We start from the raw sequence: 115343 nt of genomic DNA, 5'->3' as shown, positions 1-115343 counted from the left end.
TGTAAATCCAGGCGCATCCCTCAGCTCACAAATGCACTACCACCGAGCTGAACATTGGATTGTAGTAAAAGGTACCGCTCGAGTTTTTAATGGAGATAAGGAAATCCTGCTCACCGAAAATCAATCCACATATATTCCTATTGGAGCAACCCACCGCCTGGAAAACCCAGGTAAATTTCCACTTGAACTAATTGAAGTACAATCTGGAGGCTATTTGGGGGAGGATGATATCGTGCGGTTTGAAGATGTTTATGGGCGCGTGACAGCTTAAGAGTAATAACAACGGCCTGAGCGCCATAAGGCCGTTGCTTAACTTGTCTTCACTCAGAAATATACGAAGATAAATCTGTAATACAGGTTAAGTGAAAAAAGGATCGAACCAATGATTAGTTGTCCTCGGAAAAAATTTTTGCTCCCACAACCTTGAGTATAATTTTAAATATTTTCTAGAACGCGGTGAAATCCACGCTCGTACTCCTTATGTACCTTAAGCGAACCAGGTAAATAACTATCATATGTAGCAAAACAGCCATGAAGAAAAGCATCAAGATCAATTGGGCGATAAGAATTATCAATCTTAAAAATATAGCTCCCAAGTACTCCTAATGTTTCTGCTATCTCTGGATAGATAGCAAAACACGCGCCATTTGCAAGATTATCATGAGGCATTATACCTGGGCATGGCGCATAACCAAGCTTTTGTATTAATTTTGTAGCTATATTATAAAGAACATGAATTTTGGGATGATTAACACTGTGCATAAAGGCTTCATATCTACCCCAATGAATAATGCTATCTTCAATATCAATATTACTATTTGCAAATTCTTTGACTATATTAGAACACTCTATTGGCCACCAACCGATATAACCACATTTTTGATAGAATGAACCATTAAATAATTTCTTTGTATCCGCAATAGACAGTCCTTTTGAGAAAGCAGCAAAAGCAATAGCCGAATGATAATGACTTGTAGGACCAAAAATGGATTCTTCTTCATGATTTATATAAATTAGGTCAGGATGAAAAGATCTACATTGTAATACTGCTAAAGGAATATAGCTGGCCGCTATATGCATTTGTTCAAGTAAATCTTTTCTTACTCCGGGTATACTGAACAATTTATCGCAATAAGGTAATTCATGTTTAGAGTTTAAAGTAGTTATGTCCATACCAAGTACTTCGACGTTTTGTATTTGTGCTTGCAAACAATTAGCCATCCCATAGGTTTGACAATTCATAACGACTAACCAGCGCTCCATCTTCCTTCCTTAGATATGTATTGAGTTCATTATTTCTTCATCGCAAATAATATTATCCTGTGATGCGGTATAGGCTATAGGTCCATCGCGATCGGATATTGGACTATTTTCAAGGTAGTGCTTAGTAAAGCAGCGCATTACATGAGCTATACCTAAAGCATTTACCTCTCGCCAATTCTTTTCATAATAAAGTCCTCCAGAAAAACTACTCGTTATTATTTCGAAAGAGGGGAAATAATCAACCCAGTCAAAGCGTTTTATAGCATTTTCGGCAGCAACTCTTAACACAGATTTACTGTACGTTGTTGAAACCAAAACAGAACGATTTTCATAGGTGGCGATTAGAGGAACCGGAGATACTGTCAGAAGCACTTTGGCTGAACTATTAATATGCTTAAGTTTAATAAGAAAATTTTCAAGGGGGCTATAAACCCCATCTAAATCAAAATTAATAAACTCATATCGGGACGGAGCATACTCACCGGCAACAACTCCAGGTGCAGCGGAGAACACTGCTCCATCAATTTTTGAACGCCAAGCCTCTGTCAGACCCAGCGTAAAAATAAAGATATCGCACTCCGCAAAAAGTTGGCGTACAGCACTAAGATGAGCTTGTCGATCCATTAGTAAACTTGAAACGCTTTCAAATCCAGCAGGAACTACTTGTTGACGATAAGGGTCAATAAAATATCCGTCACGGTGAACCCAGGCCTGCTCTGTTGGTGAATAAAAGCCAAAGGCCTCATCAAACAGTTGAAGAAGCTGTGCGGTAGTATAAATATTACCAAATCGAGCAGAAAAGATGCCATAATTATTTTCACGTCGAATCGACTCAGGTAGATGAGCCCCGGATTCGGTTATAAAATAGTTAAATCCCATTTTAGTTAGGTTATTAGCAATATGCTGAGCAAAACAACTCCCAGCAGTACCTATACGCGCTGTTTTTGAAATTTTAAATCGTGTTGATATAACGGGATCAACACGGTGCGTTGGGACATCAGATACAGAAGGACGCCAGAATTGAAAGTCCAAAAGTTCCGTATAGGGATGATGACGCACTATAATAGGACCACAATCTTCTTTGAGGGCCTTTGAAATGTCGAGTTCAGAACATTGCGATACAGTGATCTTAAAAAGAGAAAAACTAAGATATCGATCGTCTGTACTATTACTAAAAACCATTGGTTGACAACAGTCGGGAAGTTTAAAGTTAATATTAATTTGTTTGTTCTTGATCTCCTGCTCCGAAAGATTTACATAAAGCATCTTAGTTTCTTTATTATTTTTTTCTAGAAACCATGATTTGTAGTTTTTCCCATTTACACAGATGTCAACACGTTGCTTTTTCAGCGGAGGAGGAACAAAAGAGGTTAGCTCAAAAGCAAGTAGTAAGTGTCTAGGACTACATTCAGGAAGTGGAATGGAAATTTTTGCCAATTTCCCATCGGTCCATCTTCCATGAGGCTCTATTTTAGAGAAACCTTGAAGTATAAGTTGTGACTCTTCATCTGTTAAATTAAACATTTGGGTGGATTTGAATACTTTCTTCATCTTTACTGTGTGCCTTCTAAATAGAGCTAATCCATACATTAATTAACCAATGATTGACTTCTAATTTTCATTATTACAGATTCCCATTGGGGTAAAATATTTCCCGGTAAATAACGTGATGCTACATCCAGTCCCCGATGGCGCATTAGCTCTACTTGCGAAAACAACTCTGATTGGCTATCAAGCAGAGAGCTCAGAACGCTTACTAAGTTATCCGCATTATATGGATCAAAGTAAAAGGCAGCATCTCCATAAATTTCACGATGCACTGCAATATCAGAAGCAACAGTGAGACCACCACTGCTCATTGACTCAACACCCGAATAATCAAACCCTTCAGAAAAACTTGGACATACAGTAGCAATGGCATGGCGATAAAGAACGCGTAACTCAGCGGCAGGAACCGCACTCAATAGAAATAAATCCCCTTTTTCAATCCATATTTTAAACGCATCTAAAATAGAGGCATAGTTCCAGCCTATATGGCCAACCATAATTAATTTCAAACTGGGATCAACTGTTTCCCTCAGCACCTTCCATGCATTCAGTAAACATAAATGATTCTTTCTTGGTTCAATAGTAGAGACAATCAACAAATAATTAACTTTGTGAGGAGAAAGAGTACGCGAATAAAAGGCTTCTTTTGCCTCCAAAGAAGTAAAGGGAGGAACGATATCAACTCCTGTCTTAGCATCAAAATGAGTTGAATAAGCTCTTATAATATCAGCAGTTCGAGCAGGCAATGAATCTTCACAAAAGTAATGTTCAGAAATCATACAGTGTATTGTGCTAGAACGCGCCTCTATCTCCGGAAAAAGTTGAATTAACTCTTGCCGCACCGTTTCGGATATACAAACAAACCAAGCACCCGATTTAACATTAGACGATAACGCGGAAAAAAACATTCGTTGATGATTTAAAGTATTTTCAATAGTATGAGACATGAAAATGGGAATGGAATCATAATATCTGATTACTAAAGAAGTATCCTTACTAACCTTGCCCGGAAAAGGCATATGACTGATAAAAACATCGTGCTTTTTTGTATTAAAAATGGGGTATTTATTTTTTTTTAATCCTTTAAAATATAACACCGCCCTCGAAACAGGGCTAATTTTATAATTCATCGTAACAGCCAACTTTCTCTCAGAAGCAGGGAGGGTTTTAGCGAACAAAGAGCGCCAAATAAAATCCGGGAATAATTGAGCGTTAAAGGCAATTAATTTAATTTGAGCTAATGGCCTCATCACTATCAAATACATTGAAGCATTTGCCCATATTTTTTTGAGCCGCCGCCATAAAAAATATTTGCTTGGAGCCGTATTTTTTTTCTCACTCAGGGCAGCAACAATCCGAGAGTGATAGTTGGCCGACTCAGCAGGAACCGCAGATTTTACACGCTCCGCAGAAAGATATGGGAGTTCAAGAAAGCCATCAACCTCTAAAAAATCTATTTTTTGCAGGCCATTAGCAATTAATCTTGCCTCTTGGGGAATACCTGCAAATCCTTCTGCAGCAGCTCTCATATCTATTAATAACTTCATTCGTGTATCGTCCATCGCTAATTCTTTTGATAACAGCTTTTTTATAAACAATCTATTCTTCATATTGTCCTATGCTCGAGTAGAGGAGCAGACACGATGCTATACAGCTCTATATTAACTCGATTCATTATCAAGTAACGAGATGGGTGGATTCGCGGGAATAGAAAGTAAATGATCAATATTGCTAATCATAGCACTCATCAATCCTGAGTATTCATGTCGAGTAGCCGCGATTTCATTTTGAATAGCTCGAAGTCTACACATGGTTACGCTATTACTCTCCAAATCCCAAAGCCATCGAAGAAAAAAACCAATAAAAGGAAGCTGTGCGCGGCTATATTGACGAATTCTACGATCTAGACCCGTAATACCAGGCTCATTACGCTGTGCTTCATCTGATCGGCGCAACTGCTTCATTAGTTGTAATTTAGAACATCCAGCCCTCAAGCGAGAAAGATAATAGGTTCGACCATCAATATCTGGTTCACGCCCTAAGATAGTTAAATAAGACACAACAACGAAATCCTCATCATCAAATGATAGTAATTCTGCCAAGGTAGTGGCACGCTGATGCTGGCGCTCTGCCCGAGCAAAAGAGTTAAACACAGCCGACTCTCTTTCTTTGTTGCTTGCGAGAACAGAGGATAATTGTATAGTATTTTCCATAGAGGTAGGTATATCAAACTCATCCACAAGCAACTTGATCTTAGATGGAAACTCTAGTCTTGGAAAAATACTATTAGAAAGCAATCCACCGAGGGCACGAAATGGAGCAGTAATACGCCAGCCCCATGATGTATGAAGATTCATCAGATAGACACAAACATTCTGCAACTGAGATCGCATAATTTCGTCAGTCTGTTTATAAGCTGAAATAAGTGACGTAAATTGCAAACTGCGTTGCTTCATATGCTCTATCAGTTCAGTAAATTGCTCTCTTGTTTCCTCTAAATCCCGTTGTATTGCTGGATACTGTTGTGACAATAATTGGGCCTCCATCCGAACATCAGCATTATCTACTTCTACCTGAGCTAATTGTTGACCTATTATCGCAACCTCTGTCCGTACTTCAGCATGATCCCCACCTATTCGGACCAATTGCTCCTCGATCTGATTTATATGTTGACAAAGCTCATTGAGCTTAGCGGTATTTCCTGCTTCCATTCGAGCAAATTGCTCCTGGAATCTATCAAATTGCATATCAGTCTGCTTAAAAAGATTTTCTTGTCCTATCACCGCCTCTCGAGCTTGAAACTTAGCTTGTTGTACATCAACAGTGATTTTGGTTAAAGCTGTTTCATAAGCCCAATATCCATAAGCATCTCGACATAAGTTTTCTGGTACAGTGACAGATAAAGTACGTTTCAAATCAGGAGCCAACAAAAAGTAATTAAACCATAACTCACTACATTCAAGTACCTTTTGCAATTTAACTGGCTTCAAAAATTGTTTCTTTCTTTTTTCTAAAAAAGTTACCTTCTTATCAAAATATAGTGCTTCATAAAGGCAAGAAGAGCTAATACCACAAACAGCGACGAGTTTTTCACTAGATAATGCATCATAGTAATTCAAGTGATTTAGTGATTTCACATCAAATCTTCTAACTAATTCGGCATCAACATCTTGGGACGATAAATTTGGGTGCGACCGATAATAAATATTATCATACTCTTTGATTATCTCCCTAAGAGCCTCAAGATAACTCAGTAAAGATTTAAACTCTCCGTCAAAAAAAACACTTTTGTCATGAGGTGATTGTCCTACAATTAGTAAGGAATTTTCTTTTATAGGAAAATCACCATTTAAATTTTTAAGTTTTATTGTATTAGCCGCAAAACGAATACTATTTTCGTTAACAGAAAGCTTGGAGAAATCAAAGGCAAATGAACTAGTGATATTGAAATATAAATCATCTAAAAAACGAAGGGGGTGAATTTCAAAATTAAGCCATGGAATATTATTGGAGTTCAAATAGTCTATGTCGATTGGATTTAGTTCAAAACCTATAATAGCGGTGCTATCCAAATTATACGTATCGAGTATACTTTCACCTATCCCAGAAAGAGATGCATGCCATTTTTCCTGATTGGAGATATTTACCATTTCAGGAAGGATTCTAACGTCAATATTTAAATTAAAAAAAACAGGTGAAATAAGCTCATAAAGGACCTTGACGTTTCTTTCTTGATTGCCCCGATAAAAATCCCCTATAAAAAAAATTTTTTTTATCATCTCATCGTCCTTAAAAACATTGCTTTAGCTCCCACAACCCACATCACGCAGAGAAGGAATATAGATTATTCAAAAAACACCCCAACCCTATTCCTTTATGATTGTAAGCTCATGATCATCAAGTTAGATCTGCTCGTGATACCAGTGCTCATCAAAAATAATTTTTCCTAATTGGTTAACGCTTTCTTGCCAGAAAAACCATGGAATAAATTCTGACTGTTGAGGATTACTCAAATGTAACCAACTAAAAACACACTCAGAAAGTGCCTCTGGGGTATCCCCAGTAAAATAAAAAGCATAGTCCTTAGCCACCTCTCGAAATACAGGGATATCGCGCGCAATAATTGGGACACGATACTGAGCCGCCTCAATCAATGGTAAGCCAAATCCCTCGCCTAAGGATGCCGCAATCAAACAAGAAGAGGCAGCATAAATTTTTTCTAAGTATTCATCACTAGCACTCTCTAGCCAAAAAAGTCGACGTTCGCGCTCAGAGTGATTTCGTAGCCTGTGTACTAAGGAATCAACAGACCAACCTTGCTTGCCAACAATTACTAAATTAACCTTTACTCCTTTATCCCATAGCTGTTCAAATGCTAAAAGAACTTGCATATGCTGTTTGCGTGGCTCTACTGTGCCTACCATCAAGAAAGTGGGCTGTTTTTTTAATAAATCCAGAATCTTATTAGCGTTTTCAGGAATTCCTTGCGTAGGCCTAGAGCTGGCAATATCCGCCCCTAAATGAAACCAGCCTATTTTGGTTGTATTTCTTCGTCCAAAATCATAAGTGTCGAGCCACTCAATAGTCTCATCGGCAACGGCTTGTGAAATACATAACAAACCATCTGCAGCAGAGACCACCTCCATCCACTTTATATGCGACTGCTTGGCACTTTTAGGAAATACTTCCGGTAATAGAATAGGCAATAAATCATACACTACAAAATAGGTACGAACACCAGCAGCTCTCAATTGCTGATAAAAAGTCTCATTAGCCACAACAGCATTCGGAGCTAGGTCTAATCCTAAAAAAATATCCCCACACCCAACCGTTATAAACTCGTCTTCAGTTAACTCTAATTGCTGATTAAAGAGCTTTGCCGTAAAATCGCGAGCATACCGATAACCATATTTGTGACTTGGTGCATAGACTAATTCCACTTTAAATCCTTGTGGAGGATTAGCAAAAAATTCTGTAAGAATACTACGCACAACGCGCTGAATCCCAGTTTTGACATCGCACACCACCAACTCGGAAACATCAATTAAGAATTGATTTTTCGGCTCTGATTTTATATCCAATGCTTGCGACGATTGTAGACTATATTGTTTGCTTGAAGTGCTCCTATTGCCACCTAGGCAGAATTCTAACGGCTCTGAGATATCATTGATATGAATACTAGAAAGTTCCAAATCCCCTGTCTTAAGCGTACAACGCAGTTCAAAATTAGAGATACTCTGGTTCAAATGTAGAATAAATGATACTACTGGCTCATCAGCCTTCATAAGACTCACATTATATTCAACGCTTTTTGAAAACCAACTTTTTACGCCTGAATCTGAGGTTACGTCAAATACAGCTCTCCCTAGTGAGGAATGATGCTTATTGATAAAAACTTGAATCTGATAAGTACCTGCGGGGAGAGATAAATAGGGGCCATACATTAAATAGCCTGCACTCCCTGTCGAACGTATATTCCCACCGACAATCATCCCTACTTGCGTATACATATCATAGCCAGCACTTAGCGATATACATGTCTTCTTTTGCATAAGCTCATAAATAACTTCCGCGACTGCTTCTGCTGTATCCTGCCATGATCTCTGAATATAAAATTCAGTTACTCGTTGCTCTACCATAGTACGTAGTGTGACATTTGTAGTAGCTTCCCACATAGCATCAGCCCAAGCCGCTGCATTCCAAGGATCAATATATTGAACGAGGTCACCACCAACTTCAGGAATGGAGCCGCCTTCTGAAGCAAGCACCATTTTTCCTGAGGCAAGCGCTTCAGCAATCGGCAGCCCCCACCCTTCATACAGTGATGGGTAGAGGAAAAACTGAGCATTTTGGTATAATGCTCGGAGTTCCGCATCATTAACATGTGTTAAGATAAGAATCTTACCTCTCGTTAGTGGATCAAGCTCAATATCTTTTAACAGATCATTAACCCCCCAACCTGACATCCCTACAAAAATAAGTGTTGGCAGCTGCTCTTTTTTTCCTTGAGCACAGAGTAGGTGATATGCTCGATATAAAACTTCATGATTTTTTCTACGCTCAATGGTTGAAACAAATAAAATAAATGGACTCTCGAGCAATGCCGTAATTGCATCCGAGATAGGCTCCATACTAGAATTAAGTGTATCACCTAGAGTCATAATCTTAGTCATGGGCACAACAGAACCCGTTTGATTTAACATCAACGTTAAATCGTGCTCAGATTGTTTCGAAATACACATTATTGCGTCAGACCCCACTGCAACATCAAAAAAGTATTGCATAAATCTCGAAGCAACATCCCCCACACAATATTGGGGATACAAAACTGGAATTAAATCATAACAACAAGTAATAATTTTAACGTTCTTAGTCTTTCTTAATTCGTAAAACAGTGGGGTATAAGGCATATCCCAATCCAGCCCCATAGAAATTAGGATATCACCCGGACTAAAAATCTCTGGTTCGTATACTGGTGCAGCAGCACTATTCTGAGCAGAGAAATTCTGCGGTATTATTAAGCTGGAAAAAAAATAATCAATCCATTGGCTAACTTTAGAATTACTCTCAATAGAGGGGCGTTTGACTAGAGTATTCGCCTTCGTTGTCTCTTGTACCTCTAGCGCCCCATACTCCTTAAAATATCCGTCCTTCCAAATACATTTCTTAAATATACCGGTTGATTCGTAATATTTTTCTAATTCATGAGCAATATTAAGCTCTACACGCACAATACCAACTGGAGGCCGATTCCAATTCACACTTGTAGTAACATTCATCCAAACTGTTGGTAGATTTTGCTTCATACAACACATTCCTCACAAAGGTTTTCCGCTAGTTCGACCATGGGCTGTAAAAGGTGTCGCCACAGAACCTTTTGTCGGCGCTTACGGCTCTCTTCCGTCACAACTAAGGCGGGCAAATTCATTACATGACGTAGTATCTGTTTAAAAGCCGTACTTGTATCAGCGATAAAGACACCATCTTCATCCTTAAACTGTTCAAAACCACGCATTGCAATAGAAGTCGCAACTATATAATGCCCCGCCCAAAGAGCTTCTGCAGTTTTCAGATTGGTCCCTCCTCCTTCAGTGATCGGCAAAATAATACAGTGCGCACATTCTAATAAACCATGCAGCACATTTTGCTTAATTGCCCCTGCGCTCACTACGCATTTCTGAAGCCCTGCAGAGCGGCCAAACTCCTGGTTATTTACAATAAAATCAGAAGCCCCCCCCACGAGAACAAGCTTTTGATCCGGCAAAAAGCAGCCTACACCACCAGAAAAAATATCGAAGAAACCTTTGATATTAGGAGGATGCGCACTACCGCAAAATAGTGCATAGCGCTGATTCCTGACATAGTGGTTTGCATCATCAATATCGCTTCTCCCCGTCGTCCATGCCGCAACTCCATTCGCAGCCACCACGACAGGTGTGTCACAATATTGTTCAATAACCTCTTTATCCTGTTTGGAAACAGCGGTAATAGCATCGGCATTACTAAAAGCAGACAATTCCATATTTTTGACCAACTCACTATATTTATCGGCAGTATTACTTCCTCGAAACTGCTTAACGATCTGATGTTTAAGTTGAAATTCAATATTCTGCGAGCTATACAGCAGTTTCGTGCACTTGGGGATATATCCCTCGTTACGTAAGCGCAACGCAAAAGGGAATAACCAAGGTTGTTCGATTTGAATTACATCAGGTGTTTCGATAATTCTCTTTCTCAACGCATGAAAATAAGTATCATTCTTTGAAAATAACCAGCTTAATGCCCAGTCCTCCATGAGAGAGGAATCATTAATGTAAGATAAATACTCTATAGTTGGCGGACTCGGCTCAAAACCTTCTTCAGCGGGATAGAGTGAACTGCCAAGCACGCCTACTACCTTAACGGAATGGCCAAGCCCCTTATAAGTTTTTACGATATTAGATGCTCTGTGCTGGCCTCCATGCAGGGGCACATTGATTGGATAGATACATAAAAAAAGAATGTTCATAATACTCTACTCATTCAATTTAATTGATGTTGAAAGAGTATTATTTAGTGCAGCAATCGTTTCGAGTGCCTGTATGACAAAGTTTTCTTGGACATTCAATCGCTTCTTGATATCTGATAATAAAACCCTTGAGAGCAGTACTCGCGGAACAATCCCCACAATGGGAAATAAGCATATCTTTTCAAGTATCAATCGCCATTTTAAACCGACTATTTCAATGTTAACCTCACGACCTTCTTGTGAATAACGCATTTGCCCAAGCAATCCAAGTTTAGAGCATCCCTTACGCAAGCGACTCAAATAATAAGCCATACCTGATTGATCAGGTTCTCGACGTAAAATAACCTCATAAGCAGCCTTAACAAAAGCCGTATCGTAATAATTCAAGAGATCAAAGACGTGATATTGCTTAGCAGAATCGAAAACAAAGGGTTCTTGGAAAAAAACGTTTCCCTTTCGAATATTTTTTAACTGTAGCTCCAATGTATTTAACTGGGTAACTAATCCTTGATATAGATGCTCTGTGCTCTGGTGTTTAAGAGTATTTTGTTGATTACTAGAATCAAGTAATAAGGCAAGTCTCAGCATCTCTTCCTTAAGTAAGCTAATCTCGGTAGAAGCATCACTTTTTATATTTAGAAGTTGCTGTTGATGTATATCTTTAGTTTTGGCTGTCGAGTGTAGTTCATTTTCCAAAATATCGCTTACTATCATAGAATAACCCTCTGAAATAAATCCATTATCTAGACGTCAATACAACATATATTTAATATAATCAGGTGACTTCCTGCAGCATCCATTTCAAAGTATCAACTAAAGATACCCTAGAAATAGCGCCTATTGTTGCATTAAGTTTTTCCTGACTGCCGACTAACTGCCGGACCTCATGTTTTCTCACATAGGCAGGGTTCACCTGTACCTTAAGCTCATGCCCAGTTAAGTCCTTCATCATGTTAAGTACTTCGTGCAAAGAATGCCCCTGTCCTGAACATATATTAAACGTTTCGCCGCATGGCTTAGCCTCTATTAATAATTGGTAACTTTTTACAACAGTACGCACGTCGGAAAAGTCTCTGATGACATCTAAATTTCCCAATTCAATTACTGGGGCTCGACGCGTATAGTGATCAACAATTTTAGGCAATAAAAAATTTAACGATTGTCCTGGACCAGTATAATTAAATGGTCGCGTGATGATGATAGGCAGTTGCTCAGACCATGTTTTTGCCATCTCTTCCATTGCTAGCTTACTACGTCCATAATCATTAACAGGGGAAGGTTGCACACTCTCATCAATCGATGAACTGTCCACATTGCCATAGACTGTTGCACTGCTTGCTAATAAGACAGCCTGAGGCTTGGAGCCACTAACAACTAAAGCTTTTAATAGATTTTGAGTGCCCTCTACATTGGTTCGATAGATCGCGTCGACATTACTATGAGCTACGAAGGAAATAGCCGCTAAATGAATAACAATATCAGGTTGAAACTGTGCAAGCACATTTATTAGACTATCATATTCCAATAAATCACCACAAAAACCATTCAAAGTGGACTGACGAGTAAGACCTTTAACATTATAACCAGATAAGCGTAAGGTCTGTGCTAAATAGCGCCCTGTAAATCCTTCAATACCTGTGATCAACACGTTCAACATATTCACCTAAAAAACTATTCAAAGGGATTATCTAATCCAAGATTAATAACATAGACAAGCTATGTTGGATTTCAATAACACTCTTCCATTGCCCTTACCTGATTTCGTTGCAAATCAGCCTTGACCATCATTTGGCATAATTCTTCAAGAGTAGTTTTAGGAGACCATCCCAGTTTGTCAGCTGCTTTGCTGTAATCACCAATAAGTAAATCAACTTCGGCAGGACGATAAAAGCGTGAATTAATTCGAACAAGTACTTTTCCAGTTTTTATATCTACTCCAATTTCATTCTCAGCAGCACCTTCAAACTGTAAAGTAATTCCTGCGGCTTTAAAAGCCATAGTCACAAAATCTCTAACGGTTTCTGTGCGATTGGTTGCTAATACATAAGTATCTGGCTCATCAACTTGCAACATACGCCACATGCCTTCAACGTATTCTTTAGCAAAACCCCAATCTCTCTTAGCATCTATATTGCCTAACTCGAGAACATTTAATTTACCCAGATGAATCTTAGCCACCGCATCGGTGATCTTACGTGTTACAAACTCCTGTCCTCGTAAAGGTGATTCATGATTAAATAAGATGCCACTACAACCGAAGATATTATAACTTTCTCGATAATTAATAGTTGCCCAATGAGCGTATAGCTTCGCGATACCATAAGGACTACGAGGATAAAAAGGAGTATCTTCTCTTTGTGGAACTGATTGCACTTTACCAAACATCTCTGATGTTGACGCTTGATAAAAACGCACTTTAGGATTAACAATTCGAATTGCTTCAAGTAGGTTTAAAGGACCTAATCCTGTAATTGCCGCTGTTGTAATAGGTTGTTCGAATGAAGTACCAACAAAGCTTTGTGCTGCAAGATTATAAACCTCTGTTGCACCAGTTAACTCTAATAAACGAATACTTGAAGATAAATCCGTCAAATCATATTCAATTAAATGTAAATTTGGATGTCCCTTAATACCTAACTCATCAATACGCCAAAAATTTACGGAGCTTGTTCTTCTAAAAGTACCGTAGACTATGTACCCTTTTTTGAGTAAGCATTCGGCCAAATAAGCCCCATCCTGTCCTGTAATTCCGGTTATTATAGCGATTCTATCCAACATCTACTCCTCATCCATTCAAGTATTACTTCTTTTGTCTGTGCTGATAATTAAAACCAGGACAATACATCCTCTAGTTAAACCCGATCAAAAGCTATCGCCCCCACATTCACAATGGGATAGACTGCCGATACAACAATATTTAAGAACTTCTGCAGATCTGCTGCGGGCGCATTCGATACATAAAGAACATCCTGGTTGTTAATTTTAAATTGTTGTGCGGTAAAGAAACTTGCCGGATCAGTTAAATTTAATTGATATACAACAGGGACATATTGAGGAGTGTGGCTTCTCTTTAATTTCTCTTGCGCAAATACGTGTTTGTCTTCAAAACGAAATATAAATACCGCACGAGCATCTGCTCGTCCATCCTGTAAGCCACCCGCTCGAGCCAATGCTTGTGTCAGAGAAATACCCTGGGCTTCAAAGTTGATTTCCTCATTCTTTCCGGTTGCGCCTAAAACAGTAAAACTATAGGGTTGGAATAAGGCGGTAATGACATCTCCAGATTGCAAAACTATATTTTGCCGGGGATCACGAATAATATTTACTAATGGCATAGCATTAACCCGCCCTTCGCGTGTCACTTGCAAGGTCATTTTATTGATGTCTTGTCGGACTCCACCTGCAGCAGCTAAGGCATCTAATAAACGCTCTCGATGTGGCGTTAGGGGAACCCGACGGCTTGCCGTCACCTCACCAACGACTGTAACATCGGACGAGTTATTCTCAGCCATCCGAACTAATGCTTGTGGTTGATGTGCTTTGTCTTTAAGTCTGGAAACAATGCTTGATTCTATTTGCGACAGAGTTCGTCCTGCTGCGCGGATATTTCCTGCAAAAGGAATATGAATATAACCTTTTGAGTTCACCATTTGTGCTGGAAAGACGGTAACTTGAGTCGTAGAGGCTCCGGGAGTGCGTGAACTAATTAGTGATCCACTAAACAACATGGCAGGAGGAGCTTCCCATACAGAAACTTCAATAACATCACCCGCACCAACTCGGTCATATCCCAAATGTTTCGATGAAAACGTTTCTGAAAAAAGCTTCTTACGCTGAAGAGCTAATAATCGATGAGCAATCTGACTTGTGATATGAACGACTTGTATGCCTTGCATAGGCGCCTTTTTGACCTGGGCACCACTAGGTCCCGCAGAAGAGAGCCAAGCAGGGTAAGTTGAACATCCAATTAAAACACTAGCAAACACAACCAATGTGAGGATAAAGCCAGCAAAACGATACAATTACAAGAACTCCTTTCAAGTTGACTGAGTCTAAATAAATTTCCTATGTAAAGCAACCTCCTATGCGGAAGACTCTATGAATTACCTCGTATAGATGTTTTTGCAACGCAATTCGATAAACTTCGACAATCGTAACAACCGTTTATAGCCTGCTCGACTTAGTTCTCTAAACCGTCCATGCGGTACATTCTCTTTTTGCAAAACTAATTCATCCAAAGCCTCTTCTGCTGAAACACGTGTGTCTTTAGTCCAACTAATATAGGAAGGATAAAGCAGCAAAGCACCGGCAATTAGCTCATGCAATGTTAATGTTCTGCTACGTCGAGAAACAACATCCATATCCGTCGTTAATCCCCAGCCAGCATAAAACGGCATGCCATAACATGTAACCTCCTTGCCTCGCAGCAAGGCTTCAAAGCCGGATAAAGAGGTCATTACATGTACTTCATCAACATAGCTAAGCACGAGATCCATAGCGACATGCTCGAGATACTCATCACAATATCGATGAATATGGCACTCATCAATCCCTTGCGGGCGAAGTCTTTCAACAACATCCGGATGCGGCTTATAAATTAGCCAAGCATGGGGGTTTTTAGTACGTACCTCCTGCACTAAAGCAAAATTGCTTCGAATGCCCATCGCTCCAAACGCAATTGATGCATCACTTTCAACTTGCCCTGGGACTAAAATAATGCGCTTTGAGCCATGTGCTGCTGGTTTCCAGCTCGCGCCTTGAAGGTTATATTTAGTAATGCCATGCTGAATCAAACGCTGATGCAAATGCGCAGCGCGCTCAATAAGATGAGAGGAAAAACTTGTATGTTGTAAAAGATACTCTAAATCAGAGGGGCGAGTTGCATCATAATAAATACCTCGTGTATCAATCACCCAGGATAAGGGACGCGTAAGCTCCGCCCCCAACCCAACTGAGCGTAAAAATCCATCCTCTACACGAATAATGGGATGATTTGATGCTAATCCTGAGGGTATAGCTCGTGATCCCCACAACAAAACTAATGCTCCGGGCTTTATTTTTTTTGTTACGCGAACAAAATAAATCGTACACCCCTTTAAAAAACGACGAATAATAGGCCTTTTCCAATAAGGCATTTTCCAAACATAAACAGTTGACGCGTGAGGGATGCGAAAACCCGACACCTCATCGGCTCCATGCTCACCACTCCTATCCAAACTAAAGTTTGAGTGCTTAATATCCATAAAATTACGCCACAATAGATTGCAAAAAGATATCAATTTTCGAAAAATGATTAGTCCAGCTCGGAGCTTTATAATCAGCTAAACGCTTTAGTTGCGCAGCTCTTAATGCACTGTCTGAATTGGTATAATCTGCAATCACACTCAGCCACTGCTTTGTATCCGTGGGATCAATATACTCAGGAATGTTATGAGCAAGCTCCCTAAAAGCAGGTAACGCACTAGCAATAACAGGAGTGCCCGCAACCAAGGCTTCAATCAAGGGTAAACCATAGCCCTCTACAAAAGACGGAAACAACAGCGCTTGACTACCTCGTAGACAAGCGGCGAGCTGTTCATCCGAACATCGACTCCATTCAAAAATAACCCCATTAAATGAAGTACAACGATCAAGCATGCGAGTCACATGCTCACACTCCCATCCTCTTCGGCCAATAATAATGAGGCGTGGTGCTCGCGCGCCCATTTCATGAATTAATTTCTGCCAAATGTGTAGGAGTAAAAGATGATTTTTACGTGGTTCAATAGTACCCAACACAACAAAGTATGGGGTGTTAATAGTTTTTTGCCGCGAACGCCCAACATCTTTTTGCGACTGACGCTCCAACAACTCCGTACCCAAATGGGCAACAGTCATCAAAGGAGCCTTACTTTGCACGAACGCAGAAAACTCTAACAAAGCCTCTTGTGTTGCTTGCGAATTTACAATAATACCTTTTGCCACCGTTAAGGCATTAATCATGCGACGGCTATGCTTTTCATTCTCGCCCAAACGGCAATATTCAGGGTGTGTGATCGGAATGAGATCATGAATAAAAAATATCGGCTCTAGCTCAAGTCTTTTAATCCCTTTAATATAATGCTTTTTCTCAAGACTACTATGTCCCAACGCCAATAAAGTCCTGCGTACTTGTTGCTCTTGAGCTAGACGAGCAGCACCTTTGTTTCTTTGAGCTATGCCAGCCACCACGCCCCTAATAAGGGTCGTTATTAAAGTACGTTTTGATGCACTAGATAATAATAAGTGATATAGTTTTTTTGAATGGGTTCTGGGTATTACCCAAAATACCCCTAGAAAATAAAACAAGGCATCGGCGGTATTCTGATAATGTTGAACGTAAGACAGCATCACGCGATCAATACCTGTGGGCATGAGCTTCTGCCATTGCCGACGAATTAAACGAGTCACATCGATATAAAGCAATTGATTTTTATTAAAGTCCATGAATAATCAATCTGTTAATTAATCTACTCCGGTCTGTAAAATATCATGAATTGTTACTACATAAAATGTTTTTGTGCGTCTATAACGTTAAGGGATAAAGATAACACAGATGCAACGACACCTGTGGAATGTCGCTGTAAAAAAACAATCTTCATTATTTTCTAAAGACGTTTTTAAGTCTGTCCACTCTATGCAAATCCATAAAAGAGTTTCATGTATTTAACAAAACCTAATCAATAGTATTCACTGATTTAAGTTTGATTTGGTTGCTATCACTTGCAGACACCAAAAAACCAAGTCGGGCCATAGACCCGACCTGCACTTGCTAGGCAAACTCAGATTTACCTGCAAATTCTGGTTTACGATCCTTAGGAGGAGATTTTACATTCCAGAGTGGTAGCATCAGTAAGAATGGCACCAGGCAGCAAATAAAGAGGGTGAGGAAGAAATTATCCCAGCCATAATTTTTAATCACCGCCCCCAAGGGAGCGCCCGCTAAAACGGCACCTACACAATATGCAAAAAATCCGGCAAAACCTGTTGCGGTTGCCGCGGCTTTTTTATGGGATAGCTCTGCACAAGCCATACCAATCATCATTTGCGGTCCAAAGATAAAGAAACCAAAGAAGAAAAGGAATAAGGAGTCAAGGAATGGCGTATATCCTTTGGTTACCGTAAACAGCAGTAGCGTAACAAATACCCCGGCGGTAAAAAGAATATTTATGGGGTTGCGTTTACCTTGAAATACTTTATCTGAAAGCCAACCGGCGGCCAAACTTCCGAAAAAACCGCCTACTTCAAACCAGATAATGCAACTACCGGCAGTGAGTAAAGAATAATCTTTTACTTCAGTTAGATAGAGCATGCTCCAATCATTAAGCGCCGTTCGCACAATGTAAATAAATACGTAGGAAATAGCCAAGATCCAAATGTAGGGATTACTTAACACATACGTCCAAAGAATTTCTTTGACTGAGAGCTCTATTTTTTCTTGGGGCTGATTTGCTAAGCCCGACGAATCTTCCCGATATTGCTCTATCGCAGGTAAACCAAGCGACTGCGGGGTATCTCTTAAGCGGTTGATTAAAAAGAATCCCCCTATAATGCAGATGACCCCTGGCACAAACATCCCTGAACGCCAGCCAAAATACTGTGCACACGCAGCAACAATCACTGGAATTAATGCTCCACCCACGTTATGACATGTATTCCAAATGCTCCACCAACGGCCACGTTCAGATTGCGAATACCAATGGGTTAATAACTTAGTACACCCAGGCCATCCCCAACCTTGAAACCAACCATTCAATCCCCAGAAAATAGCGAATAACCACCAAGTGGAAGACAATCCAAACAGAATATTACAAACACCTGTTAAAATGAGCCCAATTGCCATTAAATAACGAGGATTTGACTTATCGCCAAGAATTCCACTCAAAAATTTACTCAGGCCATAACTTAAGCTCAAAATACTAGCAATCATGCCCAGCTCGATGGTGGTCATTCCCAAGTTGCTTTGCAATGCAGGCATCGCGAAGGTAAAACTTTTCCGCGTAAAATAAAACAACGCATACCCTACGTACATTGCATAAAAAGTGCGGATACGCCAATAACGATATTGCTGTTTAACAACACTTTTATCCTGAATTTCATCAAGATAAGGAGCTGGTTTTAAAAAATTTAAAAATGACATGATTGTCCATATCATGATAAAAAATAAGATTAGAATGTAACTGGCACAGTATGTCAAATTTTTCTAAGGAAAATAATGGCGGCACCCTGTTTAATGATAATTAATTACAAATTTAAATGGAATTCTTGCCAATTTATAAATAAACTAGGCGATTTGCATTAAAAAGGGATTTAAAGGAATGAAAGAAATTGTTAAATTATTAGAACAAGAACCAATCGATTTTTCTCTTCATAAGCGCCCTGAAATCTTAAAGGTTTTAATAAGAAAATTTCGAACTCAAAAAGATTGGATTATTGCGTCGTTTGACCAATACCAATTTACTGACGAAGAATCGTTGATGGTCCAAAAGGCTATTCTCAAGGGGGATCTTCGAGTAACTGACATTCTCGAACGGCCATATTCCAACCATTTGTGGAGTTTCCTTACGTTTAAGTGGGGAGAGATACTTGCCGGTGGAAAAAGATTAGCTAAAAAAGAGGTCTTACAAATTGCTACCTTCTCTAGCAAAAACAAGGAATTTGAAAGAACTCCGGCTCAAAATAGAGAGCGACTTCTAAAAGGCGTACCATTAGTCATGGGCAAAGTCGTCACCTCCATGGCGCTTTGTATGGTATTTTGCTTGGGATTATTAAGCACTTTAGGCGCCCCCTTTGCTCTGAGCCTTGGTTTAGCCATCGTACTTTCCTGTTGTAATGGGGTCGTGTGTTTATTAAGTCGTGGGCAAGCCATGCTTGATAGCGCAGGCTTTCAACCTAAAAAGCAAAAAACAGTTCCGCTCCTTGATGACAATCTAAAAGAAAAAACGCTGCTTGATAAAGGCCAAAAATTATTTTTTGGTATCGTGACCTTGCTGGCCTGTATTTCTGCAGGTATTTCTGGTTATGCTGGCCTTATAGGGCTTCTCAACTTTTTGGGAGCAGGTGCGCTCGCCGCGACCCCTCTGGTTATGGCGGCTACGATTGGCTTATCGGTCATTGCAGCGATTTCTTTTTATTCGTTTCAGGCGGTAGGCATACGTGAAAATTATGCCAAATTTAAAAATCTTTTTATTGATGCCTATCAAAAACCCAATGGCCTTTTGCGCTGTGTTTTGTTAGGAGCCGTAAGTACGGTATTTTTAGCGGTTTACGCCACCTTAACCTGGTTTACTACGATATCGGGGGTTAATCGGTTTTTCGATGCGATAGGGGCGAATTCGGGGACCCTTTTAGCACATGTTCTCGCCATGATATGTACTTCAACCACCATGGTTATTAATACTTTTTCACAAGTTTATAAAGTATTTAACCCCAAAACCTATGTTGATCTAAAAGAAAAATTTGAATCCATATATCAACCGCCTGAAGAAAACCTCAGCAAAGCCGAAAAGATAAAGCATGGCGTGGTCAATCTCCTCAAATTATGTGCACTCATAGGTGATTCGCTCGCTTATTCCGTTGCCGGAGGGATTCGAAGCGGTATTCACGTGGGTGAAACACTGGGAGAGGCAATAGGAGAAAAATTTGCCTTAACGGTTACCATGGCCATCTTGTCTCCTGTGGTGTTGGTATTCGTATCGATAGCATTTACATGGCCTGCTGTGTTCCATAACAAAAAAGCCCCTCAAGACTCGCCACAGCAAGAGCCTTTAATAGACAACAGGAGCCTAAACCACAGCCTAGATTCCCTTCCCAATAATACTGTGGTATCGATAATAGACAAATTCCCTTCAGCAAGTAATTCTCAAGGCAAACAAGCTGCGCTAAGGTTTTTTGATACAGGAGTAGTAGAAAAAAGTACGGATAAGGATGATTACACTCCTACTTCAGCAACAAGTACCCTTTTAAGCGCATCACAATAAATGATGCATTGCTGTTATTAACTCTGCCTAGGTCTGGGCATGCGCCAACCTAGGCAGGTTTTTAATGAGTCATAAAGTGAGGTCAATAAATTTCACCCACGATGTTCTTAAAGGAGATTTTTCGTTTATCTCTTTTTAACGATTTAATCTTTTGGGTTGCTGCGAACAACTCTCGCTTATTTGCTTCCAACTTTTCCTGTAACTCTCGCAATTCTTTTGAGCTTTTATTTTCTAACTCAAGATAAGCTAAGGAAAGATGATTATTTTCCTCTAGCGCGTTCTTAAGTTCACTTTGGATTAAGTTTTTGTTACTTTCTAACTGATTAAAATCAAGTAAAACTTGGTCCTCGATTGCTTGCAAACTATTTAAGATATGATTGCCGAAAGGAAAAGTTGAGGGCGCATTATTTAACACCTCGCTATATAAGGCTACTTCTTTCGATAAATATTCAATCAAGGCAATGATTTTGCTCAAATTATCATTTAGCTCATTGGCCGAGATAGAATGATTATATTCTGTTCCCTGGTGTTCTTTGATATAGCATTTATCCCACCAGATACAAAGAAGTTTCATTGCTGTTTGACGGTCTACATTGGTTTCCAAACAGATTTGTTTTACATCAGGAATCTCACTCCGCCCTGACAATCTATACAGGTTATCAATGATTTTTATTATTTTACTTTTAATAAATTTATTATTGTTCACATGCTACTCCTTTTTCAGAATGCGAAGGCAGTAGTTTCACTACCAAATAATAATTAATTTCGTCAAATACTTGATGACAAAAAAATAATAACAACAACAAATAGAAATGGCAAATTTATTTTGACATATTAAACAAAATAAATGGTCACCAATATTTTGACAATTAAATTTAGATGGGTTTATAATACCTCCAAGCCAAGCAGTATCGGAGGATGTCTTTGTGATAATTACGAAAAGCGGCACCTCGAAAATTAGTCACATTTTTTTTGACAAATAAAAGGTAATCTGGCTTGATTACATCAATAGATGACGCATTATTTAAATTGCGTACAGGAGTTTTTTAATGAAAATAAAAATGTCATATCCCTACATTATTTTGGGCTTTTTTTTATTGGTAATTAGTGTTTCAGTAAATACAGCTGATCGCAATTTCGCACTTCCCCCTAATGAACTGATAATGATTGATGAAGATTTATTACAAAACAGGCCCTTAACCTGCGTGGTTAAGGCAAATGAAGAAGAAAATTATCATTTACTGAGCTTTATCTCAGAAAGCGGTACCAGTATTGTAAATAACCTGGTTTTACCGGAGGGCACTATTATGAGCCTATCCTTTCACTCTTTAGAGCAGGGCAAATTAACGATAGAGCTTAAAAAAGGCGCTCATTTAGGTATTACGAATGACACCGAGGAATTTATTAAATTGATATGCGCCTCCCAATAAGTAGTGCTTTTAATTTTAATCGAATATACTCAAGCACATGTGTTGCTTGAGTATTAATCATAATCGTCAAAGGTATCCTATGCTAATCAGTCCAGAGAAAGATGAAAATAAAATCCAGTTTCGAGTTCGAATTAAAGCCTCTGTCTTTAAAGAAATTGAAGATTATTGCGAATGGGCGGGTATTCAATACAAAGATTATTTTATTCAACAAGCTTGCCAGTATATTTTTGAGAAGGATGAGTCTTGGATCAACCACAAAAATCAAAAAGTAAAAGAGAGCTAGTCTAAAAAGCAGACCGAGCTTAATCGCTTTATTCGCATGCTCCTCATGCAGGCCTGTTACCTGGTCAAGAAAGTACCTGGCAATGATAGGCCTCATAAACAGGCTTGAGAGACGCACTACTGGATTTTCACCATAAAACAGTTATAAGATGAAAAGCTTTTTTTGAGTGTCATTTTAAATCTAACGTCAAAGAGAAAAACATGGAACAGTTTTTAGGCTGGGATAAACTTCTAGAATATGGTCTTTATACTCGCGGAGTTATCATTACCTTATATGCAATTGTTTTATTTAGAACAAACTCTAATGCGATCTATGGCGAACACTCTCCCTTAGATTTTATTATTTACATCATCCTAGGCGCTATCTTAGGAGAGGCCATAGTGAATAACATTCCCTTACTTCCCTCCATGGTTGTATGCTTATTAATCGTTATTATTCATCGTTTTTTAGCTTATTTATCTTATAAAAATCATAAATTTGGTAAATATATTAAGGGGCAAAAAATTATGATAATTAAACAAGGAAGGTACATTGAAAAAAATATGCGTTGCTGCCGATTAACTGCAAATGATGTCTTACAATCCTTACGAATCCAACACAGTATGGAATCGATTAAATCCGTGAAGCGCGCAACACTTGAACGAGGCGGGAAAATTTCTTTTATATTTAATTAAAATTCCCACCTTGCCTGAACGATGCTTAGGAATTAAGGAGCCATATTACCCCGTTAAGATAACTGGCAAAGCTGAGCCACAAAAAATAGGGTATAAGTAATAACCTCAGCGTGCTTTCCTTAATTTTAATAATTAGAAATGCATTCAAAACAACCATGACTAAGAGCCATAAAAAACTGAATCCTAACCAATGGAATTGAAAAAAGAATGGCGTCCATAGCCAATTCATGATGAGTTGGACTAGATAAAGATTAAATACCTTTGCACTACGAGGGTGACGGTGATGTTGCCATAAATGAAACCCCACGATGGCAAGAAATGCATATAACAGGGGCCAGACAATGGAAAAGACCCAGCCAGGAGGAGTTAGAATTGACTTATGAAGCCCTTCATACCAAGAAAGGATATTAGCTTGCGTTAATAAACCTAAAAAAAAGCCGATTAATTCAAAAGATAAAATCCAAATAATTAATTTAGTCCCGTTTTTTTTGCTCAAAATCATCCCTCCATATTCGTGTTAATCCCTCTCGGAATGAAGGATAATTTAAAACAATATTAAGTTCTTTTTTTATTTTCGCATTAGAGACACGACGATTGCTTAAATAAAAATCCCGTTCCTTTGGTGATAATACAACCTGATCAAAGGCGATTAAAGGTAAAGAGGATTTTTTAAGTAAGTAGGCGGCGTATGCATCAACCTCATGAGGGGCTGCAGGTTCATCATCAGCCACATTGTAGATGGATAAAGGATGGGGGTTCTTTATTGAAGCCAAAAGTACAGAGGCAATATCATCAACATGAATACGTGAAAATACCTGTCCTTCTTTATAAATACTGTATTTTTTCCCAGCGTCGAGTCGTTCAAGCGAATTTCTTTGGGAGCCATAAATTCCCGCTAATCTGAAAACGTGCAAAGGGAGTTGATTTTTTTTTGCATAAGTCAACCAGGAGTTTTCTGCCTCCATACGTAAAACACCCGATGCGCTCTCGGGTTTACAAATACTTTCTTCGTCGACCCAATTTCCCTGATAGTCCCCATAGACTCCTGTAGAGGATAGATAACCTAACCACTTAATATGTCCAGCATGCCTTCTGATTAATTGGGAATAAGAAGCTAATACCGAATCTCCATGCCCCTCCAGTGGTGGAACACTAATTAAAAGGTGAGTCGCCTTACTCAGGTAGCTCTCAATATCGGAGGCATCAAAATCAATAAGCCTGAGCGCTGAAGAATGATTCATTAATTTTTTGTTTTCTTGCCGTGTTGTTCCAACCACCTCAAAACCTAGCGAAGTAAGTTTTTGAGCAAGCGAAGTGGCTGTGTAGCCAAAACCAAATATAAAAAAAACAGGGTTCATTTACCTTACTTCCTTTTAGCTGCAAACATAATTTATTTAAAAACCTTAAGTAGAGTAACGCCCTTTCGTGACGTTACTCTAGGAAAGGCTGATAATTGCTAAAGAACGGATGGGCTCGCAATTGACTTTTTGAAGGTAACAATCAAATTTGAATCTTTCGTTTTGGTGGTCATCGAATTAGGATCATAGCCTTTGGGTAGTTGAAATGCCTGACTATAATTACTCTGAGAATAGCTTACACTTTTGCTATTATCCTGTGCTCGGGTAATTTGTTGGGTTATATTTGAGCTCACTATTAATTGTCCCTGTTTAACGGAAACGTCGACCTTACTATTTCCCTCTTTAGGTAATTTTATTTTATAGACAATCTCATTTTTATTTTCTTTAATTTCAACTGTATTTGTACTACCAAAGGGTATTTGATTAGATTGATGCGTCAAATTATGTTGCATTTGTGAAAATTGGCTTTTCATCAAATGGTCCATAGCTCGTTGCATTTGCGCCATTTGTTTTAAAATATCATCAGGTGATTGAAAGAATGGATCGCTATCAAAAGGATCTAAAGCTGCTTGCTGATGGTTATTTTGCACTTGGTTATTGGGTTTGACCTCAAGCGCCAGGGCTCTTCCTGATATCATAGTGATAAAAGGGACAGAGATTAAAATAGGAATTAGCTTCTTTTTCATAGAAATCTCCTTTGCAAAATTAAAGGGATAAAGGTTCGAGTAATCGATTCAAGCGAGTATTCAAACCAGTTATTAACTTCTTCTCTAAGCAAAATAGGCAGGCCGCTATTTTATTTACTCTTCAAAAAATAAGACCTCGCCAGAAGACACATCGTATAAACCACCAATAATCTTAATGGTTTTATCGTCGACCAACTCTTTGATAATACTGCTTTTATTTAAAATATTTTGAATGCTATGAGTGATGTTAATTTTGGCAACTTCATTAACGTAAGCGAGATTACTCCCATTTCGGTCTTCTTTAAATGTTTTTTCTTGTTGAATTGCGGGCTTTATTTTTTCTAACAACTGAGTCAAGGATCCCAACTGAGCATTGTCACAAGCACCTTTTATTGCACCACAATTGGTATGGCCTAGTACCACAATTAATTTAGACCCCGCGGCTTTACAAGCAAACTCTAAACTGCCAATAATATCTTCATTGACAATATTACCTGCGATTCTAATGCTAAAAACATCCCCCAAGCCTTGGTCAAAGATCAGCTCTGCTGGTGTGCGTGAATCAATACAACTTAAAATAGTAGCAAATGGAAATTGTCCGTCCGCGGTTTCATTCACTTGTTGTAGTAAATTTCGATTAAATCGCAAGTTTTGAATAAACCGTTGATTTCCCTTGTGCAGCAAATCGATTGCTTGGTCTGGGGTGATATTATGTTGTTCTTTTTTACCAATTGTTTTCATAAATACTCCAATCCACTAACTTAATTATTTATATCGTTTTTTTTAATTTCCATTACGTTCCTCTCGATGGTCTTGCAAATATCATTCAGAGGTAGATGGCTCAAATTATCAATAGAAAAGGGGTTTTGTAATTCCACACCTATTTGATCCAGAGAAAAAAGCGCATAGGCGACCAAAGTCACGACCATAGGGCTAATATAGGGGGAGTAGTTAACTAAAGCGGCCGGAAGGATGAGCAAAAAGAGCAGAATAAATCGACGTGATTTAATTGCCATGACAAAAGGCATAGGCGTTTTTAATATCCGTTCACATGCGCCTTGGCAATCGATAATTGTTTCCCTCACCTCTTCTGCTTTCAAAAAAGAAAACTGATTTAATTGCTCACGTTCCTGCATCTGCGACAGCATGGATGCTTGTTTTGCTGAAATAAAATTAGGTTTATGTTGCCACGCCTGCATTTCAGCATAGGTTTCCTCACTCAATAAATGTTTTACTTCTTCGACAGAATCACTGCCACGCAGGCTATTCTTCATCAGGAAGGGCATTGCTGCAACCAGACCAAGAATTTCCTCGATTTCGTCTTTATTCGCAGGGTCTACATAACTTTTTATGATAATTGCTAAATTTCTGCTGCAATTAACCACAGTACCCCATAGCTTTCTTGCTTCCCACCAGCGGTCATATCCCGCATTGACCCGAAAAACTAAAATTAATCCCATAATTACCCCTGCGTATTCAAAGGGGCTTATTGGCAGAGCCAAATCAGGAATAAAAATACTTAGCGTAGAAATAAAACAGGCATAAACAAATACTGCCAAGACCTTGGTAAGTACTCTGGGAGTAACCGAACCATGAATAGCAAGCGCACAATCCATAAAATTAGGATATTCATATTGATTTCTAATTTTCTTATTTTCTTTCATAACCCTTCGCATCTAATTTATGCCTACAACTCCTGGTTGTCTCACATAGTTAAAACGGAACATCGATTAGCAATCGACAATTTTTATATTCCATAAAATTTCTTAATTCGGGCGGCACTTCTATTGCCGATGAGTATGAAACAGAACGAACTGATGACATAACTTAACCCTCTTAATTGTAAATTAGCGATGCCCTTTAAATTAAGAGATAAGAACTATATAGGGATTGTTGGAGCTAATTTCAAGATAATTATAGGAAATCATAAAATTAGTAGCTTATTTTTTAGCTCCGAAGTACCTCGGAAATGTAGGCCCAGCGTGCCTTACACCCTTTTTGCATATTAAGCTAAGGTAGTATTAATTTTTTTGTTATTAGCAAGTTAGATGACGACTACCCCCATTTGAGGGTAACATAGTAGCATCTGTTACTCATAAATGATCCTTAAGATGTAAGGAGCAACGCGCTTCATGCCAAATGATATTGCTATTTCAATTAATGCACTGCAAAAGATTTATGAAAATGGTTTTAAAGCATTAGAAAATATCAACCTTGAAATTCGTCAAGGTGAAATTTTTGCCTTGCTTGGGCCCAATGGTGCAGGCAAAACAACCCTGATTAATGCGATTTGCGGTATTGTACAACCCACTCATGGTACAGTCAGCATCTCTGGCTATGACAACATCCGCCAATACCGTCAGGCACGCACAGCGGTGGGTTTAGTCCCCCAAGAACTGACGACGGACGCATTTGAAACCGTATGGGATACCGTTAATTTCAGTCGCGGTTTGTTTGGCAAACCTAAGAATCCTGCATATATTGAAGAACTGTTAAAACGCCTCTCACTTTGGGATAAAAAAGGTTCGCAACTGCAACATTTGTCCGGTGGGATGAAGCGTCGCGTGATGGTTGCCAAGGCCCTCTCTCATGAACCGCAAATTCTCTTTCTTGATGAACCCACCGCAGGTGTCGATGTAGAGCTGCGTAAATCCATGTGGGCACAAGTGCATGCCCTGCGCGAAACCGGAATTACGATTATTCTCACCACCCATTACATTGAAGAAGCACAAAAAATGGCCGACCGGGTGGGAATCATTAATAAAGGCAATTTGATTCTCACCGAAGACAAAAATACCTTAATGCATAAAATGGGTAAACGGCAAATGATTTTCGTATTACGCGAGCCATTAGCCAGTATTCCGGCCGGCTTAAAAGATTATCCTTTAACGCTAGAACAAGATGACAATGGTGGTAAATTGATTTTGACTTACGATACTGAAGCCGATAATGATATTTCCGAGGTGTTGGATAATCTAAAATCAAATGGCATCCGCCCAAAAGATATTTATAGTCATCAAAGCAGTTTAGAAGAAATATTCATTGGATTGCTGGGGGAAAAATGAATCTACGTGGTGTTGGGGCAATTTATAATTTTGAAATGGCACGTATGTTCCGTACACTAGGACAAAGCATTGCCTCTCCTGTGATCTCAACGGTCCTTTATTTTATTGTGTTTGGCTCAGCTATTGGTTCCCACATGCAGGCAATTAATGACATCCCCTATGGTGCCTTTATTGTTCCGGGTTTGATTATGCTAACCATCTTGGGCCAGAGCGTATCCAACGCATCTTTTGGTATTTATTTCCCCCGTTTTACCGGCACCATCTATGAAATCCTCTCTGCCCCTCTTTCTTTTGTCGAGGTCATGTTAGGTTATGTAGGTGCGGCGGCAACAAAATCTGTAATCATTGGGGTGATTGTGCTGGCAACTGCCTGGTTTTTTGTGCCCTTACGTATTGCCCATCCGATATGGATGGCCTTCTTTTTAATTATGACCAGTGTGACCTTTAGCCTGCTGGGCTTTATCATTGGTATATGGGCTGATGGCTTTGAAAAGTTACAATTAATTCCTCTACTCATTATCACCCCCCTCACCTTTCTGGGTGGGAGTTTTTACTCCATCCATATGCTCCCCCCATTCTGGTATCAGATTTCCTTGGCCAATCCAGTCGTCTATTTGGTGAGTGGATTTCGTTGGAGTTTTTACGAGCACAGTGATGTGAGCATCACTATTAGCGTCACCATGATTTTAACTTTTACCGTCCTTTGCCTAGCGATTATCGGCTGGATTTTTAAAACAGGGTATGGATTAAAAAAATAAATTTAATGCCAATTCAATGGCATGCATTGATGCAGCGCAACGCTGCATCTATACTGCAAATGGCGAGACTATAACTTACTAATAACAAAGGCTCTACAGTCAAGGATGATGTCATGAGAAAGCGAGTTTCCTTACGAGTTTATTACTTGGTCCTACCCATAATTACGGCCTTGGGGATTTCATGCAGTCAAAATGAGAGGACTCGCCCCCCAGCCGAAGCCAGGCCCGTTAAAGCGATTCAAATAGGCAACTCAAATGAATTCAATGGTCGTGCCTTTCCAGGACGAGCTCGAGCCTTTCAGCAAGTTAATTTATCCTTTAATGTAGATGGTGCTTTAATTGAATTGCCGGTTAAAATTGGGGATCAAATTAAAAAGGGTTCTTTAATTGCCAAACTGGATCAGCGAGAATTTGAGGCAAAAATACAATCAGCGAATGCCGAGTTTATCCGCGATCAACAAAATTACTCACGAGCTAAAGCACTCGTAGGTAAAGGGCATATTTCCAAAGCAGATTATGATCTGTTGAAAGCCAAACTTGCCGTGTCACAAGCAAATAAAGACTTAGCAGAAAAAACCCTAAAAGATAGTGTGCTTCTCGCTCCCTTCCATGGAAAAATTTCTAACTTATATGTGGAAAATTTCCAGACGGTCTCCAGTAAACAAAATATTGCTCGCTTATTAGATACTTCGCAAATTGAAATGGTAATACAGATTCCAGAGAGCTTAATCAGCTACATTCCATTTGCCAAAAATATTATTGTGCATTTCGACCCCTTTCCCAATCACCCAATTAATGCGCAAATAAAAGAAATAAGTAATGAAGCCTCCCCAGAAACCCGCACCTATCCCGTTACCCTACTTATGCAACAACCTACGGATATTGAGATATTACCTGGCATGGCTGGTAAAGCGACAGGGCGTGTAGAACAGGCAAAAATACAACATAAATTAACGATTCCTGCTTCTGCCGTCCTGACCACCGATGCCGAGAAAAAAACTTATGTCTGGATAATCGACCCACAAAACCAGCAGCTGCATCGACGAGAGGTCACTATTGGTGAACTCACGCCCACAGGAATATCAGTGCTTCAAGGATTGCATGAAAAAGAATGGGTAGTGACCGCAGGCATTCATAGCCTCAAAGAAGGAGAGAAAGTCACCGTTTTAAATGAACAAGGAAATTAAAAATGGCTTCATTAGCAAAGAGTGCCATTAAGAACAGAACCGTCACCTCGTTTATTTTATTGCTGCTCGTTATTGCCGGTTCCATTTGTTTCTTTAACCTTGGTCGCTTAGAAGACCCTGAGTTTACCGTTAAAACCGCAACCATTACCACGCATTATCCAGGGGCTAGCGCGGAGCAAGTTGAATTAGAAGTAACCGATCGCATTGAGAAAAAAATCCAGGAAATGTCGGAAATAAAAGATATGTCCTCCATTTCCCGGCCCGGGCTTTCCATTATTAAGGTGAACATCAAAAACGAATATTGGTCCGATCGCCTCCCCCAGGTCTGGGATAATTTACGTAAAAAAGTCCAGGATATTCAAAGCAGTTTGCCGCCAGGAACCGATACCCCAGTAGTAGGAGATGATTTTGGTTACGTATTTGGTTTTCTCTTGGCGGTGACCGCCGATGGGTTTAGTTATGCCGAGCTGGAAAATTATACGAAAGAAATTCAAAAAGAACTCAATATTGTTCCCGGTGTTGCACGAGTTGATTTGTGGGGTGTGCAGCAAAAAAGAATTTATTTGGATATCTCCAATACGCAATTTTCCCAATTAGAAGTATCCCTTGCAGACATAGAAAAAACTCTCAAATTGCAAAACCAGGTAGTCAATGCGGGGTATGTAAATTATCAGTTACAACGAATGCGCATTGCTCCTACCGGTGAGTTTAGTAAGGTAGATGCGATTGGTGATTTGGCAATTACTCCGCAATTAAAATCCAATAAACCACAAAACAATGATGAAATTATCAGAATTCGTGATTTTGCTGAGGTTAAAGAAGGCTATATCGATCCCCCAGAGCAATTAATGCGCTATTCCGGCTTACCAGCAATTGGTATCGCTTTGGCTCCACTTTCAGGAGTTAATGCCGTTAAAGTAGGCCAGGATGTCGATAAGCGTCTGGAAGAGTTACAGCAAAAACTTCCCCGAGGAATTGAGATTCATAAAATATCCTGGCAATCCGATATTGTTGCCGAATCAATAGACGCCTTCCTCATTAATTTACTCGAAGCAGTAGTGATCGTTTTACTGGTCTTAGCATTTACCATGGGACTAAGGGCGGGAATGATCATTGGAATTTCAGGATTAATTCTAGCCATTTTAGGCACCTTTATTATTATGCAATTGCTGCATATCGACCTACAGCGCGTTTCTCTAGGCGCATTGATTATTGCCATGGGAATGATGGTGGATAATGCCATTGTAGTCGTTGATGGATTTATCAGCCGTTTTCAACAAGGAATGTCACGAGAGGATGCCGCTGAAGAGGCCGCACACATCTCTGCCTGGCCCTTATTAGGAGCAACGGTTGTTGCCTGCATGGCTTTTTATCCAATTTTCGCATCAACTTATGATACAGGTGAATATGCAGGAAGCTTATTCACCGTCATTGCCGTATCCCTCATTTTAAGCTGGGTACTTTCGCAAACCGCCACTCCCCTTCTGTGTATTTTATTTATGCCCGATCCCAAGAAAACAGTGGGTCAAAAAGAGCCATACAAAAGCAGGTTTTATAGAGGCTATAAAGTTGCGCTTGAAGCGGCGATACGCTATCGAATACTTTTTAGCCTAGGAATGTGCGGACTTTTAGTACTTTCCATTATTGGGTTTCGCTTTGTTCCTATTATGTATTTCCCCGACTCATCACGCCTGCAAGTAATGATTGACTATTGGGCGCCCGAAGGGACTCGCATTCAAGTAGTATCTAAAGATCTTGAAAAACTTGAGCAAAAACTATTGAAAGATCCAGGGGTGAGCAGTGTGAACACCTTTATTGGTCAAGGACCTCCACGATTCTACTTACCCGTGGAATCGGAATTCCCTTATTCATCCTACGCGCAATTAATTGTAAATATGAATAGCCTGAAGGATGTCGATAGATTAGTGGCAACACTGCCTAAATGGAATAATAAAAATTACCCACAATCCATGGTGCGAGTGCGTAAATATGCCGTGGGGGCATTTAATAACTGGAAAATCGCTGCCCGATTTAGTGGGCCGGCTAATGCCGATCCCAAGGTGTTACGTTATCTTGCAGAGCAAGCGGTGGAGATTTTAAGAGCAAGTCCTCATGCAATTGACATACGCACTGATTGGCGTGAACCCGTATTACAAATTGTACCTGAGTATCAACAAGAGCGCGCGCGTTGGGCGGGTATTTCACGGCTTGATTTAGCGCAAACCTTAGAACGAGCAAGTGATGGCATTACGGTTGGACTTTATCGCGAACAAGATAGCTTGATTCCCATTATTTTGCGCCAACCATTGAGTGAGCGGGATACGGCCGCAGTTGAGCTCCCCTTATTACAAGTCAATTCGCAATTAAATACTAAAACAACACCTGTTTCCCAAGTAATTGATGGGATAAAGCTCGTATGGATAGACCCAATCCTTTGGCGTTGGGATAGTAAACGTGCCATTACGGTGCAGTGCTCCCCCTATGAAGCCACCGCCAATACGCTTCGCGAGAATATCTTGCCCAAGTTTGAGAAAATTAAATTACCTCCGGGTTACACCTTAACCTGGGATGGAGAATATAAAAGCAGTCGCGAATCTGCGGAGGCCTTGAAACCAGGCCTATTCCCCGCAGTTGTCATCATGCTGTTAATTATTGTCATGCTATTTAATGCCTATCGCCCACCGATAATCATTATTTCGGTAATTCCTTTTGCGATGATCGGAATCACCTTTGGCTTGCTTTTTACCGGCGTTCCCTTTGGTTTTATTGCTCTGTTAGGAGCAATGAGTTTATCGGGGATGATGATAAAAAATTCCGTCGTACTCTTGGATCAAGTGAATTTAAATCGTGCCAGTGGGATGAAGGCATATGATGCCGTGGTATCCGCTGGATTAAGCCGTTTATCACCAGTCGTTAATGCGGCAGTAACCACCATCTTAGGGGTTATTCCTTTATTACAAGACGTGTTTTGGGTTTCGCTTGCCGTAACCATTATGTTTGGATTAACCGTTGGAACCATTCTCACGATGTTTTTAGTTCCAGCCTTTTATTGCATTTTGTATCGGATTAAACCGAAAAAAGAACAACAAGAAGATTAATAATGGCTCTTATAAAAAAATGGCGTTTCCTTTTTCTATTCTTTGTTATTTTAACTTTTTGTTTGTTTAGAGCGATTGAAGCGCAAACAGGCAAACAGTCCATTGCCGATTTGTTTTTAGTGGCTCTAATTATTGTAAGTTTGATCGCAATTGCCGAGCATAAAGAAAAGCTGATTCATGGCTTATTTATTTTAGGCATGTTAGAAATAAGCCTAATTGCCGTGAACCTATGGCTAATAAGTTTTCCGGATCATTTTCTAAAATTATTTTTCGGAGTACTTTTTTTCCTACTCATGACCATTACTTGTGTCAAACTGACCCTCCAGGATAAAACCATTAGTGTTACCACCCTATTCGGATCCCTATCAGCGTATCTATTTATCGGTTTAACTTTCGCCTATTTGTACTTACTGGTTTATTTAATATATCCCCAAGCAATCAATGGTTTAGAACCCTATGCCGACACCAGAGCAATTTATTTTTCGTTCATTACCTTAACTACCGTGGGATATGGTGATGTAGTCGCAACCACTCCTATTATGCAATGCCTGTCATGGATGGAAGCTTTTTGCGGCCAAGCCTATTTAGCTATTTTTATTGCACAGCAGGTGGGAAGATATGCGTCAAAACCTTGATTGTGCATCCTAATTACCCCTGTCCTACGTGAATATTACAACTCAGCCTATATTTTCATCAATTAAAAAAGACTAGGCTTAAAAAGGCTGTTTTTGTAAACTTACTTCTCTTAAGAATTGTCCAACAAAGCATTTAGGAAGCAATGAAATTATTTGTGAGGAAACCCATATATAGTCCTAGTGTGCTATGGATTAAATTCCCAAAGATACGTTATCTAATCGTTTTAAACCTGATAATGATAATCACCTGCGGAGCCCATGCGTACCAAACTCCTAAAATGTTACCCCCATTAATGCTATGGGCATGGGAAGCACCACAAGATTTAAGGTCGATTGATCCCCAAACAACGGGAGTGGCATTATTAATATTAACGATTAGTTTTGAAAAATCGCAAATAACTTATTACCCGAGGCAACAGCCGTTATATGCCCCACCAAATACCTACCTAACTGCCGTAGTACATATCGGAACTCCTCCCAAAAATTTGTTGAGCAGTACGATTGTGCAATTGTGGGCATTAAAAATAAAAAATGCCTATCTTCGAGGCGCTTATAAGGAGCTACAGATTGATTTTGATGTAGGACCAAGTCAACACCAATTTTATCAAGAGTTACTTTTAACACTGCGTAAAGAACTAGGTGGACATACTATCATTTCGATTACTGCACTAGCCTCTTGGTGCACCAATGATCGATGGATACTCAAGGCAGATTTGCCCATTAATTATGTTGTACCCATGTTTTTTAGCTTAGATACGAATCAAATGCGTCGTAATCGTTTTATAAATAGGTTTGACAGACAACGCCTCGTAGCATATTGCCAAGGCCCAATTGGATTAACGACAGGAAATGATTGGGATGTACCAATAAAAACATCTCAACCAATTTTTATATATAACAAGGGTCGTTGGACAAAAGACGCATTACATAAAGCCCATACGTTACAACAACTGCACCAGTCATAGGATGGTAATTGATGAAAAAAATGATTTTATTGGGGTTGCTTATTACATTTAATAGCTTTTCATGCAGTGATAACGCCCTGGAACCAGGATTTGGGAATGCCACTTATCCTGATATGCCCTTTAACAATTTTGCAGCGGGACACTTAGGCGTTATCACGCCACATTTAGCCACGTCCTATTTAACAGTAGCTTATCGCTATTTCAATCATCTACCCTTAAATACAGCCGAACAAACGAACATATTAAATGTTTGGCATGATTATTTTTTGGCTCAACCAGCGTACCCTCAACCGGTTTATTCTTTGGCAGATACGATAGATAAGTTTTGTTCATATACTGATAAATTCGATAATGAGCCCATTAACAGGGACACCCTACCACAATTCATCACAGGAATAGTTAATCAACATAAAGCATATTTTAATTGGCGCGAATATCGACTAAGCGTATTAGACTTACCTACAAAACTACCTGTCCCCCACCCTCGAGCAAACGGAGAGTATTGGACCTATGATATTCGCAGCTTTTACTCAGCCTTAGCCTTTAAAGAAGACAATATTAATGAGATAAATGCAGGCCCTGGCTTTAATTATTTAGTATTGGCAACCGAGCGTTTGCATGCAATTAAAGATGTTTTAGATAAACAAAAAAATAATGAACCAGAAAAAAATTCCACCCTAACTATAAAGGAAGAACTATCTCTTTGGATTAAAGCACAGCAACAAATATTTATGCGCACAATGGAAAGCAGTGAAAAAGCTAGGAAGCTACTCGCCAAATTGCCAGAGAATGTGCCCCCATTAGTCAAAGATGATATTCAATATTCCATCGCGGCGAGCTATTTATATGACGGCACCTCGGAAGGGGCAAAAGTGGCAGCACAACAATTTGCTACATTAGCCAATAGTACCACATATCCTTGGCATGAGTGGGCTAAATATTTACAATATCGAGCATTAAATATAGCCGTTAATTACATGCTTCAAAGTAATAATATGGATAGGCTTTGTGCAGAAAATACCCCATGTAGAAACTTATCGGAACAAGCTTATGAGGGAATGTTAGACTTATCAAAAAACGCAACGAACTCTCACATAAAAGAGGCGGCGACTGATTACACCAATGTGATCTTGATGCGAACAAAATGGACGGCAGAAAAGACATTTAATACATTATTGCATAAGAGTTTAACCCATATAGATCAAAAGGATTTTACCAATTTAGTCGTGTTATCTAATAACACAACAGCTGATAGAAGTAATGAAATCAGCTTATGGCTAAATAATGTAATGAATATTCGAAGCTATCAGAGTCCTAAAGGTCCCACGTTTAATGATGCTTATAGCCATTGGCAAAATAACCCCCAAAACCTGGCTTGGCTCTGGCTTGCCGTTTACACAATAAAATATGCTAATACAAACCAACAAAATGCGTTAACTAAGGCAGTACTAAATGTCTCCCAACAAGATCCGGCATTTATTCCATTACGAGTAGCCTTAATAACTCATTTTGCTGATCTTAAAGAGCCCGCTCTAGAGGCCAACCAAAAACGCAGTATTATTGATGACACACTTGCCAAGCTATCTATTGGCGAAGATTTTCACACCACAACATTGCTACTAAATTTAAGAGCTAAATTTGCAACATCATTAACTGACTTTATCGAGCACGCTTTTTTTTATCCTAAAAATAAATTACTAGCCTGTGAACACAAGAAGCTACCTAATTATGGTAAGAATTATATCGTTAAAAATGCTGCAAGGATTATTAATATGCTCCCCCCCTCCATGCTAATGGAATTAGCACAGATGCCGAATGTTCCTGACAATTATCGCCCTGTTTTATATGCTAATCTGTGGGTAAGAAGTATTTTATTTAATGATAAAAAGCTAGAGGATGCCGTCAGCAAATATGCTATGAAGTATAATCCTGTGCTCACGCAAACAATTGGGGAAATGGCCAAAAGTAATAATTCAGATGAAAAGAAAACTCTCTTTTTAAAAACTTTATTACATTATCCAAGTCTCAGTCCAATGATTAATTTAAAACTATATGAAACCTGGCAAGGCAATGATACCGAAAGTCTAAATAGTATTGTATTGCGTCATGACGATTTAAACACCGCTTACCATTATTGGTTATGGTCTGCCTGTGGTAAAGAATGTAAAACCTCGCCCCTCACTTTTCTAACTACCGCCCAACTTAAAGAATATCAAACCCAGTCAATACAAATTAATAATTTGGCTAGTGCTACTAGCTATATAAGTGATTCTCTTGTTTTATTAGCTAATCGTTATCCTCAGGATCAACAATATGCGGAGTTACTCGCACTTTTTATTAAATACACAAAATATACGTCAGGAGGCTCCAAAAAAGCGTTTACCGCATTAAAGAAAATCTATCCTAACTCACACTGGGCCAAAAGCACGAAATACTATTATTAACCACCTAGCCTGAATCCAGCGTAACTCGTTGGAAGGCTCCCTTTTCGACGTACCATGGCTGCGGCACGTCGAAGATTTGCTAAATTTGTAACTAAACGTATTCTCCAGTACATCCAGACTGCATTTGCTTTTTAGTAACTTAGCACCTTATACCAATTAACCTTGAATGTTGTCTTTTTCTCGTTCAATCCATTCTAAAAACGCTTCGCGATCTGATGGAGATAAGTTAAAAAACTTATTTTTTATTGTTTCAATTGGTTGATAGTGTTTTCTGGGTGTTTTGACATAAGTTTCATTGATATTCATTTTCCCCTGAACCACATTTTCATAGGCATCCGGATCTTTCTTCATTAACTTCAAAAGTTGGCCATCAACCGAGCGTGAATGAGAAGGTAGATACGTAATTGTGTTTTCCTGCTCTAGCTCTGGATTCGTTGTATCTTGTTCTCGAAGATCATTATTCAAATCTTTGATGGAGATTTTGTTTTCCCTTGCATAACTCCTGACGGTGTTATCCACTCTACTCAAAACATCCCCCCAATGTGCTACATGTTTTTTATTTACATTCATAGCAGAGCGCAATAACCACAACATTTCATTGTTAGTAATACCTAGACCGTCTGAGGACTTATCAAGAGCATATTCGCCAAAATTTTCATAAGGCTTTGTTTTTTTGGTCCACACTTCCCGAGCAATGATCTGAGATATTACGGAAGGAAGACTCTGAGTAATAAGTTGATTAAACTCGCCTATATACTGATTCGCTTGCATATGCAGTTCTTCATCAGAAAGATTTGAAGTCTCGTCATTTAATGTTTTATTTGAAAGTTCGTCTGATTGCATTATAAATCCACTTGTTGAGCAATAACCGTTCGGCATTTGAAAATTACGAAACAGCTATCTTAAGCTGATAAGCTAATTGAACTCAATAAGCGGTGCAAAATAACGGGCCTCATTACTCGTGTTAACTCACAAACTGGAACGTATTGTAAGCAGCTGAACTATAATTTTAATCAGAGTCGATAAAATTTGCTCATTAATTATGGGCAGTCCAGCCAACATGATACCATTCAACCAGCTATGTTGTTGCCAGGTAGTCTTTTCCATACTGTTCTAAATAATCATTATAATTACCCAGAAAATCCTGTACCCCGTATTGTTCGGTCAAGACAATGATCCGCGTGGCAATATCATCAATAAAATAACGATTATGGCTGACAAATAATACCGATCCAGGAAACAGTTGAATGGCTTCGATTAAGGCATCGATGGACTCAAGATCTAAATGGTTGGTTGGCTCATCAAAGATTAAGGCATTATGCTTTTCCAAAATTAATTTGGCCATAATTAAACGAGCGGACTCTCCTCCACTTAATACACCGATTTTTTTATCAACATCCGCTCCGCGGAATAATACTTGGCCAAGCACTTTTCTAATTTCCTGACTGGGTGCGGCAATATGGTCTTCCATCCATTGCAAAATAGTTTGCTCTGGATTCAGTTGAGTTCGATAATCCTGGGCAAAATAACCAACCTTTACTGTATCGCTCCATTCAAAACTACCCTGATCGGCATGTAATTCTTTTAATAAGATTTTCAAAAACGTCGACTTACCAATACCATTGGGTCCAATAATGGCACATTTATCGCCGCGTTGAATGGTCAACGATACATTCTTCAATAAGACTCGTTCATCAAATTTTTTGTGCAACTGCTCTACTTTTACGACGACTTTGCCTGAAGATTTCTTTTGCTGGAAATTAAAGTAGGGTTTGGAAATATTCGAATCTTTAATTTCGACCAACTCAATGCGATCGATCATCTTTTGGCGTGAAGCCGCCTGGCTAGCCTTACTTGCTTTTGCACCAAAGCGATCAACGAAGCCTTGTAACGCATCAATTCGTTTTTCCTGGTTTTTCAACTCGCTTTGTTTCAAGCGTAAGCGTTCCTCTTTGGAAAAACAAAACTTGTCATAATTACCTGGGTAATCCAAGATGGTGTCGTAATCAATATCAAGGATGTTCGTGGAAGTATTATTAAGAAAACTACGGTCATGCGAAATAAAAATCAATAATCCTTTAAACGAGGTTTTTAGGAACTCCTCTAGCCAGGCAATCGAGATAATATCCAAGTGGTTAGTTGGTTCATCAAGCAACATGATATCAGGTTGTTGATAAAGAACCTGAGCCAATAAAACGCGTAATTTGTAACCACCAGATAAAGCGCTTAAAGGGCCATAATGAAACTTTTCAGCAATACCTAAGCCAAGTAATAAGTTTTTTACGGTAGCTTCTGCTTCGTAGCCACCTTGGTTCATCACTATTTCTTCTAATTCACTCAAGCGAAAACCATCTTCCTCAGTAAAGGTTTCTTTAGAATATAAGCTCTCTTTTTCAGTAAGCGCATCCCACAAAACAGGATTGCCGCGAATAACCACGTCAATGAGGCGATCTTGTTCATAACGAAAGTGATCTTGCTTCAAAATGCCTATTTTATGCATTTTTGCTTTTTCAACAGAGCCCTGAGAGGCTTGCTCTTCGCCGGCTAATATTTTTAAAAAAGTAGATTTCCCTGTGCCATTGGCACCCACCACACCATAACGTTGGGTAGGCAATAAGGTCAAATCCACATTTTGGAATAACGATTTTGGTCCAAACAGCATACTTAAACTTTTTACTTCTAACATTAACCCAGCCTCTCAAAACAAGATGTTCACAATTGAATCGATTTGTTCTTTTTGTGCAATTTTAACATTATTTGTAATAATTAGCATGCAACTTAACCGGATTAAGCGATTTAAATTGGCTATTGAACTGATAAATATCCAATTTCAGCACACAAATTGATTTAATATTGAACTAAAAAATGTTAACCTATACCCTTTTATACGACAGAAGCACTTTCAATGATCCAATCTGAACTTCCCCTCTTCTCGCAGCTACCCCTACGCGAAGAACTTTTAAAAAGTCTTAGTTCGTTAAATTACGAACAGATGACACCAATCCAAATGCAAAGTCTACCCATCCTCCTTAACAATGAGGATATTATTGCTCAAGCAAAAACCGGTAGTGGCAAAACAGCAACTTTTGGTTTATCCCTGTTAAATAATTTAAAAATTGCCTTTTTTGGTGCCCAAGCTTTAGTTTTGTGCCCCACCCGGGAATTGGCAGAACAAGTAAGTCAGGCAATTCGTCGCTTAGCTTGTTTAATGCCTAATGTTAAAATTATTAATTTGTCCGGTGGCATACCGATGAAGCCACAGCTGGACTCATTAAGGCATGGAGCTCATATCATTGTAGGCACACCTGGTCGCGTTCTTAAGCATTTAAAAGGTGGTTCCTTAGACTTAGGACAGTTAAAAACTTTAGTATTAGATGAAGCCGATAGAATGCTGGATATGGGATTTTTGGATGACATCACCAGCATCATTGCAGCGACTCCCAAACAACGTCAAACCTTGCTTTTTTCTGCGACCTATCCTGAGGAAATCAAACAACTGTCAAAGCAGTTTATGAAGAATCCTAAAGAGGTTCATGTGGAAACCTCGCATGATGAAATGGACATCGAACAACGTTTTTATGAGGTAGCAAAATCCGCTCAGAAGTTTTCCGTGTTAAAGTCTTTACTGCTCCATCATCAGCCTGCGTCAACGTTAATCTTCTGTAATACCAAGCAACAAACAGCGGATGTGACCGACCAACTTATTCACGAGGGCTTTAGTGCAATTGCTCTAAACGGTGATATGGAACAGGTGGATCGCGATCTAGCGGTTTTACGTTTTGCCAACCAAAGTTGTTCTATCCTGGTTGCAACGGATGTCGCCGCGCGCGGGCTTGATATTAAAGAACTTCCTGCGGTGATTAATTATGATCTGGCCTTTGAGCATGATGTGCATATCCATCGTATTGGTCGAACCGGACGCGCAGGAAATAAAGGGATTGCTTTAAGTATTACTACACCTGCGGATGCGCAACGACTTTGTGCTATTGAAGAGGGCCACCCCTCCCCCATTGTCTGGGGAAACACGAATGATTTTGCTAATAGCAGCTCAACGCGATTAGTGCCAGAAATGGTTACTCTGTGCCTGGCTTCGGGTAAAAAAGATAAAATTCGCCCCGGAGATATTCTCGGCGCGTTAACCAAGGATGCGGGATTAGCAGGAGATAGCATCGGCAAAATTAACGTTACGGCTCTGTATTCCTATGTTGCTATCCACCGTAATCATGCGGACAAAGCCTATCGTTATTTACAAAATGGGAAATTAAAAGGCCGTAAAGTTTATGTGCGTAAAATAGGATAAACAATTAATCGCGATACGCCGCTCTTCGGCTTGCGGTAGCTTATCTCAGAAGCCCCTCTCAAACTGACTAAAACTCGAATTACCATCGCTTACCCCTGAGATGGTAATTCGAGCACGAGTGACCTATGAGACAGCCGCGGGACGTCGAAAAAATGGGGGAATAATTAAGTGCTCGCTCACTTATTCGCCGATCAACTCCGCTAATTTAAGCGCCGGGCGAGGATCTCCGCGATCTTCAATAAACCAAACTGCCATTAACATTAAGCGTACAAAAACCCAATCGCGGATCCGCTGCGCATCAAGTCCTGATTTTTGTGCCAGCAGTTCAACTCGCGCCGCAAAGAGGTTTTTAACATTGGGAGTTTCTGCAAGTTCATTAATGTACATAAAATCAAAGGCAGCAATTTCAAACTCAGCTTCACCAATCACACCTTTAGGATCAATGGCCAACCATTCATGACCATGTTTTAAAATATTGTCATGATGCAAATCACCATGTAAGAAAATAAGTGGCTTTGAAGAAGTAAGAAGTTTATTGCTTAACGTAACTGCCTTATTTAATAAAGCATTAGGTATTGCTTGCAATGCAGGGCTATCAAATACTTTGAGCCAATCAGCAACCTGAGGGTAATTTGATTGTTTAAACCGTGCTTGCTTATGGTGCAGCCGTTGCAGGGTATCAACATAACAATCCATTACATAATCCTGCTGCTCTGGATATAAAAAGCTAAGCCTTATCCCAGGAAGTGCTTGCTGTAATAATAAGGCATTATACTTGCGGTTATAATCAATCAGCTTAATAACCCCACGAGAACCAAGATTGGTTAAAGCCTGTTGTTCCTTGCGAATACTTTGACTCTCATAACTAATTTTTAAAACCACTGGCTCACCAGTATTTAACTTGGCTTTGGCAACATAATTAAAGGTCATATTCGAAACCGCACTTACCTCACTTAAGCCCCAGTGGGTGGTCAGTGCGGTTATCAGGGTAGGCAAATTAATAATCCACTCCGCTCCTTGTACGCCGAATAGATTAATTATGTTTTGCTTTAGGGTCTTCATTTAAATATAAGCTACTCACCGCTTTTGAATTTCATATAAGTCTACTTCATTATCCCAATAGTGCGAACGCCCAACATAATGCATCCCTGCTTTTTCCAACACTCGTCGTGAGCCTTCATTATGAGGATTAATAATCCCCACCAGCCTTGCAACAGTGAGCTGCTCAAATCCCCAATGAATCAGAGCCCTTGCCAACTCCGTAGCATAACCTTTATTCCAGGCATTTTTCATTAACGCATAACCCACTTCAACATCCGGTTGAGTATCATCATAGGCAAGATAAATTAAACCTGCCCGTCCGACAAATGCCCCACTCTCTTTGGCAAATACACTACCAAGACTAAAATGGTGTTGCTGATAATGGGTAATAGCCTTCTCTAAACCACTTCGAACCTCAGCTTGCGTACGCACACCCTGACCAATATATTTCATCACCTCAACATCAGATTGTAAGGCGTATAAATCATTAAAATCGGATGGTTCTGGCGTCTTAATAATTAAGTTTTTTGTTTCTAAAAAAAGACTCATCATGCAGCTCGATAAAGAATTTATTTAGTCATAATATCGTGAAGGGTCCCCCACAACTACCCTTATTCTTCGCCATGCCGTGAACAAGCCGTCACTCGTCTAATTTTTGATAATAGTGACCAGATACACGCTGGCATTAAAACTACATTTAGCTCGAACTCCCTTCTAATGGTATTTTATGGAGACACTCAAATTGATATTAACTTTTCTTTTTTACATAGTAAAAATACGTGGCCCTCGCAGGTCCTAGGAAACAAACTTTTATTTAAAGGAATGCTATGAATGGAATAATATCGAAAATTACACTTTTCGCCTCAGAGTACCTATGGTCCAGGTACATATCCTAATTAGTTTACAAAATTCATGTGTGCTTCGCACTAAAGCTGATTATGGAAACGTCTGTCCCAAAAAAGGTAACCTTATGAAAATATTTATTTTTTTATTATTTAACCTCCTGCCTCTTTCATTAAATAGCCATGCTGAGGCTGTACATATTCAAATAGAACGTCAAGAGAGATTCAACCATCCTGTTTTGAAAATTTTTAAAAAGCATGATGTTTCTTTACAGAAGATACGTTATTCCGCCGATGGAACATGTCCTATTTTTTATGTGACTTTTGGGCAATCGCCTAGAATACATAATCCAGGCGCAATTTATGAGAAACTTCTAAAAGCAAACTCAATTCCTTATGCATTAGTGGATAAACATAATAAATTGATGATTAATGTAGGATGGACTGATGACATCCCAAGTAAATGAACGTTGAGATTTTTCGACTTTAGAAAAGTATAAATTTACGAAAAAAGACGATAGTTCTTTTAGCTTTTATGGGCGAATACAGACTTATAAAAAACACATGACAGCTTTTACAAAACATGAGGGATTGAACGCCATCAACGGAAGAGCTTTCATTGAACAATTTACGTTCCAAGTTTCAGATACTCCAGGAGAAATACAATTGAAAGATCTGAAATAATTACTCCCCAACCTTGGTGCAATAATGCTAAATCCGCAGCATCAGAATCCATTTTTTAATATAAAATTGATGGAAATAACTGCCATATGGCCACGAATAAAAACACGGTTAGCTGGATTACACCCAGGCTATGTATATTATGAACAGCGAAAACAGTCGGTTATGTGATCATCGACCATCCCTATTGCTTGCATATAAGCATAAATAATCGTGGAGCCAACAAAACTCATGCCTCTTTTCTTTAAATCCCTGGATAAAACATCGGATTCAGGAGTGGATGCAGGGACTTCTTTTAAGGATTCTGGGTGATTGATTTTGGGGGCGTTATTAACAAATTGCCAGACGTAAGCATCAAAAGAACCAAATTCTTTTTGAATGGCGAGGAATGCCTGAGCATTTTTGCGTACAGAAAATACCTTAAGGCGATTGCGAATGATGTTGGAATCAGTCAAGAGTGCCTCCAGCTCCTCGTCCGTCATTTGCACTACGACATTGGGATCGAACTGTTTAAAGGCTTGGCGATAAGCGTCTCGTCGTTTCAAAATCGTTTCCCAGGAAAGGCCGGCTTGGGCTCCTTCCAGAGTAAGCATTTCGAAATGTTTCATATCATCATGCACGGGAACGCCCCACTCCGTATCATGGTACTCAACATAATGAGGTTTGTTTTCGTCTACCCAGCCACATCGCTTCATTCTTTTTTCCTGTTAAATATTATTTAGTAATAATACAATACTTCGTCCCATTCTCCGAACTAGCATCTATCATGTCTAAATTACCTATTACTGTACGCAAACTCACAGAAGCAGATCTTATTGAGTGTGTTACGCTTTTTCAAAATACAGTCCATCACGTTAATGCAAAAGATTACTCTGTTGCCCAACTTGAAGCCTGGGCTCCGAAAACAACTCCGGAAGTCACCGCGCGTTGGAAAAGCTTATTAGAAAACCTAACTTATATAGCAGAGTATAATCAGCAAATTGTGGGATTTGGCGATTTAACGCATGAAGGATATTTAGATAGATTGTTTGTGCATCATGAGTATCAAGGGCGGGGGATTGCAACCGTGATTGTAGAAAGACTAGATGCTGATGCTCGTGAAATGAACCTTCCAGAAATTGCGGTAGAAGCCAGTATTACGGCCAAACCTTTTTTTGAACGATGCGGATTTACTACGGTTAAAGAGCAACAGGTGGAGGTTCGTGGGGTGAAATTAACTAATTTTTTAATGAGAAAATCTTTACGCGCATAACCGGAATTCACCAAATCATGTGCGGTTTAAGGAAAACCTGATGGCGAGCAACCAGGCTCGCCTCTACTTATTAAGTATTTCTTTAGCAGTGTCATAACCTTTTTCTTTAAGCTCTTCAATTGTTTTTCTGGAAAAATCAGAATCCCATGAATACAGTCCTTCTTTTTCGGTTTGCAGCATTATCCTGGTAACAGATAAGACCCCGGGGTCGCCCATTATTTGAATAAATATAGGTAATTCCGTAATTTCTTTAATCGAATCAGGATCGCAATAAGCTAAAATAAGCTCGATGAGCTTTTTATAATCACCAATTAGATCTTGAGTACGAAAATCTTTTCTCATCTTTTCCGCAAATAAAATCTCGTTTTTTCTAGAAAGCACTTCCACTATATTTTTCGGCAAGCCTCGTTTTTTGGGATACACATCAACTACATAAACTTTTTTACTGCTCCAGCCGCAAATTTCAAGAGCAGAATCAAGAGGGGTATTTGTAACAATCCCTCCATCCCAATAATGTTTTCCACCAATGGTTGTCCATGGAAATGCTGGAGGTAAACTGCCGCTGGCAATGATGTGCTCGGGAGTAAAGTCATCGGTATAACTATCAAAGGTTTCAAATTCAGAGGTTTCTACGTTCACCGCCATCACCAGTAAACGAACTGGACTCTTTTTTAGCTTTTTAAAATCAATGTACTTATAAAGTAGTTTTTTTACAGGAGCTGTGTCATAAAAACTAGTAAAAGGCGCGGAAAGCTCATTTAGATTCATAAAGGGAATGAGCCATCGTGGGTGGAAAAAATTAGGGGAACCCCAAACAATCGCTTGCAAATAGGAGAAAAATCTTCTTGATTGCTCATCGAAAATTTCAGGAGTCTCTAGGGCAAGATCATTCCAAAATGCTTCTAATGCAGCAGTCGCATTGCGTGGGTTCCCGGCAATAATCGCAGCATTAAATGCGCCTATTGATATACCCGCCACAATGTCAGGATAAATTTCCGACTCCTCCATTGCCTTAATTACCCCACATTCAAAAGCACCAAAGGCTCCGCCGCCTTGAAGCGCGATAAGGGTTTGGGTTGCCAGAGGTTCAAGCGGAAAAGAGAGCGCGATAAGTTGCTCTTTAACGTGTTTTAGGTCAGTATGATTTTCAATAAGCGATTCGACCGCTTTAATTTCAGTCGTAGGACGACCAATTAAAATTGCCCCCTGCAGTGTATTATTTTTTAAATAAAGATTGACGAAATTCTTCTCTTGAGGAAAACCTCTTATTAAAAGTTCAGTTGCTTCACTTGCATCACCGATAATGATAATGGCGGTGCCAAAGGCATAGAAAAATAAATAGGAGGCGGTGCGGTTGTGGTGTCTAGCTCCAGCCATATTTGCTGCCGCGATTTTTCCTTGCTTAATTGCAGTATCACCATAGCGAGTTTTACGAAATTTTTCGAAAATAGGATCATAAAAAGTAACTACATCACCCGCAGCATAAATGCCGGGAATATTGGTTTGCATATACTGATTTACTAAAATACTCTTATCAGTATCAAGCTCAATACCACTCTCTTTAAGAAAATCTGTATTCGGCTTTAAGCCCATGTCTACAATGATAAAATCACAGGCAACACTTTTTCCGGTGTTTGTTTTTACTGACTGGGCACGACTATTGCCCTCAATTTGGGTAATTTTTTCGCCCAGGATGACGTCCACACCATTGTTTATCAGGAAATGCGCTATCTCCGTACATACTTTAAAATTCCCGGTATTAAACTCGGGAGTAATAACAGTTACCTTAATGCCTTTTTGGCTTAAAGTAGAGGCCAGCTCGATCGTAATAAAACTGTCACCATAAATAGTGACCTTTTTTGCTGCTTGCATCTCTGGAATGATTGCTTCCGCTTCATCAATAGTTCTTAGGTAATACACTCCAGCTAATTTGGCGCCGGGAACGTTAATTTTTTTAGGGCTGCAGCCTGTTGCAATAAGGAGCTTCTTATAGTGAAACTCTCCTGCATGAGCGGTTTTGACACGTTTATTTTTTGTATCAAGACTTCGTGCTTTGGCATTTAAAATAAGTTCAATATCATTTTTTTGATAGTAGTGCTCATCGAATATATATAATTGTTCTTTTCTTTGTTTCCCAAGAAGAAACGCTTTAGGAATTTGCATACGAAAATAAGGAAGAACCTCTTCTGCGGAGAGAATTATAATTTTACCGGTCTCTCCCTCTCTTCTAAGAACATTAGCGGCAAAAACACTTGCTAACCCTCCTCCTACGATTAAAAAATCAGCAGACTTGCTCACAGCAACTCCTCATCCTGAGACCGAAATATTCCGTGCATAAAAGTAAATTTAGCACAACTCTTGGGAGATCGGATACTACGTACTCTAAGGAGCTGCTACAGACGAGCTCGCATTAGGATAAGCGCATGCAACAAGGCCTCACCATCCACGATCTCTTTCGGCAAAACAAAACACGAGGGATTAATCCTGGTATTTCGCTAAAATTTAGTGGCAAAATCGAGGAGAGGTAGATGTTTTCCAACTGTCCTTTTCCGAAAATAAAAAAACTAATTCCTGCTCATTAATAAACAGAATCCTCAATGAATGCAGCATTAAAATCTCCAGACAAAAAAAACATTTTAATCTATTTAGACCTCATTAAGCGATAAACCAACCTATTAAGCGCTGTGGGACTATAGAATAAACCCCTACTCTAGAAACTTTAGCTTAATACTGCCAAAATATGTCAGTATTAATCGATGTAGAGGTTTCTATTTTGTCTCGAACCCAACGACTTTTTGATCTAATCCAAATTCTGCGACGATACCGCTATCCTGTAAGTGGGCAACAATTAGCTGACGAACTTGAGGTCAGTCTACGCACGATTTACCGAGACATCGTCACCTTACAAGCTCAGGGAGCCTCCATCGAAGGTGAGCCAGGTGTGGGTTATGTCTTACGCCCAGGATTTATGTTGCCTCCACTCATGTTTTCTGAGGAAGAAATCGAGGCCTTAGTGCTTGGATCACGCTGGGTAGCTCGAAGAGCGGATAAAAAATTAAGACTTGCAGCCACCAATGTGCTGGCAAAAATTTCTGCCGTACTTCCAGAAGATTTGCGCCATCAACTTGAGTTTTCAGGCTTACTGATTGGGTCTGCCAAAACAGCAATAGCACATGATGACGACCATGAAGCTTTAATTCGTCACGCAATTCGTAGAGAATACAAACTGGAAATGACCTATGTTGATATCAAAGGCGATGAATCGCAACGTGTGCTCTGGCCCCTGGCTCTTGGTTTTTTTGAAGAGGTCCATGTGATTATTGCCTGGTGCGAATTGCGCTCAGATTTTCGCCATTTTCGCACCGACAGAATTGTTACCTTAGTACCGCTAGAAACACGCTATCCCAAGCGACGACACACACTCTTAAAAAAATGGCGTGAGGATAATAATATTCCGGAACAATAGCTGCTTACTACTGACAAAAACTGTCAGTTAAGGTCTGTACACTGGATTCGTTCATATCACTTATCAATTTAAGGAGAAAACATGATATTCGAGCCTAGCGTTATTGTACTGTACGTTGAAAAACTTGCTCTAAGCAGCAAGTTCTATCGCGAACTCCTGGGTATAATACCAGAAGAACACTCACCTGCATTCCATGAATTTAAATTATCCAATGGAATGAGTTTAGCCCTAAAAGCAAACCATACCGTGGAACCACCTACTGATAAAAACAATGGTAATGGCGAATTAGCATTTACCGTAAGTGAACCTAAAAAAGTAGATGAGCTTTTTGCACGATGGCAAGCTAAAGAAATCAATATAATCCATGCACCGACTAGTGTACCCTATGGTTATACTTTTCTCGCGCAAGATCCCGATGCAAATCGACTACGAGTTGTGTCTCTTGGAAAAGCCACTGACTAATAGGAGTAATACACATGTCCTCTATACTACCAAGCCTGAAACAGGTAAAGGGTTTTAGAGTAACCGGCCTCAGCACACGCACTCAAAATAGAGATGAGTTTGGAGAGGCAACCGCAAAACTACCTAATCTCTGGCAACAAGTTAATTCCAGTGGTTTAGCGGCTAATGCTACTCTTGTTGCAGTGTATTCAGACTATGAGTCTGATGTTAATGGACTATACACCGTTACTGTGGGTATTCCCGCTGATGAGGCACCAGCGCAATTAAATTCGGTTGCAATTGCACCGGGGGACTATTTTGTTTTTCAAGGTCAGGGCCCAATGCCCGCCACGGTAGTGGAAACCTGGCAACGTATTTGGAATTACTTTGAGCACAACCCGGAGTATCAGCGTAGCTTTATTAGTGATTTTGAAGCATATAAAGGTGCTGATGAGGTGTCTATTTATATTGGAGTGAAGTAATTAATCTAACCTGGCAGCATCGATCTATTTTACATTTATGCTCCTTCGCCCCACGGCCTAGCCGAGGGGTAGCGAGGCTACAGGAGAAGAGACCTTAAGCCAATGGTTTAGTCCCTGTCTTTGAGTTAGGTGGTCTATACTTTAGAAGATAAGGAACAAGGAGTGATAGTTCATGCAAAAACACCAGGTTATGGGAATAGATAGCCAATCTTTTCATCAAATGAATTATTACGAGTGGGGAAATCCAAACAACCCCAAGGTCTTGCTTTGTGTCCATGGTCTATTTCGTAACGGACGAGATTTTGATGAGCTGGCCCAAGCGCTATCTTCACATTATCGCGTTATTTGTCCCGACATGGTAGGACGGGGTTTAAGCGATAAATTAATTAATGCTAACGATTACTCTGTCCCCACTTATATCGCAGACATCACCATTTTATTGGCCCAACTGGGTGTAACCGAAATTGATTTCCTGGGCACCTCGATGGGAGGGATGATTGGCATGATCATGGCGGCAATGAACAATTCACCGATTAAAAAACTAGTGCTTAACGACATAGGCCCCTTCGTTGACACCCAAGCCTTGCAACGAATTATTGATTATGGAACAGAAGGCAGCAAACATTCCTTTCAAACCCTGGAAGAGGTAGAAGCCTATTTTAAAAAGACCTATTCGAGCTTTGCGCAATTAAGTCCAGAGCAATGGCAACAACTTGCCGTCGCAGGCGTATGGGAGAGTCCTAATAACCATTACCAATTAGCCTATGATCCGAAAATAATTGATAATGTGATTGTCGCTACCCAGCACAACATTCCCCTATGGGCACTATGGAGCAAGGTGCAATGCCCTGTCTTGTTACTGCATGCCGCCTTATCAGATGTTTTATCAGAGAATACCGTAATGCAAATGCAGCAATTACAACCCCGCTTAAAAACGGTAACCATTCCCGACATTGGTCACCCAGTGTCCTTGATGAAACACGATGAGATTGAGTTAATTAAAGAGTGGTTAATTGGCCCGGAATAAAGCTCCCACAGCCACCTTAACTGGTTTATTTTTTATTTACGAAATCACAATAAAAAGCACACAAAAAACTTGTTTCGTTGTTCACTTATTTTAATTCAGGATAAATTAATGATAAACAATTTATCTATGTTAGTTATTCCTGCACATTAGGTTCGTCTTGCTTAAATGGTACTATTGAGCATCAATAGAATGAGAAGATGGAACAGGTAGTTCAGATGTTGCCGGGGCATGGTATCAATACTTTGCAGGTGCTAGTAGTGTCACGCATTTTGACGTTAAAAACGCAACACCCTTAATTCGGTTCATTGAGGGCCCGGTTGAAGCCCCCTAATTTGGGGTTACTTCACAGCAACATGCTTCCCTTTCAGGCCCTTCATTCCCTATGATAATATTACTGAACAACCACTTGAACGTCTTCAGCGCAAAGCCCTTTTTGCCCACGACCATATTTAAATAAAACAAGCTCCCCTTCTTTCAGGGTTTTAAAACCACTCTCTTGAATAGAGCTAAAATGCACAAAATAATCCTTTCCCTCACTTTGAATAAATCCAAAGCCTTTGCGCTCGTTAAACCATTTCACAGTCCCTTTAATTTTTTCAGACATAACCATTATCCCTTAATTAAATGATACTAAAATACTCGTGCAATTTTGGTTAAAAATCTATTAAGGTTTTCCTTGTATCAAGCAGAGAAACGAATCGTAGCGCGTATTACGCAGCCTAATACACTATTTGTGGGTGAATCAGGCTTCGCTTCCGGTAGTACACTGCATTAATACGTGCAGAATTTATTGCTACATTTTTGGACGAGTATGAATCACCTCAGCCTCATCTTTTTTATGACTTAGCTCATTAAACAAGGACTCATAATCTTGTGCCCAAAAACTCAAAGCCTCTTCCAACATCTGGGTACGCTCCTGCTCTTCATTACGTCCCAAGGCAGTAACTAACTCATCAAGTCGCTCATATGCAGCACGAGATACCCCCTTGATTTTTACTAAATTAAGTACTCCTTCACCCCGTTTGGTAACCGGTAAGGATAAGTTTTTCAGATAAGAGCAGAATTGGTTAATGTGATCAGCAAGCTCTGGTCCGTTTTCCGCATCCAGTGTTTTCAATGCTACTAATAATTCTCTAGTTTGTTCCTGAAATGCATAGGCGTCATTTTTAAGTTTAAGACGTCGTTTGAAGGTAGGAACCATAGCCACCGCATGCCCTACAAAAAAACCAGCAGCAGCGCCCCCTGCTCCTCTTAACATCGAAGAACACTGCTCATCCTGACAAGTATTCGCGGCAACCGCAGCACAGAGTACTGTAGCCGTTAAAAGACTCGCGCGAATAGCTAATTCTCGCCAGCTGTAATACGTCCATAAACCCCACAATGAATTTTTAGTCCTTTGGATTGCTAATCCCCCTAGGTTATAAAAATCCACCAAATTTCCTGTTGCATTCGTTAGCGTACCAGCTACATTCTTCATAAATAGTCCATTGATTAATAAAGAGAGTGCGCATGGTAACAACCTTCACGACTTAAATGCAAATGATTATTGTTATCGTTTGCATTTAATTTTTAGACAATCGCATGCCAACGAGAACACAGGTTCCTCCTCACATTTTTTCCAATTTTAAGATACACTTTTGATCACGCCAGGATGACCAATTCTACGATTACATTGATGAAGGAAAAGAAAAGCGATGATCAAACTCTATCAATTTCCACCCCAGTGGTCCTTACCCAATCCCAGCCCATTTTGCATGAAACTGGAAACTTATTTACGTATGGCTAAGCTACCTTTTGAAGCCGTATATGTTATAAACCCAGGAAAAGGACCCAAGAAAAAACTTCCCACCATTAATGATGATGGTAAAATACTGGGCGATAGTGGGTTCATCATTAACTACCTACAAGAAAAATATGGCGATCCCCTGGATAGTCACCTATCAAGCGAACAAAAAGCCCAGGCTTTAGCACTACAACGTTTACTCGAAGAACATTTATATTGGATTATGGTGTACTCTCGCTGGATAGATGAGCGTTATTGGCCAATTACCCGAAATAAATTTTTTAGCCATTTGAAACAACCCTTGCGTACAATTATCCCCTTCGTTCTCCAAAAAAAAATCCGTAGCGATCTCTATAAGCAAGGGATTGGGAGGCATAGCACCGCAGAGGTTTATCAATTGGGTATTGAAGATCTAAAGGCCTTGAGTACCCTCTTAAAATCTTCGGCATTTTTGCTGGGTGAAGAACCAAGCAGTATCGATGCCAGTGCTTATGCCTTTCTGGCCAATATTTTGGAAGTGCCGATTGCTTCCCCACTACAAGATTATGCAAAGAGCCAGCCGCAGCTTATTGACTATTGCGTACGAATGAAACAGCGGTTTTATCCCTAATCATTCGCAAAATCGCTTGGAAGAAGATTTCAAGCGATTCCTCCTAGGCAGTAAACCCTCTATTTCACCATGAATTTCTGCAAATAGGCGGTGGATGTTAAACGAGTTGGGCTGGCACAATTTAGCCTAGGATATCTCGTTAAAAAAACCTTTCTTAAGGCCTCTCCAATGATTTAAAATTCTGAACTTAAGCGCGGACCAGGTGGCCCGGAAGTAAACTCAATATCAATCAACTTCCACTCTTGCGTTAATGAATAAAAAATTTCTAAACTGTATTATTTAAGAAGTATATGATTTACACTAAATTTTTCTAACGCTGTGGATAGTTAACAATATATGGCTTTAAAAGAGATAGACTACTCAAGAGTTGTGCAAGCAGCAGGTTCGGTTAAGAAGAAAGGAAACGTCCCCTCAATTACGAATGTCTGTGAAGAATTAGGAATGATTTCGCCGACACCCAATTTACCTGCACTTTTAGAACAATGGTTTCATACTCAACCTGAGTTTCAACGCTCAATCCAGGCCCCTCTTTCAGAAAATATTAATATAAAAACAGTTAATCTTTTTGAAAAAAATATTGAACTAGAAAAATCACTCTCCTTACTTCGTGCCACTCTGGAATCAACTGCTGATGGCATCATGATGGTGAATGGCCAAGGTAAGGTTGTCGATTGGAATCAAAAATTCGTAGAAATGTGGCGTATTCCTACCTATATGTTAGAAGTTGGCACTGAAAGTATTAGTTTTGAATACATTTTAGAGCAATTAATTAACCCTGAAGGTTTAGTTTCCGATGTCAATTTTCTTTACGAAAACCCCCACTGGCAGGGGGAACTACCTAAATTACACTTTAAAGATGGGCGTATTTTCGAGCGTTATACGCAACCCCAACGGGTAGGGGTTGAGATCGTTGGGCGTGTATATAGTTTTAGGGACGTCACCAAAAGACTCATGCATGAGGATGAGCTACGCATTCGTGAACGAGCAATTGAAGCAAGTACTCACGGGGTAGCTATTCTCGATATTAGCAAACCAAATCTGCCAATCATCTACGTGAATAAAGCAATTGAGCGTATTACAGGTTATAGCGAAGAACAGCTATTAGGCCAAGGCCTAACCTTCTTGCATGCAAATAAAACCCAACATGTGAACCACAAGCGGATTATTTTAGCGATAAAAGAATTACGTGAAGAAACAGTTGAACTTGAAAGTTACCAACAAAATGGTGAAATTTTTTGGTGTGAGATCAGTGTAGCACCAGTACGCGATTCGTTTGACAAAGTGAAGCATTATATTTGCCTTATCAATGATGTGACCGAACGTCGGAAGATGGAAGAGCAACTGATCAAACAAGCAACCCATGACTCCCTAACTGAATTACCCAATCGCGTACTTTTAATTGACCGGGTGGATCAAGCGATTTTACAAGCGAAAAAGAAAGGTTCCATATTAGCCTTTTTATTCCTGGATTTAGATCATTTCAAATTAACCAACGATACCTTAGGGCATAGCATGGGCGACCGGCTTTTGCAGGCGGTATCGAACCGCTTACTTCTGGCAACCAATGAGATTGATACCGTCAGTCGCCTCGGTGGCGATGAGTTTGTCATCTTATTGCAAGACATCCACACCGAACAACAAGCCCACCAAATTGCCGACAAGATACTCAACTCCTTATCTCAGACCTTTCCCATTGACGAGCATCATTTAAAAATAACGGGCAGTATTGGTATTAGCTATTTTCCTAAGGACGGTAATGATTATGACTCCTTGATGAAAAGTGCCGATTTATCGATGTATCATGCCAAAGACAGTGGGCGTAATACCTACCATAATTATGATAAGGAAATGAATACGCAAATTGTTAATCGGATGCAGATAAACAATGCCTTACGCGATTCACTGCAAAAAAATGAGTTTCATTTACTCTATCAACCCTTAATCAATTTATCAGAAAATAAATTGATTGGCTTTGAAGCCTTATTACGTTGGAATAGCCACATCCTAGGTATGGTACCCCCCAATGATTTCATCGGTATTGCTGAGGAAAATGGTTTAATCTTAGAAATTGGCCTATGGGCGATGGAAGAAGCATGCAAGCAACTGGTGCGCTGGCATCAGCAAGGCTATTCCCATTTAACCATGGCGGTGAATATTTCTGGCCGGCAATTACGCCAGCCAGGAATGCCCGAAATGATTGGCAAAATTCTGCACGAAACCGGTCTATCGCCTAAATTCCTGGAGTTAGAACTGACGGAAAGCCTCTTGGTGGATAATATAAAGCATGCGGTTGATGCGATGTATGCACTTAAGGATATGGGAATTAAAGTAGTCATTGATGATTTTGGTACCGGTTATTCGAGTTTGCCTACCTAAAACAATTCCCCGTAGATAAGTTAAAAATAGACCGCTCATTTATTACCGAATTAGTAGAAAAAGAAAATGACGCCGCCATTGCCCGCGCGATCATTAACTTATCCCACAGCCTCAATCTGGAAGTGTTGGCCGAAGGCGTAGAAACCGAATCACAACGCGAATTTATTATGACGCATGGCTGTGATTATGCGCAGGGCTACTACTTTTCTCCACCCCAAAAGGCAGAAGATTTAGGACAATTTTTGCAGGATTATTTGTAAGCGGAAACAGAGATGCTTGATCTGTAGATTACTTACTTATAAAGCCGAATTACCGGGGCGTGTCCCTGATCCATAAATGGCCACTTAATTAAAGAATATTCTAAGGGCAGAATTCCAACACAATTTCTCCCGCCAACAGGCACAATTCTTGCTCCCGCTACTTATAGCGTTTATGCATTAAGGAAATAGGAATGAAGGAGATAAGCATTATTGGGGCTGGTTTAGCTGGAACCCTACTTACACTCTACCTGGCCAAACGTGGCTACAAGCTCCATGTTTTTGATGCAAGGCCCGATCTGCGCGTAAGCCAAAGCCACGATGGACGCTCCATCAATCTTGCCTTATCTTGCCGCGGCATTACAGGTCTTGCCGGTATCGGAATTATGCCGGAAATAGAACAGTTAATGGTGCCAATGCGAGCGCGCGCCATTCATGATGCTCAAGGACAAATTAAATACCAATCCTTTGGCCGTCATCATGAAGAATACATTAATGCCGTTGAACGCAATGAATTAAACAAACTCTTACTGAATGAAGCAGAAAAATACCCCCATGTCCGCTTTAGCTTTAATAGCAAATTATCCCACCTTGATCTTGAAAACAAAGTCATGCATTTTAAAACTCAGCATGAGGAGCACTTAAACGTTCCCTACCAATATTTAATCGGTGCCGATGGCGTGAATTCTTGCGTACGTGAGCAATTAAGTTCTCATGGTTTGATCAAAGCAACACGCTCCTTTTTATCCTACGGATATAAGGAATTGTCAATTGGTGCTCCAGGCCAGCATGAACTCGCGCATGAATATTTACACCTATGGCCGCGAAATGCTTTTTTATTATTAGGGAATCCTAATCGCGATCATTCCATTACCGGTTCCCTGTTTTTACCTCATGAGGGAAAAAATAGCTTCGCACAATTAGATAGTGAATTTAAAATTAATGCCTTCTTTAAAGAAGCCTTTGCTGATGCGTATGCAGTCATGCCCAATTTATTGTATGAGTTTAGCGAACACCCAACAGGCAATATGAGCACCATTCAATGTAACTCATGGCATTATCAAGATCAGTGCCTGTTACTGGGCGATGCGGCACATGGTGTTGTCCCCTTTTTCGGTCAAGGGATGAATAGCGCTTTTGAAGATTGTCGTATTTTAAATACTCTGTTGGATAAATATGAAGATGATTGGGCCCAGGTAATGCCTGCCTTTTATCAATCCAGAAAACCCAATACCGATGCGGTAGCCCAAATGTCTATGGATAATTTCCAGGAAATTCAAAGCAATATTCGCGATCCGCAATTTAACTTAAAAAAACAATTAGAACAGTTGCTCATGCAACGTTACCCACAACAGTATATTTCCAAACACGTATTAGTCATGTTTACGAATACGCCCTATGCTGAAGCCCTAAAAATTGGCGCCCAACAAAAAGAATTTTTAAATCAGATTTGCGAGAAGGGAACCAGCCTTGAAACCGTTGATTGGCAGCTAGTGGATAAGCTTATCCAGCAGCAGGACAAGAACTTGACCTACACTATGAGTTAGGCACGTAAAAAACAGGGAGAGATGATGCGACTTATTCAAGATTATATTGATTCAAAACAAAGTGAATTTAAAAACCATCCGTTTTTTAACCTCTTGGAACAATTAAATAGCCTCGAAGAAATAAGCTATTTTGTTCCTGAATTAACTTTTTGGACGATGACCTTCCAAGATATTTTACGTATTAATGAGGAGCGCGTTACTGATCCCTACCTCAAAAAAATAGCCCGCCATCATCGGCACGAAGATGCAGGCCATGACCGTTGGTTTTTGCAAGATAAAAAATATATGGGAACAACCAGCATTAATAAAGCCTGTAATAAAAATGGCGTAAGCTGGCTCTACAGCCGTGAGACGCGTTCTACGCGTGATGCCGCTTATGCTCTGATTGCTGAAGTATTTAATGCCAAAAATGACATTGTGAATATCGCCCTACTATTAACCCTTGAATCCTCAGGACACGTCTTTTTTGAAAAAGTGGCCGATCAAGTAAGAAAAACTGGTGAGGAAGCACATTTAAAATATTTTTCCAAAACCCACCTGGAGGTAGAAAAAGCCCACGCCTTATTTGAAACAGAAATGGAGCGTGAGTTATTTTCCAGAAAAGTTCCTATTCACGTACGACGTGATGCCCTACAAATGATTGATCGTTGCTACGATGCGTTTACGAAAATGTTTGATGGGTTAGTAATCGCATGCAACCGTAAATTGGAATTAGCTCAAAAAAGGAACCGAAAACATGCCGCAAACTGTGAACCAGTGGAACAGCCAACACCTAATGCAATGGGAAAAAAGGCCGGAACAAAACATTCAAAGTAATGAGCAGGCTCTAGTTCCTTTCGGTCGCGATTTCGGCGGGTTGGTGCATTCCCAACCGGCCGCAGTTTGCGCGCCGCAAACGCGCGAGGCGCTGCAATCGCTACTCAAATATGCTCATGAACATCAGCTCCCAATCACCATTCGGGGTAATGGCATGAGCCAAAACGGACAATCGTTGGCGGCTCCGGGAGGATTAATCCTGGATATGAGGCATTTTAATCAGGTACAAGAGCCAGAGCATCATTCCATTTGGGTGGAGGCGAATTGCACTTGGGCTGATTTGCTCGAACGCTCCTTGCCGCACTCGCTCACTCCTTATGTGCTGCCCTATAACTGCAATTTATCGATTGGTGGAGTGCTTTCTGCCGGTGGAATAGGTGCGTCATCATTTAAATACGGCAGTGCCATTGCCCATGTACGCGAATTGGAAGTTATTCTTGCCAATGGTGAATTAGTCCAAGTAGATAGACATTCACCTTTAATGCAGGCCTGCCTAGGAGGTCAAGGTCATTTTGGCGTCATTACCCGAGCTCGTATTGCCTTAAGATCCTGCAAAAAAACCGTACGTAGCTTCTATTTAACCTATCTGGATAAAGAAAGCTGGCTGCGTGATTTACAGCAATGCCAAGACTATGCAGATTACGTTGAATCCTTTTGCACCCCAGCCATTCAAGGAGCAAAGCTCACCGACTCGGGTCGCCTGCCCTTCGCCCAATGGCTTTATGCGTTGCACGTCTCGATTGAATATGAGCATCATGCACCTGATTTTCATAGCTTGTCCTTGAAGCCTTGGAAAATTCTCCATACTCAAGACGAAACGATTCATTCTTATTTACATCGTCATGATGCACGTTTAAAGATCATGAAAATGAGTGGTCAATGGGATTTACAACATCCGTGGTATGAATGCTTTATCCCTAAATTCCCCTTAAATAAATTAGAAGAAATTCTGGAAACCTTACCCATCCATTATGCCTCATTAGTACATTTAGTCCCCATCGTTCATCGTAAAGCGAGTGGTTTTTTAATGCTTCCTGAAGAACTCCATATTTTCTCCTTCATGATTATCAATCCAGGCCTACCGACACTATTCACTCCAAGTTGCGTGGAAACCATTAAACATTTGGATGCACTTTTTTTACCATTAGGGGGCAAACGTTATCTCTCTGGCTATTTAGGGGAGTCATTAGAGCATGACTATTGGAAAAAGCATTATGGAGCGCGCTATTCCGAGTGGCTTGAATTAAAAAAGCAGTACGACCCATTACATATATTAAGCTCATATTTATTTAATAAGTGTTCAAAAGTAAAGGAAATTAATCTATCTTAGGGGGAACCTTTGTTGATAAAAAAAACAGGAGCACTATATGCCTATCAAGCTACTCAAAGGAATTCGTCATTTTAAAAATAATGGTTTTCTTGAAAAGCGTGACTTATTTCAATCCTTAATCAAGGGGCAATCTCCAGATACCCTCTTGATCACCTGCTCCGATTCCCGGATTGTTCCCTCATACGTCACCCATGCAGATGCCGGCGAGTTATTTGTTATCCGCAATGCCGGAAACATTTTTCCGCCCAAAGTACCTTACCCTACCGGCGAAAGAGCAACCGCTGAATATGCATTGAAAGTACTCAATGTAAGCGAAATTATTGTCTGTGGGCATTCAGACTGCGGTGCGATGAAAGGCTTATTAAACCCCAACCTATCCGAAAGCTTACCACTAGTTGCAGAATTCCTTGAAGCGTATGCCAAACCAGCTCTGGACCGCGTTCATGAAAAGCACCCAGAGATGGAAGATGCAAAGCAAAAATTAAAATGCCTCACTGAGGAAAATATTCACTTACAAATAGAACACTTACATACTCTGGATGTGGTTAAAGAACGTGTGCAAGTAAATAAATTAAAAATTCATGCCTGGTATTATGATATTGAAGAGGGGGAATTTTTTATTTATGAGCCCAGCACTCAATGTTTTTTACCCTATGAACAAGCAGTCGAGAAACTATTTAACAGCGAGCTCGTGCTCAACAGAATGCATGCGATTATCGCAGAAGAAGCGCACACTTTTGCCTTACCCTCAACAGAAGAAGAGTATCGTAAAGTAGCAGAACAAATGAAGCTCCTGAAGTTTAAAGGGGAAAATATCATCTGGGATGCCATTCAAGCCAAGGTAATAGAGAGACTATGGCATGAATTTGGTGAATTATGTGTTGAAAGTGAAGGGAAACAAGATTCTCGATTTGTCTCATTACTGGAAAAGTGCCCTGAGATTGCTTTAGGACTGGCTGAAAGGTGTCAGAAAAATATCTTGAACTCGTTGGGCTATAATAAAGCGTGTATTAATAAAGTCCATACTCCGGTGCATAATGCTCCTTCTAATGATAAGGAGTTGACGCCAACTGGTGGTTATAATTACGCATAACAAGGTCCAGCGGCCCGATGGATGACAAGGCCGTAATGCATACTCTATCTCTACGTTCCGCGGCTTGTCCGAGTCTCATAGGCCGAAATGTGCAACAAAGCCGGATAAGCCGAAGGACGTAGGGGTAGATGTGACGGAGCTCAAAAGCGAGTGCATAGCAATCACCTGCCTCAATCTACTTGAGTAGGTTTTAATAAGTTCATCAATTCCTTACGGAAATAGGTGAAAAAAGTTAAGGTCATCAATTCCGCAATCTGAGCAGTTATCCGATCAAGCCATTTTTTTTCACTGAGCTTCCAACCGATCCACATACAAGGAACTAATACAGTAATCACCAAAACCACCGTATAATTCACCTTATGCAACCCCAGAAATCGCTTATTCTGTGCCACCAGTGCCCGTTGCAGATGTACCCTTTTGTCCATCGCGGTTATTTGCGCTCGTAACTGTTTCCTCGAGTTGCTCATCATCCATACTCTTATTTTGGGAAAAATAGGATCTGGTTTTTTCAAAGCTCATATTTTTCAGGTTAAAAGTAAGGTACTTCGCCAGGCCCAGTAAGACGCCCAGATTAAAAAGAACGACTAAGACTAGCGAGAGTAAAAAATTATTAGAAATAACAAAAAACTCATACCCCAGTAATAATGAAATACCAATCCAAAAGGTCATTAAAACAATGAGTAGCAGGCAGACATTCAGCAGCAATGGAAACACACTAAGCCCCGCCAGGCGAGCCTCCAAACGCATCACTGAAAATATGGATTTTACAAGGCTGATCCTTGTCGAAACGAGTTCCTCAACCTGCTTTAAGGCCTCCATTATTTTCTCAAAATCTTAGAGAGTAAAAAGCCTATCCCGCCAGCAATTAATACGGAACTTAGTGGGTTTTGTTGTATTTTTTTCAACAATTCATCAGTGCATTCTTTAAGGCTCTCTTCAGCTTGGCAGGCACGATTCATGCCCTCTTCTCGTACCTCATTAGCCCATTTTTTCCCTTCATTCAATAAGTCACTAGCAGCTTCAGAAACATGTGATCGTTCATCACGGTTTGCATTATCCATAATAGCTCTCCTATAGTCTTTCTAGTGTTTTCCTACCTTTAACTATAGTTAGTAAGACAGTAAAAACAACTAAATTTGCGAAAAAATTTTCTACTGATTATCACGAGAATAAATCGACCAATTCTGATCCACACTTAAAGTCTGCTCCGCATAGGCTTCTGCAGACAAACCACATTGTTGCTCAAATACCTGGGCAATGTGGCTGGCAACATAAGTTGAGGTAGAATCGCCCCCATGTCCATCATAAATGCCAACTAAGAAAGGGGTATTTTTAGTTAATACTTGGACCGAAACAGAAATATTATCCCTAGAACCCGCATGCAATGCTTTAAATGCAAGTAAGCGTGCCAAATCCGTTTCCGTATGCAGACCAGGATTATCAATAGACTGTAATTGTTGCCAAAACCATTGTTCCTGATTTTCTTTGCTTGGCCCGGGGACTGGCTCCGTAAATCCATCGCAGGTAGTAATAATATGGATCTTCATCCCAGAAGCATGGGTAAAATCACTGGGGGTTATATCAATGTGCGCATCATCACAAAGCCCAGATTCAATAAAATCATAATCCCCCAGTGCCCTGGATAGTGCCAAAGAACCATATCGCCCCAACAAGCGTCCATTGTTTACAAGACCACGTACCTGTCCCAAGCGCTCTTGATCAAGATGGGGATGATGAATGACCTTGTTTAAACGTGCGACCGAAGCCACATGCCCATTAGGAAAATAGACCACTGCAAAAACCACCGAATCCCCTAAAGTGGCGGTAATTAAATTACCTTTTCCATCATAAACAGTGGTGGAGGCAGTAGAACCACCAAAACCAGGTTTGAGACAGTGTTGATTAATCAATTTATAGCTGGTCCATAAACGATGCCCTATATCCTGTGCGGTTAACGCATTAAAGGAGTCTTCTGAGTACCAATAGGCTACGGCAGCATCTTCTTGAGTTGGACGTAAACCCTGCATCTCAAATAAAGCGAAATTCTGTCCGTGTTTCTCAAAGCGAACCTCGGATTCATCACTGGGTAGCGAAATTAACTCTGCGATTCTCATCATAGGTGCTCCTTAACGTACAGATCATCCCTCAACTGTTTGATCTGCTGCTCCAGCTCTTGCGTAATCATTTTATAGTATTGATAGTGTAGCTCAGTTCCATTGGGTACATAGTTTTTCGTGACGATGGGTGTGCCAAAACTGACAATAATCTTTCCTTTCTTAGGCCAGTTTGTTCCTTTAGGTAAACAATTATAAGTACCATGAATGTAGGCCGGAACAATAGGAACTTGTAATTCCCAAGCCAACATCGCACAACCCCCTTTAAACGCTTGAATTTCACCATTTAAAGAACGTGTGGCCTCAGGAAAAATAATTAAATTTTTATTGGCTTTAATCACAGCTTTACAACGATTGATATTATTCCACATCGCTGATGGTACGGAACTTCGCTCAAAAGGAAGTAAATTAAATAGTTTTTTCAGTAAAAAAAGCCTCACGGAACGAGGCTCATAAAAATAATCTTTAGCCGCCAATAAAACATAATTATCAAAGCTCCCTCCCATCATTAATGCTAAATTATCTAAATGGCTACTATGATTTGCCGCAAGAATAAAAGGCCCCTCTGAGGGCAAACAAGGGCTCTCAATAACCTCGATGCCGAAACGACTATGGGCCCATTCACGTATAAAGCGATGGATGATGCTACGCAGAAGCGATTTTTTAAAGGAAATGGAGGTGTTTGTTGTCTGCTTCATTAATAAAGAACCCAAGCGCTTGCATTGTTTTTTTTTCGCGAGAATAATTTCAGTTAAATCATCTAAAGTATTGGCCTCGGCGATTTCATGCTCCTCTAAACACACAGCAAATTTTTTTTCAATGGCGGTTAGCAATTCAATTTTTGCCAAGGAATCTAAGCTCAAGAACTCAGATGAGGAATCAGCAGCATGCAGATGATGAATGAGATACAGCAAATCCTGCTGAATCTCTTGCTTTTGGGCCGCTTTGTGTAACTCCAACATCATCTCTCCTTGCGCAGGATAAATATAGCCTCCCTATTCTCACAGTACACAAAAGCGAACATTTTGCAGGAGCTTAGATATAGAGCTTGAATCATGGATACTATCAATATAGAAAATTTCTAAGGAACCTTCCAAGTAATTTTTCTTACATAATAGACGCTGAATTTTGCCACTGGTTGTTTTAGGAACTGCTTTATGTGCGGCAAGCACCACAATATCGGCCGGAATCCCATGCTCTTTTAAAATTCGACTGCGGACTATTCTAATAATCTCTCGAGCCACCTCTGCTTCTATATGCTGATTTATTTCCTGAACAACCACTAAATATTCTCGCTCATTCTCCTCCACCGCAAAAATGGCACAGCAATTCACACGCAGCTGAGAATGACAGCCATTAATGGTATCCTCCAAATCATGAGGGTAATAATTACAGCCGCGAATAATAATCATGTCTTTAAGCCGCCCAGTAACATACAACGCCCCCTCGGCAAGATAACCCAAATCACCGGTTCGCAGAAAAGTACGTTCATCACCAGGAGTTCTTGCATGAAAACAATAGTTTGATTCATTTGGCAATTGCCAATATCCCTGAGTGACACTCTTGCTGGTCACCCAAATTTCCCCAACCTTTCGCTCAGCACATACCTGCAGGGTTTCAGGATTAACAATCACCACATGAAAATCATCCGCCGGCTTTCCACAATTGACCAAACGACGTGCATGAGGATAGTTGGCCTCACAATAACGTACCTGCCCTAAACTTAAGGCTTTATTATCGACTAACTGACTTTGTACCCCTTCATTAGGATCTACGGCAGTAACCATTAAGGTAGATTCAGCCAAACCATAGCAGGGATAAAAAGCATCCGCTTGAAAGCCACACTCTTCAAAAAAATTGGTGAATTTATCTATGGTTGAACAGCGAATAGGTTCAGACCCTGTTGCAGCTATTCGCCAATTACTTAAATCCAAATGAATTTTTTCTTCATCAGTAATTTTATCGCTGCATAAATCATAAGCGAAATTAGGCGCTCCAGTAATAGTTCCCCTAAAGTGGGACATAGCCTCTAACCAAGCAGCAGGGCGTTGTAAAAAAGACATGGGTGCCATTAACTTTACGGGATAGCCAGTAAACAGAGGCTGCAAAATTCCCGCAATAAGCCCCATATCATGATAAGGTGGTAACCAGGAAACACAAATATCTTCTTCGGATGAACGATTACGCAATTGGGTGACCATTAAATTATTTAATAAATTCCCATGACTAACCATGACCCCCTTGGGTTTTCCGGTAGACCCTGAGGTGTATTGTAAAAAGGCGAGTCCATCCGCAGTAATTAATGGTTTATTCCAGCCGTTTCCCGAATAATCAGATAAATAGTCCGTAACCAGAAAATGCATTTTTTCAAAATTCCAACCCAGCAATTGGTTATGGCGTTCAAACGATGGACCGACAAGATGATTGACCATTTTGCCGAGAACGGGGGTTTTATTTAATAATTTTACGACTCTTAACTTTTTAATTTTACGTAAAACTTCATCGGTGGTTAAGGCGACTGTAGCTCCAGAATTTTGAATAATATGGTGCAGTTTAGTCACCAAAGCTTTAGTATTGGGCGGATAAACCGGGATGGCTATGACGCCGGCATATAAACAGCCAAAAAAAGCCGCAATTAACTCAAGTCCCGGGGGATAGATAATAATAACACGCTCTCCAGGGTGAGTGCTTTGTTGTAAGAGGATCGCTATTTTTCTTGCTTGTTCAGCCAAGGTCTCAAGCGTTAGAATGCCGTTTTCTTCCGTATTTCTGCTTAGAAAGGTATACAGAGGAAAATCAGGTTTTGATTGTGCTTTTGCTTCTAGTAAGCTAACTAAACTACAGTAACGGCTGCTCATACATCGGTCCCTCGAGAACGTAAATGGATACAACCTTTGTTTAATAGCTCTACGGATTTTATTAAAAGCTAGCAAATGATAAATATTTTGTCAAAAATCGTCTGGATTAAAGAAAGAAAATAGAGTGAATAATCAATAAGATTGGTGGGTTTCTATTGGTTAACAATTTGAAAAAAATAAAGGTCTAGTCCAGAATTAAGCATATCTTAAGGGCTAGGATCATCATAAGTATATTTTTAAAGGTACATTGAATGCTCAAGTTTCTGGCAAAAGTAGGATTGCAATTTAAAAGAGCAACATTTTATTCCTTAGATGGATTAAAAGTTGCATTCAAAGAGGAGTTTGCATTCCGTTTAGAGATTTATACCAGTTTTATTGCCTTGCCTACTGCCTTTTGGATAGGGAATTCAGCATTGGAACGTATTGCTTTAATTAGCTCTTTTCTACTAGTTCCCATTGTTGAATTACTCAACTCAGCCGTGGAAACCGCATTGAATCGTATTGATTTAAGTTGGCATGAATTAACCAAAAAAGCTAAAGATATTGGCTCTGCCGCTGTCATGTTAGCCATACTCAATGCAACGATTGTATGGCTTATTATTATACTCCCCCACAGTTAGAGGATTTTATGCGACAACCTATCGCGGTTTTTGACTTTGATGGCACACTCAGCGACGGGATTTGTGGTCTTAGATTTTTCCGTTACTTACTGGGAGATATGGGTTATTGCCAATTTATTTTTCGTAATGCCTTCTGGAGCTTACTTTTTTTATCAAGGCTCAGTGATGAATATGCCCTAAATAAAATGGTCCGCTCCGTCTTTAAAGGAAGAAAACTCGAAGAGCTGACTCAGATTGCCGATGAGTTTTCTAAAGAAATTATGCCAAATCATCTTTATGAAAAAATTGTGCAACGGTTGGTGTGGCATAAAGAACAAGGGCATCGCAATATCATCATTACACGCTCCTTAGATCTTTATATGCACCCTTGGGGTAAGCAAATCGAAATCCATGACCTCATCGCCACTAAGCTTGAAGTAACTGATGCAGGATTTTTAACTGGCAACATAGCGGATCATAGCTTTGTCGGCGAAAAAAAATTACTTGCACTAAGAAAACTTCTCCACAACCAAGAACATGGAACAGTCTATGCTTATGGTGATAGCGCCAGCGACCGCTATATTCTGGCTGCCGCAGATTATGCTTATTGGATTCGCAATCCTGATGACCAGGTAGATATGTCCTTAGTGGATCCACTGACTCATGCGCAATGGAAAAAAGATTATAAAATTTAGCTAGGCATGCCTCCCACAACCGAAAACACCGTCATTGCGAAGGCAGTGAAGCAACCCAGAGTTCTGTGCTCCAAACTTCTGGGCGCTCGTCACCGCATTCATTGCCATGAGACGCTATATTCCCCTACTCGGAAATGCCTCCAGTGGTCTGGTGCATATTTGCCGCCTTGTGCCGCAATTCGAGATTCTGCTGAACCGGTTGTGCCATAAGTTTCTGCCACAATCCTGGAATGAAAATAATTAAACTACATACAAAATATCCATACGGCAGTTGCGGATTTTGTGGGCTATCCACACTCACCTCATAATCACGGCCAGGACGCAAATGATGTATGGAATGACGAGGCAATTGAAATAACAAATAGTTGGTTAAAATATAATTGGAATTCCAACAATGCATGGCACTAAACTTTTCATAGCTACCATCGGGCAAGGTAAAACGCTCCAAACCATAATGTTGAATATAGGCAGCACCCAGAATAACAATACTACTAACAAGCACCACACCGATGAAATAAAGAAATGCCGACATTCCCCAAAGAGTTGCCAAGACTAAGGCTAAGATAAAAGTACACAGATTAAACATGACTAAACGATTATGCCAACTGAAAATAGAATAACCTTTGCGCCGCATTAATTTCTTTTCTGCAGCAAACGCGGAGGTACGCAACCCCACCATCGACTTTAAATAATAACTATAAAAACCCATCCCATTGGGTGCATGCACATGATCAGCTGAAGTTCCCGTAATAAAAGGACCATGATGAACCAGCACATGCTCCATAGGAGCATGACCTGTGGCGGTACAAATTAAAACAATATTCCCCATCCAATTATCCATGTGATTATTTTTATGGATTAATTCGTGTGCAGCACAAAAGGCAATCCCACCATTGATGCCAACGGCCAGCGCATAGCCAATCGCCTCAAAAAAGTACTGGCTATGGCTGGCAGCATAAGCGCCCCAAAAAGTTAAAATAACCTGGCTAATGACGACACCATACAAAACAAATCTGTAATAAGTATGACTCTCGTTTTCCTGGGCATAAGGTTTTACATAATCCTCACCGCAAAAAAATTCAGCGGCAGGAAGTATCATGCTGAAAAAGAATAATGTAGTAAAGCTGGCCATCCCAGCAAACATAAAACCAATGATTGCCGAAAGAGGAAAAATAAAAACCAGTAAATACCAATAACGACTTTTCATAAGAGGCCTCATCGCAGAGACATAGTAGATAATTTTTATAGTCTATTAATTAAGGTATAACATAATTTTAGGGAAAATAAACCAATCCTATCTGCCAAGTGCCTCTATAGGGGGGAACTTAATAAAGGCACTCTTGCTGTGTTTCCAAGAATCAATTGGTTTATAATTTATTTACCTTTTGCGTGTCATTTTCGGCAGAACCACTTTTTCCGCCATGCTTTTCAATTAAAGCAGCAGTTTCCGCATGGCCTTTTTTAATCGCCCAATCCAAAGCAGTATTAGTAGAAGTCTTTGATGGTTCATTAATATCAAAGCCTAATACCTTATAACTCAACAATATACTTACCAGTTCGATATGACCAACAGCACTGGCTTTACGTAATGCCAAGGTGTATTGCTTCCCTTGAACAGCCTCAACGACACTCTGATATTTATCCGCACAACATTGTTTAATTTCTAGGGAGAGTTGCGCATGAGTCTCTTCCACGTCGCTGCGCACAGGAGGAAATAAACCATGTATGGATGTTGCACTGGACGCTGCGGGGCTTGTACTGGCCTTAAACCAAGGTAAATCTAATATCTCAGTATATTGCTCAATGATTTTTTTAAATTCAGTATGAATAACCTGTTGGGTATCACGCTCTATCTGATGGAATAAATGGCCTTGTGGATAGACGCAAAGTTCCATGCCCAATCGGTTGGTGTATTCGACTCTCATCGAACAAATATCTCTACCATGAAGAAAAGAATGAATTGAAGACCCAGAGGGCATTGCGGAAGGAGAGGCAATCACCCCTAACCAACTATCAACAACCAGGCATTCATTACCCCAACTGGCAACATCAATTAAAGGATAGTCCCCGGGACATCGGTTAATCACTAAGAAATTATGGTTCATCATTGGATTGAGCTTGTTGTACACTCCCATACTTTCAATAAGGACATCGGGATCTAACAAAAATTCTTTGTTTAATATAAGAAACATCAATGTGGCATGTTCCATGCAGCCATTAAAGCCTTCTTTTAAAAATAAGCTGCTAGCAAATAAATCAAAATATAACCCCTTTAGGGCAGCGCCAGCGGTGTTTATTGCGCTCAACAATGCCACTTTTTGCTGATGTATGGGAGCACTCGCATCCATCTTTTCCAGCTCGAGACGAATTCGTACTGCTTCTGTTTTTTGTACCTCGGCAACTCGCGCACTGAGTTCTGCTCCGAAAAGCTCCATCGCTTGTTGCGCTCTAGGAGATAGTGCAAGACGGGCCTCTGTGTTGTCCTGGGTCAGTTTTTGCCGCAGAATGCCCATGGCGAAATGTAATTGCTCTAGGTATTTTTTCATCTTTATGTTCAAAAAAAACTAATAGTGGCATTTTAAAGCAAAAAAATACATAATTAAATCATCTTGGCAAAATAATTGGTTCTTTTTTAGAGCAGCTCAAAAATATCGTCAGATTCCCATTCATATGCTATGTTTTAGGTAATAATCAGGTGGTGAAAAATAACAGAGAACATTATGGACGATTTACTCTTCATTAGCATGACCCTGCTGTTTTTTATTTTGTGCCTAGGACTTATCAACTTCTACGATAAACTATCACGGAGTGAGCAATGATTACCTATCTCGTTGCGGGAATAATCGCTGTTGGCTTGCTGGTCTATCTTTTGTTTGTTTTATTAAAGCCAGAATTTTTTTAATTAAATAAAAACAAACTGTTAGAAAGGATTCTATGATTACATTAATCGCGTCATTGCAAATCGTGGTTTTTCTTTTAGTCTTATTAGCCGCGGTAAAGCCCTTAGGCTGGTACATGGCTAAAGTCTATGAAGGAAAGGATTTCTGGCTCAATCGCATTGGCAATCAATTTGAACTATTCATTTATCGAATCTGCCGTATTAAAACGAACCAAGCGATGGATTGGAAATACTATTTGACATCCATGCTTATTTTTAACCTTTTCGGTTTCCTCGCGGTTTATCTCATTCAACGTTTGCAAATTTATCTTCCCCTTAACCCACAACAACTCCCCTCCCCCGCTCCTGATTTAGCCTTAAATACTGCCATCAGTTTTGCCACCAATACCAATTGGCAAGCCTACTCCGGCGAAACCACCATGAGTTATTTTACGCAAATGCTGGCTCTAACCACACAAAACTTTGTTTCTGCAGCAACAGGCATGTCCTTATTGGTAGCCATAAGCCGCGGCATTGCCCAACATGAAAGTACAAATCTAGGTAATTTTTGGGTCGATATGGTGCGCAGCATTCTCTACATTCTGCTGCCCTTATCATTTATCTTTGCATTACTATTGGTATCCCAAGGGGTAATTCAAAATATTAAACCCAATCAACCCATCCAACTGGTACAAGCCAACAGTTCCCCAAAAACCCTTAGCGATACCTCAGAACAAGCGATTACAGACAAGAATAATACGATACAGAGCGCAAGCAAGCCGCTAATCCAGCAAGTTATCCCTATGGGACCAGTTGCCTCCCAAGTTGCCATTAAACAATTAGGCAGCAACGGTGGTGGCTTTTTCAATACCAACTCTGCGCATCCCTTTGAAAACCCTACCCCCTTAAGCAACTTTTTAGAAATGCTTGCCATTCTATTAATTCCTGCAGCCCTTTGTTATACCTTCGGAGAAATGGTCCATGATAATCGCCAAGGTTGGGCTATTCTTGCCGTCATGTTTATTGTTTTTATTCCCTTTGTCCTCTGCGGAGTCATGGCAGAACAAAAAGGAAATCCAGCGTTAACTTCTATGGGGCTTAGTCCTACAGCCATTGCCCAAAGCTATCCCGGGGGCAACATGGAAGGTAAAGAGACGCGCTTCGGAATTACTAGCTCAGCACTGTGGAGTGTGGCTACTACAGCCGGCTCCAATGGTTCAGTAAATTCAATGCTGGACTCATACACCCCTCTAGGTGGATTAATTCCCTTATGGATGATGCATTTAAACGAGGCCATCTTTGGAGGAGCTGGCTCAGGCCTCTATGGCATGCTCATGTTTGTCATCCTTACCGTATTTGTGACGGGCTTAATGGTTGGACGAACGCCTGAATACTTAGGCAAAAAGATTGAACCCTATGAAATGAAAATGGCATCCATTGCCGTTTTAGTCATGCCACTTAGTGTTCTTATCTCCACCGCATTAGCGGTAGTAACTCAAGGTGGCACCCATGCGATTGCCAACCCAGGCATACACGGTTTTACTGAGGTTCTTTATACATTCACCTCCCTGGGCAACAATAACGGCAGTGCTTTTTCCGGGCTTAATGCCAATACCCCATTCTATAATTTGCTCGGTAGTCTCATCATGTTGATTTCGCGCTACTGGATTGCCATAGCTACCGTTGCCCTTGCCGGCTCATTGGCGCAAAAAAAGATAATTCCTCAAACTACTGGGACTCTAGCTACCCATACTCCTCTGTTTATTATGCTCGTTATTTGTGTCATTTTTCTGATCGGCGCACTGTCATTTCTGCCCGCCTTAGCACTAGGGCCAATTGTGGAACATCTAACCTTGTGGGGCCAATATGGATCTTAAAATGCATCGTGTATCCTTTTGGGGTAGTGATACGGTAAAGCTTGCCATCCGTGCTTCATTTTTAAAATTAACCCCACAATACCAAATCCGTAATCCAATCATGTTTACGGTTTATATTGCCTCACTATTAACAACCGCTTTATTTATTCAATCATTGTTAGGACTGGGGGAAACAGAGACTGGTTTTATTTTAGCGATCACTTTAGGGCTTTGGTTTACGCTTATTTTCGCGAATTTTGCCGAAAGTATGGCAGAGGGACGAGGGAAAGCTCAGGCTGAAGCATTAAGAAAAGCACGCCATGAAATTCAGGCAAAGAAATTAGCGAAACCCAAAAAAAATGCAGAAATCACCCACATCCGCTCCGGCTGTTTACGGGCTGGCGATATTGTATTAGTAGAAACAGGCGATTTTATTCCCAGCGATGGCGAAGTCATTGAGGGAATTGCCTCAGTCAACGAAAGTGCTATTACCGGCGAAAGTGCTCCCGTAATTCGTGAAAGTGGGGGGGACCGTAATACCGTAACCGGGGGCACTCAGATACTTTCTGATTGGTTAATTATTCGTATTACCTCCAATCCAGGAGAAACATTCTTAGATCAAATGATCTCCCTGGTTGAAGGGGCACAACGCCAAAAAACACCCAATGAATTAGCACTTGCCATATTGCTTGCTGCCCTGACAATTGTTTTTCTTTTAGTTTGTGCCACCCTGCTTCCTTTTTCTATCTACAGCGTAGCGAGTGCAGGAGCAGGTAAAGTAATCAGCCTTACCATCTTAATTGCTCTGTTTATTTGCCTGGCGCCAACAACTATTGGCGGTTTACTATCCGCTATAGGTATTGCCGGTATGGATCGCATGATTCAAGCCAATATTATTGCCATGTCTGGCCGTGCGGTAGAGGCGGCAGGAGACGTTGATGTGTTACTACTCGATAAAACGGGTACCGTTACCTTAGGTAATCGAGAAGCTATTGAGTTTATCCCTTTAGAGGGAGTCTCCATTGAGACGCTGGCCGATGCGGCCCAACTGTCTTCACTGGCTGATGAAACACCCGAGGGGCGCAGTATTGTTATCTTAGCTAAAGAACAATATGGTTTACGTGGTCGTGATATCAGCGAATTAAAAGCTAGTTTTATCCCCTTTACCGCCGAAACCAGGATGAGTGGGGCTAATTTGCCTGGACGCCAAATTAGAAAAGGAGCAACTCAAGCAATTGAATTGTATCTGCGAGAAATTAATGGGCATTTACCTGAGGCAGCTCATCAAATTGTGGAGCAAGTTTCCCGACAAGGTGGAACTCCTTTGGTTGTTCTGGAAAATAAACAAGTTTTAGGGGTCATTCACCTTAAAGATATAATCAAAGGGGGAATCCGTGAGCGCTTTGCCGAATTACGCCGCATGGGTATTAAAACCATTATGGTCACTGGGGATAATCCTTTAACCGCAGCAGCAATCGCTGCCGAAGCCGGTATCGATGACTTTTTAGCCAATGCCAAACCCGAAGAAAAATTAAACTTAATTCGTCAGTTACAAGCACAAGGGCATTTGGTGGCAATGGCTGGAGATGGAACAAATGATGCCCCTGCCTTGGCGCAAGCAGATGTTGCTGTAGCCATGAACTCGGGTACTCAAGCAGCCAAAGAAGCAGGAAACTTAATTGATTTAGATTCTAATCCCACCAAACTCATTGAAGTCGTTGAAATTGGTAAACAATTGTTAATGACTCGCGGTTCACTAACTACCTTTAGCATCGCCAATGATGTCGCCAAATATTTTGCTATTTTACCAGCAGCATTTGCCAGTACCTATCCTATGCTGAACAATCTAAATATCATGCGGCTTAGCACTCCGGAAAGTGCCATCTTGTCGGCGGTAATTTTTAATGCGCTCATTATTATTTTTCTTATTCCTCTTGCCTTACGAGGCGTCAAATATCGCCATGTGGAAGCAGCAAAACTGCTGCGCAATAATGTTTTAGTGTATGGCTTGGGAGGCTTAATTATTCCCTTTATCGGCATAAAAATCATTGATTTGATGTTACTAGCACTGAAAACCATTCACTTAAGCCCAATTTAATATAAGGACAAATCATGCTAAAAGAAGCAATGAATCAAATGAAAACTGCATTGATATTGCTTATTTTAATCAGTGTTTTAACGGGTTTCATTTATCCTCTTACCGTGACTGGGTTAGCGCAAATTTTTTTCCCCTGGAAAGCAAATGGCAGTTTAATAAAGCAGAATAATCAATGGATTGGTTCACAATTAATTGGACAACCGTTCTCCGATGCAGCCTATTTTTGGGGACGTCCTTCAGCTACGACATCTTATCCCTATAATGGTGCCGCATCTTCTGGCTCAAACCTCGCGGCTTCAAATCCTGATTTTTTGTCTATAGTAAAAGAAAGGATGACGCACTTAAGGCAAGCAGATCCACAAAATGAACAAGCAGTACCTATCGATTTAGTTACCGCATCAGGTAGTGGTCTTGACCCTGAAATTAGCCCTCTCGCTGCGAAATACCAAGTGCCACGAATTGCCAAAATACGTCAGCTTCCTGAAGCGGACATCTATCAATTAGTGGAGCAATACAGCAAACCGAGAACATGGCGAATCTTAGGCGAGCCGCGTGTTAATGTTTTGGAATTAAATCTTGCTTTGGATAATTTAAGGAGCATTAATGCCCCAAAATCGCCCTAACCCTGATCATTTATTGCAACGAATCGCGGAAGAGGAACGTCAAGAACATCATGGAAAACTCAAAATTTATTTAGGTGCCTCGCCAGGTGTTGGTAAAACTCATGAAATGCTCCACGATGCCTATGAGAAGCAACAACAAGGACTTGATGTGGTTATTGGCCTTGCCGAGTCCCATGGCCGTGAGGAGATAGATAGCTTTCTTAATAATTTTGAAATTATCCCACGTAAAGGGGTAGCTTATCGCGACAAAACCTATTACGAATTTGATCTTGATGCCGCTTTGCAACGCCATCCCGGGTTAATCTTAGTGGACGAGTTAGCCCATACGAATACTCCCGGATTACGACATGCCAAACGATGGCAAGACATTAAAGAACTTTTAGAACGTGGTATTGATGTATATACCACCCTAAACATTCAGCACATTGAAAGTTTAAAAGATGATGTGGCACAAATTATTCACGCCCCCATTATCGAGACCGTTCCTAACTCAATGATTGAGCGTGCCGACACCATTGAACTCGTTGATTTACCTCCGGAGGACTTATTAAAAAGACTGCAAGAAGGGAAAATATACATCCCGAAACAAGCAGAATTTGCCCGAGAACATTTTTTCCGTAAAGGTAATTTAATTGCCTTACGGGAATTAGCCTTAAGGGTTACCGCCGAACGAGTAGGCTCTGATGTGTTATGGTACCGACATGGAGAGGGTGTAAAAGAGATTTGGCCTGTAAAAGACAAAATACTGGTTTGCGTCGGTCCAAATCCCGAAACGACGAAACTAATCCGTGCGGCAAAAAAATTGGCCACGCACTTACAAGCAGAATGGGTCGCTGTATATATTGATGTACCCCAAAAAAATGTTAATGCGCGCAGCCTCGCTATTAAAAATTTACGTTTGGCCGAACTCTTAGGGGCACAAACCCATGTGCTGGCGGGATTCGACATTGTCAAAGAAGTATTGCGTTTTGCACATGAACAAAACATCACGCAAATAATGATTTGGAAACATATTAGAACTAGGTTTCGCGATTGGTTCTATAGAAATTTGACTGATGAAATTGTACGTCAAAGTGGCGATATTGATGTGTACATCATTACTAGGCGTAGCACCAAAATACCACAAAAAAAAGTAAAAACCCCAACGCGAGCTCATCCATGGAAATTTTATGGCTTAGTCCTGTTGGTTCTACCTCTCCTGACCTTATTCAATTTCGCTTTAGAACCATTTCTCGACACTGTAAATCTGATTATGATTTATTTGTTGGGAGTTACTCTTATCTCTTTATGTGGGCACCGTGGGCCCTCGCTCTTTGCTTCGATATTAAGCGTTTTTGCTTGTGCCTATTTTTTTGTTTCCCCGCGATATAGTTTTGCCATCAGCGACATCCAATTTTTACTTACCCTAATCATTATGCTTCTAGTCTCCCAGATTATTAGCTATTTAACCATCCTTATTCGTCACCAAGAAGAATCCTCTCGCTTTACCCAACATCAGACCACCGCCTTGTATGCGTTCAGTCGCCAGCTTATCCGCTCACGTAATATTAATAAGCTATTAAGTTTTGGGGTCGAGTATATTGCGCATACCTTTGAAAGTGAAGTCATGGCGTTGATGCCGAAAAAAAATCATCTCACAGTTCAAGCCAGTTTTCCCAGCTCAATGAGACTGGATGTTAAAGAACAAAGTATTGCCCAATGGGTCTTTGATATGGGGCAACCTGCAGGCATGGGCACGGACACCCTTTCCTTATCTAATGCGCTTTACTTGCCATTAGCCAGCGCCTCCGGAGTTATGGGCGTATTAAGAGTACAAGCCAGAGATCAGCAATTACTGACTCCTGAACAAAGAGGATTGCTCGATTCATATGTGAATCAAATGTCTCTGGCTTTGGAAATTGATCTGTTGCATGAAAAAAACCGTAAAAAAGAGCTGGAAATAGAACGCGATCGGGCACGCATCTCCTTACTCACTTCAATTTATCATGACTTAAGTTTTCCATTGAAAAGCGTGATTAATTCCATAAACAGTTTAAAAAGTAATAAAAAAGCCAATATTAGTATTATGGCAAGCAACATTGATCATGAAATAAATAAGTTAAACCACTTAAACAATAATCTTTATCAAATGATCTGCCTTGAAACGGAAGGAGTTAGTCTAACAAAAACCCCCTGTTCTTTAGAAGAAATTATTCAGGCAGCTCTCAAAATTTCCAGCGAACTCTTTGAACAAAGACCTATAAAGTTAACTATTCCCGAGCATATGCCTTTAATTAATATGGATCCACGATACATTCAAGAAGTGCTCACCCACTTGCTCGATAATGCGATTAAGTATTCAGATCCCAAATCCCAGATTCGCCTTTCTGCACAAATTACCACGATTAATCTGATTGTGAGCATTGAAGGTATTGGTCTGGTAATCGATACTGTAGAGCAAGCGGAATTATTTAAACAATTCTATCGCAGTAAAGAAGCCCTTGAAGAGCATGGTTTAGGACTAGGCTTATCCATCTGTGAAAAAATAATTTCCGCTCATCAAGGAACAATTTGGGTGGAAAATATTCCCAGTAAAGGTACAGTTTTTCGCTTTTCATTACCTATGAATTAAAAAGCATATAGTTAGACTATACTTGTGTTATCTCTTTGTTTTAATTGGCTTGCTAATTAAATCATGAAAATACGTTATCTCCCAAGCCTAGCCCTGTTCGTTTCATCACTCGTATTTGCCGCAACCGAGGAAAATCCCGTGTTTCACAGTGAAATAAGTTCCATTCCCTCGACTATTGCCACGCAAATGCAGAACTATACCTGGCATGAAGGCTGTCCAGTGCCACTAGAGCAATTAGTCTACATCCAACTCAGCTACTGGGGTTTTGATAATAAAGCTCATACGGGAAAACTAATCGTCAACCAAGAACTAGCGCTCGAAGTCGTCGCTATGTTTAAAGAACTGTACCAACATCGCTTCCCCATCGAACGCATGGAACTTATGGATGCTTTTTACGGTGATGATGCCGCATCTATGGTAGCGAATAATACCTCGGCATTTAATTGCCGTGAAGTTACTGGACGCGCTGGAGAATATTCTCAACATAGTTATGGACGTGCCATTGATATTAATCCTTTAATGAATCCCTATGTCAAGGGTAACCTGGTATTACCCCCAGAAGGAGTAGTCTATGTTGGGCGCACCCAACCCACTCCAGGGCAAATTGTTAAAGATGATATTGTCTATCAAACCTTTAGCAAGCACGGTTGGGACTGGGCAGGTAACTGGTTTGATTTACAAGATTACCAGCATTTCGAAAAAAGAGCACATGGAAAAAAACGTAATCCCTATGGGTATGAGTTCTAAGCGTAGCGCAGTGATTTTAATCTCAAGAATGGGTAAAGGTATTATCCTTAATGAATTCATTGAGCGCATCAAATTGCTTCTCTTCCAGATAAGCATCCTGGCGTAAATCTTGAACCAGAGTCAAGCGATTCAATTTTTGATACAACTCCTCCATATTTTTATGACGCCCCTTACCAAAAAAGTGTGAGCGGCTATAATAATTTGCCCAACTGTTTTCAGTTTTCTGCTGTCCAAATGCTTTTAACTCACACAATTTTTCTATAGGCGACTTATCGGAGTTTAAAATCTTCAGAATATGAGAAATACCCGAGCTGTTGCTGCCACGGAATTTGTTTTCATCGCCCAAGCTTTGTGCATGGCGATTAAAACAATTTAAGGCAGCTTGCAACTTTTGGTTTTCTGCTTTCAAGGTGGTTATCACTTCACCTAATTGGGGGTAGGGACAATCTGCTCCTTCAATATCCACTAAACGGTTATCATTGATTAATTGTCTTGCCAATGCATAATGAGACTTAGGCTTTTTAGCTAAGGGAGCAAGTTGCTGATAAATTTCTTCCATCGAGCGAATCATGGCTCGGTTATATAAGCTGTTTTCGGGCCCTGTACTATTAAACCTATTTACTGTATTAGGCTGTAAAACGTGTCTTTCCTTTAAAAAATGCCAATCTAAATAATAACCTTCCAAGCGCTTAAACTCTTCTGTCAATGACAACCAATCAGCACAAAACTTAACATAAGCATCCATCCGTGCTCGCAAGGAAGTGAAAAACTTACTGACCTCATTTATCGTGGGGCGCTGCTCGGGGTTTTTAGCTTGCATCTGATTAATTAAAGTGTGAATGTCCTCTAATAAATACGGATCCACGGCAGATAAATCATAGTCAGCAAACATACCATCTAAACAATAAGGTGCTTCCACCAGCAGCGTCGCCAGTGAATATTGTTCTTTTAAACGCAGTGTGTCCTTGCAACCAAAAAGCTCAGCAAAAATTCCTGCCAAAGAATACATATCCGATGCATAGCTATACTCGCCCCGATGGAGTACTTCAGGAGCCATATAACCTAAAGTGCCAACCACAACGTCACTGGGATATGCTTGTTTTCTCGCCAAACCAAAATCAATAAAAATAATCTGGAATTGCCCCGGCGGAATACCGCGTTGTGGATCAGCAGGAATTTCTTTATAACAAATATTCGATGGCTTAAGATCGCAATGCACCATATCTCGCTGCTGCAAAATGAACATTTCATTGGCAATATGTAAGGCAATATCCACGCGCTTCATGAATGGAAATAAGAGATCTCCGGGTTTAAAAGGCAATAATTTATCAAAACTAATGCCGCAATTATCAACTACCGTAATGACCTCCTGTAACGTATTTATAACCGAACTTACCCGTACGTGCTGCTGTCTTTGATAATAGGCTTCATGCACCGCGCTTTCCACCAATTCCTGATGGCTAATCTGACGCATACCGACCCGTTGAATTTTTGCGATTTCATCTGTTGCAGAAACTTCTGCCTGATAATTATGTTTCTCTTTGGTTAGCGTAATTTTAAAACTTGCCTTATAAGACACACCAAATTCACCTTTGCCTATGGGCTCAGGCTCTAAAACATGCCATTGATTCTCTGCTGATTTAATTAATTGATGACTAAATACATATTCATCCTTGGCTATTTTCATGGATGCGGACGATGGAGGTAACAACTTCGGTTTCTTGCATTCATACAAAAATTTCGCAGCTTTTTTATCAAGAGTAAACGGTATCAATTGCTGACTCATTAAAGGACTTAAATCAATAAATGGCATTCTTAGGCTACCTAGGCTCAAAATATGCGCGATTTTACGTTAAATAGGTGAGCATTAATACATCTAAATTATTCTTTTTTGATCGAATGAATAAATTACAGAGTAAAATTGTAAATTTACTTACGAGAACCACCGATTCGGGTTAAAATAAGCTCCCAAGTAAATATGAAGTTTAGAAATCACTCAACAACATGCCCAATTCACTAATGCGCACCAAAAAAATCTCCTGTGTTGTCCCGGTTTATAATGAAGAAACCATCATTGCGGAGTTCATTGCCGCCCTGGATGCAACGCTCAAGCAACTTGCTTATGCCTATGAAATAGTACTTGTTGATGATGGCAGCCAAGATAATACCCAAGCGATCATTGAACAATTAAGAAGCCAATATGCTTTTCGCTACCTACGTTTTAGTCGTAACTTTGGTAAGGAAAAAGCGATTAGTGCGGGATTAGATTATGCACGTGGTGATGCAGTGATTTTAATGGATGGTGACTTTCAACATCCATTGGAGTTGTTAAGTGAGTTTATTGCAAAATGGGAAGAAGGGTATGACATGGTGTATGCGGTACGTCAAAATCGTGCCGATGAATCCTGGTTAAAACGTACTTGTGCAAAAACCTTCTATCAATTCACCTCCAGAATCAACCGCGTTAATATTCCCGCGAATGCGGGCGACTTTCGTCTATTAGACCGCAAAATAGTCGACGGCTTGCAAAAGCTTCCCGAGCGCAATCGTTTTATGAAAGGCTTGTACAGTTGGGTAGGGTTTAAACAAATAGCGGTTCCTTTTGAAGTGCAGCCGCGCAAAGCCGGCTCTTCTCAATGGAACTTTTATTCTTTAATCGATTTGGCGATTACCGGAATCACTTCATTTACAGCCTTCCCACTGCGGCTGATTGCACTCGGTGGTATTGGAGTAGCGACCTTAGCAATACTCTATGCGGCATGGATTATTCTCAGCACCCTAATGTTTGGCATTAAAACGCCAGGTTGGGCAACCATCGTCACCGCAATTACCTTTTTTGGTGGGTTACAGCTTTTCGCTTTAGGGGTGGTTGGCGAATATATAGGGCGAGTCTTTGATGAGGTAAAACACCGACCGCATTATATTATTGATGAGGAAGCCAGTTTCGATGAAAGCGCAGCTTAAGTTAAAACACCGACTGGTTTATTATGCAGGAATCGGGGCCGCAGCAGCGGCCACCCATCTTAGTATTGTTTTTTTACTGGTGAATTTTGTATCTATGCAGGCGTTGGTTGCCAATATTTTTGCTTTTTTTACTGCATTTAACGTCAGTTTTTTTGGCCATAAATACCTTACTTTTTCGCAACTTCAGGACCAAAAAGTATTGAGTTTACCTCACTTTTTCCTGGTAGCTGCTTCCGCAGGGACTATTAATGAAGGGCTTTATTTTCTGGTTTTACGCTGCACTCATTTAAATTATCTATTGGCTCTGGGAATGGTTTTGTTTTTAGTTTCCGTTTACAGCTTCGTACTCTCAAGATATTGGGCTTGTCGCTAACATCCCATTCACGACTTCTACAGGCTCACGAATAATCAACCTAGCACCAGACATTTCTTTTACTCTAGGCAAGATCGACTCAATGCGTTCTTCAGTATCCACAAATTGCACCACTAAGGGTAAATGCGCGCCTATATCGACAAATGATGCGGTTTCCACGGGCTTTCGATAAGTAAAACCCGCGATGGCTCGTAATACGGTTCCACCTGCAATGCCTTCCTCATCCAACATCGACATAAGCTCTAAATGCAAAGGACGGTGCCTCCATTTATCGGATTCATTAATATAGACAGAAACTTTCATAAAATTCATCGACGTATCCTTACGTTAGGCACTATTTTTAACTGGGAATTTACATTGCCCGCGCCAGGCTAACCCCTGCAATCACCGCAATAAGGCAAAAAAGATTATTGCAGATAAAATTCATAGCAGCAAGGCCATAATCCCCCTGCTCTATTAAGGCAAAAGTTTCATAGCTAAAGCTTGAAAAGGTGGTATACGCACCACAGAATCCCACGGCAACAAACGCCCGCCATTTAGGATCAAGTTCGACCCGCCCCAAACTCCAAGCCAGAAAAAAAGCTAAGATAAAACTTCCGGTTAGATTGACAATAAACGTCCCGTAAGGAACGCCTGCAGAAAAATATCGTAGCGAGAAACGATTCACAAAGTAACGCAAATTAGCGCCGATAATCGCCCCCAGAGAGATCCATAAAATATCAATCAAGATGTCCTTCCTATTCATTGTGGGTCTATTTACCCTACATACTGATGCCCCATAGTAGTATAAAAAATAATGGCAAACATCTCACTGATTTTTGCACAAAAAATAAAAAGATATCCATAAAATTAAAAGCTTGCATCTAAATAAAGTTTCGTATAGCCTCGCTTCACGGCCATTGCCTTATAAGTTAAGAAATAGCCTTCCTTGGTCACTTAAAGAACGCTTAGGCTGAAGGAATTATTGTTCTCTTTATTATCAGGATAGATTAGGATTTTCTAATGAAACACTTCATTAAATTTGGATTCATAGTAGGGCTAACCATCAGCTCAAAGGCATTTAGTTTAGACCCAGTTCAAGGTATTTATTTAGGACTCTTTGGAGAAATCAGCCGGACGATTTCCAACCCCAATGTTACTTTTAATATTAACCAATACTCGTTCTCTAACACGAGCCCGGTTACCCTAAGCCCAGTTGGTGGTGGTGGCGGTTTTTCTCTGGGATATAGAATAAATACCGTACGCTTGGAAGGACAGTTTCTTTTTAATATCAACAATTATGGAGAATTAAAAGTTGGCTCCTGTACTCTCATCAGCCCAAATGTGATGGGCCCCGAAGGAACCTGCCCTGCCATAATAAGCAATGACCAAGGTATTGGCTTAGGATTCAATGGCAATACTACCGGCCTTTATGGCATGTTTAACGTATTTTATGATTTTCTTTCCAGCGATCCGAATACAAAGATGTTTCCCTACATAGGTGTCGGTTTAGGTGGAGCAATCATCAAAAATAAAGCCAATTTCGCAAGTAATCAATATAATGCATTAGGAAGTACTTTTTCGACAACGATAACTAGCTCTAATAACGGTTTTGCTGCTCAGGGAATTATTGGTTTTGGTTCTTATTTGGATGATTTTGCCACTGTAGGTATGGACATTCGTTATACCACAGCCTTCAATCCGAGCAATAATAACAATACTACCAGTTCGAATGGCTCGAGTAGACAACTTGGTATTGTAACGCTTAACTTTACGGGCACTTATGCCCTTGATAAGGGTAGTGATTAATCGCATCGAACTCCTGCGCTCACCTAAGTGTTCACCGGATGTGTAAAGTTCGTGGTGGCGAGCCTTGGCGAAGCAACCCAAAATGCTTCATTAAAACTCAGCTCTGGGTTGCTTCACTTGGTTCGCAATGATGGCAATTTTTTATTTTATTTTAATAAGTTACCTACATGGTGACCGCTTACGCAGTCGCCATGGATTATAAAATTTAAGCTTTTTCTTTTACCTTAGTCTTGGCGGTTTCCTTCTTACTCCCCTTTTCCGCAACTGTATCCACCCGCTTGCTCTCTCTACGATAATCTTTAGCTAATTGGCAGTATAACTTACGCAGCTCCGGCGTTGTATCCTCACGGCATAGTTTTTGCAATCGCGATAAAGTTTTCTCATTGGGTGCTTCATTACCTATAGCAATTAAGGGAGTACAAAGCAGCATAAAAAATAATATTCTCATTAAAATCCTTAGTATTGGTCAGCGGCAAAAATTATCCTAACGTCGGATAATCAACATAGCCTTTTTCATCACCGCCATAAAAAGTAGCTCGGTCCCATTGATTAAGTGGCGCATTAAGACGAAAACGCTCCACTAAATCAGGATTTGCAATAAAGTCTTTACCAAAGGCAACTAAATCTGCATAACCTGAAGCAATAGCCTCAATCGCTAATTCGCGTGTATAGCCATTATTCACCATCCACGGGCCATGAAACTCATCTCTTAAAGCATGAAAATCAAATCCTAACAAGTCGCGAGAAGTTCCTGTTGTTCCTTCAATGACATGGATGTACGCTAAATTTAAGCGATTCAATTCACGTACTAGTGGAAAATAAACTGACTTTGGTGACGTTTCGCTAATTCCATTCATCGCACCAACAGGTGATAGACGAATCGCGGTGCGCTGACCACCAATTTCATTAGCCACGGCCTCCATCACTTCTAATGGAAACCGTAAACGATTCGTAACCGAACCCCCGTAATTGTCAGTACGATGATTGGCGCCATCCGATAAAAATTGCTGGAGTAGATAACCATTGGCTCCATGAACCTCTACCCCATCAAATCCCGCCTCCATCGCATTACGCGCTGCCCGCCGATAGTCCTCAATAATTTGTGGAAGCTCCTCTAATCTTAAGGCTCTGGGCTGACCAATGTCAGTAAAGGTTCCCGTTTCGATAAAGGTTTTTTGCCCTGCAGGCGTTAATGCCGAAGGCGCTACTGGTTCAACTCCTCCAGGTTGTAAACTGGGATGAGAAATGCGTCCTACATGCCATAATTGCGCATAAATAGTCCCACCTTGCTCATGCACCGCCTGGGTTACCAATTTCCAACCGGCAACTTGCTTGGGAGAATAAATACCTGGAGTCCACGCATAACCTTTAGCGGTTGGTGAAATTTGGGTGGCTTCGGAAATAATCAGTCCAGCTGAAGCACGCTGTTCATAGTATTCAGCATTTAATGCATGCGGAGCATCAATCTCATGGATAGCACGATTACGTGTTAATGGCGCCATAACCAGGCGGTTTTTTAATTGATGTCCTCTTAAATCAAAGGGGGTAAATAGAATAGATGCGTCAGTATTCATGATTATATCCTTATAATGAGCGTCAGTTATTTTGCACTAAGCATAACGAACTTAAGATTCAAATTATAGTACACCTAAAGTCACTCCATACTCCTGACAATCGTGTAAAAATTCATTGCTGGAAAAATAATTCATTTCGATGCGACGCGTAGCGGCGATGACATCGGGTTCATTACTGGGTTCGCCAGGATGGCACATGATTAAGGTAGGCCCCGATATAGAATGCAGCCAACTGCGAAATAAACAGCGATAATCAGTATGGGCCGCAAAATCATAAATTCCGGAAAAGAAGGCATTGTGCGGAATAGCAGCCTTAACTAAGCTCGCTCGTAAAGCCCTGCCCCCAGTAAATGCCAAAATCTTTGCTTTTAAACGATGTTGCTTCACATCCACAGTAGGGTAAGTAGCGCGAATAGATGCGCCATGCTCTCTTAATTGCTCTTCATAGAGATCAACAATCACGTGACGTATGCGTGGAAACTGATGCACGTGTTGATGACCATCAACAAAATCAGGAAGCCTGCCCATCACCTGGATAAACTGTGCTAACTGTTGCTTAAACTCTTGGGCGATGAAGGATAATTTAATTGAGGCTAAATGAGTTTTTATGAGTAATTCATTGAGTGAAAAACAAGGGCGCTCAGGCATTGATAAGAAATTGCCTTCGGTTAAATTAAAATGCAGGCCAATCTGCACCAGCCCTTGTAAAGCCAATAATTCTTGAGCGTAGGTTGGAAATGAAGGCATGTTCACCATACAACTTACAGCGGATAAACGCCCCATCTGCGCTAATTTTAAAATCCCTTGAGATATCCCCGGATTTAATCCAAAGTCATCGGCACATAGCCCAATGCTTTTTATGTTGCCCACCGCTCACACCTATTTTCTGAGAAAGACCTATGATAACGCATCTCACTAAGAAAATCAGGCCGCTTCCGCATCCACATTGATCCGCGGTTTTACTGCCAAGAATCGAGAGCCTAAGATATTGATGCATAAACCGCTAATCACCAATAAGCCAGCCACCAATTTCCACATATAAAACGGTTCACCCAAAAAGAACACGGAGCTTACCATGGCGACGACGGGAACTAACAAGGTAAATGGAGCCACCATACCGACGGGATAGCGAGCCATTAACCAATTCCATAAACCATAACCAATCCAGGTTGAAGCAAAAACGATATAAAATAATGCGCCCACGCCTTTCCAGCTAATATGGGCAAAGGTAGAGGTGAAATTACTCGCCCCTTCCACTATTAAAGAAATTAAAAACATCGGAATACAGGCAACAAAACTCCCCCAAACGATCAGTGAGACCATAGAAACATGTTCACCCTTGATCTGCTTGGTGATTAAATTACCAATCCCCCAAGTTGCCGCTGCAGCGAGAATAAAGACAAAGCCAGCCAAAGAAATGTCATGATCAAAATGCATGGCCACTAAAACAATACCGGAAAACGAAACCAATGCTCCCATGATCTGACCAATATTGGGCTCTTCTCCTAAAAGAACTACCGCAAAAAACATGCTAAAAAAGACTTGTACCTGAATCAGAATTGAAGCAATCCCCGCTGGCATCCCCACACTCATACCAATAAAGAGTAACGAAAATTGCAAGGCAAACATCACCACACCATATAAAGCCACCATTTTGAACGATTTTCTCGGCAATTTAACAAAAAATATAGCCGGAACACTGGCAACGAGGAAGCGTAATGCACAAAGCAGTAAGGGAGAAATCTCGGTAAGCCCGATGCTTACAAAAAGGAAGTTCACTCCCCAGACGAGAACGACCACCAACGCGAGTAATACATGAGAGATTGGCATGTTTAGGCACAACAAATTAAAACAATATTTTAGCGCAAAATCTGTAACAAAGCTAGATACAAAGTTTAATTTTTATACACCAAATTGTGTAAAAATTGGGAAAATACCTTATCGAAACTATAGGATAGTACTTCATTGTTCATCGTAATCCTAAGAGTTGTAGCCTTATGCACGCCACATAATATGGGAACATCGCCTCATTCGTGCAGGAATGGGTGCCGCAGACAAGCCGCGGCACCTCGAGGATGAATTACTAAGAAAGAATCTAAGTTACCGCATTCATGCACAGCTCCGTATTACGCTACGCTACACGGCCTACGGTTTCAAGAGGAGCTACTACACCTCTTCCTTAAGCGCCTTTTCCACCACCTTAATTACGCGTGCAGCATCAGGAGAGGTGGTTGAATAAAAATAATCAACCAATTCACCTTTACGATTAATCACATATTTATGGAAGTTCCATTTAGGTGCAGTGCCAAAGCCCAGCTTTTGCTTGGCCCAGAGGAAAAATGGATGCGCCTGTTTACCGGAAACGACTTCTTTAGCTGCCATAGGGAAAGAAACACCGTAATTAACCTGACAAAAATTAGCAATATCTTCCTCAGCCCCCGGTTCCTGGCTACCGAAATCATTAGATGGCACGCCTAAAATAACAAAGCCTTTATCTTTATAGTCTTCATAAAGCTTTTCTAAACGCGCATATTGCGGGGTAAAGCCACATTTAGACGCGGTATTCACCACCATTACTACCTTACCGCGAAACAAATCCAGAGGTAATTCTTTATGACCTACCAGTGTATGAAACGAGTAGTCATAAGCAGTATCATGAAGATTAGGTGCATCCGCTGAGGTTGTAGTGTTCATAAGAAAACATCCTAGTATTAAAATGAGAAAACGCATTAATGATCCCTGAAGGGGCCTGTCTTGAGCATTATATACCTAACTACAAAAAAATTCAGTTCCGCTTTACAAGCGAACAGATTAAACTCACAATAAAATCAAATACCTTCATATTCAGTATATCATGACCATTCCAATGAACGAACTGGTTCTGGCCACCAGTAACCAAGGAAAAATTAACGAATTAAATGCTCTTTTAGCCCCTATTCACTGCATATCACAAAGCACTTTAGGAATAAGCGATGCTATAGAAGATGGCCTAAGCTTTATAGAAAATGCGCTGATAAAAGCTCGTAATGCCAGTTTCCATGCTCAAAAACCTGCTCTTGCGGATGATTCAGGCTTAGTAGTTCCTGCTTTAAATGGCGCGCCAGGAATTTACTCCTCTCGTTATGCAGGAGCTCAGGCCACCGACGAGGAAAATATCGACCTGTTATTAAAAAATATGGCGCACTTACAGGGAGAGCAACGTCAAGCCTATTTTTATTGTGCCATGGCCTTCGTATTGCATGCGAAAGACCCTACTCCGGTGATCGCTACCGGGACTTTTAAAGGAATAATCCATAGCAGTAGGCTGGGTGATGGCGGTTTTGGTTATGACCCCATCTTTTATGTTGAAGAGCACCAATGCACAGCGGCCCAGTTACCTGCTAAACTTAAAAATAATATTAGTCATCGCGCACACGCATTAAAACAATTGCACACACTTATTCAGAATAAATTATGAACGCAGAAATAGAAGAGCTCTTTGCACAAGCTTATAAGCTCCAACATGAGGGAAAATTACCCTCAGCTATTTGTATTTATGAACAAATATTGGCTAAAGATCCGCAGCATTTAAATAGCCTGCTTTTTTTAGGCTTAGCGTATGCTCAATCTGGAGACATGCATAATGCCATTCTTTATTTGTCCCAAGCCCATGCGATGAATCCTCAAGATTCCATGGTACTGAACAACCTGGCCAATGCTTATAAAAAAACACATCAACTGGACAAAGCCGTTGACTATTATTTACAAGCCATTGAATTAAGTCCTGATTATGCTCAAGCTCATAATAATTTAGCGACTATTTATGCCTTACAAAATAAGTACAGCGAAGCGCTGCAGCATTATACAAAGGCAGTCCATGCTGAGCCTGATTTTAGTCCGGCACACTTTAATCTCGGCTTACTCTTGCTGCAAAACAATCAGTTAGAGGCCGCAAAAGTTCAATTTAATAACGTCATTACCTTAAACCCGGACCATGTTGAAGCCCATTTTTATTTAGGTGTTTTGCATCTGGAAAGCAATACTCTGGATGAGGCCGAACATGCCTTTCAACGTGTTTTGGAACAAGACAGTGAACAAATCCAAGCACTCACCAATTTAGGGGTGATCGCATTAAAAAAAGAGCGCAATCAATTAGCAGTAGACTATTTCAGTAAAGCGATTGCCTTAGATAATGATAACATTGATGCCCGCAATAATTTAGCAGCTACCTTTATGCATCATGACCGCTTTGAAAATGCGCTAATACATTATGATGTGCTGTTACAAAAAGACCCAGACAATATCGAATATTTGTATAATTCCGGGGTAGCACAAATGGCTCTGGGGCATTTAAATGAAGCCATTATCTTTTTTAATCATATCCTGCGTTTAGACAAAACCCATGCCGCTTCTTTAAATAATTTATCCGCAATTTATCTACGCATGGGGCAACGTGAAACCTCCCGTGAGTATTTACGCCAAGCCTTAAACATTAATCCTGATGATCGGGTAAGTAGTTATATGTTGCATGCCATTGAAGGAGACGCAACAGCAGAGACTACGCCCGAGTACTCGCAGAATTTATTTAATAACTATGCCCTGTATTATGACCAACACATGCAAGGTACTTTGAATTATTCAATTCCGCAGCATATTACCCGCATTATTCACCGACTCGGATTGCCCAAAAATACCCAAACGCTGGATTTAGGCTGTGGTACGGGTTTGACAGGGGTAGTGCTTCGTGAGTTAAGCCAACGCCTAACAGGGGTAGACATCGCTCCTAAAATGCTGGCTCAAGCTAAAGAAAAACACATTTATGACGAATTAGTTGAATCAGAGCTCAATGAGTTTTTTGAGAATAATCATCAGCATTATGACTTAATTGCTGCTGCAGATGTTCTCCCCTACTTTGGCGAATTAAATACTTTGCTGCATGCAGTGCAGCAGCATTTAAACCCCGAAGGTTATTTTATTTTTACCACCGAAATTAGTGAAAAAGAGCCATGGTTTTTACAAACCAGCGCCCGTTTTAGCCACCATCCCGATTATGTGAAGCAATTGGTGGAGCAAAATCAGTTGCAGCTCATTCAAAATGAAAAGGTTCCTGCACGCATTCAAAATCAACAGCAGTTAGAAGTGATGGTGTATGTGGTACAACATAGGACTTAATTGATAAGTGAACGGTATGTCATTTATTCAAACCAAATAAAAACTGCCTTCATTGCGAACAACGTGCCCCATGCGGAGTGTTGACGAAGCACTGCATCGCCATGACAACAATCGTTAGCGTATTGGCTCATTTTGAGGGTATCAAATCAGGACTTTCATTAAAAGGATAGTGTTAAATCCGGATTTACCCGTAGTATCTCATTCTTAAACAATTGCATTATCTGTTCCAATGCAGCTAAATCATCTGCTTCAAAACGCGCACTCAGGCAAGGAGAAGTATTTGATGCACGCAATAAGCCCCAGCCCCAAGGAAACTCTACGCGCAAACCATCAATCGCAATAATTTTAGCGCCAGCAAACTCTGCCTGCTCAGTAAAATGCTGCATAAATAGAAACTTTTCTTCATCAGCAATATGAATTTTGAGTTCAGGGGTATTTACGCTATTAGGAATTAAATCAAATTGCTCACTTACCGTTAACGCTGAGGCGCTAATAATTTCTAATAATCGGCAAGCACTGTATAAGGCATCATCAAAGCCATACCAACGATCTTTAAAAAACAAATGACCACTCATTTCACCAGCCAAAATCGCCTGCTCTTCACGCATCACTTGTTTCACAATGGAATGACCTGTGGGACACATTTTCGCAACCCCACCCGCAGCGTTAACTTCATTCTCTAAATGCCAAGAACATTTAACATCAAACACAATGGTGGCACCGGCATGATTCGCGAGCAATGCACGTACATAAAACATCATCAAGCGATCAGGCCAGATGATTTCGCCGGTATTGGTCACTAGGCCTAAGCGATCCGCATCGCCGTCAAAGGCCAAACCAACATCGGCGTGATGCTGGGCAATTGCTGTTTTCAAGTCATCCAGATTCTCTGCGATACTGGGATCAGGATGATGATTGGGAAAACTGCCATCAACCTCACAATACAAAGGTATAACCTCACAACCTAAGTCACTAAGTACTTGAGGAACCACGGGGCCTGAAACGCCATTTCCACAATCAACAACCACCTTTAATGGGCGTTTAATCTGAATGTCGCTTTTAATCCGCTGCATGTACTGGGGTAACATATCGACCGCGGACTCTTTGCCCAAGCCCTGCACCCGTTTTTGTTCAGTAATTAAATGGTACAAAATATCAATATCTTCTTGCACCAGCGTTTTACCGGCCAAGACCATTTTGATGCCATTATAATCGCCCGGATTATGGCTGGCAGTAACCATCAAACCACAATCAATGCCTTGAGTCTGAGTTGCATAATACATGACTGGGGTAGTAACCATACCAAGCTCGATCACATCAATACCACTTTCAAGCAAACCCTGCTTGAGGGCTAAAGCTAACGCAGCACTGGTTAATCGCCCATCACGTGCCAAAAAAATCTGTTGTCGTTGCAAGGTATGCAAACGACAGGCAATGGCCAATCCGATGCTGTAAAAAGCATCCTCATCCAACTCATGACCAATGATACCTCTTATATCATAAGCCCGAAAAACAGAACGAGAAATTGGCCGTTGCTGATAGCTCATTAATGTCTCCCAGAGCTACCAAAACCACCTTCACCACGTGACGTTTCTGTAAACTCATTCACAAGCTCAAAAGCTGCCTGCACTACAGGAACAAACACTAACTGAGCAATACGCTCGCCTGGATTAATAGTGAAATGCTCACTGCTGCGATTCCAGCAAGAAATCTTTAATTCCCCTTGATAATCTGAGTCAATCAAACCCACCAGATTACCTAAAACAATTCCATTTTTATGACCTAAACCCGAGCGAGGCAAAATCACCGCTGCAAGTTTTGGATCGCCAATATAAATAGAAATACCGGTAGGCAGTAAAACGGTTTCTTGAGGTGCAATTTGGATGGGCTCATTAATACATACGCGCAAATCCAGACCCGCAGAACCATCGGTTGCATAAGTAGGTAAAGGGATACTCTCCCCAATACGTGCATCAAGAATTTTTAGTTGAATTGCTTGCATTATCATTGTTCCTAAATCGTAATGTCGCGTTATGTTCAGGCGCCATTGTGCAGAGATGCGGCAAGAATTGCAATAATTTGTCCTGCCAATCGTGTTTTATGGGTTAAAGGCAAGTCAATTTGTTTGCTTGGCGAGATGACCGTCACCTGATTTAACTCACTTTCAAAACCCAGCCCTTTCCCTACGGCATTAGCTACGATCATGTCCAATTTTTTACGTTTTAATTTATCTTGCGCATAATGGAGCACATCGGTAGTTTCCGCAGCAAATCCCATCACAAAAGAAGCTTTGCCCGTTGCCACTACCGAGCTTAAGATATCGGGATTTTTCGTTAAGTTTAAACTAAGTTCAGCATGTTCAGTTTTCTTTATTTTTTCAGTTGCCGGCGATTGAATATGGTAATCAGCTACCGCAGCCGTACCGATGAAAATACTCCCCACCTGCAATTCACCCATGACTGCATCCAACATTTCTTGGGCTGACTCGACTTTGACTCGTTTAATTCCCGCAGAGACAGCTAGCTCGCAAGGCCCGCTAATTAACGTGACTTGCGCGCCCGCCATTGCAGCAGCTTCCGCCATCGCATAACCCATTTTTCCCGAACTGTGATTACTAATATAACGTACCGGATCAATGGGTTCGCGCGTAGGGCCTGCCGTAATCAGCACTCTTTTTCCGGATAGTAATTGATTCACTTCATACAAACGCAAGGCGCTAATGATTTGCTCTGACTCACTAACGCGCCCCAAACCAAATTCACCACAAGCTTGTGAGCCCTCTTCCGGCCCGACCAAAATAGCCCCACGGGTTTGTAATAACTGACAATTATGTTGAGTTGCTGGATGCGACCACATGCTGTGGTTCATGGCCGGGCACACAAAAACCGGTACTTCGGCAACCAGGTATAAAGTGGATAATAAATCATCGGCGATACCATGAGCCATTTTGGCCATATAATTGGCGGAGGCTGGAGCAATCAACAGATAATCGGCCCAGCGTGCCAATTCAATATGCCCCATCGCCCGTTCAGCCTGAGCATCAAACAAATCAGTACGCGCCTCATTGCCCGATAATGCTTGCATCAGTAAAGGCGTGACGAATTGTTGAGCTGAGGCGGTCATCACGACCTTCACTTCAGCTCCTAGGCGAGTTAAGTCACGCACTAAATAAGCAGACTTATAAGCTGCTACTCCGCCACAAATACCTAAAAGAATTTTTTTACCTGTAAAATCTTGCATGGCCTACCGTTTTGAAAAAAATAATGCTGATCAAAACATAAACCATGCAATAAGGAAATACAAAATTATTAAAAGCCTAGCTAAACCCTTTTTCTAAATCATAGCCGTATTAACCCAGCTTAATACAGCATAGAAGCCCGATTCATGTGCCGCTCCCGTATTACGCTGCGCTAATACGGCTACAACTTCTGATGGAACGATGGCAAAACAACTCTTTTTCATAGAAAAAAATGTTGCAAGTCCTTCTTTTTTTGTTAAAAATAGCCGGGCTAAACTTCGCATAAAGGAATGAATAATGACGTTTGTCCAAACAACACGGCAGTTAAATCTGCGTGAACGCTTACTTACCAATGGTGTGCAAAGCCTCTCTGACACCGAATTATTAGCTATATTCATTAGCTCCGGCAGCGGGAAACGTTCCTGCGTCCAATTAGCCACAGACTTGCTCCGTCATTTAGGGGATTTACGTGGAGTGCTCAATGCCAATCAACAGCATTTTCAACAAGTCCCAGGGCTTGGAGAGGTGCGTTTCGCCCAATTGCAAGCGGTTAAAGAAATTTGTCGGCGTAGTGATTTTATCCAGCTGCAAAAGGAAAGCCAAATTACCAACAGCAAGCAAACCTATGCTTATTTAAAGAAAAAATTACGTGACTATAAAAATGAAACCTTTGCCGCCATTTTTCTGGATAATCAACATCGTATTATTGCTTATGAGGAGCTTTTTTCAGGAACGATTAATACGGCGACCATTCATCCCCGCCCAATCGTAGAACGTGTGTTACAGCTTAATGCAGCGGCACTTATATTGGCACATAATCATCCATCCGGGGTCTCGGATGCGAGCCAGCAGGATATTGCCGCCACAGAACGTATTCGGGATGCCCTGGAATTGGTAGATGCACGTTTATTGGATCATATTGTGATTGGGGATAATGAAGTGTATTCGATTATTGCTGAGAGTAAGTGGATTTGTAATTAAGGAGATGAAGCAGTCTCTCTATTGTTCCTGGTTCTTGGCTACCGCTCCTCCTTAACGCTCGGGACAGAATAGGCCGTATAGATAAAGATGTGGCTGCTTGTTCGCAGGTTCCAGCAGCTCGTGCCCGGAATACCTCTAGATTCCGCGAGCAGATCGCAGAACGTAGGTATGGGGAACGCTTGGCTTAAAAGTAGTACCATTAGGCCACCACTAACAAAATAGTGCACACTAGCATTTCCTGTCTTTATACAATACACTGAGAATAAAATATTGCTTTTAAGGACGCAAATCATGCCATTTGATAATAAATTAATAGCTGACTATACCGAGCTAATTAACGAAGAGCTCGATAATATTGCTATTAATTCTATTGAAGAATATGGCCAAATAAGTTCTGCTCTGCAGAGACTGCTTCCTCCTGAATCCGCAGTTTGGAGCTTTTTACTGCGCCATTTGAGCAAGGCTCTATTTCCAGCTGCAGCACCCACACAGCTGCCAGACTATATCGAGGAACGGGTTTCAATGGTTAAATACTATCTGAATACTCCTGAGGATTATGTAGCTTTGCCAGAGAATTATGCCGAGTATAAGCAAATCATGGTTCGGCGTATAAAAGCCAAAATCAGTGAGTTTGAATCTCTTGATGCGGTGCAAAAAGAGAATTATATGCAAAACTTAGCATTGAAGAGAGGTACCATACACCCAAGCCTACAGCTGCTGGGACCCAAATTATCTCCTACTGCACCATATTATGCAAAAGAATATGAATTTGATGGCTGCGAGGATGGTTCTGAACCAGAAAGCTATGGGTTACGTGGATATAATGCGGGTGATGAGGACAGCCTATCTTTTGAAATTAATCTCGATGTGCATATTGATTATGATGGGGGACAGCGCAGGGGACTTTAATTGGTTAAGGCCATGTGTCTTGATAGCAAATTAGTTCACACCTCAGCAACTTCTTTTCCGTAAAGATTTAATGGCGTCAACCTAACACAATCTGTCAGGCTCGTATTTTAATGTAAACTGGGCGGGCAAGCCTAGTTTACAGAGCTCGAGTAATTTTTTCTTAAGTTGATGCCATTACATGAAGGCTTACCTAAACCAATGGCTCCCAGAGGCCACGCCACAGGGATTCAAATCAAAGAAAGCAAATCGATTTCACGCCCGCGCAAAATCAAAAGAAATAATTGATGACAGCCCTGGTTTGTTTAAGGCCAAAGCCAGTAATCGGTCGATCCCCAAAGCCACCCCACTACAAGCTGGTAATCCGTGCTCCAAAGCCTGTATAAGGTACTGATCGGCCTGAGCATCCGAGAAGCCCTTTTCTTGACGAATCTGTTGATCCACAGCAAATCGTTTTGCCTGAGCGGCAGCGTCGGTCAATTCGTGAAAACCATTGGCCAATTCAACACCCTGATAATACACTTCAAAGCGCTCTGCCACGCCATTATTAACTTTTGCTAAAGCCGCTTGAGATGTAGGGAAGTTGTAAACCGCAACGGGTGCATTTTCCTTGCCCAAAAAGGGTTCGACTACATGGCTCATAAGGAGAAAGAGATATTGGTCCCGATCCTGCTCTTCAGCTGGAAGGACATTATCTAAATCATGAACGGCTAAAACCTGGCGTAATTGCTCTATTGATGCAGTTAAAGGATCAAGCGCACAAGCCTCTTCAAACGCTTGTTGATAAGTCTTTTTAAGCATCGGCGATGCTTGCATTACTTTTTGCAAAAACAAATCCATTTCATCCATCAATGCATGATGGTCAATGCCTAACTGATACCATTCTAAAAGGGTAAATTCGGGATTATGCCAACGCCCTAACTCATCATCACGAAACACGCGAGCCAGTTGAAAAATGGGGCCACTGCCTGAGGCAAGCAAGCGTTTCATGTGGTATTCAGGAGAAGTTTGCAGATTGTAAGTTTCCCCACGAAATATGGCTTTGATGTTGCTTAAATAAACATCCGTTGTCCCATAGCGCGCCATTACTGGCGTTTCTACTTCTAAATAACCACGAACCGTAAAAAAATCACGTATCTTAGCTAAAAAACACGCGCGTTGACGCAAAGAATCTATAGAAGCAGAAGGTTGCCACATCTTAATAAAAAATCCCTAACTCAAGTCGTGCTGCTTCAGTCATCCGCTCTTGCGTCCAGGGTGGTTCCCATACCAGCTCAACTGTGCAATCACGCACCCCTTCAACTTGATTTACCGCCTGCTCCACTGTTCCAGGGAACGTTTGCGCAACCGGACAGCCAGGGGTGGTTAGTGTCATTTGCACCGCTACATGAGCCTCTTCATCAATAGTTACGTCATAGATGAGGCCCAAGTCATAAATATTGACGGGAATTTCCGGATCAAAGACGCCTTTCAGCGCGGTAATTACCGCCTCTTTCATCACTTCAGGATCTTGTTTCTTCTTTAAGCCAAACATACAGGTACCTGCTCTTATTCAGTTTTCACGACATTGTGGTCTTTATTCAATGCCGCTTCCAAGGTATGCCAAGCCAAAGTAGCGCATTTTACCCGCGCCGGATATGCTTTAACTCCAGCCAATACCGTGAGTTTATCCATTGTTCGTAATTGTCCATCTTCATTTTGCGTCAACATATGGTGAAAGCGATGAAAGAGTTCATGTGCCTCATCCACCGTCTTGCCTTTGATGCTGTCGGTCATCAACGAAGCCGAGGCTTGAGAAATCGCACAACCACAGCCTAAAAAGCTCAACTCGGAAATCTTATTATTATCCAATTTGACATAGACAGTTAATTTGTCACCACATAAGGGATTAAACCCATTAGCTTGAGTGGTTGCATCATCCATCACGTAATGGTGTCGTGGGTTGCGATTATGATCAATAATGATTTCCTGATACAACTCACGCAAATCAGCACTCATGCAAATACCTCTTTAACTTGATTTAATGCATCAATACAACGGTCAATTTCTTCTTTAGTATTATAAAACGAAAGCGAAATACGTGATGTCGCGGCAACTCCGTAGAAATCCATCAAAGGCATAGCGCAGTGATGGCCACTACGTAAGGCAATGCCTCTACTGTCCATAATGGTGCCAATATCATGCGCATGAATGCTTTCATGAACAAAAGAAACCACAGGCACCTTCTGCTTTGCAGTGCCAATAATTCGAAAACCACCGAGAGAAAGAATGCCTGCTGTGGCATAATCAAGTAGTTCTTTTTCATAAGCCGCAATAGTTGCTAAATCCAAAGACCACAAATAATCAATGGCCGCTCCCAAACCAATTGCTCCCGCAATATTAGGAGTACCTGCTTCAAATTTTTGTGGCAAAGGTGCGTATTCCGTAGAATCAAAAGTGACGTAATTAATCATTTCGCCGCCACCTTGGTAAGGAGGCATTTCTTCTAAAAGCGATTCTTTACCCCACAATACGCCAATTCCTGTTGGACCATACATTTTGTGCCCAGAAAAAGCGTAGAAGTCACAACCTAATGCTTGTACGTCTACGGGTAAATGCGCTGTAGCTTGTGCCCCATCCAATAAAACGGGTACACCGTATTCATGGGCCATTTCAATCATTTTTTTCACTGGATTAATCGTACCCAATGCATTAGACACATAATTCAGGGAAACAAAACGGGTTTTCTCGCTTAATTTTTTGGCAAACTCATCAAGGATGACTTCACCCTCTTGCGTAATTGGTGCTACTTGCAATTTAGCCCCAGCCTTTTTACAAATCATTTGCCAGGGAACAATATTCGAATGATGTTCCATATGAGTAATTAATACTTCATCGCCTGGAAGCAAACGGGGTGCAACATAGCTTTGCGCCACTAAATTAATCGCCTCAGTAGTACCCCGCACAAAAATACATTCACGTGCGGAACGCGCATTAATAAAATGCTTTACCCGCGAACGTGCGACTTCATAAAGATCGGTTGCACGTACACTTAGGGTATGCACGCCACGGTGCACGTTGGAGTTATCCAACTCATAATAACGTTTAATTGCCTCAATAACTGCTTTCGGTTTTTGTGTCGTCGCCGCATTGTCAAAATAAACTAAATCATGCTCATTGACCTGCTGATGCAAAATCGGAAAATCATCGCGGATCGCATTGATGTTTAAGGTGTCAACTAATGAGTCAATCGTGTCCATGTGCTTACCCCAGTTGTTGTATTAATAAATGGCCCATCACTTCTGCCAACTTGGCTTGCGGAATGAGCCGCAAATTATCCTGGGCAAAAGCATGTATTAAATAATGGGATGCTTCCACACGTCCTATTCCACGCGTTGCTAAATAAAACAGTGCTTCTTCATCCAATTGCCCAACTGTTGCACCATGTGAACACTGTACATCATCGGCAAAAATCTCTAATTGCGGTTTGGTATCCACTTCTGCATTCGCAGTAAGTAATAAGTTTTTATTTTGCTGCTTGGCATTAGTATGTTGGGCATCTTTCGCCACAATCACCTTACCATTAAATACTGCACGCGAACGGCCAGTTAAAATACCTTTGTAGTCTTGGTCGCTCGTACAGTTCGCTACTAAATGATGTACTGTCGTGTGGTGATCCACATGCTGCCCTTCTGCAGGCGCATAAATCCCATTCATTAAACAGTGCGCTTTTTCTTCTTGTAAATACAGGCTTAAATCAGAGCGTACACATTTACCACCTAAACTTAATGAATGATTCGCAAAGTCGCTACTCGCACCTTGCTTCACTGAAACATGGCCGATATGATAAGCCATTTTACTTTCACGTTGCAGTTTACAATGAGTAAGTTTGGCATTGGCACCGAGAAAAACCTCAGTAACTACATTCGTGAAATAACTGGTGTCATCAGCACCTTGATAATCTTCAATAATGGATGCTTGGCTTCCCGCTTCGGCAACAATCAAATGTCGCAAGTGCACAGCTTGGTTGGCCTGATCTTGGATATGAGTTAATGTGATAGGCTCATTCACACAAACGCCTTCAGGGATATAAATAAATACGCCACAATGAATCATCGCCGTATTTAAGAAATGAAAACCATGTGCTTGGTTTAAACTGTGCCCTAAATGTGCTTGTACTAACTCTGCATGGCTGGTGAGCGCCTCGGTTAAAGGCAACACTAAAACCCCAGCAGGCATCGCTTTAACAATCTGTTCTATCCCAGAAATTAAGCCATTGTGGATAAGTACTTGTTGTACTACCGGCAAATCAGAAACGGGTAGGCAAGCAGCAACCGCATCACGCTTATATTGCGTAAATGACTGTTTTAATAAAGCATCAACATTCGTGTACTTCCACTCTTCATCCTGACGCGTAGGAAAACCTTGGCGGTTTAGATTCGTTAACGCTTTGGTTTGCAACTGGGCAAGCCAGGGAGTCGTTGACAGGCTAGCGGTAGCTTGTTGCTGATAAAAATCCAGAATCTCGTTCATCACTACACCGTTTCCTCAAGCCAGCTGTACCCTTTTTTCTCTAATTCAAGTGCCAGGGTTTTATCACCTGACATAATAATTCGTCCATTCACCAATACGTGAATAAAATCAGGCTCAATGTAATCTAATAGACGTTGATAGTGCGTTACTAAAACAATAGAACGCTCGGGCGAGCGCATGGCGTTTACTCCATGAGAAATAATCCGTAACGCATCAATATCCAAACCTGAATCGGTTTCGTCAAGAATGGCTAATTTAGGTTCTAAAGCTGCCATTTGCAGGATTTCATTACGCTTTTTCTCACCGCCAGAGAATCCTTCGTTGATGCTGCGGTATAAAAAGCTTTCATCCATATCTAATAATTCGCACTTTTCACGAATGAAACTTAAAAACTCAATAGCATCTAAAGGATTTTTGCCTTGGCCTTTACGTACAGCGTTGACAGAAGCCTTAAGAAAATTAATGTTGGTTACCCCAGGAATTTCCACCGGATATTGAAACGATAGGAAAATTCCCGCACGGGCACGTTCTTCAGGAGATAAAGGCGCTAAATCATCACCTAAATAAATCATATCGCCACTGGTTACCTGATACGAAGGATGACCCGCTAAAACTTTAGATAAGGTACTTTTTCCTGAACCGTTAGGCCCCATGATGGCGTGAACTTCGCCTGGATTAACATTAAGATTAATGCCTTTTAAAATCGGCTGTTCATTCACTTCAACATTTAATTCATTAATTTTTAACATATTAGCCTACTGCCCCTTCTAAACTTAAACCCAGCAATTTAGTGGCTTCTACAGCAAATTCCATGGGTAATTCTTTCAATACTTGCTTACAAAAACCGTTCACAATCATAGAAACTGCATCTTCAGTGTCAATGCCGCGTTGTTGGCAATAAAACAATTGTTCTTCACTGATTTTGGACGTGGTTGCTTCATGCTCTACTTGTGCGGTTGGATTTTTCACTTCAATGTATGGGAACGTATGTGCCGAGCATTCAGAGCCCATCAACATAGAGTCACATTGAGTGTAGTTACGGGCATTTGTTGCCGTTGGCGCGATGCGCACTAAGCCACGATAAGCATTATGAGCACGGCCAGCACTGATTCCTTTAGAAATAATGGTGGAACGCGTGTTTTTACCAATATGGATCATCTTGGTGCCCGTATCTGCCTGTTGGTAATTATTGGTTAAAGCAACCGAATAAAACTCACCTACCGAATCGTCACCCTGCAAAATAACGCTAGGATATTTCCAGGTAATCGCAGAACCTGTTTCAATCTGCGTCCAGGAAATCTTAGAACGCTTACCCCGGCAAGCACCGCGTTTGGTTACAAAATTATAAATACCGCCCTTACCTTCTTTATCGCCTGGATACCAGTTTTGTACGGTAGAGTATTTAATTTGTGCGCCATCTAAGGCTACCAATTCAACTACGGCCGCATGCAATTGATTTTCATCACGCATAGGCGCAGTACACCCTTCAAGGTAAGAAACATAGCTATCGTCATCAGCCACAATCAACGTACGCTCAAACTGTCCCGTAGATGCAGCATTGATACGGAAATAGGTAGATAATTCCATCGGACAACGTACGCCTTTAGGAATGTAGACAAATGAACCATCGCTAAATACGGCCGAATTCAAGGCGGCGTAGAAGTTATCACGATAGGACACCACCGAACCTAAATACTTCATCAGTAAGTCAGGATACGTGTGTACCGCTTCAGAGAAGGGGCAAAAGATTACGCCTTTCTCAGCCAATTTGGCTTTAAACGTCGTCGCGACAGAAACGCTATCAAATACGGCATCCACTGCAACACCAGCCAATAGCTCTTGCTCTTTTAGAGGGATCCCTAATTTTTCATAGGTTCTTAATAATTCCGGATCAACCTCATCCAGGCTCTTAGGCGCATCTTTTTTGCTTTTCGGCGCTGAATAATAAGAAATAGTCTGATAATCTATGGGAGGATAATGTACACTAGACCATTCAGGATGTGGCAAAGTTAACCAATGCCTGAATGCTTGTAAACGCCATTCCAGTAAAAACTCAGGTTCCCCTTTAATGGCTGACAAACGACGAATCACGTCTTCATTCAGTCCAGGTTCAAAAGTTTCTACTTCAATGTCGGTTATAAAACCATGTTGATATTCTCTATCGAGCAGAGAATTAAGTTGCTCACTGCTTTTAGCCACGATTGACTCCACTTGCTAATTGTCGGATACGCTCTATGTCACGTACCTGTAGAGTTGGTTTTGCCAAGGTATCCAAACTCACACTATCCAACGCGGTCTCTATCGCCTGGCTAATAAGTCGCCAATTGCCCTGAATCGTACAAACTCCTTGTAACGAGCAGTCATTAGGTTGCAAACTGCATTCGGTGAAACCACGATGTTCTTCCAGCGCAAAAATAATTTGCGACACGGAAATTTCAGTAGCAGGCCTGCGTAACCGATATCCTCCGGTTACTCCTCGCACTGAGGTGAGCAAGCCTGCACTGGTTAAACGTTTTAAAATTTTACTTACCGTTGGGACAGTCAAATGCGTATGTAAAGCAATATCACGGGCGTTACATAAATCCTGTGGGTGCCTGGCAAGGTACACCATCACAACTGTTCCATAATCGGCCAATTTGCTGATGCGCAGCATAACACTCCAAAGCCAAATAATCTAGTACTAAATAAGTCTTAATTAAAGACAAAGCCGGCGCATAATTATTGTTATTCTTACTTTAAATATAGTACTAAAATAGGTCTATATACGGCAAAGGCGAATGGTACCTTATTATAGTGGGTTGATGCAAGTTAGGGATGGTTGGTTATTTCACATGGCAGCCCGTATTAATGCTGCGGAATACGGGGGATTGACATCACCGTTACCTCGTCGACTCCTCTCCCACGAACAAGTCACGCGGAGTGAGGCGTAAAAAAGGCGGCAAGGTCATTCCATCTGCTAGCACCAAAAACCCAGCTGCAATTAAATTCCCCACCAACTGTACTTGAACTCAGAGCAGTACATAACGTATTATCATCTTCTTTTGAATTTATAGTTTTTGCACATCAGAATGGATGACAGAGCAAAAAACCGTTTAGGAGCTACACGATGGCAGCTGAGCTTTACTCCACCTCACTTGTCAGTAATCCCGTCACGAACTCGGGTCCCTTGCCTGCCCCGCAAGGCTACTATCGCTCTAAATTATTTATTGCTCCATTTTCAACCAATACCTTAGTTGCCGCAGCCGGGCCATTATTATCCCTGTTAGAGCGCCTGTGTTTAAGTGCGGCCTTGCCTCCGGTTGACCACATCCGAGATAATATTGAGCATGAACTGTTGGCCTTTCACAGCAAGCTCCATGCTTCGAAATATCCAGAAGCACTAATTGGTATTGCCTACTACCTGGTTTCAGCAACAATCGATGAGATGCTCGGTAAAAGTTACATGCGTGTCTATAATATCACCGCTGAATTCAAAGCCTTTACCCCATTAACCCACGATAATGCCCAGCCTCAAGACCGTTTCTTTGAAATTGTCGACTACGTTAAAGAGCGGCCAAATCAATACCTTGACCTGATTGAACTGGTGTATTATTTACTGATACTTGGATTTGAAGGATGCCACCATCTTAAAGCGGATGGGAGGCAAGTTTTAGATAATTACATTGAAGATCTGTACCAAATCACACAACAGCATCGTTTTCATAAACCACAACGTCTTTTTAATGAAAATCCCATGCCGAAAATCGTGAAGAAAAATTATAAAACCTCCATAGTAACCGTAGCCATTGCTGCAGCGATTGTTTCGCTTGCTTTCTTTACCAGTCACCTTTTATTAGAAAATAAAGCAAAAGCCGTTTTGATTGGTCATACCCAACTTGCATTGCTGGATAAATAATGGACAACTCTTTACATGCATTATGTGATGCAATTAAAAAAACACTCTCACGATTAAAACCACAAAGCAATCAATTGTCGTTTATCGTCATCACCGGAAAACATGCGCAAGGTAAATCTTCTTTATTAAAACAAAGCAATATGGAAGAAATGCCGGTTTTCAGTGAAGAGCATGCCAAAGTTTATTTTAACCCAGGCGGTATTATCGTTGAACTAGGTGAGGGATGGTTTACCAACAGTAAAACTCTGTTGCAAAATACCTTAAAGCAACTCAATCGGTGCAGCAGTTACCTTAAAATTACCGGGGTAGTGCTGTGTATTGATGTCGAAGATTTACTCATTAGCGACCGCAATCAATTTGGTGAGAAAAGAAAAGCCCATTTACAATTATTAGAGCGCTGGGGTGTTAACTTAGGTTATCCGGTTGAATTAGCGTTGATTTTCACCAAAATGGATACCTTGGCCGGCTTTACTGAGTTTTACCAATCAAATCATGCTTCTGACCTACTAAAACCATTAGGTTTTTCATTAGATTGCGTGAATGAGTTACACAAAAAAATCGAAACATTTACCTCACAATTCAATCAGTTGCTTGAAGCGATAGGACAACAAGTAATCCCCAAAATGCATCCTGCTCGTTCAACAATAAGACGCAGCTTAATTCGTGAATTCCCCATTCAAATGGCAGGCTTACGCCCTCCCATTCATTCCTTGTTGCAAGGAATTTCACCTAAACTATTCCAGCTGCATTCGATTTATTTTACTAGCGCGGAGCAAAGTGGGGTTAGTATTGACCGTTTAAATAAGAAAATTCAACACGAATATGCCTTAGTAGTGCAAGATACCTTCCCGCAAGCAACTAATTTTAGAGCCTATTTTGTTGAAGGGGCGTTAAAATCCATCCAGGAACAATGCAGCCAACTGCCACAAGCACGGAAATTTTCCCAAAAACCATTAGTTGCACTTACCGCAGGTCTTGCCGGAATTGCTTTATGTGTTTTAAGTTATCATCATTATAAAGCCGTGCACTTACTCGATGAGGTCAGTAAAGAATTGCTGGCTTATGATGCCTTGGTGAGCCAAAAAGATAAGGGTAAGCAAGCGCTGTATCACCTCTCCAATGCCGCTAAAAAATTAGCTAATGTTTCCAGTAATTCTTTATCTTTACCCACGGTACATCAATTAAAATCAAATTTACACAATAATACGGAGCATCGCTTACAAGGGGAGTTTTTACCCGCAATCACGGCAGAACTTGAAAGCGTCATGAGCAGCCCAGGCAACACCCCTATTGCACGTTATAACGCCCTTAAAGTATATCTGATGTTGGGACAGCCCGAACATTTTTCTGCAACTCAGATTCACGATTGGTTTAGCGCACAATGGCGTAATTTACCTGCCGCAGAATTGCAAAAGCAAATGGCCTTACTCAAGCAATCTTTAAGCAAACCACCTAAAGAAATGTTAATGAAATCGCAAGTGGTCAGTGATGCACGTAATTATCTTAATGCCTTGCCGAGCAGCTACCTTTATTATTCTATTGCCAAAGAGTCCTTCCCCAGCACGCGACAAAAAATTACTGCGGATGGATTTATTTTAGCAACCGATGAATTACCTGTTTATTACACCCGAGCCGGCTTTCACGAGATAATCAAAAGAATTCCCGAAATAAGCCAAAACCTGCAAAAAGAAAACTGGGTGCTTGCGCATCAGGATATCTCTGATTTACCTAATATGCTCACGCAAGCGTATAGTTACGATTATGTAACCTGGTGGCAAACCTTTATGCGCCGCTCACAACCGGCACATTATCAGAATTATCAGGAAGGCCGTCAGGTTGCTAAACGCTTGGAACAATCGCATGCCGTCGCCTCTTTAGTTGGCTTATTGCAGCAAGAAACCAAGGCGGATTTAAGCAACGAAGCATCCTTATTTAACCAGGCAATTGCCAGCCAATTTACCGATTTAAATTTAATGAGCCTCTCCGGCACTAAAGAATTAAGTATAAAAATAGAAGAGTTAGATCGCTTCATATCCACCCTATCAATGATTAATGACGGCGGAAAAACAGCCTTTAATATAACTAGATCCCGTTTTATGACTGATACCGCTTCCGATCCGGTCAGCTTACTCTTTAATCAAGCACGACAATTACCCGAACCCTTAAGCAGTTGGGCGAAACAATTAGCCGGTGAAACCTGGGGGCTCTTGCTCAAAGACAGCCGTCAGTACATTAATCAACAATGGCAGCAAACGATTTATCAAGAATTCCAACATCGAATTGCCAAACGTTATCCCTTGGATGCGAATCAACGTGAAGAGATTGCTCTTGCCGATTTTAACCACTTTTTCGCGACCAATGGTTCCTTAAACTCCTTTACGGAGCAATTTGTGAAACCGTTCTTGGATACCTCCTCTGCAGAGTGGAAACCTAAGGCCGTTAATGACTCCGTGCTTCCTATCGCTACAGAAACTCTAGATGCACTCATGCGGGCAAATATAATTACTAATATGTTTTTCCCTAATGGCAGTAATGAGAGTCGCATCGACTTCAGCTTGCAAAAAATAAATCTGGATCCCGTGATTGCCAGCCTGGTTCTGGAGATTGGACATACGCAAATAGCAGACAATCAAAGTAGTGAATCACATATTCGCTTTATTTGGCCTCAACCCAATGTCAAACTCGCCCTAGATTCTATTGATGGTAATCACTATGAATTGGCAGAACAAGGTAATTGGGCATTATTTAAGCTTCTGGAAAAAGTAAACGTGTTAATTGATGAGCACGACAGCTCAAGTTTGCAAATTCTTTTTGAAGTGAACAGTAATTCGGGACGTTATTTATTAAAAACCAATAATCAGGTGAATCCGTTTACTCCCGGAATTTTGAATGGCTTTGTGTTAAATGAGGCTATTGTTTAAAGCTAAGTTTTATTCAAATAGTTCACTTATCTATGTTAGAAATTAAGAATGCTGGGCTTAACAGCCCAGCCTCTCTAGTCTATTATGGCTTAAACAGGTTATTAACAGTATCAGCAATGCCATCAACAAACCCTTTAGCGCCATCTCGAAGCGATTCCACCCCAGGCTCTTTATCCTCATTATAAAAACGAGGTGCATCTTGCTTAGCAAAACCTTGTTCGACAGTAGCAACAAGACGACTTACCATGCTTATCCATGACTTAATAAAAGACACCACAGAAATAGTGAGTGCTGCAGCTGCGGTTATGATATAACCCAGCGCGTTATCTGCATGGTCTTTATGGTCATTTTGCATAAGTCCCCAGTGAATAGCTAAAGCCTGCGCACCTTCCCATACAGAAGCCACGAGGGCACCCGCGGCAGTCATAAATGCCACTGCAGGCAAAACTGTAGCACCCATTACCTCATCCATATAATCATGGCCATCACGTATAGGGTGTAATAAAAGATTGCGATTATTTAATGTGTTCCAAACAAAGTCCTCTTTTTCTTCGGAGCTTTTCAGTTTATTAAAATCCTCCCAAAGTGCTCCTGTTTGTAAGACTAATGCATGAAGATGATCAATATAATTAGAGAAAAAACTCTTTTGAGGATCAGGGCGTTTAAAAAAACCAGGCATAATTATTCTCCACAACAAGGGTGATATTGGACTAAATTTGGGGGGATTATAGCAATGAAACATTAAGAGAACATTATGAATTTTTTAAAAGCCCCAAAATGCCCCAAAACCTTTTTTGGAAAAATAAAGAGCAACAAGAACAAATAAAGAGCGACCCCTTCTAGAAACAGTGCAGATATAAGGCTACATTACCTTTCCCAATTAGGTGTGATTCCTAATGATGGTCCGTTCCTTTCAGCTCAACAAGCTCAATGAAATTAACTAAATCCTGTAAAGCCTCTAATTTATCTTGAGTAACAAAGCATATTTTTTAGGTTGATAAAAAGAGCTCATTCATCGCCATTTCCCTAGAAGTCGGTGCAAATACCTCTTCTGGCTGTAAGATAAAATGTTCTGGTGACAATTCGCGTAATGGATTGAGCAAACCCTGTTGCATTGCCATTTCATGATAATTCTGCAATTCAACCGCATAAGTCTCCCTTAATTGAATTATATTATTCATCATTTTAACTGCCATGTCTTCCGCTTGTGCATCCTGAAACAAAATGATCGGATTATCTTTATCATCTTTTCTCGTATTATAAACGCCACCACGTCGCACCAATGCTGAAATCAACTCATAGAGCTGCTGGTTATCTAAACTAGTAAAACGATATAAAGTACCAATATATTCTTCTCGCTGTTTCATTGTTAACTGCTCAAAAACGATGCCTTTCTCTTGATTTTTGCCTATCTGAATATCTTTTGAATGAGACTTAATATGCATTTCATCATTAGTTAAAGCCTGCCCTGCATCAACAAGTACGACTTTAGCACGCCCCTCTTCAAGCACATAGCCGGTATTACAACCACTTCCACCCAACCAATCCGGATCACCTACAATTTTTGCTATGGCAGCAAGAGACATTAACTGCTCTAACTCATAGCTAAGTCCATCTTTTGCAGTAATTTGTTCAGGGGGATTTCCCTGTTGCCGAATATGATCAACTACCTCTGAGCCTAAATCCGAATATCCTTTTACATATTGCTCCATGAAAGTAGCATACACGGGTTTATTAAGACTCCCATAAGTTGCTTTATCTAAGAGCAACGCAACGTTTTCCTGTATGTCCCGCTCCTTGCGATTAATTAACTTAAGCTCTAATTGATCAGTCCACTTTTTTCCGTGATTTAGGGTCTCTTTTTTAGCGAACTTAAGCTCTTCCGTCAGGAAATAACTAAAGAGTAGTTGCTGCATGTAACTGTGATCACGTAGGGCAATTAAACTATAAGGGACTTTAGCCACTAAGCCATAAAATCCCAAACAAATCTTTTCTTTTACCACACTACCCAGTGCACCATCCTCCGGCTTCTCAATAAACTCAAAAGTATCTCCCTCGCGATGCATTCGCGCTTTATCCAGGATTACTATTTTATGTTTACGTTTAGGTACTGAACCACCTTTTGGATGGAAAAGACCGAGAGCGATCATCAGATCAGTATTTCTTTTTTCACGCATGATAGCCTCCCTCATCAACTTTGGAGGTACATGAACAATGTCATTATGGCAGTTGATTCATATGTCCAAATTATTGAAGCGCCCTCCTCTTCTGCTGATGCACTGCTTTGGCAAAGGAAAATAAGAGCACAAAATAAACTAACTTCAAGAAACCTGTATATCTATCGACCATCAAAAGATAGTGCTCAATAACTACTTTATTAATTATAGGTTATTTTTTGCTCACATAGGGGAAAAATAGCCTTGGTTCATATATACTTAGAGTCCCTATTTAAAGAAAGGTCAGATACTATGCGTACTCTCATTTCCTGTTTACTTATCACCATACTAAGCTTTGGTCTGTTGGTTAATGAAGCCGCAGCCAAGCGTTTTGGCGGTGGCAGAAGTTTTGGCGTGCAACGCTCACAAAGCAGCATGTACTCCCCAAATAAAGTTCAAAAAACCACGCCTTTAGGACAACGTGCTAACAATACCAGCAAGTGGGGTGGACTCTTAGGTGGCTTATTAATTGGTGGCCTATTAACCAGCCTGTTTATGGGGCATGGCTTCGGCACTGGCATAATGACTTGGTTAATTGTAGGTGCAATCATATTTTTTGCAGTTAACTTTTTCCGCAGACGCATGCAGCCGGGAATGCAAACTGGACAGCAAAACCGTGCATTTAACCAGCAACAAAGTCCGTTTAACAATTTTACTCAAGCGTTTAACAATTCTGGCGCCAATAGTAGCGGTGCGGCAGATGTTCCAGCAGGCTTTTCGCCCGCAAACTTTTTACGCGAAGCTAAAGTAAGCTTTAATCGCCTACAAGCCGCTTACGATGAAAAAAATACTCAAGATTTAAGAGAGTTTACCGCTCCTGAAGTATTTGCGGAAATTAAAATGCAATTGGATGAGCGTGGCAATGAGCCCAATAAAACGGAAGTCATTAATTTAGAAGCAGAATTATTGGATATCTCAAGACAAACTAATTCTTATATTGCCAGCGTGCACTTTACGGGCTCAATCAAAGAAAATGATGAGCCAATGACTCAATTAGATGAAATCTGGCATTTCCGCCAATTTGATGGCAACAGTGCCTGGGTTGTTGGTGGTATTCAGCAAAACGAGTTTCAATCTTAAAATCATTCGTAGCCCGTATTAGACATAGTCGTAATACGGGTATTATGCCACCAATATCAATATTAGCCTTCGCTAATGTGGAATACTCCTTGACCCAGTTTATTCACCTGGATCCTCTTCTTGAAGTTCATTCGGCTTTGCACATACATCGAAAATTCTAATTAAAGAACGAAGATAAGAAATAAAATTACCGGTTGGGTTATAAAACCCAACCGCAGGGATATTTAATTACATGGTGATATAAATAGATAGGCAGGATTATACATACTGTACTTCAACGATTTCGTAATCAACCATGCCACCAGGCGTATTGACCGTTACGACATCATCCAACTCTTTGCCAATAAGGGCGCGACCAATCGGTGAACTGTATGAAATTTTATGCAGTTTAATATCTGCTTCATCTTCGCCAACGATCTGATAAGTGATCTGCGCATCTGTTGCGAGATGGCAAACCGTGACCGTTGAGCCAAATACCACCTTGCCATTATTCGCTAATTTACTGATATCAATAATTTGCGCATTAGATAATTTGGCTTCCAACTCTTGAATACGACCCTCATTAAAGCTTTGCTGTTCACGCGCAGCATGATACTCAGCATTTTCCTTTAAATCGCCATGTGCACGTGCTGTAGCAATTGATTCTACAATTCGTGGTCTATCAACAAATTTTAAACGTTGTAATTCTTCTTTCAGTGCTTCTGCACCTTGTATTGTCATGGGATGTTTATTCATATCAACCTCTAAATGTAATTCCCTGGTAAAAGATACCTCATTGAATCTCTATTCTGGTTGTCTCCCCTAGACCAGAATAATGATTGTTTAGGAACAATAAAACCACTGCTCCCCAATAATGATACCAATAGTTAATGTAAATCCTGTAAACGAGTTACAGTCTCTCGGTCTTCATATTTCATCGCAAGACATGCTGCCTCAGCACCAGAAAGAGTTGTCGTATAACTCACCTTGTGCTGCAAGGCATTGCGTCTGATTGCAAAGGAATCTGCAATAGCTCGCTTACCTTCAGTAGTATTTACAATGAAATCGATCTCATGATTTTTAATGAAATCCAATACATGGGGACGTCCTTCAGAAACTTTAAATACTCGGCGGCAATCAACTCCTGCCGCTTGTAATACTAAAGCCGTACCCCGAGTGGCAATGATTTCAAAACCTAATTCAATCAGGCGTTTGGCAATCTCTCCCACCCTGGTTTTATCCGCATCACGTACGGAAACAAAAGCACGTCGCCTTTTGGCAATGTTACACCCTGCGCCCAATTGTGCCTTAGCAAATGCTTGTCCAAAACGCCTTGCGATCCCCATTACCTCGCCTGTCGACTTCATCTCTGGCCCAAGAATCGAATCGACTCCAGCAAACTTGATAAAAGGGAAAACCGGCAATTTAATCGAGTAAAATGCCGGCATATGATGATTTTGGCTTAAGCCCTGCTCTTTTAAACTCATACCTAACTTACAACGTGCCGCAATCTTCGCTAAAGGTAAGCCTGTCGCTTTGGATACGAAAGGAACCGTACGTGATGCCCGTGGATTCACTTCCAACACATAAATATCATCAGCTTGAATGGCAAATTGCGCATTGATTAAACCCACTACACCTAATTTCAATGCCATTTGGCGCATTTGTTCCATCAAATCTTGTTGCACCACCACACTCAAACTAAAAGGTGGCAGTGTACAGGCAGAGTCACCAGAGTGAATTCCTGCTTGTTCAATATGTTCCATGACCGCACCAATCAAGACATCCTTACCATCGCAGACGGCATCAATATCCACTTCAATGGCATCATTTAAAAATCTATCCAGTAGCACCGGTGAATCATTGGATACGGCCACAGCATGGGATAAATAATGGCGTAAATCCTCTTCTTGATAGACCACTTCCATAGCCCTTCCGCCTAAAACATAGGAGGGTCTAACGACTAAGGGATAGCCAATCTTGTTCGCCAAAGCAATAGCTTCTGCCTCGCTACGTACAGTGCCATTTTCAGGCTGATGCAAACGTAATTCCGTAACCAGTTTCTGGAAGCGATCCCGGTCTTCTGCCGTGTCAATTGCATCCGGCGAAGTACCAATAATAGTCACCCCATTCGCCTCTAAAGCACGCGCCAATTTTAATGGTGTTTGTCCGCCATAATGAACAATGACTCCATCTGGCTGTTCTACATCCACAATAGCAAGCACATCTTCAAGTGTTACCGGTTCAAAGTACAGGCGATCCGAAGTATCAAAGTCTGTAGAAACTGTTTCTGGATTACAATTTACCATTATGGTTTGACATCCAGCGTCTCTTAATGCCATCGCCGCATGCACGCAGCAATAGTCAAATTCAATTCCTTGACCAATGCGGTTAGGACCGCCACCAAGAATCATAATCTTTTTCTTGTCGCTGTCTGGACGCGCCTCGCAACTACTCTCATAGCAGGAGTACATGTATGCCGTATCACTGGGGAATTCCCCCGCACAGGAGTCGATGCGCTTATACACGGGCACTATGCCTAGTTCTTTACGCCAAGCACGTACTTCATCTTCAGTACAACTTAATAGTTGGGCTAAATAAGCATCAGCAAAGCCACGACGTTTTAATAATCTCAGCGTGGTCTTATCCAGTTCATTAAGCTTCTTATCTTGAAGGGAACACTCAAGCTGTACCAACTCTTCAATCTGCGCCAAGAACCAGGGGTCAACCCGGCTCTCCATATGAATTTCTTCAAGCGACAAATGATGACGAAATGCATCCGCTATATACCATAAGCGATCGGGCGTAGGCTCACGTAAATGACCCCGCAACTCAGCCAAATCGTCATTTTTAAAGATTGGGTGTAAGCCACAACGTCCAGTTTCCAATCCACGAATCGCTTTTTGTAAGGACTCCTGGAAGTTAGCACCAATAGCCATTACCTCCCCCACCGATTTCATTTGTGTCGTTAGGGTATCCGAGGTTTGCGGGAATTTATCAAAGTTAAAACGCGGCACTTTAGTAACGACATAATCAATGCTCGGTTCAAATGAGGCTGGAGTTTTGCTTCCAGTAATTTCATTCTTCAATTCGTCAAGCGTGTAGCCAACCGCCAGTTTTGCAGCAATCTTGGCAATCGGAAAACCAGTCGCTTTAGACGCAAGAGCGGAGCTGCGCGAAACCCTAGGGTTCATTTCCACCACCAGCATACGTCCGTCTTCAGGATTAATCGCAAACTGTACGTTTGAACCACCCGTATCAACGCCCACTGCGCGTAACACTTTAACCGCTGCATCACGCATGCGTTGATATTCTTTATCTGTTAGTGTTTGTGCTGGCGCCACAGTAATGGAGTCACCGGTATGCACCCCCATCGGGTCAAGATTTTCAATAGTACAGACAATAATGCAATTATCATTTTTGTCACGTACCACCTCCATTTCATACTCTTTCCAACCCAAGACCGACTCATCAATCAGTAATTCATGGGTGGGTGACAGCTCTAAACCGCGAGTACAAATTTCTTCAAATTCTTCCCGGTTGTACGCAATCCCCCCCCCGCTACCACCCATGGTAAATGAAGGGCGAATGATCGCAGGATAACCTAATTGCGCTTGCACCTGAAAAGCTTCTTCCATCGAGTGAGCAATGGCAGAGCGCGGCATTTCCAAACCAATTTTAATCATTAATTGGCGGAACTTTTCCCGATCTTCAGCTTTATCAATTGCTTCTCGCGTAGCCCCTATCATTTCTACGGAATATTTTGCCAAAATACCTTCACGAACCAGATCCAAAGCACAGTTTAGCGCCGTTTGCCCTCCCATCGTGGGTAACAAGGCATCCGGACGTTCAATTTCAATAATCCGTGCTACTTCTTTCCAGGAAACGGGTTCAATGTAAGTTGCATCCGCTAATTCTGGATCTGTCATAATCGTTGCGGGGTTAGAATTAACCAGAATAACTCGATACCCTTCTTCTCTTAGCGCCCGTACTGCTTGAGTGCCAGAATAGTCAAATTCACACGCTTGCCCAATAACAATAGGCCCTGCACCAAGTATCAATATGGATTTAATATCAGTTCGTTTTGGCATGGCAACAACTAAAAAAATAAAGTGATGTATTTTACCGATTTTTGCTTAAAGTTTATACCTTTGATTGCGATTCTTTAACAAATTAACTGTACTCATTCGCCAGCACAATCTGTAAGCCCGCTTCAGTCAGGGATAAATACTTATAATGAGGGTCTGCGGTAGTGCGCTCTAACCATTCATTAGCAATGCAAATGTCAGTTAATTTTTGTGCCTCCTCTACAGAAACAGGCATATTCAGTTTCTGCGATAAAACTGCCGCTGCTTCCTCTTCAATCGTTAAAAACACTTGATCACGGGTTACGCCGAGAAGTTTCATCTCGTCATAAAATAATTTTAAAATATCTAGCTCATTCACAATAGTCACCTTAAATCAAAAACCTTCATTAATATCAAGTATTAATGAAGGTCTAAAAAAATTCCAATCTAAAATGGCAAATTTAACTAAATGCCACAATATTAGAGTTTATGCCCGTACACGTACTGTTGTTACAAAGCTGAACCGAACAACCAGAATACAGACCAGGAAGTAAGGAGTTCCCCCCAAGATTCAATGCATTCGTAACCGTTGCCACGATGCCAGTAATACTCACCCCTGCGGTACAAAGCAGCCCCCCTCGAATATTTAAGAATGTATTAGGAAATACGTTCATATTGGTTCCCACGCATACCCATGCGGTTGTTAATATACCTCCAGGATAATTACAGGAAGTAATATTTGGAGTGACCGCAATATAAGTATAACCATTAGTTAAGGTGGCGGTAGAAATCGTATTGTTCACCACAACATTTACGGTCAACGAGCCGCTGGTGTAAGCAGGTGTTACTGCGGTGATGGTGTTTGCATTCACCACGCTGGTGCTGGTTGTTGCCTGGCCACCAATAGTTACGGTAGTTCCGGGAATAAAATTAGAACCAGAAATCGTAACACTCGTACCACCAGAAGACGTACCTGAAGTTGGCACAATCGAAGTAATGGTTGGTGCGCTCGCAATATAAGTGAATGCATTTAACAAACTTGCCGTGCCCACCCCATTATTCACGCTCACCGATTGCACCAAGGCGCCACTAACATACGCTGGAGTTGTTGCCGTTAAGGTAGTGGAGTTCACCACACTCACATTCGTTGCCGCCACACTACCAATCGTTACCGTAGTACCAGGAGTAAAGCCTGTTCCATTCAAAGTGATTGACGTTCCACCCCCAGTTGTTCCTGAGGTGGGAGCAATACTTACCAAGGTGGGCGCTGGAGCAATGTAGGTGAAACTACTGGATAAAGTAGCATTTGAATTACCGTTATTAATGGTAATGTCCTTAGTCAATGAACCACTTACATATGCAGGAGTTAGGGCTGTTAATGTGGTTGCATTGGCTACGACCACAGATGTCGCACTGACTCCTCCCACAGATACGGTCGTTGTTGGGGTAAAGTTGGTTCCGGTAATGGTAATGCTCGTACCGCCTGCCATCGGACCACTGGTTGGATTTACGTTGGTAATAGTTGGCGCAATGGCAACATAAGTATAGCCACTCGTTAAAGTTGCGCTACCAGCACTATTGCTTATTACAACATTTTTCACTAAAGAACCACTGACATACGCTGGAGTGACTGCCGTTAAGGTGGTGGCATTAACTACTGTCACGCTCGTTGCAGCAAGCCCCCCAATGGTTAAGGTCGTGGTTGGGGTAAAGTTGGTACCGCTCACAGTAACCGCAGTACCTCCCGCCATAGAACCACTATTGGGACTAATGCTGACAAGGGTTGGTGCTGCAGGCTGATAGGTGAAGCCGCCACTTAATACCGCATTAGAGACACCATTATTGACCACCACATTCACCGCCAAAGCCCCACTG

104 protein-coding genes and 1 pseudogene (1 of these 105 running past the window's edge) are annotated in these 115343 nt (G+C 40.8%); 44 read left to right on the top strand and 61 right to left on the bottom strand.

Going from position 1 to position 115343, the window contains the following annotated elements; genetic code table 11:
- Positions 1–271 carry the end of a mannose-1-phosphate guanylyltransferase/mannose-6-phosphate isomerase gene (locus tag ACD661_RS13700; RefSeq protein ID WP_400188430.1) on the top strand. The gene continues 1157 nt to the left of window position 1, outside the view, so 271 of the gene's 1428 nt are visible here — the last part of the coding sequence; the start codon falls outside the window, past its left edge; its stop codon occupies positions 269–271.
- Between the two features lie 164 nt (positions 272–435).
- Here the strand turns inward: ACD661_RS13700 and ACD661_RS13695 are convergent, their stop codons facing one another.
- From ACD661_RS13695 to uhpC, 13 genes are all read right to left on the bottom strand, one after another.
- Positions 436–1263, bottom strand: a complete 828-nt coding sequence (locus tag ACD661_RS13695; RefSeq protein ID WP_400188429.1) for a WcbI family polysaccharide biosynthesis putative acetyltransferase — start codon at positions 1261–1263, stop codon at positions 436–438.
- Between the two features lie 9 nt (positions 1264–1272).
- Positions 1273–2814 carry a GSCFA domain-containing protein gene (locus tag ACD661_RS13690; protein ID WP_400188428.1) on the bottom strand — a complete coding sequence of 514 codons (1542 nt, stop codon included), beginning with the start codon at positions 2812–2814 and terminating at the stop codon, positions 1273–1275.
- A 38-nt stretch (positions 2815–2852) separates the two neighbouring features.
- Positions 2853–4373 carry a glycosyltransferase family 4 protein gene (locus ACD661_RS13685; RefSeq protein WP_400188427.1) on the bottom strand — a complete coding sequence of 507 codons (1521 nt, stop codon included), beginning with the start codon at positions 4371–4373 and terminating at the stop codon, positions 2853–2855.
- Positions 4374–4472: 99 nt separating this feature from the next.
- Positions 4473–6590 carry a DUF4214 domain-containing protein gene (locus ACD661_RS13680; protein WP_400188426.1) on the bottom strand — a complete coding sequence of 706 codons (2118 nt, stop codon included), beginning with the start codon at positions 6588–6590 and terminating at the stop codon, positions 4473–4475.
- Positions 6591–6713: 123 nt separating this feature from the next.
- Positions 6714–9617, bottom strand: a complete 2904-nt coding sequence (locus ACD661_RS13675; RefSeq protein WP_400188425.1) for a glycosyltransferase family 4 protein — start codon at positions 9615–9617, stop codon at positions 6714–6716.
- Positions 9614–10819: a glycosyltransferase gene (locus ACD661_RS13670; protein WP_400188424.1), complete on the bottom strand. Its 1206-nt coding sequence runs from the start codon at positions 10817–10819 to the stop codon at positions 9614–9616. Before ACD661_RS13670 ends, ACD661_RS13675 begins: the two co-directional genes overlap by 4 nt.
- A gap of 6 nt (positions 10820–10825) precedes the next feature.
- Positions 10826–11533, bottom strand: a complete 708-nt coding sequence (locus tag ACD661_RS13665) for a DUF4214 domain-containing protein (protein ID WP_400188423.1) — start codon at positions 11531–11533, stop codon at positions 10826–10828.
- 61 nt (positions 11534–11594) lie between these two features.
- The gene (locus tag ACD661_RS13660; protein ID WP_400188422.1) at positions 11595–12476 is read right to left on the bottom strand and encodes a GDP-mannose 4,6-dehydratase; all 882 of its coding nucleotides are present in this window, start codon (positions 12474–12476) and stop codon (positions 11595–11597) included.
- A gap of 71 nt (positions 12477–12547) precedes the next feature.
- Entirely contained in the window at positions 12548–13597 is a 1050-nt protein-coding gene (gene gmd / locus ACD661_RS13655; protein ID WP_400188421.1) for a GDP-mannose 4,6-dehydratase, read from the bottom strand.
- A gap of 74 nt (positions 13598–13671) precedes the next feature.
- Positions 13672–14841 (bottom strand): polysaccharide biosynthesis/export family protein, encoded by a 1170-nt coding sequence (locus ACD661_RS13650; RefSeq protein WP_400188420.1) that lies wholly within the window; start codon positions 14839–14841, stop codon positions 13672–13674.
- Positions 14842–14922: 81 nt separating this feature from the next.
- The gene (locus ACD661_RS13645) at positions 14923–16062 is read right to left on the bottom strand and encodes a capsular polysaccharide export protein, LipB/KpsS family (RefSeq protein WP_400188419.1); all 1140 of its coding nucleotides are present in this window, start codon (positions 16060–16062) and stop codon (positions 14923–14925) included.
- A 4-nt stretch (positions 16063–16066) separates the two neighbouring features.
- A complete protein-coding gene (locus ACD661_RS13640; RefSeq protein ID WP_400188418.1) occupies positions 16067–17284 on the bottom strand; it encodes a glycosyltransferase family 4 protein in 1218 nt (405 codons plus the stop codon).
- Positions 17285–17609: 325 nt separating this feature from the next.
- Complete coding sequence (gene uhpC / locus ACD661_RS13635) at positions 17610–18977, bottom strand: MFS transporter family glucose-6-phosphate receptor UhpC (protein ID WP_400188417.1); 1368 nt, start codon at positions 18975–18977, stop codon at positions 17610–17612.
- Positions 18978–19155: 178 nt separating this feature from the next.
- Between uhpC and ACD661_RS13630 the strand changes: the two genes are divergently transcribed.
- A complete protein-coding gene (locus tag ACD661_RS13630) occupies positions 19156–20817 on the top strand; it encodes a hypothetical protein (protein WP_400188416.1) in 1662 nt (553 codons plus the stop codon).
- An 82-nt stretch (positions 20818–20899) separates the two neighbouring features.
- On the opposite strand, the gene ACD661_RS13625 is transcribed toward ACD661_RS13630, so the two are convergent.
- Positions 20900–21523, bottom strand: a complete 624-nt coding sequence (locus ACD661_RS13625; protein WP_400188415.1) for a hypothetical protein — start codon at positions 21521–21523, stop codon at positions 20900–20902.
- Positions 21524–21866: 343 nt separating this feature from the next.
- Here ACD661_RS13625 and ACD661_RS13620 point away from each other — a divergent pair, with 343 nt between their 5' ends.
- The 3 genes from ACD661_RS13620 to ACD661_RS13610 all read left to right on the top strand — a co-directional run bounded on the left by ACD661_RS13620 (position 21867) and on the right by ACD661_RS13610 (position 23204).
- On the top strand, positions 21867–22247 hold the full coding sequence (locus tag ACD661_RS13620) for a hypothetical protein (protein WP_400188414.1): 381 nt from the start codon (positions 21867–21869) through the stop codon (positions 22245–22247).
- Positions 22248–22326: 79 nt separating this feature from the next.
- Positions 22327–22530 carry a hypothetical protein gene (locus tag ACD661_RS13615; RefSeq protein WP_252581097.1) on the top strand — a complete coding sequence of 68 codons (204 nt, stop codon included), beginning with the start codon at positions 22327–22329 and terminating at the stop codon, positions 22528–22530.
- Positions 22531–22730: 200 nt separating this feature from the next.
- Positions 22731–23204 carry a DUF421 domain-containing protein gene (locus tag ACD661_RS13610; protein ID WP_400188413.1) on the top strand — a complete coding sequence of 158 codons (474 nt, stop codon included), beginning with the start codon at positions 22731–22733 and terminating at the stop codon, positions 23202–23204.
- A gap of 25 nt (positions 23205–23229) precedes the next feature.
- On the opposite strand, the gene ACD661_RS13605 is transcribed toward ACD661_RS13610, so the two are convergent.
- The 5 genes from ACD661_RS13605 to ACD661_RS13585 form a co-directional block, all read right to left on the bottom strand.
- The gene (locus ACD661_RS13605) at positions 23230–23706 is read right to left on the bottom strand and encodes a TspO/MBR family protein (protein ID WP_400188412.1); all 477 of its coding nucleotides are present in this window, start codon (positions 23704–23706) and stop codon (positions 23230–23232) included.
- Positions 23678–24562 carry an SDR family oxidoreductase gene (locus ACD661_RS13600; RefSeq protein ID WP_400188411.1) on the bottom strand — a complete coding sequence of 295 codons (885 nt, stop codon included), beginning with the start codon at positions 24560–24562 and terminating at the stop codon, positions 23678–23680. Before ACD661_RS13600 ends, ACD661_RS13605 begins: the two co-directional genes overlap by 29 nt.
- Positions 24563–24660: 98 nt before the next feature.
- The gene (locus tag ACD661_RS13595) at positions 24661–25248 is read right to left on the bottom strand and encodes an Hsp20/alpha crystallin family protein (RefSeq protein ID WP_400188410.1); all 588 of its coding nucleotides are present in this window, start codon (positions 25246–25248) and stop codon (positions 24661–24663) included.
- A gap of 114 nt (positions 25249–25362) precedes the next feature.
- A complete protein-coding gene (locus ACD661_RS13590; protein WP_400188409.1) occupies positions 25363–25989 on the bottom strand; it encodes a carbonic anhydrase family protein in 627 nt (208 codons plus the stop codon).
- A gap of 20 nt (positions 25990–26009) precedes the next feature.
- Positions 26010–26912, bottom strand: coding sequence for a bestrophin family protein (locus tag ACD661_RS13585; RefSeq protein WP_400188408.1), 903 nt, complete (start codon positions 26910–26912; stop codon positions 26010–26012).
- A 468-nt stretch (positions 26913–27380) separates the two neighbouring features.
- On the opposite strand from ACD661_RS13585, the gene ACD661_RS13580 reads away from it, so the two are divergent.
- From ACD661_RS13580 to ACD661_RS13550, 7 genes are all read left to right on the top strand, one after another.
- On the top strand, positions 27381–28313 hold the full coding sequence (locus ACD661_RS13580) for an ABC transporter ATP-binding protein (RefSeq protein ID WP_400188407.1): 933 nt from the start codon (positions 27381–27383) through the stop codon (positions 28311–28313).
- Positions 28310–29071 carry an ABC transporter permease gene (locus tag ACD661_RS13575; RefSeq protein WP_400188406.1) on the top strand — a complete coding sequence of 254 codons (762 nt, stop codon included), beginning with the start codon at positions 28310–28312 and terminating at the stop codon, positions 29069–29071. Before ACD661_RS13580 ends, ACD661_RS13575 begins: the two co-directional genes overlap by 4 nt.
- A gap of 113 nt (positions 29072–29184) precedes the next feature.
- Complete coding sequence (locus ACD661_RS13570) at positions 29185–30258, top strand: efflux RND transporter periplasmic adaptor subunit (protein WP_400188405.1); 1074 nt, start codon at positions 29185–29187, stop codon at positions 30256–30258.
- A gap of 2 nt (positions 30259–30260) precedes the next feature.
- Positions 30261–33356, top strand: a complete 3096-nt coding sequence (locus tag ACD661_RS13565; RefSeq protein WP_400188404.1) for an efflux RND transporter permease subunit — start codon at positions 30261–30263, stop codon at positions 33354–33356.
- A 2-nt stretch (positions 33357–33358) separates the two neighbouring features.
- Positions 33359–33991 (top strand): potassium channel family protein, encoded by a 633-nt coding sequence (locus ACD661_RS13560; RefSeq protein WP_400188403.1) that lies wholly within the window; start codon positions 33359–33361, stop codon positions 33989–33991.
- 293 nt (positions 33992–34284) lie between these two features.
- Positions 34285–34956 carry a hypothetical protein gene (locus ACD661_RS13555; protein WP_400188402.1) on the top strand — a complete coding sequence of 224 codons (672 nt, stop codon included), beginning with the start codon at positions 34285–34287 and terminating at the stop codon, positions 34954–34956.
- Positions 34957–34967: 11 nt separating this feature from the next.
- Positions 34968–37400 carry a hypothetical protein gene (locus tag ACD661_RS13550; RefSeq protein ID WP_400188401.1) on the top strand — a complete coding sequence of 811 codons (2433 nt, stop codon included), beginning with the start codon at positions 34968–34970 and terminating at the stop codon, positions 37398–37400.
- Positions 37401–37556: 156 nt separating this feature from the next.
- Here the strand turns inward: ACD661_RS13550 and ACD661_RS13545 are convergent, their stop codons facing one another.
- Both ACD661_RS13545 and ACD661_RS13540 read right to left on the bottom strand, forming a co-directional pair.
- Complete coding sequence (locus tag ACD661_RS13545) at positions 37557–38243, bottom strand: hypothetical protein (RefSeq protein WP_400188400.1); 687 nt, start codon at positions 38241–38243, stop codon at positions 37557–37559.
- 235 nt (positions 38244–38478) lie between these two features.
- Positions 38479–40086 carry an ABC-F family ATP-binding cassette domain-containing protein gene (locus ACD661_RS13540; protein WP_400188399.1) on the bottom strand — a complete coding sequence of 536 codons (1608 nt, stop codon included), beginning with the start codon at positions 40084–40086 and terminating at the stop codon, positions 38479–38481.
- 219 nt (positions 40087–40305) lie between these two features.
- Between ACD661_RS13540 and dbpA the strand changes: the two genes are divergently transcribed.
- Complete coding sequence (gene dbpA / locus ACD661_RS13535; protein ID WP_400188398.1) at positions 40306–41700, top strand: ATP-dependent RNA helicase DbpA; 1395 nt, start codon at positions 40306–40308, stop codon at positions 41698–41700.
- A gap of 180 nt (positions 41701–41880) precedes the next feature.
- On the opposite strand, the gene ACD661_RS13530 is transcribed toward dbpA, so the two are convergent.
- Both ACD661_RS13530 and ACD661_RS13525 read right to left on the bottom strand, forming a co-directional pair.
- Complete coding sequence (locus tag ACD661_RS13530) at positions 41881–42762, bottom strand: aminoglycoside phosphotransferase family protein (RefSeq protein ID WP_400188397.1); 882 nt, start codon at positions 42760–42762, stop codon at positions 41881–41883.
- A 15-nt stretch (positions 42763–42777) separates the two neighbouring features.
- Positions 42778–43293, bottom strand: coding sequence for a GNAT family N-acetyltransferase (locus tag ACD661_RS13525; RefSeq protein WP_400188396.1), 516 nt, complete (start codon positions 43291–43293; stop codon positions 42778–42780).
- A 418-nt stretch (positions 43294–43711) separates the two neighbouring features.
- Between ACD661_RS13525 and ACD661_RS13520 the strand changes: the two genes are divergently transcribed.
- Positions 43712–44050, top strand: a complete 339-nt coding sequence (locus ACD661_RS13520; RefSeq protein WP_400188395.1) for a hypothetical protein — start codon at positions 43712–43714, stop codon at positions 44048–44050.
- 354 nt (positions 44051–44404) lie between these two features.
- On the opposite strand, the gene ACD661_RS13515 is transcribed toward ACD661_RS13520, so the two are convergent.
- Positions 44405–44959, bottom strand: a complete 555-nt coding sequence (locus ACD661_RS13515) for a DNA-3-methyladenine glycosylase I (protein ID WP_400188394.1) — start codon at positions 44957–44959, stop codon at positions 44405–44407.
- A gap of 71 nt (positions 44960–45030) precedes the next feature.
- Between ACD661_RS13515 and ACD661_RS13510 the strand changes: the two genes are divergently transcribed.
- Entirely contained in the window at positions 45031–45516 is a 486-nt protein-coding gene (locus tag ACD661_RS13510; protein WP_400188393.1) for a GNAT family N-acetyltransferase, read from the top strand.
- A gap of 63 nt (positions 45517–45579) precedes the next feature.
- Here the strand turns inward: ACD661_RS13510 and ACD661_RS13505 are convergent, their stop codons facing one another.
- Entirely contained in the window at positions 45580–47814 is a 2235-nt protein-coding gene (locus tag ACD661_RS13505; RefSeq protein ID WP_400188392.1) for an FAD-dependent oxidoreductase, read from the bottom strand.
- 475 nt (positions 47815–48289) lie between these two features.
- Here ACD661_RS13505 and ACD661_RS13500 point away from each other — a divergent pair, with 475 nt between their 5' ends.
- From ACD661_RS13500 to ACD661_RS13485, 4 genes are all read left to right on the top strand, one after another.
- A complete protein-coding gene (locus tag ACD661_RS13500) occupies positions 48290–48982 on the top strand; it encodes a helix-turn-helix transcriptional regulator (RefSeq protein WP_400188452.1) in 693 nt (230 codons plus the stop codon).
- An 81-nt stretch (positions 48983–49063) separates the two neighbouring features.
- Entirely contained in the window at positions 49064–49444 is a 381-nt protein-coding gene (locus ACD661_RS13495) for a VOC family protein (RefSeq protein ID WP_400188391.1), read from the top strand.
- Positions 49445–49458: 14 nt separating this feature from the next.
- Positions 49459–49905 (top strand): GyrI-like domain-containing protein, encoded by a 447-nt coding sequence (locus ACD661_RS13490; RefSeq protein WP_400188390.1) that lies wholly within the window; start codon positions 49459–49461, stop codon positions 49903–49905.
- A 172-nt stretch (positions 49906–50077) separates the two neighbouring features.
- Positions 50078–50932 carry an alpha/beta fold hydrolase gene (locus ACD661_RS13485; RefSeq protein WP_400188389.1) on the top strand — a complete coding sequence of 285 codons (855 nt, stop codon included), beginning with the start codon at positions 50078–50080 and terminating at the stop codon, positions 50930–50932.
- A 391-nt stretch (positions 50933–51323) separates the two neighbouring features.
- Here ACD661_RS13485 and ACD661_RS13480 read toward each other — a convergent pair whose 3' ends face one another.
- Both ACD661_RS13480 and ACD661_RS13475 read right to left on the bottom strand, forming a co-directional pair.
- Positions 51324–51536 (bottom strand): cold-shock protein, encoded by a 213-nt coding sequence (locus ACD661_RS13480; protein WP_400188388.1) that lies wholly within the window; start codon positions 51534–51536, stop codon positions 51324–51326.
- 189 nt (positions 51537–51725) lie between these two features.
- Positions 51726–52409 (bottom strand): hypothetical protein, encoded by a 684-nt coding sequence (locus tag ACD661_RS13475; RefSeq protein WP_400188387.1) that lies wholly within the window; start codon positions 52407–52409, stop codon positions 51726–51728.
- 217 nt (positions 52410–52626) lie between these two features.
- Between ACD661_RS13475 and ACD661_RS13470 the strand changes: the two genes are divergently transcribed.
- From ACD661_RS13470 to ACD661_RS13445, 6 genes and pseudogenes are all read left to right on the top strand, one after another.
- Positions 52627–53325 (top strand): glutathione S-transferase family protein, encoded by a 699-nt coding sequence (locus tag ACD661_RS13470; protein ID WP_400188386.1) that lies wholly within the window; start codon positions 52627–52629, stop codon positions 53323–53325.
- A gap of 336 nt (positions 53326–53661) precedes the next feature.
- Positions 53662–55961 (top strand): annotated as a pseudogene (locus ACD661_RS13465) (sensor domain-containing protein).
- A 191-nt stretch (positions 55962–56152) separates the two neighbouring features.
- The gene (locus tag ACD661_RS13460; RefSeq protein ID WP_400188385.1) at positions 56153–57505 is read left to right on the top strand and encodes an FAD-dependent oxidoreductase; all 1353 of its coding nucleotides are present in this window, start codon (positions 56153–56155) and stop codon (positions 57503–57505) included.
- A 24-nt stretch (positions 57506–57529) separates the two neighbouring features.
- Complete coding sequence (locus ACD661_RS13455) at positions 57530–58321, top strand: hypothetical protein (RefSeq protein WP_400188451.1); 792 nt, start codon at positions 57530–57532, stop codon at positions 58319–58321.
- On the top strand, positions 58242–59651 hold the full coding sequence (locus tag ACD661_RS13450) for an FAD-binding protein (RefSeq protein ID WP_400188384.1): 1410 nt from the start codon (positions 58242–58244) through the stop codon (positions 59649–59651). The genes ACD661_RS13455 and ACD661_RS13450 overlap by 80 nt, the downstream gene beginning before the upstream one ends.
- A 37-nt stretch (positions 59652–59688) precedes the next feature.
- Positions 59689–60744: a carbonic anhydrase gene (locus ACD661_RS13445; RefSeq protein ID WP_400188383.1), complete on the top strand. Its 1056-nt coding sequence runs from the start codon at positions 59689–59691 to the stop codon at positions 60742–60744.
- Positions 60745–60914: 170 nt separating this feature from the next.
- Here the strand turns inward: ACD661_RS13445 and ACD661_RS13440 are convergent, their stop codons facing one another.
- The 6 genes from ACD661_RS13440 to ACD661_RS13415 all read right to left on the bottom strand — a co-directional run bounded on the left by ACD661_RS13440 (position 60915) and on the right by ACD661_RS13415 (position 65716).
- The gene (locus ACD661_RS13440) at positions 60915–61136 is read right to left on the bottom strand and encodes a hypothetical protein (RefSeq protein ID WP_400188382.1); all 222 of its coding nucleotides are present in this window, start codon (positions 61134–61136) and stop codon (positions 60915–60917) included.
- Positions 61123–61563 (bottom strand): hypothetical protein, encoded by a 441-nt coding sequence (locus tag ACD661_RS13435; protein ID WP_400188381.1) that lies wholly within the window; start codon positions 61561–61563, stop codon positions 61123–61125. The genes ACD661_RS13440 and ACD661_RS13435 overlap by 14 nt, the downstream gene beginning before the upstream one ends.
- On the bottom strand, positions 61563–61805 hold the full coding sequence (locus ACD661_RS13430) for a hypothetical protein (protein WP_400188380.1): 243 nt from the start codon (positions 61803–61805) through the stop codon (positions 61563–61565). Before ACD661_RS13430 ends, ACD661_RS13435 begins: the two co-directional genes overlap by 1 nt.
- A 90-nt stretch (positions 61806–61895) precedes the next feature.
- Complete coding sequence (locus ACD661_RS13425; protein ID WP_400188379.1) at positions 61896–62861, bottom strand: PP2C family serine/threonine-protein phosphatase; 966 nt, start codon at positions 62859–62861, stop codon at positions 61896–61898.
- Positions 62858–63820 carry a 1-acyl-sn-glycerol-3-phosphate acyltransferase gene (locus tag ACD661_RS13420; RefSeq protein ID WP_400188378.1) on the bottom strand — a complete coding sequence of 321 codons (963 nt, stop codon included), beginning with the start codon at positions 63818–63820 and terminating at the stop codon, positions 62858–62860. The genes ACD661_RS13425 and ACD661_RS13420 overlap by 4 nt, the downstream gene beginning before the upstream one ends.
- A 39-nt stretch (positions 63821–63859) precedes the next feature.
- Positions 63860–65716, bottom strand: a complete 1857-nt coding sequence (locus tag ACD661_RS13415; RefSeq protein ID WP_400188377.1) for a fatty acyl-AMP ligase — start codon at positions 65714–65716, stop codon at positions 63860–63862.
- Positions 65717–65967: 251 nt separating this feature from the next.
- On the opposite strand from ACD661_RS13415, the gene ACD661_RS13410 reads away from it, so the two are divergent.
- Positions 65968–66336, top strand: a complete 369-nt coding sequence (locus tag ACD661_RS13410) for a diacylglycerol kinase (RefSeq protein WP_400188376.1) — start codon at positions 65968–65970, stop codon at positions 66334–66336.
- Positions 66337–66344: 8 nt separating this feature from the next.
- Positions 66345–67010, top strand: coding sequence for an HAD-IB family hydrolase (locus ACD661_RS13405; protein ID WP_400188375.1), 666 nt, complete (start codon positions 66345–66347; stop codon positions 67008–67010).
- Between the two features lie 124 nt (positions 67011–67134).
- Here ACD661_RS13405 and ACD661_RS13400 read toward each other — a convergent pair whose 3' ends face one another.
- A complete protein-coding gene (locus ACD661_RS13400; protein ID WP_400188374.1) occupies positions 67135–68217 on the bottom strand; it encodes an alkane 1-monooxygenase in 1083 nt (360 codons plus the stop codon).
- 160 nt (positions 68218–68377) lie between these two features.
- Entirely contained in the window at positions 68378–69556 is a 1179-nt protein-coding gene (locus tag ACD661_RS13395; protein WP_400188373.1) for a hypothetical protein, read from the bottom strand.
- 269 nt (positions 69557–69825) lie between these two features.
- On the opposite strand from ACD661_RS13395, the gene kdpF reads away from it, so the two are divergent.
- The 6 genes from kdpF to ACD661_RS13365 all read left to right on the top strand — a co-directional run bounded on the left by kdpF (position 69826) and on the right by ACD661_RS13365 (position 77823).
- Positions 69826–69912, top strand: a complete 87-nt coding sequence (gene kdpF, locus ACD661_RS13390) for a K(+)-transporting ATPase subunit F (protein WP_400188450.1) — start codon at positions 69826–69828, stop codon at positions 69910–69912.
- A gap of 32 nt (positions 69913–69944) precedes the next feature.
- Positions 69945–71765 (top strand): potassium-transporting ATPase subunit KdpA, encoded by a 1821-nt coding sequence (gene kdpA / locus ACD661_RS13385; protein WP_400188372.1) that lies wholly within the window; start codon positions 69945–69947, stop codon positions 71763–71765.
- Positions 71755–73842 (top strand): potassium-transporting ATPase subunit KdpB, encoded by a 2088-nt coding sequence (kdpB, locus tag ACD661_RS13380; RefSeq protein ID WP_400188371.1) that lies wholly within the window; start codon positions 71755–71757, stop codon positions 73840–73842. Before kdpA ends, kdpB begins: the two co-directional genes overlap by 11 nt.
- A 14-nt stretch (positions 73843–73856) precedes the next feature.
- A complete protein-coding gene (kdpC, locus tag ACD661_RS13375; protein WP_400188370.1) occupies positions 73857–74465 on the top strand; it encodes a potassium-transporting ATPase subunit KdpC in 609 nt (202 codons plus the stop codon).
- Positions 74446–77076 (top strand): DUF4118 domain-containing protein, encoded by a 2631-nt coding sequence (locus ACD661_RS13370; RefSeq protein WP_400188369.1) that lies wholly within the window; start codon positions 74446–74448, stop codon positions 77074–77076. The genes kdpC and ACD661_RS13370 overlap by 20 nt, the downstream gene beginning before the upstream one ends.
- Positions 77077–77139: 63 nt before the next feature.
- Positions 77140–77823, top strand: a complete 684-nt coding sequence (locus tag ACD661_RS13365) for a M15 family metallopeptidase (protein ID WP_400188368.1) — start codon at positions 77140–77142, stop codon at positions 77821–77823.
- Between the two features lie 22 nt (positions 77824–77845).
- On the opposite strand, the gene ACD661_RS13360 is transcribed toward ACD661_RS13365, so the two are convergent.
- Entirely contained in the window at positions 77846–79636 is a 1791-nt protein-coding gene (locus tag ACD661_RS13360; protein ID WP_400188367.1) for a protein kinase domain-containing protein, read from the bottom strand.
- A gap of 191 nt (positions 79637–79827) precedes the next feature.
- Here ACD661_RS13360 and ACD661_RS13355 point away from each other — a divergent pair, with 191 nt between their 5' ends.
- Both ACD661_RS13355 and ACD661_RS13350 read left to right on the top strand, forming a co-directional pair.
- Positions 79828–80787 (top strand): glycosyltransferase family 2 protein, encoded by a 960-nt coding sequence (locus ACD661_RS13355; protein ID WP_400188366.1) that lies wholly within the window; start codon positions 79828–79830, stop codon positions 80785–80787.
- Entirely contained in the window at positions 80771–81160 is a 390-nt protein-coding gene (locus tag ACD661_RS13350) for a GtrA family protein (RefSeq protein WP_400188365.1), read from the top strand. Before ACD661_RS13355 ends, ACD661_RS13350 begins: the two co-directional genes overlap by 17 nt.
- Here ACD661_RS13350 and ACD661_RS13345 read toward each other — a convergent pair.
- Complete coding sequence (locus tag ACD661_RS13345) at positions 81137–81472, bottom strand: DUF190 domain-containing protein (protein WP_400188364.1); 336 nt, start codon at positions 81470–81472, stop codon at positions 81137–81139. The genes ACD661_RS13350 and ACD661_RS13345 overlap by 24 nt on opposite strands.
- Before the next feature lie 40 nt (positions 81473–81512).
- Entirely contained in the window at positions 81513–81887 is a 375-nt protein-coding gene (gene crcB / locus ACD661_RS13340) for a fluoride efflux transporter CrcB (protein ID WP_400188363.1), read from the bottom strand.
- Positions 81888–82162: 275 nt separating this feature from the next.
- On the opposite strand from crcB, the gene ACD661_RS13335 reads away from it, so the two are divergent.
- Positions 82163–82948 (top strand): hypothetical protein, encoded by a 786-nt coding sequence (locus ACD661_RS13335; RefSeq protein WP_400188362.1) that lies wholly within the window; start codon positions 82163–82165, stop codon positions 82946–82948.
- A 205-nt stretch (positions 82949–83153) separates the two neighbouring features.
- On the opposite strand, the gene ACD661_RS13330 is transcribed toward ACD661_RS13335, so the two are convergent.
- The 5 genes from ACD661_RS13330 to ACD661_RS13310 all read right to left on the bottom strand — a co-directional run bounded on the left by ACD661_RS13330 (position 83154) and on the right by ACD661_RS13310 (position 87216).
- On the bottom strand, positions 83154–83396 hold the full coding sequence (locus tag ACD661_RS13330) for a hypothetical protein (RefSeq protein WP_400188361.1): 243 nt from the start codon (positions 83394–83396) through the stop codon (positions 83154–83156).
- Positions 83397–83427: 31 nt separating this feature from the next.
- Entirely contained in the window at positions 83428–84522 is a 1095-nt protein-coding gene (locus tag ACD661_RS13325; protein WP_400188360.1) for an alkene reductase, read from the bottom strand.
- A 63-nt stretch (positions 84523–84585) separates the two neighbouring features.
- Complete coding sequence (locus ACD661_RS13320; RefSeq protein WP_400188359.1) at positions 84586–85392, bottom strand: ChbG/HpnK family deacetylase; 807 nt, start codon at positions 85390–85392, stop codon at positions 84586–84588.
- Between the two features lie 54 nt (positions 85393–85446).
- Positions 85447–86352, bottom strand: a complete 906-nt coding sequence (locus tag ACD661_RS13315) for an EamA family transporter (protein ID WP_400188358.1) — start codon at positions 86350–86352, stop codon at positions 85447–85449.
- 336 nt (positions 86353–86688) lie between these two features.
- Positions 86689–87216 carry a glutathione peroxidase gene (locus ACD661_RS13310; RefSeq protein WP_400188357.1) on the bottom strand — a complete coding sequence of 176 codons (528 nt, stop codon included), beginning with the start codon at positions 87214–87216 and terminating at the stop codon, positions 86689–86691.
- Positions 87217–87388: 172 nt separating this feature from the next.
- On the opposite strand from ACD661_RS13310, the gene rdgB reads away from it, so the two are divergent.
- A complete protein-coding gene (gene rdgB, locus ACD661_RS13305) occupies positions 87389–87979 on the top strand; it encodes an RdgB/HAM1 family non-canonical purine NTP pyrophosphatase (protein ID WP_400188356.1) in 591 nt (196 codons plus the stop codon).
- A complete protein-coding gene (locus ACD661_RS13300; protein ID WP_400188355.1) occupies positions 87976–89673 on the top strand; it encodes a tetratricopeptide repeat protein in 1698 nt (565 codons plus the stop codon). Before rdgB ends, ACD661_RS13300 begins: the two co-directional genes overlap by 4 nt.
- Before the next feature lie 158 nt (positions 89674–89831).
- On the opposite strand, the gene ACD661_RS13295 is transcribed toward ACD661_RS13300, so the two are convergent.
- From ACD661_RS13295 to ACD661_RS13280, 4 genes are all read right to left on the bottom strand, one after another.
- Positions 89832–91220, bottom strand: coding sequence for a phosphomannomutase/phosphoglucomutase (locus ACD661_RS13295; RefSeq protein ID WP_400188354.1), 1389 nt, complete (start codon positions 91218–91220; stop codon positions 89832–89834).
- Positions 91220–91678: a dUTP diphosphatase gene (gene dut / locus ACD661_RS13290; RefSeq protein ID WP_400188449.1), complete on the bottom strand. Its 459-nt coding sequence runs from the start codon at positions 91676–91678 to the stop codon at positions 91220–91222. Before dut ends, ACD661_RS13295 begins: the two co-directional genes overlap by 1 nt.
- Positions 91679–91710: 32 nt before the next feature.
- The gene (gene coaBC, locus ACD661_RS13285; protein ID WP_400188353.1) at positions 91711–92913 is read right to left on the bottom strand and encodes a bifunctional phosphopantothenoylcysteine decarboxylase/phosphopantothenate--cysteine ligase CoaBC; all 1203 of its coding nucleotides are present in this window, start codon (positions 92911–92913) and stop codon (positions 91711–91713) included.
- 93 nt (positions 92914–93006) lie between these two features.
- Complete coding sequence (locus tag ACD661_RS13280) at positions 93007–93195, bottom strand: hypothetical protein (RefSeq protein ID WP_400188352.1); 189 nt, start codon at positions 93193–93195, stop codon at positions 93007–93009.
- Between the two features lie 13 nt (positions 93196–93208).
- Here ACD661_RS13280 and radC point away from each other — a divergent pair, with 13 nt between their 5' ends.
- Positions 93209–93892 (top strand): RadC family protein, encoded by a 684-nt coding sequence (radC, locus tag ACD661_RS13275; RefSeq protein ID WP_400188351.1) that lies wholly within the window; start codon positions 93209–93211, stop codon positions 93890–93892.
- Positions 93893–94183: 291 nt separating this feature from the next.
- Positions 94184–94801, top strand: coding sequence for a hypothetical protein (locus ACD661_RS13270; RefSeq protein ID WP_400188350.1), 618 nt, complete (start codon positions 94184–94186; stop codon positions 94799–94801).
- Positions 94802–95053: 252 nt separating this feature from the next.
- Here the strand turns inward: ACD661_RS13270 and epmA are convergent, their stop codons facing one another.
- From epmA to ACD661_RS13230, 8 genes are read right to left on the bottom strand one after another with little or no spacing between them, the layout of a single operon-like run.
- Positions 95054–95995, bottom strand: a complete 942-nt coding sequence (gene epmA, locus ACD661_RS13265; RefSeq protein ID WP_400188349.1) for an elongation factor P--(R)-beta-lysine ligase — start codon at positions 95993–95995, stop codon at positions 95054–95056.
- Between the two features lies 1 nt (position 95996).
- On the bottom strand, positions 95997–96332 hold the full coding sequence (locus tag ACD661_RS13260; RefSeq protein WP_400188348.1) for an SUF system Fe-S cluster assembly protein: 336 nt from the start codon (positions 96330–96332) through the stop codon (positions 95997–95999).
- Between the two features lie 14 nt (positions 96333–96346).
- Positions 96347–96796, bottom strand: a complete 450-nt coding sequence (gene sufU, locus ACD661_RS13255) for a Fe-S cluster assembly sulfur transfer protein SufU (RefSeq protein ID WP_400188347.1) — start codon at positions 96794–96796, stop codon at positions 96347–96349.
- Positions 96793–98037, bottom strand: a complete 1245-nt coding sequence (locus tag ACD661_RS13250; protein WP_400188346.1) for a SufS family cysteine desulfurase — start codon at positions 98035–98037, stop codon at positions 96793–96795. The genes sufU and ACD661_RS13250 overlap by 4 nt, the downstream gene beginning before the upstream one ends.
- Before the next feature lie 4 nt (positions 98038–98041).
- The gene (sufD, locus tag ACD661_RS13245) at positions 98042–99310 is read right to left on the bottom strand and encodes a Fe-S cluster assembly protein SufD (RefSeq protein WP_400188345.1); all 1269 of its coding nucleotides are present in this window, start codon (positions 99308–99310) and stop codon (positions 98042–98044) included.
- A 2-nt stretch (positions 99311–99312) separates the two neighbouring features.
- Entirely contained in the window at positions 99313–100059 is a 747-nt protein-coding gene (gene sufC, locus ACD661_RS13240; RefSeq protein WP_400188344.1) for a Fe-S cluster assembly ATPase SufC, read from the bottom strand.
- 1 nt (position 100060) lies between these two features.
- On the bottom strand, positions 100061–101509 hold the full coding sequence (gene sufB, locus ACD661_RS13235) for a Fe-S cluster assembly protein SufB (protein WP_400188343.1): 1449 nt from the start codon (positions 101507–101509) through the stop codon (positions 100061–100063).
- Positions 101502–101963 carry an SUF system Fe-S cluster assembly regulator gene (locus tag ACD661_RS13230; RefSeq protein ID WP_252581020.1) on the bottom strand — a complete coding sequence of 154 codons (462 nt, stop codon included), beginning with the start codon at positions 101961–101963 and terminating at the stop codon, positions 101502–101504. The genes sufB and ACD661_RS13230 overlap by 8 nt, the downstream gene beginning before the upstream one ends.
- A gap of 453 nt (positions 101964–102416) precedes the next feature.
- On the opposite strand from ACD661_RS13230, the gene icmH reads away from it, so the two are divergent.
- The gene (icmH, locus tag ACD661_RS13225) at positions 102417–103205 is read left to right on the top strand and encodes a type IVB secretion system protein IcmH/DotU (RefSeq protein WP_400188342.1); all 789 of its coding nucleotides are present in this window, start codon (positions 102417–102419) and stop codon (positions 103203–103205) included.
- On the top strand, positions 103205–106126 hold the full coding sequence (gene icmF, locus ACD661_RS13220; RefSeq protein ID WP_400188341.1) for a type IVB secretion system protein IcmF: 2922 nt from the start codon (positions 103205–103207) through the stop codon (positions 106124–106126). The genes icmH and icmF overlap by 1 nt, the downstream gene beginning before the upstream one ends.
- A gap of 82 nt (positions 106127–106208) precedes the next feature.
- Here the strand turns inward: icmF and ACD661_RS13215 are convergent, their stop codons facing one another.
- Positions 106209–106805, bottom strand: coding sequence for a hypothetical protein (locus ACD661_RS13215; protein WP_400188340.1), 597 nt, complete (start codon positions 106803–106805; stop codon positions 106209–106211).
- A 310-nt stretch (positions 106806–107115) separates the two neighbouring features.
- Positions 107116–108303, bottom strand: coding sequence for a hypothetical protein (locus ACD661_RS13210; protein WP_400188339.1), 1188 nt, complete (start codon positions 108301–108303; stop codon positions 107116–107118).
- A gap of 30 nt (positions 108304–108333) precedes the next feature.
- Here ACD661_RS13210 and ACD661_RS13205 point away from each other — a divergent pair, with 30 nt between their 5' ends.
- Entirely contained in the window at positions 108334–108495 is a 162-nt protein-coding gene (locus ACD661_RS13205; protein ID WP_400188338.1) for a hypothetical protein, read from the top strand.
- Positions 108496–108594: 99 nt separating this feature from the next.
- The gene (locus tag ACD661_RS13200; protein ID WP_400188337.1) at positions 108595–109422 is read left to right on the top strand and encodes a Tim44 domain-containing protein; all 828 of its coding nucleotides are present in this window, start codon (positions 108595–108597) and stop codon (positions 109420–109422) included.
- A 258-nt stretch (positions 109423–109680) separates the two neighbouring features.
- On the opposite strand, the gene greA is transcribed toward ACD661_RS13200, so the two are convergent.
- From greA to ACD661_RS13180, 4 genes are all read right to left on the bottom strand, one after another.
- Complete coding sequence (greA, locus tag ACD661_RS13195; protein ID WP_400188336.1) at positions 109681–110157, bottom strand: transcription elongation factor GreA; 477 nt, start codon at positions 110155–110157, stop codon at positions 109681–109683.
- A gap of 131 nt (positions 110158–110288) precedes the next feature.
- Positions 110289–113492, bottom strand: coding sequence for a carbamoyl-phosphate synthase large subunit (carB, locus tag ACD661_RS13190; RefSeq protein ID WP_400188335.1), 3204 nt, complete (start codon positions 113490–113492; stop codon positions 110289–110291).
- 82 nt (positions 113493–113574) lie between these two features.
- A complete protein-coding gene (locus ACD661_RS13185) occupies positions 113575–113847 on the bottom strand; it encodes a hypothetical protein (RefSeq protein WP_400188334.1) in 273 nt (90 codons plus the stop codon).
- A gap of 82 nt (positions 113848–113929) precedes the next feature.
- Positions 113930–115343, bottom strand: a 1414-nt coding sequence (locus ACD661_RS13180; protein ID WP_400188333.1) for an IPT/TIG domain-containing protein, incomplete at its 5' end; no start/stop codon positions are given.

Origin of the sequence: Legionella lytica (genome assembly GCF_044626755.1) — a bacterium.
Lineage (GTDB): Bacteria > Pseudomonadota > Gammaproteobacteria > Legionellales > Legionellaceae > Legionella > Legionella lytica_A.
The sequence above is the reverse complement of the archived record's forward strand: the minus strand, read 5'-3'. Positions and strand labels throughout refer to the sequence as shown.

What these genes read in the sequence shown, in the direction of transcription:
- ACD661_RS13280 (WP_400188352.1), bottom strand. Translation starts at nt 93,195, where the DNA reads ATGCGAAGTTTAGCCCGGCTATTTTTAACAAAAAAAGAAGGACTTGCA.
- ACD661_RS13215 (WP_400188340.1), bottom strand. Translation starts at nt 106,805, where the DNA reads ATGCCTGGTTTTTTTAAACGCCCTGATCCTCAAAAGAGTTTTTTCTCT.
- ACD661_RS13410 (WP_400188376.1), top strand. Translation starts at nt 65,968, where the DNA reads ATGCTCAAGTTTCTGGCAAAAGTAGGATTGCAATTTAAAAGAGCAACA.
- ACD661_RS13475 (WP_400188387.1), bottom strand. Translation starts at nt 52,409, where the DNA reads ATGAAGAATGTAGCTGGTACGCTAACGAATGCAACAGGAAATTTGGTG.
- ACD661_RS13545 (WP_400188400.1), bottom strand. Translation starts at nt 38,243, where the DNA reads ATGCAATCAGACGAACTTTCAAATAAAACATTAAATGACGAGACTTCA.
- ACD661_RS13480 (WP_400188388.1), bottom strand. Translation starts at nt 51,536, where the DNA reads ATGTCTGAAAAAATTAAAGGGACTGTGAAATGGTTTAACGAGCGCAAA.
- ACD661_RS13610 (WP_400188413.1), top strand. Translation starts at nt 22,731, where the DNA reads ATGGAACAGTTTTTAGGCTGGGATAAACTTCTAGAATATGGTCTTTAT.
- sufU (WP_400188347.1), bottom strand. Translation starts at nt 96,796, where the DNA reads ATGAGTGCTGATTTGCGTGAGTTGTATCAGGAAATCATTATTGATCAT.
- ACD661_RS13405 (WP_400188375.1), top strand. Translation starts at nt 66,345, where the DNA reads ATGCGACAACCTATCGCGGTTTTTGACTTTGATGGCACACTCAGCGAC.
- ACD661_RS13565 (WP_400188404.1), top strand. Translation starts at nt 30,261, where the DNA reads ATGGCTTCATTAGCAAAGAGTGCCATTAAGAACAGAACCGTCACCTCG.
- ACD661_RS13345 (WP_400188364.1), bottom strand. Translation starts at nt 81,472, where the DNA reads ATGAATTTTATGAAAGTTTCTGTCTATATTAATGAATCCGATAAATGG.
- ACD661_RS13355 (WP_400188366.1), top strand. Translation starts at nt 79,828, where the DNA reads ATGCCCAATTCACTAATGCGCACCAAAAAAATCTCCTGTGTTGTCCCG.
- radC (WP_400188351.1), top strand. Translation starts at nt 93,209, where the DNA reads ATGACGTTTGTCCAAACAACACGGCAGTTAAATCTGCGTGAACGCTTA.
- uhpC (WP_400188417.1), bottom strand. Translation starts at nt 18,977, where the DNA reads ATGTCATTTTTAAATTTTTTAAAACCAGCTCCTTATCTTGATGAAATT.
- ACD661_RS13530 (WP_400188397.1), bottom strand. Translation starts at nt 42,762, where the DNA reads ATGAAGACCCTAAAGCAAAACATAATTAATCTATTCGGCGTACAAGGA.
- gmd (WP_400188421.1), bottom strand. Translation starts at nt 13,597, where the DNA reads ATGTTGGATAGAATCGCTATAATAACCGGAATTACAGGACAGGATGGG.
- ACD661_RS13495 (WP_400188391.1), top strand. Translation starts at nt 49,064, where the DNA reads ATGATATTCGAGCCTAGCGTTATTGTACTGTACGTTGAAAAACTTGCT.
- ACD661_RS13680 (WP_400188426.1), bottom strand. Translation starts at nt 6,590, where the DNA reads ATGATAAAAAAAATTTTTTTTATAGGGGATTTTTATCGGGGCAATCAA.
- ACD661_RS13585 (WP_400188408.1), bottom strand. Translation starts at nt 26,912, where the DNA reads ATGAAAGAAAATAAGAAAATTAGAAATCAATATGAATATCCTAATTTT.
- ACD661_RS13230 (WP_252581020.1), bottom strand. Translation starts at nt 101,963, where the DNA reads ATGCTGCGCATCAGCAAATTGGCCGATTATGGAACAGTTGTGATGGTG.
- ACD661_RS13555 (WP_400188402.1), top strand. Translation starts at nt 34,285, where the DNA reads ATGCTATGGGCATGGGAAGCACCACAAGATTTAAGGTCGATTGATCCC.
- ACD661_RS13540 (WP_400188399.1), bottom strand. Translation starts at nt 40,086, where the DNA reads ATGTTAGAAGTAAAAAGTTTAAGTATGCTGTTTGGACCAAAATCGTTA.
- ACD661_RS13210 (WP_400188339.1), bottom strand. Translation starts at nt 108,303, where the DNA reads ATGCGTGAAAAAAGAAATACTGATCTGATGATCGCTCTCGGTCTTTTC.
- ACD661_RS13485 (WP_400188389.1), top strand. Translation starts at nt 50,078, where the DNA reads ATGCAAAAACACCAGGTTATGGGAATAGATAGCCAATCTTTTCATCAA.
- ACD661_RS13360 (WP_400188367.1), bottom strand. Translation starts at nt 79,636, where the DNA reads ATGCCATTTATTGATTTAAGTCCTTTAATGAGTCAGCAATTGATACCG.
- ACD661_RS13675 (WP_400188425.1), bottom strand. Translation starts at nt 9,617, where the DNA reads ATGAAGCAAAATCTACCAACAGTTTGGATGAATGTTACTACAAGTGTG.
- ACD661_RS13330 (WP_400188361.1), bottom strand. Translation starts at nt 83,396, where the DNA reads ATGAGAATATTATTTTTTATGCTGCTTTGTACTCCCTTAATTGCTATA.
- ACD661_RS13205 (WP_400188338.1), top strand. Translation starts at nt 108,334, where the DNA reads ATGAACAATGTCATTATGGCAGTTGATTCATATGTCCAAATTATTGAA.
- ACD661_RS13350 (WP_400188365.1), top strand. Translation starts at nt 80,771, where the DNA reads ATGAAAGCGCAGCTTAAGTTAAAACACCGACTGGTTTATTATGCAGGA.
- ACD661_RS13260 (WP_400188348.1), bottom strand. Translation starts at nt 96,332, where the DNA reads ATGTTTGGCTTAAAGAAGAAACAAGATCCTGAAGTGATGAAAGAGGCG.
- ACD661_RS13575 (WP_400188406.1), top strand. Translation starts at nt 28,310, where the DNA reads ATGAATCTACGTGGTGTTGGGGCAATTTATAATTTTGAAATGGCACGT.
- ACD661_RS13550 (WP_400188401.1), top strand. Translation starts at nt 34,968, where the DNA reads ATGAAAAAAATGATTTTATTGGGGTTGCTTATTACATTTAATAGCTTT.
- ACD661_RS13335 (WP_400188362.1), top strand. Translation starts at nt 82,163, where the DNA reads ATGAAACACTTCATTAAATTTGGATTCATAGTAGGGCTAACCATCAGC.
- ACD661_RS13660 (WP_400188422.1), bottom strand. Translation starts at nt 12,476, where the DNA reads ATGTTGAACGTGTTGATCACAGGTATTGAAGGATTTACAGGGCGCTAT.
- ACD661_RS13325 (WP_400188360.1), bottom strand. Translation starts at nt 84,522, where the DNA reads ATGAATACTGACGCATCTATTCTATTTACCCCCTTTGATTTAAGAGGA.
- greA (WP_400188336.1), bottom strand. Translation starts at nt 110,157, where the DNA reads ATGAATAAACATCCCATGACAATACAAGGTGCAGAAGCACTGAAAGAA.
- sufC (WP_400188344.1), bottom strand. Translation starts at nt 100,059, where the DNA reads ATGTTAAAAATTAATGAATTAAATGTTGAAGTGAATGAACAGCCGATT.
- ACD661_RS13640 (WP_400188418.1), bottom strand. Translation starts at nt 17,284, where the DNA reads ATGGACTTTAATAAAAATCAATTGCTTTATATCGATGTGACTCGTTTA.
- ACD661_RS13645 (WP_400188419.1), bottom strand. Translation starts at nt 16,062, where the DNA reads ATGGATATTAAGCACTCAAACTTTAGTTTGGATAGGAGTGGTGAGCAT.
- sufD (WP_400188345.1), bottom strand. Translation starts at nt 99,310, where the DNA reads ATGAACGAGATTCTGGATTTTTATCAGCAACAAGCTACCGCTAGCCTG.
- ACD661_RS13300 (WP_400188355.1), top strand. Translation starts at nt 87,976, where the DNA reads ATGAACGCAGAAATAGAAGAGCTCTTTGCACAAGCTTATAAGCTCCAA.
- ACD661_RS13450 (WP_400188384.1), top strand. Translation starts at nt 58,242, where the DNA reads ATGCCGCAAACTGTGAACCAGTGGAACAGCCAACACCTAATGCAATGG.
- ACD661_RS13430 (WP_400188380.1), bottom strand. Translation starts at nt 61,805, where the DNA reads ATGGATAATGCAAACCGTGATGAACGATCACATGTTTCTGAAGCTGCT.
- ACD661_RS13605 (WP_400188412.1), bottom strand. Translation starts at nt 23,706, where the DNA reads ATGATTTTGAGCAAAAAAAACGGGACTAAATTAATTATTTGGATTTTA.
- icmF (WP_400188341.1), top strand. Translation starts at nt 103,205, where the DNA reads ATGGACAACTCTTTACATGCATTATGTGATGCAATTAAAAAAACACTC.
- icmH (WP_400188342.1), top strand. Translation starts at nt 102,417, where the DNA reads ATGGCAGCTGAGCTTTACTCCACCTCACTTGTCAGTAATCCCGTCACG.
- ACD661_RS13470 (WP_400188386.1), top strand. Translation starts at nt 52,627, where the DNA reads ATGATCAAACTCTATCAATTTCCACCCCAGTGGTCCTTACCCAATCCC.
- ACD661_RS13560 (WP_400188403.1), top strand. Translation starts at nt 33,359, where the DNA reads ATGGCTCTTATAAAAAAATGGCGTTTCCTTTTTCTATTCTTTGTTATT.
- coaBC (WP_400188353.1), bottom strand. Translation starts at nt 92,913, where the DNA reads ATGCAAGATTTTACAGGTAAAAAAATTCTTTTAGGTATTTGTGGCGGA.
- ACD661_RS13570 (WP_400188405.1), top strand. Translation starts at nt 29,185, where the DNA reads ATGAGAAAGCGAGTTTCCTTACGAGTTTATTACTTGGTCCTACCCATA.
- ACD661_RS13400 (WP_400188374.1), bottom strand. Translation starts at nt 68,217, where the DNA reads ATGAAAAGTCGTTATTGGTATTTACTGGTTTTTATTTTTCCTCTTTCG.
- ACD661_RS13525 (WP_400188396.1), bottom strand. Translation starts at nt 43,293, where the DNA reads ATGATGAGTCTTTTTTTAGAAACAAAAAACTTAATTATTAAGACGCCA.
- kdpA (WP_400188372.1), top strand. Translation starts at nt 69,945, where the DNA reads ATGATTACATTAATCGCGTCATTGCAAATCGTGGTTTTTCTTTTAGTC.
- rdgB (WP_400188356.1), top strand. Translation starts at nt 87,389, where the DNA reads ATGAACGAACTGGTTCTGGCCACCAGTAACCAAGGAAAAATTAACGAA.
- ACD661_RS13415 (WP_400188377.1), bottom strand. Translation starts at nt 65,716, where the DNA reads ATGAGCAGCCGTTACTGTAGTTTAGTTAGCTTACTAGAAGCAAAAGCA.
- kdpB (WP_400188371.1), top strand. Translation starts at nt 71,755, where the DNA reads ATGGATCTTAAAATGCATCGTGTATCCTTTTGGGGTAGTGATACGGTA.
- ACD661_RS13460 (WP_400188385.1), top strand. Translation starts at nt 56,153, where the DNA reads ATGAAGGAGATAAGCATTATTGGGGCTGGTTTAGCTGGAACCCTACTT.
- ACD661_RS13455 (WP_400188451.1), top strand. Translation starts at nt 57,530, where the DNA reads ATGCGACTTATTCAAGATTATATTGATTCAAAACAAAGTGAATTTAAA.
- ACD661_RS13665 (WP_400188423.1), bottom strand. Translation starts at nt 11,533, where the DNA reads ATGATAGTAAGCGATATTTTGGAAAATGAACTACACTCGACAGCCAAA.
- kdpF (WP_400188450.1), top strand. Translation starts at nt 69,826, where the DNA reads ATGATTACCTATCTCGTTGCGGGAATAATCGCTGTTGGCTTGCTGGTC.
- ACD661_RS13580 (WP_400188407.1), top strand. Translation starts at nt 27,381, where the DNA reads ATGCCAAATGATATTGCTATTTCAATTAATGCACTGCAAAAGATTTAT.
- ACD661_RS13315 (WP_400188358.1), bottom strand. Translation starts at nt 86,352, where the DNA reads ATGCCAATCTCTCATGTATTACTCGCGTTGGTGGTCGTTCTCGTCTGG.
- ACD661_RS13310 (WP_400188357.1), bottom strand. Translation starts at nt 87,216, where the DNA reads ATGAACACTACAACCTCAGCGGATGCACCTAATCTTCATGATACTGCT.
- carB (WP_400188335.1), bottom strand. Translation starts at nt 113,492, where the DNA reads ATGCCAAAACGAACTGATATTAAATCCATATTGATACTTGGTGCAGGG.
- ACD661_RS13200 (WP_400188337.1), top strand. Translation starts at nt 108,595, where the DNA reads ATGCGTACTCTCATTTCCTGTTTACTTATCACCATACTAAGCTTTGGT.
- epmA (WP_400188349.1), bottom strand. Translation starts at nt 95,995, where the DNA reads ATGTGGCAACCTTCTGCTTCTATAGATTCTTTGCGTCAACGCGCGTGT.
- ACD661_RS13520 (WP_400188395.1), top strand. Translation starts at nt 43,712, where the DNA reads ATGAAAATATTTATTTTTTTATTATTTAACCTCCTGCCTCTTTCATTA.
- ACD661_RS13595 (WP_400188410.1), bottom strand. Translation starts at nt 25,248, where the DNA reads ATGAAAAAGAAGCTAATTCCTATTTTAATCTCTGTCCCTTTTATCACT.
- kdpC (WP_400188370.1), top strand. Translation starts at nt 73,857, where the DNA reads ATGCTAAAAGAAGCAATGAATCAAATGAAAACTGCATTGATATTGCTT.
- ACD661_RS13295 (WP_400188354.1), bottom strand. Translation starts at nt 91,220, where the DNA reads ATGAGCTATCAGCAACGGCCAATTTCTCGTTCTGTTTTTCGGGCTTAT.
- ACD661_RS13670 (WP_400188424.1), bottom strand. Translation starts at nt 10,819, where the DNA reads ATGAACATTCTTTTTTTATGTATCTATCCAATCAATGTGCCCCTGCAT.
- ACD661_RS13695 (WP_400188429.1), bottom strand. Translation starts at nt 1,263, where the DNA reads ATGGAGCGCTGGTTAGTCGTTATGAATTGTCAAACCTATGGGATGGCT.
- ACD661_RS13425 (WP_400188379.1), bottom strand. Translation starts at nt 62,861, where the DNA reads ATGATGAGAATCGCAGAGTTAATTTCGCTACCCAGTGATGAATCCGAG.
- ACD661_RS13510 (WP_400188393.1), top strand. Translation starts at nt 45,031, where the DNA reads ATGTCTAAATTACCTATTACTGTACGCAAACTCACAGAAGCAGATCTT.
- ACD661_RS13690 (WP_400188428.1), bottom strand. Translation starts at nt 2,814, where the DNA reads ATGAAGAAAGTATTCAAATCCACCCAAATGTTTAATTTAACAGATGAA.
- ACD661_RS13270 (WP_400188350.1), top strand. Translation starts at nt 94,184, where the DNA reads ATGCCATTTGATAATAAATTAATAGCTGACTATACCGAGCTAATTAAC.
- ACD661_RS13370 (WP_400188369.1), top strand. Translation starts at nt 74,446, where the DNA reads ATGCCCCAAAATCGCCCTAACCCTGATCATTTATTGCAACGAATCGCG.
- ACD661_RS13365 (WP_400188368.1), top strand. Translation starts at nt 77,140, where the DNA reads ATGAAAATACGTTATCTCCCAAGCCTAGCCCTGTTCGTTTCATCACTC.
- ACD661_RS13630 (WP_400188416.1), top strand. Translation starts at nt 19,156, where the DNA reads ATGAAAGAAATTGTTAAATTATTAGAACAAGAACCAATCGATTTTTCT.
- ACD661_RS13490 (WP_400188390.1), top strand. Translation starts at nt 49,459, where the DNA reads ATGTCCTCTATACTACCAAGCCTGAAACAGGTAAAGGGTTTTAGAGTA.
- ACD661_RS13445 (WP_400188383.1), top strand. Translation starts at nt 59,689, where the DNA reads ATGCCTATCAAGCTACTCAAAGGAATTCGTCATTTTAAAAATAATGGT.
- ACD661_RS13615 (WP_252581097.1), top strand. Translation starts at nt 22,327, where the DNA reads ATGCTAATCAGTCCAGAGAAAGATGAAAATAAAATCCAGTTTCGAGTT.
- ACD661_RS13590 (WP_400188409.1), bottom strand. Translation starts at nt 25,989, where the DNA reads ATGAAAACAATTGGTAAAAAAGAACAACATAATATCACCCCAGACCAA.
- ACD661_RS13620 (WP_400188414.1), top strand. Translation starts at nt 21,867, where the DNA reads ATGAAAATAAAAATGTCATATCCCTACATTATTTTGGGCTTTTTTTTA.
- ACD661_RS13515 (WP_400188394.1), bottom strand. Translation starts at nt 44,959, where the DNA reads ATGAAGCGATGTGGCTGGGTAGACGAAAACAAACCTCATTATGTTGAG.
- dbpA (WP_400188398.1), top strand. Translation starts at nt 40,306, where the DNA reads ATGATCCAATCTGAACTTCCCCTCTTCTCGCAGCTACCCCTACGCGAA.
- ACD661_RS13395 (WP_400188373.1), bottom strand. Translation starts at nt 69,556, where the DNA reads ATGAAAAAATACCTAGAGCAATTACATTTCGCCATGGGCATTCTGCGG.
- ACD661_RS13250 (WP_400188346.1), bottom strand. Translation starts at nt 98,037, where the DNA reads ATGGACACGATTGACTCATTAGTTGACACCTTAAACATCAATGCGATC.
- ACD661_RS13685 (WP_400188427.1), bottom strand. Translation starts at nt 4,373, where the DNA reads ATGGACGATACACGAATGAAGTTATTAATAGATATGAGAGCTGCTGCA.
- ACD661_RS13435 (WP_400188381.1), bottom strand. Translation starts at nt 61,563, where the DNA reads ATGGAGGCCTTAAAGCAGGTTGAGGAACTCGTTTCGACAAGGATCAGC.
- ACD661_RS13600 (WP_400188411.1), bottom strand. Translation starts at nt 24,562, where the DNA reads ATGAACCCTGTTTTTTTTATATTTGGTTTTGGCTACACAGCCACTTCG.
- ACD661_RS13420 (WP_400188378.1), bottom strand. Translation starts at nt 63,820, where the DNA reads ATGTTGGAGTTACACAAAGCGGCCCAAAAGCAAGAGATTCAGCAGGAT.